We start from the raw sequence: 111,941 nt of genomic DNA on the forward strand, positions 1-111,941 counted from the left end.
CTCAGCGTGGCCGCCCCGCACCGGAAGCTCCTGGTCGGCCGCGACGCCCACAAGTCCGTCGTCGCCGGGCTGATCCTCTCCGGCATCGATCCCGTCTGGGTGGAACCGCAGTGGGACACCGAACGGCACCTCGCCCACGCACCGTCGGCGGACACCTTCGAGAAGGCTTTCGAGCGGCATCCGGATGCCTGTGGCGCCCTGGTGACCAGCCCCACCCCGTACGGGTCCGCCGCGGACCTGGGTGCCATCGCGGAGGTGTGCCACCGCCGGTCCAAACCCCTCATCGTCGACGAGGCGTGGGGCGCGCATCTCCCGTTCCACCCGGACCTGCCCTCCTGGGCCATGGACGCCGGAGCCGATGTCTGCGTCACCAGCATCCACAAGATGGGCAGCGGCCTGGAGCAGGGCTCGGTCTTCCACCTCCAGGGCGATCTCGTCGACCACGACACACTGGCCTCACGTGCGGACCTGCTCGGCACCACCAGCCCGTCCGTCCTGCTGTACGCGGGCATCGACGGCTGGCGGCGGCAGATGGTCCTGGAGGGACACGAACTGCTGTCCCGCGCGCTCGGTCTGGCCGGAGACGTCCGGGAGCGGATCGAGAAGATCGACGGGATGCACGTGAACGACCGCGACGACTTCTGCGGGCCGGGAAAGGCCGCGGAGTTCGATCCGCTCCCCGTGATCATCGACATCAGTGAACTGGCGACCAACGGATACCGGGCGGCCGACTGGCTCCGTACGCACCACCGGATCGACACACACATCGTCGACCATCGCCGGATCAGCGCCCAGTTCACCCACGCCGACGACGAGTCCACTGCCGGCCGCCTGCTGGAAGCCCTGCGCGACCTGTCCCGCCAGGCCCGTACGCTCGAGCCGGCACCCGCCGTGGAGATCCCGGGACCGGACGAACTGCGCCCGGACCAGGTGTGTCTGCCCCGCGACGCCTACTTCGCCGCCACCGAGGACGTACCGGTGGAGGAGGCCGTGGGACGCGTCGCCGCGGAGATGATGACCCCGTACCCGCCCGGCATCCCCACCGTCCTCCCGGGCGAGCGGCTCACCGAGCCGCTGCTCCGGTACCTGCGGTCGGGCATCGAGGCGGGCATGAACGTGCCCGACCCGGCCGACCCGACCTTGCGGACGGTGCGTGTCTGCGCGGACGGCGCGGCCCCCGGGACGTGACGGCGTGGGCCATGGAGGCGCACGCGCGACCCGACGGAAAGGACCGGAGACATGCCCATCGCCACGTACACCCTGATCGCGCTCGACTGCCGCGACCCCTGGTCGCTGGCCGGCTTCTACCAGGGCGTTTTGGGCGGTGAGATCACGAAGTACGACGACGACTGGTACGACCTGCACGTCCCGGGCGGCGTCCGCATCGCGTTCCAGAGGGCGGCCGACCACCGGCCGCCGGAGTGGCCCAGAGGAGACCGCAACTCGCAGCAGGCCCATCTGGACTTCGACGTGGTGGATGTCGAGCGGGCGCAGGAGGAGGTCCTGGCCCTCGGTGCGACGCCGCTGGACCTCGACGACCGGGGCGGTGAGCGCAGGTTCCGCGTGTACGCCGATCCGGCGGGGCATCCGTTCTGTCTCTGCTGGCAGTGAGTGCCTCCGGCGCGTCGGGGCGGACGCTGCCGGCAACCGCAGCCCCGCCCCGGTCGCGGACAGCCCGTCGACCCGAAGGCCCGTGTCCGTACCGCGTCTCGCGGCACGGCACGCCCAGAATGAGGAACCATGAGCCGAAGCGCCCTCATCGTCATCGACATGCTCAACACGTACAGCCACCCGGACGCGGAGATCCTCATTCCCTCCGTACGGGAGGCACTCCCCCGCATCGTGGACCTCATCGAACGCGCCCGCGGCGGGGGTGTGCCGGTGATCTACGTGAACGACAACTTCGGGGAGTGGCGGTCCCACCACGGCGAAATCATCGACACGACACTGTCGGGGCCGCACAGCGACCTGGTGGAGCCCGTGCTGCCGGACGACGATTCGCTCTTCGTCGTCAAGGCCAGGCACTCGATCTTCTACGAGACGCCGCTGGCCTACCTGCTGTCGCAACTGGACGTGGGCCGTGTGGTCCTCTGCGGTCAGGTCACCGAGCAGTGTGTCCTGTATTCCGCTCTCGACGCCCATATCCGCCACCTCGATGTGACGATTCCCGACGATGCCGTAGCCCACATCCATCCGGATCTGGCGGAAGCGGCGCTCCAGATGATGGAGCGCAACATGGACGCGACGATCCGGAAGACGGCGGACGTCTCATTCTGATTTCGGCGCACACGGGTACGGCTCCGTTCCGTACGGGGCATTTCTGCGGCCGCACCGAATGGAGCAGGCATTCGGAGGGCACAGTGGCGCCGGACCCGACGTGCACACCCCACCCGAAGGAGTGTTTCCAGCAATGCGTGCTCTGGCTTTCGTCTGCACCCTGAACCCCTCGCCGACCCCTTCCAGCAGCCACCTCATCGCCGACCAGGTGATGGCCGAGTTCGAGAGCCTCGGGGTGAGCGGCGAGGTGGTCCGTGTGGCCGACCACGACATCCGGCCGGGAGTGCAGCTCGACATGGGCGAGGGTGACGCCTGGCCCGCGCTGCGCGAGAAGGTCATGGCTGCCGACATCCTCCTCATCGCCACCCCCATCTGGCTCGGCCATCCGTCCAGTGTCTGCCAGCGCGTCCTTGAACGGCTGGACGCCGAACTGTCCGAGACCGACGACCAGGGCCGGCTGCTGACCTACGGCAAGGTCGCCGCAGCGGCGGTGGTGGGGAACGAGGACGGAGCGCACAAGGTGAGCTCCGATCTGTTCCAGGGCCTCAACGACCTGGGGTTCTCCCTGGCTCCCCATGCCGTCACCTACTGGGTCGGGGAGGCCATGCAGGGCACGGACTACAAGGACCTGGACGGTCCCCCCGAGGCGGTCGCGTCGACGACTCGTGCCCTTGCCGTCAACGCGGCTCATCTGGCGCGGCTGCTGACCGGCAGCCCGTACCCCGCCTCCTGACGGCTTCGCGGTCCGGCGGTCAGGGCGGCTGCACCTCGCCGAAGAGGGCGAGCGCGGCGGAGGGGTCCGGACTCACGAGGCGTTCCACGGCAGTGTCGTCAGCCCCTCGCCGCCGTGCGGTAGGGGCGGAAGAAGGCGCGGAGCTCCTCCGCGTAGACCTCGGGCTCCTCGAACGGCGCGAAGTGTCCGCCACGCGCGGGTTCGGTCATGCGCACCATGTTCGTCGTGCGCTCGAGCCACGCCCGTGGCGGGCGGACGACGTCGCCGGAGAAGATCGAGAAACCGGACGGCACCTCGACCCTCCGTGCGTACTGTCCGGGCGGGACGGCGGCGTTCGCGTGGTACATGCGCATGGACGACCCGATCGTGCCGGTCAGCCAGTAGAGCGTGATGTTCGTCAGGATCTCGTCCTTCGTGAAGCTCCGCTCGACGTCACCGTCGCAGTCGCTCCAGGCCCGGAGCTTCTCCAGGATCCAGGCCGCGAGCCCGGCCGGTGAGTCGTGGAGCCCGAAGGCGGCTGTCTGGGGCTTCGTCCGGTGGATCGCGGCGTAGGCGCCCTCGGTGCCGCCCCAGGCGGTGGCGGACTCGATCCAGGCCCGCTCCTCCGGCGCGAGGTCCGCGGGGTCGCCGGTGAACCTGGGCAGGCCGCCGTCCGTGCGGTGGACGGCCACGACCCGGGTGGGGTGGTCCAGGGCCAGAAAGCGGCTCACGTGACTGCCGAGGTCCCCGCCCGCCGCGCCGAACCGCTCGTAGCCAAGGACGGTCATGAGCTCGGCCCAGAGGCCGGCCACGGCGATCGAGTCGAGGGGAGCCCCGACGGGCCGGTCGGAGTATCCGAAGCCCGGGATGTCGGGCACGACCACGTCGAACGCGTCGGCCGGGTCGCCGCCGTGCGCGCCCGGGTCGGTGAGGAGGGGGACGACCTTGGAGTAGCGCCAGAACGAGTCCGGCCATCCATGGCTGAGGACCAGCGGCAGGGCCTGCCCGGGAGGGGCTGCGGCTCTGGCGTGCACGAAGTGGACCCCGAGGCCTCCCAGCGGAACGCGGAAGCGGGGAAGCCGGGCGAGCGCCGCCTCCTGCGCCGGCCAGTCGAAGTCCTCCGCCCAGTAGGCGACGAGTTCACGCAGGTAGGCCAGGTCGGTACCCAGCGACCACCCGGCGTCCTCGGGGGCGTCGGGCCAGCGCGTCGCGCGGAGCCGTGTGCGCAGGTCCTGGAGCGCGGCGGGGTCGGCCTTCTGGACGAACGGCTCGGGGCGGGGCTGGGTTTCCGGCATGGACGCATCCTAGAAGGCCGCACCGTGGCCCGGAAGCCGGAAGTCTTCCGCAGCGCAGGGGCCGTTCGCCGGCCCGTCGGCGGCCGGAACTCAGCGGGCCGTACCGGAGTCCGCCGACGCCAGGAGTACAGTCGCCGTGCCCAGTCGCCCCGGATCCCCCAGGTGAGAGATGTCCAGCCACATAGACGAGCGGTCCACGCACGACAGATCCGATGCGGAGCTCTACGCCGCGCGGGCGCAACGGCTCCGGCGGCGGCTGGAACGTCTGATCGGCATCGCCGCCACCGAGGGCAACAAGCTCGTGCCGCTCCGCAACGGGGACCAGATCTTCGCGTCGATGCTGGAGTCCATCCGTGGTGCCGAGCACACCGTTGACATGATGACGTTCGTGTACTGGCGCGGGGACATCGCCCGCGAGTTCGCGGAGGCGCTGTCTGAGCGGGCGCGCGCCGGGGTGCGGGTGCGGCTCCTGCTGGACGGATTCGGCTGCCGGCTCATCGAGAAGGCCCAGTTGGCGATGATGGACGAGGCCGGGGTGGAGGTGGCGTGGTTCCGCAAACCGTTGTACCTCTCGCCGCTCAAGCAGAACCACCGCTGCCATCGCAAGGTCCTCATCACGGACGAGGAGACGGCGTTCACCGGCGGGGTCGGGATAGCCGAGGAATGGTGCGGCGACGCCCGCGACGAGAACGAGTGGCGCGACACCCATGTGCGGGTGCAGGGTCCGGCGGTGGACGGACTGGCCGCCGCGTTCGCGCAGAACTGGGCGGAGTGTCACGACGAGCTGTTCACCGACCGGGACAGGTTCGTCGACGCCACGGATCACGGCGACTCCGTGGTCCAGGTGGTACGCGGCTCCGCCGGCTTCGGCTGGCAGGACATGCAGACCCTGCTGCGCGTCGTTCTGGAATCGGCCGAGGAGCGGGTCCGCCTCTCCACGGCGTACTTCGCGCCCGACCCGTACTTCGTCGGGGTGCTGTGCGACGCGGCCCGCCGGGGCGTCGAGGTGGAGATCCTGCTCCCCGGGCCGCACACGGACAAGCGGGTGTGCAGGCTGGCCGGGCAGCACCACTACGAGGAGCTCAACGCCTGCGGTGTGAAGATCTACCAGTACCAGCCGACCATGCTCCACACCAAGACGCTGACGGTGGACGGCATCGCCTCGCTGATCGGGTCGACGAACTTCAACCGCCGCTCCCTCGACCACGACGAGGAGGTGATGCTCGCCGTCCTGGACAGGGAGTTCACCGCGACGCTCGACGGCCACTTCGACGAGGACGTGGAGCGGAGCACTCTGATCGACGGCGCCCGGTGGAAGCGCCGCTCACCCGCGCAGAGGGTCCGGGAGGCCGCGGTGCTGCCGATCCGCCGGTGGCTGTGACGCGTACATACGGACGCGCCACCACGAGCCGTGGCGGCGCGTCCGTGCTTCCCGTGCGGCCGGTCAGCCGCCGACGTACCAGCTGAAGCCGCCGGACGAGGCGGCCAGGGCCATCAGGACGACGAAGAGGATCACGTCGATGATGCCGAGGACGAGTCCGGCCTTCGCCATCCCGGCACCGCCCTTCGCGGGCACCTGACGCAGGCCGAAGACGCCGAGAACGATGGCGACCGGGCCGAGAATCACGCTGAAGAAGACGAGCCCCACGATTCCGCAGACCAGGCTCGCGACAGCGAGACCGTTGGTCCCGGACCTGGGAGTGGCCATGGACGAACTGTCGTAGTGCGACATCACTCTCTCCCGTCGGTTCCTCGTGCTGTGTGCTTACGGTGAAGTGCGGGTGCCCCTCCTGCCCTGCCCCAATCACCCGCTTCCGCGGGGTGTGACGGCTGCCGCCGGGGGCATACGGGCTGTCACCTGCCGCTCGGCGGATGAAGGGAGTGGTCCATGAGCGAGTCTGTCGAGACACGGCCGGAGACGACCGCGGTGATGACGGAGCCCGTGCCCGATCTACAGCTCCAGCTGCTGATCCAGCTGCTGGACAGAGAAATGCGGTCCGGCCTGCCGATCACCCTCACCCTGGCCGGTGGCGTACTCCACGGGGACGTGATCGGCCACGAGGCGTGGAAGGCGGACTGGGCGCGGAGTCTCCGTCAGGTCGAGGGCGAGGGCGCGAACCTCATAGCGGAGTTCCCGGAGACGGTGGACCAGGGGATCAGGGAGCTGAGCACCGGTGACGGCACCACGCAGCTGCCGCGCTGGATCCATCTCAGAGACGCCACCTTGGTCCTGGGTGGCACAGGGTCCCTGCGGCTTCCCCTCTGGCGGGGGCGTCTCGCCGATGTGTCGGGCTGGGCGCTGGGACGGCCGCAGTGACAGGAAGTGTCCGGGACGGGCACCGGGGCGGACTGGGTGTCCGCCCCGGCGGCTGACTGCCGTCGGCCGTCCTGGGTAAATCCGGGCGCGTGGGCAGGCCCCGCTGAGATGATCAGGGCATGAAGATACTCGTGATCGGTGCGACCGGGACGATCGGCAGTGCTGTGACCGGCGCGTTGGAGGCTTCTGACGCCTCTCATCAGGTCGTCAAGGCCTCCCGTGGCGGCCCGGTGGAGGTCGACCTGGAGGCCCCCTCCTCACTGGACAAGCTCTTCGGTGACCTGCCGGACCTCGACGCGGTGGTGTGCTGCGCCGCCAACGGCCCGCTGGTGGATCTGGCCTCGGTGACGGACGCGGAGTTCGCCGACGGGGTGCGGGGCAAGCTGCTGGGCCAGGTCGCGCTCGTCCGGCGTGCCGTACGCCATCTGCGGGACGGCGGGTCGGTCACGCTGACCGGAGGCACCTTCTCCGCCCCGCTGGCCGGCGGCTCGCTGGGCGCGCTCGTCAACACCGGCCTGGAGGGTTTCGTCCGCAACGCGGCTCCTGAGCTGCCGAGGAACCTGCGTCTGAATTTGGTCAGCCCCGGCTGGATCAAGGAGACGCTGGAGAGCATGGGGGCGGACGGGGCGGACGGCACTCCGGTCTCCGAGGTCGCCCGCGCCTATGTGACGGTCGTGGAAGGCACGGCGCGAGGACTGACCGTACGTCCGTGAACAGGGCGTGACGGTCCTGGACGGTCACGGGGTTTCCGACTGGGCCTCCAGGGCGGCGAGAAGCCAGTCGTGCGCGGACCCCGGCGTCGGCTCGGGCCGGCCTGCCGGCGGGCTGATCAGCTCGGCCGTCAGTTCCCAGTACCGGTCGAGGCGCGGGTCGGCGGCGAGCCGGCGGGCGAGAGCGCGGCGGAAGCCGGGGGTGTCCGACGTGTTCAGGGCGCTCGCGTACGCGTCCACGAAGCCGTCCAGCGCCTCCCCCGCGCAGGGCGCCCTGTCCTGGCGCATCTCGGTGGCCGCGAGGTCGTACGCCTCGGCCAGGCCGGCGTACAGTACGGCCGACTCACGGGCGCCCGCGGCTCTGTGCGCGTGGGGCTGGGTCGGCTCGTCGCCGTCGCACGGGCGGGACACCATCGCGTACAGCCGGGCGAAGGCGAGCACCTGCGCCGGATCGGGGTCCTCGGGTGGCTGCGGGACCGCCACATCCAGAAACGAGGTGACGGCCCTGGCCGGCATGCGCGGCGGCAGCCAGCCGCGCCAGAAGCGGGCCAGGGGCGCGGTGTCCGGCGGGGCGGTCACCGCGCCGATCAGCCGCAGCCGGCCCGGGCGTTCGGCCGCCGGGCACTCCTGCACCGAGCGGAGCGCCGCCTCCCGCCAGCGCAGCGCCCTCAGCTGGGAGCCCAGTTCGCGCAGTTGTCCCGCCACGGCGTCCTCCAGGGCTCCGCCCGCACGTCCCGCGGTCTCCTCCTCGTCCAGAATGCGGCGCACCGCGGAGACCGGCAGGTCCATGGTGCGCAGGGAGCGGATCATCCGTAGCCGCTCGAGGGCGCCGGGCCCGTACCTGCGGTGACCACCGGCGCTGCGGGCCGCCTCGGGCAGCAGGCCGTTGTCGGAGTAGAAGCGGACCGTCTTGACGCTGACTCCCGCCCGCTCGGCGAGTTCACCGATGCCGCACAGTCCGTCGTACGACGCGAACACTTGAACCTCCCTCAGGGGGAGGTCCTACGGTACCGGCGAGAGGGACCGGCCGATCGGCCCGGTCCGCGGACGAGGACGTGTCGAGGAGAGAGTATGACCGCGTTCATCCTGGTGTCCGGTGTGTTCACCGGCCCGCACGTGTGGGACGAGGCAGCAACGCACTTGGTGTCGGCGGGCGCCGAGGTCCATGCGGTGGCCCTGACCGGACTCGGCGGGGCCCGCCCGTCCACCGGTACGGAGATCGGTCTGGAGACGCACATCGCGGACGTCCTCGCGGTGATCGACTCGGTCGGACAGGAAGCAGGCGGGGACGTCGTGCTGGTCGGTCACGACTACGGCATCCATCCGGTCGTGGGAGCCGCCGACCGGCGGGCGGGGTCGGTCGCCCGGATCGTGTATCTGGACTCGGGGCTGCCCCAGGACGGTGTCCCGGCCCTGGCCGCCGTGCCCGACCAGGGTGTGCGCGAGGAGGTGCTGCGGGCTGCCGGAGGCGGGGCGCCCGGCGCGGCGCTGGCGCCCCCGGCACGCGACGCCTGGCAGCTCTGGGGCAGCACCGCGGACGTCCCCGGCAGTGCGCTCGACCGGCTCACCGCGCTCGCCTCGCCGCACCCCCTGGGCACGCTGCTCCAGCCGCTGCGGCTGACGGGAGCGGCGGCCGAGGTGCCCATGTCCGGAGTGCTGTGCACCGGCAACGGAGCGAGCATCGCGATGGTCCAGGCGCGTGTGAACGTCGGCGACCCCGGCCTGCGGGCGCTGGCCGTCCCTCGGGTCACCTTCCTCGAACTGTCCACGGGCCACTGGCCGATGCTGTCGGATCCCACGGCACTGGCGGTGACGTTGCTGAAGGCGGCGGCGGGCGAGGGACAGCCGCTGACCCCGGTGGACGCCACGAAGCCGCCGCCGCACCTGCTGCCGTTCCTGCTCGACGTGCCCGAGCTGCCCCGCGAGCGGACGGACAACATCGATCTGTATCTGCCGTCCGGACCCGGTGGTCCCCGTCCGGCGGTGGTGTTCGTCCACGGCGGCCCGGTGCCCGCGGAGGCGCGCCCCACCCCCCGGGACTGGCCGGTCCTCACGGGATACGCCCGCTACGCCGCCGGCCACGGAGTGGTGGGGGTGACCCTGGACCACCGTCTGCACGCCGTGACCGACTACGAGCGGGCCGCCACAGATGTGGCGGACGCGGTGGAACGGGTCCGGGCCGATCCCCGGGTGGACCCGGACCGGGTCGCTCTGTGGTTCTTCTCCGGCAGCGGGCCGCTCACCGCGGACTGGATGGCGAAGCCCCCCGCGTGGCTGCGCTGCCTGGCGGCCGACTACCCGATCATGGCGCCGCTGCCGAACTGGGGACGGCTCGACAGCCGCTTCCACCCGTCGGACGCGGTGGCGCGCGCGGGGTCCCTGCCTCTCGTACTCGTCCGGGCCGGGCTGGAGACCGCTGACATCGCGGTCACCGTGGAGGAGTTCCTCACCGCCGCTCGCCGGTGCGGGGCCGACATCGAGGTGATCGACGTCCCGAACGGCCACCACGCCTTCGAGACGATCGACCGGACCGACGAGTCACGCGACGCCGTGCACCGCGCGATGGGCAGCGTCCTGCGGCACCTGACGGCCTGAGCCCGCCGCGCCCCCGTGGTGGACGGGGGCGCGGGGCGGCAGTCGGGTCACACGAACAGGCGGTCCCCGTGGCGGCTGCTGGCTTCGGAGCCCGGAACGTGATCGGCTTGACATCCCGTCGGACGTACGGGGAGCGAGCCGAGGGGCACGGATGACGAACCGACAGCACTCGCCGGCGCCGGACGCCGTCGTCGTGGGCGCGGGCCTGGCGGGACTGGCCTGCGCGCTCGACCTGTGCGGCGCCGGCCTCCGCGTCGAGCTGCTGGAGGCCTCCGACGGAGTGGGCGGCCGGATGCGCACGGACCGCAAGGACGGATTCCTCCTGGACCGCGGCTTCCAGGTCTTCAACACCTCGTACCCCCAGGTGAAGCGGCGCCTCGACCTGCGCGCGCTGCGCCTGCGGCCGTTCACCCCCGGTGTCATCGCCCGTACGCCCGCCGGGCGGGTGCGGGTCACCGACCCCACCCGGCGGCCGGGGGACGCGGCGCAGCTGCTGCCCGGACGTGTTCTCCCGGCCCGTGACCTCGCCGCTCTGGCCGTACTCACGGCACGTGACGTCCTTCTTCCCGCGAAGCGTCTGGGACGCGTGCCCGACCGCTCCGCCTCGCAAGCGCTCGTGCGGGCCGGGCTGTCACCCCGTGCGATCGAGGACCTGCTGCGGCCGTTTCTCTCCGGGGTGTTCCTGGAGGAGGGACTGGAGACCTCGGCGCGCTTCCTCCACCTGGTCTGGCGCAGCATGGCGCGCGGCACGCTCTGCCTGCCGGCCCGGGGCATCGGCTCCGTGCCGGTCCAGCTCGCCGCCGGACTGCCGGAGGGCGCCCTGCGGCTCGGTGCGGCCGTCGCCGGGGTCACGGACTCGGGGGTGCTCCTGGCCGACGGCAGTGAGCGGCCGGCCGCCTCCGTCGTGGTGGCCACCGACTCCGCCACGGCCGCCCGTCTGCTGCCCGGCCTGCCGGTGCCGGACAGCCGCACGGTGACGACGTACTACCACGCGGCGGACCGGTCACCGCTGACCGAACCGATTTTGCTGGTGGACAGCGGCCTCGCCGTCCTGAACAGCTGTGTCCTCACCGAGGTCGCCCCCACCTACGCTCCCCCGGGCACGGCGCTGATGTCGACCTCGGTGCTCGGCTCCGGCCCGCCCGGCGGGGACGCGACGGTCCGCGCCCGCCTCGCCGAGCTGTACGACGTGGACACGAGCACCTGGGACACGATCGCCGCCTGCACCGTGGAGCGCGCCCTGCCCGCCATGCGGCCTCCCTGGCCGCTGAGCCGTACGACCCGTTTCGCGCCGGGCCGGTACGTCTGCGGGGACCACCGGGCCACCGGTTCGGTGCAGGGCGCGCTGGCCTCCGGGAGCAGGGCGGCGCGCGAGGTGCTGGCCGACCGTGCGGCGGCGCGGACCGCCGGGACGTGACCGGACGATTCCGGGGGCACGTGGACGACGTCGTCGTCGTGGGCGGTGGCGCCGCGGGACTCTGCCTGGCCGACCGGCTCGTCAGGGCCGGTACGGCGGTGACGCTGGTCGAGGCCCCCGACGGGCCGCTGCGCCCTCCGGAGCGCACCTGGTGCTACTGGGAGGCGGGCTCCGGCGACTTCGAGGACGCCGTCGTCGCCTCCTGGGAGCGGCTGCGGGTGCGGGAGCCGGACGGTGGCGTCGTCGAGTCGGACCCAGCACCGCTGCGTTACCGCATGGTGCGCTCGGGCCCCTTCGAACGGCTGGTCCACTCCCGGCTGGCGGCGTGCCCGGTGGCCCGCGTCGTGCGTGCCACCGCACACGAGGTGCGCGACGCGCCGTACGGCGCCGAGGTGCGCTGCACGACGGCCGGCGGCGCCCCGCTCACCCTGCGGGGCAGGTACGTCTTCGACTCGCGGCCCGTGCGGCACACACCCCCGCACCGCACGCTGCTCCTCCAGCACTTCCGGGGCTGGTTCGTACGCACCGCCCTTCCCCGCTTCGACCCCGGTGTGGCGGACCTCATGGACTTCCGGGTCCCGCAGCCCCGCCACGGTCTCGCGTTCGGCTATGTGCTGCCGCTCGCACCGGACCTGGCGCTGGTGGAGTACACCGAGTTCTCCCGTGCCCCGCTGACGACAGCCGCGTACGAGGCGGCCCTGCGGCAGTACACGGGGGAGGTCCTGCGCCTCGGCCGGTTCGCCGTGGAGTCGGCCGAGCAGGGTGTCATCCCCATGACCGACGCCCGCTTCCCCCGCCGGACCGGGCGCGCCGTCTTCCGTATCGGGGCGGCAGGGGGCGCCACCCGCCCGGCGACCGGCTACACCTTCGCGGCCGTCCAGCGTCAGAGCCGCGCCATCGCCGCCGCCCTGCGCAGCGGGTCCCCGGGGGTGCCGCCGCCGCACGGCCGCAGGGCGCTCGCCATGGACGCCGTGCTGCTCCGGGCCCTCGACACCGGGCGGGTGGACGGGCCCCGTTTCTTCACGGGTCTCTTCCGCCGCGTCCCCATGGAGCGGCTGCTGCGCTTCCTCGACGGCGGGAGCACACCGTGGGAGGAGTTCGGGGTCGGCCTGCGTACGCCCGTGGGCCCGATGCTCCGCACCGCTGCCGAACTCCCCTTCCTCACCCGCCGGACCGCCGGCCGAGCCGAAGAGAGCCCCTGATGACCCTCCTGCGGGACGACGAACTGGCGCACGCCTTCGACCACGCGTCACACACCTACGACCGGCTCACCGCGCTTAATCCGGGCTACCGCTCCGACCTGCTCCGCTCGGCGCACCGGCTCCGGCTGCCGCGCGGTGGAAGGGGCCGGCGGGTGCTCGATCTCGGCTGCGGGACGGGCGCCAGTACGCGGGCGCTGCTGCGGGCGGCCCCGTACGCCGAGATCACGGCGGTCGACGCCTCCGCGGGCATGCTGGAACGGGCACGTGAGAAGCGCTGGCCTTCGAACGTCCGGTTCGTGCACCGGTCCGCGGAAGATCTCACCACCACCGATGACGACGGCTCGTACGACGCCGTCTTCGCCGCCTATCTCTTCCGCAACGTGGCCGAACCCGGTGCGGTCCTCGACGCGGTACGCGTTCTCCTGCGTCCCGGTGGCCGTCTGCTGGTCCACGAGTACAGCCTCAGTGGTTCGCCCGTGCACCGGGCCGTGTGGAACGCGGTCTGCCGGGGTGTCATCGTCCCGGCGGGCACGCTGACCGGTGACCGCGCGCTGTACCACCATCTGTGGCGCAGCGTCCTGGCGTTCGACACGGCACCCGTCTTCGAGCGGCGGATCGCCCGGGCCGGGTTCCCCTTCGTGCGGACCGTGCCCGTGGGCGGCTGGCAGACCGGCATCGTCCATGTGTTCCTGGCCCGGAGCGGCGCGGACGGCGTACGGCCCGAGGCGTCATGAGCGCCCGCGGGCGTCACCCCGGTCCCACCCGGCACGGAAGGGACCGCCGGGCCGAGGTGCTCCTGCCGGAGCCCGGGCGCGAACGCTTCACCGGCGACGCGCCTTCGGCCGCGGTCATCGGCGGCGGTATCGCCGGGCTCGCGGCGGCGACCGCCCTCGCCGAGCGCGGTGTCCGCGTGACCCTCTACGAACAGGGCGAGGCGCTCGGCGGCCGTCTCGCCGGGTGGCCCGTCCGCCTCGCCGACGGGTCCGGGGTGACGATGAGCCGCGGCTTCCACGCGTTCTTCCGGCAGTACTACAACCTGCGCGGGCTGCTGCGCCGTTCGGACCCCGGGCTGACGGCGCTCACCCCGCTGCCGGACTACCCGTTGAGACACCGGAACGGGATGTCGGACAGCTTCGCGCGCGTGCCGAGGACGCCGCCGTGGAGCGCGCTCGGATTCGTGGCGCTCAGCCCGGCGTTCGGCTGGCGCGACCTCGCCGCGATGCACCCGCGCGAGGCCCTGCCGCTCCTCGACGTGCGGGTCCCCGAGGTGTACGAACACTTCGACGGGGTCGGCGCAGAGGAGTTCCTGCACCGGATCGGCTTCCCGGAAGCGGCCCGTCACCTGGCCTTCGAGGTGTTCTCCCGCAGCTTCTTCAGCGACCCGCGCGAACTGTCCGCCGCCGAACTGCTGCTGATGTTCCACATCTACTTCCTGGGGTCGTCCGAGGGGCTGCTCTTCGACGTGCCGCGCGAGCCGTTCCCCCAGGCGCTGTGGGAACCGCTGGGCGACCGTCTGAGGCGGCTCGGCGCCGAGGTGCGCACCGGTGCCCCGGTCCGCCGTGTCCAGACGGCCGCGGGCGGGGACCTGACCGTGGAGACCGAAGGGGCGGCCGCCCGCCACCAGGCCGTTGTCCTCGCCCTGGACACGCGTGGCCTGCGTCATGTCGTGGGCGCGTCGGAGCAGTTGGGGGACGCGTCCTGGCGTGCGGACATCGCGGCCCTGCGCACGGCGCCGCCGTTCCTGGTGTCCCGGCTGTGGCTGGACCGGCCCGTGCGCGAGGACCGTGCGGGGTTCCTCGGCACCAGCGGCTTCGACGGGCTCGACAACGTCAGTGTGCTGAACCGCTTCGAGGGCGAGTCGGCCCGCTGGGCGGCACGGACGGGGGGCTCCGTGGTCGAACTCCACGCGTACGCCGTCGACGAGGGCGCCGAGCCGAAGGAGGTCCAGCGCCGGATGCTCGGCCGGCTGCACGAGGTCTATCCCGAGACGGCGGACGCCGAAGTCGTCGACGTCCGCCATGAATGGCGTGCCGACTGCCCCGTCTTCCCCGTGGGCGGCTACGCGCGGCGGCCCGCCGTACGAACGTCTCACCCGCGCGTCGTGCTGGCGGGCGACCTGGTCCGCACCGGCCTCCCCGTCGCACTGATGGAGCGCGCCGCGACCTCGGGCTTTCTGGCCGCCAACGCGCTCCTCGCCGGCTGGGGCGTCCGGGGACAGGTGCTCTGGACCGTCCCGCGCGCCGGCCGCTCCCGGGCGCTGCGCGCCCTCGCCGGCCTGGCAGCGCGCTGAAGGTCAGCCGGGGAAACGCCCGGTGCTCCGCAGCGCCCAGCGGCGCTCGGCATACGCCAGGTCGTCCCGCCAGAGCCGGCCCGCCGTCCGGCGCATCAGAGGGCGCAGGGCGGGCGCGGCGACCCGTGCCAGGGCGAACCCCCGCCGGTCGGACGCGGCGACGACCGCCTCGACGACCGCCGTGCGCGGTACCGTGGCGCCGGGCGCGGTGAGCGGCGTGGCATGGGTCTCCACCACCGACCCTGCGCCCTCCCCGTCGGTGATGTGCATGACCACCGTGCGTGGTCCGGGCGCGGTGAACACCGCCCGCACCGGCACCACCAGCCGGCCGGCGACCTTGAACGACACGTCCACGGCGAAGCCGTCGCCCCGGCCGTCCTCCGGGGTGCCGGCCACCTTCAGGCCGACGAACGCGTACGGGTGGAACCACGAACCGTGCCAGGGGTCGAGCCGGTTGGCTACCACGTCCTCGGGCTCGCACCGGCCCACGGCCGTGAACACCGCGTCCAGGGCGTCCACCGGGCGCGGCCTCGGCGGCACGACGGGGCGCTCCAGCGGTGGCTCTCCCCCGGCCCGGTCCAGCCGCACCCAGACCAGGACCCCGTCGTCGTACACCGGGTACGGTTCCCACCCGGCGAACGGGCCGCCGTCCAGGGCCAGGCCGTGCCACCGGCACAGGAGCGTCCCGCACACCACGCGGCTCTCGCGCAGCGGGGCCCCCAGGTGGGGGCACTCCCCCGGGCCGGCGCGCAGCGCGCCGTCCTCGGAGCGCCACAGGACGACTTCCAGTCCGGCGATCGTCCGGCCGTACGGGGCGTCGCGCGCTCCGATCGCCCTGGAGGATCCGACGGCGTACCAGTTGCCCGACGGGCGGGCGGTGGCCCGTTCCAGTGCCTCGGCGATCACGGTGGGCTTCGCCTCGCGCCAGGTCGGGGCCTGCCTCTCCCATCGGGGCGCGCGCCGTACCCGCAGGGGTGACGTCCACGACCTGGTGTTCCGCAGGGGGCTCATCGCGGGGGGCGCTCCGCCCCGGCGACCGTGTCCGGCGCCCCGGCCTGTGGACGGGTCCGCATCCGCGCGCCGAGGATCCGTACGAGTCCGCCCGCCGCGGTGACGGCCCGCCGCCTGCGCGGCACCACGGCGCGGCGGTGCGTCACCCGGTAGTCGTCGGCGGCGATCGCGTCCAGAATGCCCCTGTACAGGACGAAGGCCGTCCGGATGCAGGGACGCGCCCGCGGCTCCAGCATGGCGATGCCCGGCTCGGCTTCCCGGTACACGGAGCGGATCAGCCTGTCGGCTTCGGCGAAGGCGGCCCGGAGTCGCGGGTCGTGCCGTCCGGTGCGGCGGCTCCACTCCAGCAGGCGGCGGTCCACGCCGTGGGCGGCGAGCAGGTCCGCGGGCAGGTAGACGCGTCCGCGGTCCAGGTCCTCGCCCACGTCCCGCAGGAAGTTGGTCAGCTGGAAGGCCACGCCGAGTGCCGCGGCGTGCGGAGCCGCTTCCTCACGGGCCACGACCGTCCCGAGCACGGGCAGCATCTGGAGGCCGATCACCCCTGCCGAACCGTGCGTGTAGGCACACAGATCGGCGTACGTCGGATAGTCGGTGACCGTCAGGTCGCTGCGCATGGATACGAGGAAGTCGGCGAAGAGACCGTGGTCGATGGCGTAGCGGCGTGCGGTGTCCGCCACGGCCCTGACCACGGGTTCCTCCCCGCCCCCCGTGCGCAGTCCGTGGGCCAGGTCGCTCTCCAGCAGACGCAGCAGGCGGTCGCGTTCGGCGGCGGGCTGCCGGTGGTCCAGGTCGTCCACGATGTCGTCGGCCCACCGCGCGAAGCCGTACAACGCGTGCACGGCGCTGCGGTGTTCGAGCGGCAGGAGCCGGGTGGCGAGGAAGTACGTCCGGCCGTGCTGGGCGTTCAGCCGCCGGCACCGGTCGTACGCGGCGCGCAGGGCGGGCCCGGTGATCCCGGCGGCGTCCAGTTCACGGTGGTTCATCGGCTCTGCCCTTCGAGGACGGGGGGTCGACGGCGCGCGCTCTTCGCCGGGGGGAGGCCGGTGATGCGGGCCGCGGCGAGCTTGCCGCTGACGAGTACGGTCGGCACGCCCACCCCGGGTGTGGTCCCGCACCCGGCGAGGACGACGTTGTCGTGGCCGCGTACGAGGTTGCGGGGCCGGAAGGGCCCGGTCTGCGCGAAGGTGTGGGACACGGAGAACGGGGTGCCCGCCGCGTGGCCCTGGGCGGTCCAGTCCACGGGCGTGACCAGCAGCTCCTGGTCCATGGACGCCTCGAAGCCGTCGAGCCCCCGGCGCTCCAGCTCGGCCAGGAGGCCGTCCCGGTAGCGCGGTCCCAGGCCGCGCCAGGTCCCCGCCGACGGGCCGGTCGTGGTGTTGGGGCACGGGGCCAGGACGTAGTGCAGGTGTCTGCCCTCCGGGGCCAGCGACGGGTCGTGCGTCGTCGGACGGGTGATCAGCAGCGACGGATCGCTCATCACCCGCCCCGACCGGGTGAGTTCGTGGAAGGTGCGCTCCCAGGCGGCACCGAAGGAGAGCGTGTGGTGCGCCAGCTCCGGCCAGGTGCGGTCCGTTCCGGCGTGCAGGATGACGGCCGACGGCGCGTGACGCAGCGGCACGGGGCGCCGGGGCGCGCGGCCCAGGAGCCTGTGGGCCACGGGGAGATCCGGTGTCAGGACGACCGCGTCGCAGGCGATCCGCTCGCCCGAGGCCAGCCGGACGGCTTGTACCCGCCCCGCTGCGCGCTCCAGCCCGGTCACCTCGGCCGACCAGCGGAACTCTCCTCCGGCGTCGGCGGCCGCGTCCGCCATCGCCCGGGGCAGCGCGTACATGCCGCCCTTCGGGAACCAGACGCCCGCGACCGTGTCCATGTAGGCGATGACGGCGTAGGCGGCGAGCGCACGGGACGGGGCGACTCCGGCGTACAGCGACTGGAAGGAGAACACCCGGCGCAGCCGTGGGTCGGAGAGGAATCTGCCGATCTGCGGGTCGAGCCGGCCGAAGCCGCCCAGGGCCGCCAGCCGGGCGAGGTCGGGATGCAGGAGCTGGAAGGGCGAGTCGAAGTTGGTGTCGATGAAGCGGTGCATCTGTGCCCGGTACATCCGCTCCAGCCAGCGCCGCAGTCTGCGGTACCCGGCGGCCTCCGCTCCCCCGGCGAAGCGGTGGACCTCGGCCTCCATGGCGTCGCCGTCCGTGTGGACGTCCAGCCGGCTGCCGTCCGCGAAGCGGGCCCGGTAGGCCGGGTGCAGGGGGATCAGCTCAACGCGCCGGTGGAGGCTGTCCCCGACAGCGGCGAAGGCCTCGTCGGCCAGGTGCGGCATGGTGAGGACCGTCGGCCCGGTGTCGACCCGGTATCCGCCGAGTTCCACCCGTCCCGCGCGGCCGCCGGGCCCGGTGCCCTGTTCGACGACGGTCACCCGGCGTCCGGCGCCGAGCAGGTGAAGGGCGGCGGCGAGGCCGGACAGGCCGGCGCCGACCACCACCACATGGTCCGTGGGGCCGGGGACGGTCCTCATACGCCCTCCCCGTCGGGAGCGGTGCCCACGGCCCTGGCCACCAGTGCGGCGAACTCCCGCCGGGCACGGGCGTCCGTCCCGGCGGCGGCGAAGTGACGCAGGCTCGACGCCGAGAGTTCGGCGATCTCCTCCTCCACCACGGCCCGCGCGCCGGTACGTTCCAGAGCGGCGCGCATCCGGTCTGCCGTCCTTCCGTCGTCGCCTTCCGGACCGAGCACGGCCAGGGCCTCGGTGTCGCCCGACTCGGCGGCGAGCCGGAGGGCGACCGCGAGGAGACAGGTGAGTTTGCGCGTCCGCAGGTCCTCGTCCGAGGGCTTTCCCGTGACGGCGGGGTCCCCGAAGGCCCCCAGCAGGTCGTCACGGAGCTGGAAGGCGAGTCCCGCGCACCGTCCGGCGGACCGCAGCCCGTCCATGACGCGGGCATCGGCGCCCGCCAGGGCCGCGCCCAGCGCGAGCGGCCGCTCCACGGTGTAGAGCGCGCTCTTGAGCGTCGCGATGTTCCTGGCCCCGTCGAGGTCCGAGGAGCCGGCCGCCTGGGCCCGCATGTCCAGATACTGTCCGGCGACCATCTCGCCGCGCATCGCCTGCCACTCCCGGTGGAGCTGCTCGCCGTACGGGGAGGCCAGGGCGGTCCCGGTGAACAGGTCGTCGGCCCACGCCAGCGCCAGGTCGCCCGCGAGCACCGCGGCGGTCGCCGAGTAGGACGCGGCGGATCCACGCATGCGGCTCGTCCGGTGCATGTGTGCGAAGTCCGCGTGCACGGCGGGGGCGCCCCGGCGTACCGGCGATTCGTCCATGACGTCGTCGTGGACCAGTGCGCAGGCCTGAAGCAGTTCCAGGGCGGCGCCGATACGCAGCGGGGTCCCGGGGTCGCCGGCGCCCCCTGCCGCCAGCCATCCGCACCGGACGAAGGCTGTCCGCAGCCTCTTGCCACCGTTGAGGACGAACGCGGCGACCCGGGAGGCAACCTCCTCGGCGAACACGGCGTCCACGCGACGGGCCTCCCGGAGCCTGGTGCGCAGATGATCCGCGAGGACGGCGTCCACGTCGGCGGCCGCCTCGTCCGCGGGGTGCGGGAAGCTGTCCGGGCCCGGGCCTCCGCCGGAGTGGGGGCGAGGACAGGGACCTTCGCCGGCGCCTGCCCGCGTCGCTCGCGGACCGAGCATGGACAGCCCCTTTCGCCCGGTCGCCGCTTCCGCGTCCACCGCTGGTTCCTCCCGCGAGAACCGCGGACGCCCCTATGCCTGCCCGTCTCCCGGGCCGTTCGGAGCGAACGTCACCCGGACGGCGGGCGGAACCACGGCCGGCAGGGGGACGACGACAGGGCACGGCGGTGGGGTTCGGCCACGCGGACGCGTCACTGCCGGGGGACTGCCCGCACGGGGTGCTTGCTCATGACGGAGACCCGGTTGAAGGCGTTGATGGTGACGGCCACCCAGATCACCGCGGCTGTCTCGTCGTCGGACAGGGTGAGGCGTGCCGTGGCGTAGGCGGCCTCCTGCAGGGCCGCGTCCGCGGGGTGTGTGGTCGCCTCGGCCAGGGCGAGGGCCGCGCGCTCCTGGGCCGTGAACACCTCGGTGTCACGCCATGCGGCCAGCACTCCCAGCCGCTGGGCCGTCTCGCCCGCCCGCAGCGCGGCCCTGGTGTGGACGTCCAGGCAGTACGCGCAGCCGTTGATCTGCGACACCCGGAGGTTGACCAGTTCCACCAGGGTCCGGGGCAGCCCCGCCTCCTGGGCGACCGCTCGCACCGCTTCGGCCGTGGCGGTGAGAGCCTTGTAGGCCCCGGGGCTCTGCTTGTCCACGTAGACCCGCTTCTCCGTACGGTCCGCCTCGGTACCGTTCATGCCTGGACTCCTCACCGGGACGTACCGTCCCCTCGCCGTGCCGTGCACCCGGGGTGCGCGACGGCTTATGATCGAGCATGATTGTTGAACGTGCAAACACCTGTGGAGTTCGGGGAGGTGCTCGATGAGCGGCGCCGGCATGGACCAGGTCGCGCCCGGCCCGGGCGTGGAGGTGCTGACGGCGCGGGACGTGCCGCTGGGCGGCCCGAGGGCGATGACGGTGCGGCGCACGCTGCCGCAGCGTGCCCGCACGCTCATCGGGGCCTGGTGCTTCATCGACCACTACGGCCCCGACGACGTCGCCGTGACGGGCGGGATGGACGTGGCCCCGCATCCGCACACCGGCCTGCAGACCGTCAGCTGGCTGTTCAGCGGCGAGATCGAGCACCGTGACAGCCTGGGCAGCCACGCCTTCGTACGCCCCGGAGAGCTCAACCTGATGACCGGTGGCCGGGGCATCAGCCACACGGAGGTCTCCACCCCCGGCACCACGGTCCTGCACGGTGTCCAGCTGTGGGTGGCACTGCCCGGCGGGCACCGGGACGCGGCACGCGACTTCCGCCACCATGTGCCGGACCCGGTCCGCCGGGACGGCGCCGTGATCAGGGTGTTCCTCGGCTCCCTCGCCGGAGACACCTCCCCGGTCCCGGTCTTCACCCCGCTGCTCGGCGCCGAGATCGTCCTGGAACCGCACGCGACCGCGACCCTGGTCACGGACACGGCCTTCGAGCACGGCCTTCTCGTCGACAAGGGGAGCATCCGCCTGGACGGAACGCTGCTGCGAGCGGCCGAGCTGGGCTACCTGGGCCCGGGCCGCGGGGAGGTCACCCTGGTCAACGAGACGGACGCCCCCGCCCGGGCCGTCCTCGTGGGCGGAACGCCGTTCGAGGAGGAGATCGTCATGTGGTGGAACTTCGTGGGCCGAAGCCATCACGACATCGTCGGGGCACGCGAGGAGTGGGAGGCCGGCTCCGACCGGTTCGGCCACGTCGACGGCTACCCCGGCGCCCGCATCCCCGCCCCGGCTCTCCCCAATGCCACCATCGCACCGCGTGGCAACCCGACACGCCCGAAAGGGAGCACACGATGACCCAGGCCGCCGCCCCCGTCGTCCGTGAGGTCGACGCCAGGCACCGCTACGAGATCCTGGTCGACGAGGCGAGCGCGGGATTCACCGCCTACCGCGACCGCGACGGGCAGCGCGTCTTCTTCCACACCGAGATCGACGACGCCTTCGCGGGGCAGGGACTGGCCTCCGTCCTCGTGCGGGAGGCGCTCGGCCACGTACGCGACACGGGCAAGCGGATCGTGCCTGTCTGCCCGTACGTGGCCAAGTTCCTCAAGAAGCACGAGGAGTTCTCCGACATCACCGACCCGGTCACGCCCGAGATCCTCCAGTGGCTGGAGACCGCCCTGGCTCGCTGAGCGCCCGCGCCGACGCCCGGACGGCGGCGGGTGGCGGCACCCCGTCAGGCCGGCCGCAGCTCGAACCAGTCGAAGGCGACGGTGCCCCGGGTCGCGTACATGCCGATGACCCGGCCGGTGAATCCGCCCGCGACCTCGGTGGTGAGGTAGCGGCCGTCGAGTTCGGCGAGGATCTCGAAGGAGCCGTCGTCGGTCTCGTACCCCAGACGGAGGGTGTCGGGGCCGCCGACGCGGAGGCCCGTGTCGGCGGCCCCGGGGCCCTCGGGGCGGACGGTGACGGTGGGCGGCAGGACTCCCGTGGTGGTCACGTCGACGCGCAGCGTCAGAGGCCCGGCGGGCACGGACCGTTCGGCGACCGTCCGGCGCAGCGGGCCGATGCGGGCGACCGCACGGACCACACCGTCCTCCGTCTCCACCTGGTAGTGGTGGGCCTCGTCGAGCCGTACGGCAAGTCCGCCCCGGCCTCCTCCACCGGTGTCGACCCGTGTCCGCGCCTCGCAGTCGGGGTCACGCTGGCGACGCCCCACGAACAGCGCGCCGGGCTGGTCCATGCCGTCCGCCCGGGCGTGCAGCACCAGGTGGCCCGGCCGTTCGTCGAGGCGTGCGTCAGCCGGATCGCGGCGTCTCGGCGTCACCCAGCAGGGGGCCGGCACCGGGGAGTCGAAGTCGTCGCGGTGCGGCTCGGCGGGCCAGGGGTGCTCAGCCAGGCCCGGCGCCTCCGCGCGGAGCTCCAGGGGCCCCGGCAGCGGCCACTCGTCCTCCCACCGCACCGGCGCCAGGAACGTCTCGCGTCCCATGCCGTGGAAGCCCGGGGTGTCCCCGCGGGGCCGGGTGCCCAGCAGCACCATCCACCAGGTGGAGTCGTGCGCCTGCACCAGATCACCATGGCCGGTGTTCTGCACCGGGTGACTGGTGCTGCGGTGGGAGAGCACGGGGTTGTCCGGGTGCGGTTCGAAGGGCCCCGGCAGCGTGCGGGCCCTGGCGACGGACATCGCGTGCCCGCGTTCCGTCCCGCCCTCCGACAGCAGCAGATACCACCAGTCGCCGATCCTGTAGAGGTGCGGGCCCTCGGGGTACTGGAGCCCGCTCCCCGACCACATCTCCACGGGCTCGCCGAGCAGTTCGCCCGTCTCCGGGTCGATGCGCACCCCCCGGATCCCGCCGTCGGAGTACACGCACCAGCAGTCCCCCTCCTCGTCCCAGGCCAGATCGGGATCGATGCCGGGTATGCCGACCCGCACGGGATCCGACCAGGGGCCCGCCGGGTCATCGGCGGTCACCAGGATGTTGCCGGCGCCGGCCACCACGGTCGTGATCATCCAGAAGCGTCCGTCGTGGTGCCGCAGGGTGGGGGCGTAGACCCCGCAGGACGACGGGGCCGCGTCGGGGAGTTCCAGCTGTGACGGACGGTCCAGGGCGTGTCCGATCAACCGCCAGTGGACCAGGTCCCGGCTGTGCCACAGCGGCACCCCGGGGACGTACTCGAAGCTGGACGTCGCCACGTAATAGTCCTCACCCACGCGGCAGATGCTCGGATCCGGGCTGAAGCCGGGTATCACGGGATTGTCGAAGAGCACCACGGGCTGTCCTCAGGCTCGGGCCCGGACGGCGTCCCAAGGCCATGATCGTCGAAACGCTTCGAAGATGGCAGTCCGGCATGGGTGTGTCAATAGACCCGTCAGAAGTGGTCTCCGGTGCGGGAAACCCGGGTAAGCGGCTTTCGGCCGAAGAGCCGGGGGCCTTTAGCGCCTCTGCACCGGGGCTCACAGTCGAAGCGCTTCGACGACTCCGGGCGCATAAGCGTCACGACATCCGCCTGACGACCGGAACCGGCCGGGGCGCTGGGTGCGCCCCGGCCGGCTCGCCTGCGGACAGGTGTTGTTCAGCGGGTCACTTGAGGGCGGGCGGGCCGGCGTCCGCCGAGGTCCCCCACCGGGAGGGCTCCGTACCGACCTCGAAGGACAGCTCGCGTGTGCCGCGGATGTCCTCGGTGGTCAGGTAGGTCTTCCCGTACGCGGCGCCGTCCGTGCGCGCCGACTGGACGTAACGCGCCGAGTCGGAGGTGCCGGGAGCCTTCACCGTCAGCCGGCCCTCGGGGTAGTAGCGCCGGTCGAGGGTCAGGTCCACCCGCTCGAAGACGGGGGTCGACAGGCCCCAGGTGTCGGTGCCCGGCTGGACCGGGAAGATCCCGATCGAGGACAGGACGTTCCAGGCGGACATCGTCCCCAGGTCGTCGTTCCCGGTCATGCCGGTCGGGGTGTCCGTGAAGAGCGTGAGCGCGGCGTGCACCACGTCGGTCGTCTTCCAGGGCTGGCCCGTGGAGAGGTAGGTGTAGGGGGCGATGAGGTCGGGCTCGTTCTGCGGGTTGTACTTGTCCGCGTTGTAGTAGTCGTACGGCCCGTTCACCCAGACCTCGCGGGCGGTCTTCGCCGGGTCCCGCAGCAACTGCTCGTAGGCGAAGAACGAGTCGAGCCGCTCGTTGGCGGACTCCGTGCCACCGATCAGGGAGACCATGCCGGGCAGGTCCTGCGGGACGAGCCACTGGTACTGCCAGGACGTGCCTTCGTGGAAGCCCTCGCTCTGCGCCGGGTCGGCGGGGCCGGTGAAGGCGCCGTCCGCGTCCCGTGCGCGGAAGAAGCCGGTCGAACTGTCGAAGATCTTCCGGTAGTTCTGCGCCCGCTCCGTATAGCGCGCGGCGTCGTCCTCGTGACCGAGCTCCTTCGCCATCTGTCCGAGCATGGCGTCGGACAGCGCGTACTCCAGGGTCGCGGAGGCACCGTGGTCGTAGTCGGAGTCGCCCGGCTTCACATGGGCGCGCCCCTTGATGTACGGCGCGAAACCTTCGGCGAGGTACTCCTTGTTCGCCTCACGGCCCACGGGAGCGGACTCGGCGGGCGGCACACCGTCGGCGTTCTTCTTCAGCGCGCGGTACGCCTGCTCCTCGTACCCCTTGAGCAGACCCTGCTGGTAGGCGTTGGTGAGGAACGGCGTGACGGGGTCGCCGGTCATGATGTTCGTCTCGACCGTGCCGTAGCCCCACTTGGGCAGCCAGCCGCTGTCCTCGTCGATCTTGATGACCGAGATGGCCATGTCGCGGGACTCGTGCGGCGCGAGCAGCGACAGCAGCTGCGCCTGGGTGCGGTAGGTGTCCCAGAGCGACCAGTTCTGGTAGTAGGTGAATCCCCTGGCGCGGTGGATCTTCTGGTCCCAGCCCGTGTAGCGGCCGTCGACGTCGCTGCCGATGTTCGGCGCGAGGAACGAGCGGTAGAGGGACGAGTAGAAGGTCCTGCGCAGGGTCTCGCTGCCGCCCTTCGCCCGGACGTCGTCGAGGCGGTCCTCCCAGGCCGCCTGGGCCGAGCGGGCGACGCGGTCGTACGAACGCCCGCCCTCCTTACGGAGGTTGAGGGCCGCTCCCCTGGCGTCCACGTACGAGATCGCGGTGGTCGCCTCGACGGTGCGGTCCTTGGAGGTGTCGAAGCGCACGAAGGCGCCGTTGCGCTCGGAGGCCGCGGACGAGGACGTCGAGCCTTCGGTGACCTCGTCGCCCTTCCAGGTGCCGGAGGTGGTGAACGGCCGGTCGAAGCGGGTGATCGTGTACACGGTGTACGGCTTGGTGTCCTGGCAGAAGCCGCTGCCGGTGATGGCCGTGCGTACGGTGCGGTCGTCGAGGATCTCGACGTCGGTGTCCACCGTCTTGTGCAGCGACTGGCCCGCGTTGATGAGGACGTTGGCCTTGTCCGTGGCGGGGAAGGTGTAGCGCTGCACTCCGGTGCGTTCGGTGGCGCTGAGCTCGGCCTTGATGCCCGACTTCAGACCGACCTCGTAGGTGCCGGGGCTCGCCTTCTCGTCGTCGTGGCTGAACTCGGCCGCGTATGCGGCGTTGTCCGTCGACGTGATGTCACCGGTCGTCGGGAGCACCGGGAGGTCACCGCCGAGGCCGCAGCCCACACCGGAGATGTGGACGGTGGAGAAGCCCCTGATGTGGGTCTCCGAGTAGTCGTAGCCGGTGTTGTGCCCGGTGTCGGGCGAGAACTGCACCATGCCGAAGGGGACCGCGGCGCCGGGGTAGGTGTTGCCCTCGTTCTCGGTTCCGATGAACGGGTTGACGAGATCGGTGAGCCGGGCGCGCTCGGCGTGCCCCCCTCCGTCCGCCGCGGCGGGCGCGGCGACGGCGCCGCCGAGGAGGGCGGCCGTGGCGGCCGCCGCCCCCGCCCCGCGAATCCAGTGGGTCCATCTCATGGAATGAGCGCCTCTCCGACGTAGACAACGTTGTCATGCGCACTGCGCGATCATTCTTGGCCCGCATGCGTGTACTCGTCAAGAGTTACGGCAGGCGGGCGGCCCGGGACCCGCTTCCGCGTGCGGGGGAGGGCTTCCGGCGCCATGGTCGAAAGAGGACACAGAGCCCCTGACGGAGGCCGGCCTGTTTCACCCCCGGAGGCAATGCCGTGAGCCCGCACCGAACCGCGACAGGGCTGACGTCGCACGCACCGCGGAACGAGAACGATCTGCTCCCGCGGTGGGCACGGTTCGCACCGTTGGCGCTGGTGGCACTGGCACTGGCGATCGACCTGCCCACGCCGGGGGCCTTCAGCGGGGATGTCTTCCTGATCCTGAGCTCCATGATCGCGGCCTGCGTGTACACCCTGCGGGCCGTGGTCGGGGTCGCCGTCCTGAACAGCCTGGCCGGATTGGTGCTGCTCTTCGCGGAGCACTTGCCGTCCGACGGCGAGCACGCGGTGGTCGACTACGTCGCCATGGTGGTCCTCGCGTGGGCGTCCGTGCCACTGTGCCGACTGCGGCTCTCCCTTCTGCGCAGACTTCTGGGAGCCGAGCGTGTGGCGGAGAGCGCCCAGCGCGCCGTGCTGCCACCTGTCCGGGCGTGGTGGGGGAACACATGGATCGCGGTGCGCTACGAGGCCGCGTCCGCCGCGGCCTCCGTCGGAGGCGACCTGTACGCGGCGGAGCACACCCCGTACGGCGTGCGCCTGCTCATCGGCGACGTGCGCGGCAAGGGGCTGGACGCCGTTCCCGATGTCGCCGCCCTGGTGGGCAGTTTCCACGAGGCGGCGCACCACACGCCGACGCTCGCCGAGCTGGCCCGCCACCTGGACGAAGCGGTGTCCCGGCACACCCGGGAGACCGCCGCGGTCGGCGGAGAGAGCGACCTCGACGGTGAGCACTTCATCACTGCTGCCATCGCGCAGATCCCGGACGACGGCACGGAAGTGCGTCTCATCAGCCGGGGGCACTGCCCGGCCTTCCTGGTGAGCGGGAACGACCTGCAGGTCTGGGAGCCCGAGCATCCCGGCCTGCCTCTGGGGCTCGGCGAATTCGACACGGGCCCGTGGGCCGACGAGTCGCGCCCCTTCGGCCCGGGGAGTCTGCTCCTGCTCTGCACGGACGGGCTCCTGGAGGCACGCGACACCGAGGGGCGCTTCTACACACCGGACAAGGTCCTGCGGGAGGCGTGGAGCCTGGGCCCGCCGGCCGTGGTGGACCGGCTCGCCCAGGCAGTCCTCACCCACACGGACGGTGTCTTGAGGGACGACCTGGCGTTGGTCGCCGTCACCCGTGCGGATCACGGTCCGGAACTGCGGCGCCGGCGCTGAGACCGCCCCGTCCGGCGGGCCCGCAGAGTGTGACCACGGGACACCGTTGAGGCAGACCTCGCCCTCTGACGGTGTGTGGGGCCGCTGCTAGCCTGCGCCCATGAGCAAGGGAAGACCGCCCGGCCGTATGGCTCACATAGCAGGGAGCAGCAGGTCGGAGCGCGTACTGATCCTGGCCAGCTTCGTGAACCGGGTCGGCAACGGGCTCTTCAACACGGCGTCGGCGCTCTACTTCACCTTGGTCGTGGGCCTCCCCGCGGTGCAGGTGGGGGCCGCGCTCACCGTCGCCGGCCTGGCCGGCCTGCTCGCGGGCGTACCGGGCGGCCATCTGGCCGACCGACGTGGCCCGCGCACCGTCATGATGCTCGCCCTGGCTGTCCAGGCCGTGGCGATGTCCGCTCTCGTGCTCGTCGAGAGCTGGGCCGCCCTCACCGTCATCGCTGCCGTCGACCAGCTTGCCGCAGCCGTCGCCGGCGCGGCCTGGGGGGCCCTGGTGGTCAGGGTCGGTACCGACCGCCCGGCGCTGTTCAGGGCGAAGCTCCGTACGTACGTGAATCTGGGCGTCGTCCTCGGCACGGTGGGTGCCGGATTCGCGGTCGCCGTCGGCACGCGCGCTGCTTACGTCGTGCTGATCCTCGGCGACGCGGCCAGCTTCGCGTTGTGTGCCCTCCTCCTGTTCCTGCTCCCCCGCTACAGGGCGCCGGCGCCGCCCTCGTGGGAGGGCCGGCGCTGGATCGCTCTCACCGACCGTCCGTTCGTGGCCTTCACCGCCCTCCACGGGGCGATGGGGCTGCAGTACCCGGTGGTCTCCCTGCTTCTGCCGATCTGGATCTCGGAGCACACGGACGCGCCGCGGTGGACCGTGGCCGCGGTGTCCGCGATCAATTCCGGGGTCTGCGTCCTGTTGCAGACCAGGATCGGGTCCCGCATCGAGACCCTCCGCGACGGCGGCAGGGCGTTCCGCACGGCAGGACTGCTCTTCCTCCTCAGCTGTCCGATGATGGCCCTGGCGGCGCACGCTCCCGTGTGGGCGGCCGCCGGCCTCGTGGTCGCGGCGATCTTCGTGCACAGTCTCGGGGAGATCTGGGAGTCATCGGCCGGCTTCGCCCTCGGCTTCGGCCTGGCACCGGACCACGCCCAGGGCCAGTACCAGGGGCTTCTCGGACTCGGCTTCAGCGCGGGCCAGGCGCTCGCTCCCGCCATCCTCACGACCGTCGTGCTCGGGATGGGCACGACGGGCTGGCTGGCCCTCGGCGTGTTCTTCGCCGCCGTGGGGGCGGTCGGCCCCACGATCGAACGCTGGGGCACACGAACGCGGTCCCCCCAGGAGGCCGCCGCTGCGAAAACCGGCGGAGAACCGGACCAGGCGCGCGTGTGACCGAACTTCTCCGCGCACCTGGTGCCCCGTCTGCGCCCCGTCACAGCCAGGTGGAGGCCGGCCAGACGAGCACGGCCGCTGCCGCGAGGAGCCCGAGGTTGAGTGTGATCCGGCGGTCCTCACCGGTCCTGTGGACGACGATCGCGCCGAGTTGCAGGATCACGAACCCGATGGCCGCCGCGAGCGCAAGCCAGGGTGCGACACCGGTCAGTGGAGGAAGGATCAGCCCGGTCGCGCCGAGTATCTCGACCACCCCGAGTGCCCTGACGGCCGGCAGAGGCATGCGGTCGACCCAGGCCATCATCGGGCGGAGCTGATCGCGGCTGCGGATCACCTTCAGCACGCCTGCGTACAGGTAGAAGAGGGCGAGCACCCCCGCGATGATCCAATGTGCGATGTTCATGGCTCCAGTGCACCGGCGCCGCCGCGCTCCTGTCCAAGACCTGTTCCGTCAAGCCGATACCCGGCGCGTATCGTTGCAGCGTGGAGCTCCGTACCCTGAAGTATTTCGTGGCAGTCGCCGAGGAACTCCACTTCGGTCGGGCCGCCACGCGACTGCACATGAGTCAGCCGCCGCTGAGCCGGGCGGTCAAGCAGCTCGAGACCGAGGTCGGTGCCCTGCTGCTCGTCCGCTCGCCTGCCGGCGTCGCCCTCACCCCCGTGGGCGCCCTGCTGCTCGACGAGGCGCGCGCCCTGCTCGACCACGCCGACCGCGTACGCCTGCGGGTGACCTCGGCGGCCGGCGGCTCGACCGTCACTGTCGGCATCCTGGGCGACAGCACCGACCCGGCGGCCGGCAGGCTGGCCGCCGCCTACCGTCGTAGCCACCCGGGCGTCGACATCCGCATCCGCGACGCCGACCTGACCGACCCGACCTGCGGACTGCGCGCCGGACTTGTCGATGTCGCCCTGACCCGGGCGCCGTTCGACGAGACCGCCCTGACGGTGTGTGAGCTGCGTTCCGATCCGGTGGGCGCGGTCCTGCGCGCCGACGATCCGCTGGCCCGCCGCGAGAGCCTGCGGCTGGCCGACCTGAGCGACCGCCGCTGGTTCCAGTTCCCGCAGGGAACCGACCCGCTGTGGCGGTCGTACTGGAACGGCGGCGAGCCGCGCGAGGGGCCGGTGGTGCGCGTGGTCCAGGAGTGCCTGCAGGCCGTGCTGTGGAACGGCACGGTCGGCCTGGCCCCGCTCGGCCACGACATGCCCGCGGGGCTGGCCGCCGTGCCGCTCACCGACATGGCGCCGAGCCGGGTGGTGGCGGTGTGGAACGAGGGTGACCCCAATCCGTTGGTCCGTTCGTTCATCGACATCGCGACGGCCGCGTACCGCCGCTGACGACTCCCCCGCCTGGCGCGGTCACTCGGCGGGCAGGCGCACGCCGATCGCCGGCGTCACCGCTGCGAGGGCGTGGACGCCGCGCACGAGAAAATTCGTGGCCGGGCCGTAGCCCTTGAGCTGATAATCGCTGCTCATGAGGCGTCATGAGCACGATGGAGACATTCCGGCCAACCCGGCCTTACGACGCGTGCTGGGACGGCCCGGCGGCCCCGAACTGCTGGACCTGCTGAGCAACGGTATGTCGGGTGCCGATCTGACCACGCTGCTGCTCGAGGTGTTCCGGCGCCGGGCGGATCAGCGCACGCCGGCGGAGGTGATGCGGCGCTACCGCGACGACCGGTTCGTGGCGCCCGCGCCGACCGGCTTCACCGCACTTCGCCGTACCGAGGACGCTCTGGTGTCCGCGTTGCCCGAAGGGTTCGAGACTCTCGTGCTTGCCCCTGTCCTTCCTCTGGCGGCCCATTCGGCCGTCGCGACCGTGGATCCGCGCAAGGTGATCGCGACGGTACGTGGCAGCGAGGTGGCAGCCGATCCGACGAATGCGCTGGCCCTGGAGGCGTCCCTGCGACGTTCTGTGGCCCTGGCCGCCGATCCTCGTTCACAGGTGCCGGTCAGGCTGGCAGCCAGTCAGCGGGTGACCCGGGCCCAGCACTTCGACGCTCCTGGGATGCTCGCCCACTTCCAGGTATTCGGCCTGGTGACCGCCGGCCGGGACACCGGTAACCGGTCCTTCGAACACCGGCAGCTGGCCGAGCATCTGCGGTTCGCGGCTGGAGCGTCGGCCGCCGCCGGGGCGCGGCACACGGAGATCCGGCTCACCTGCCTGGAGGACGTGTGCCGCCCGGTCGTCGATCGGATCCGCGGTGATCTCGCCGCGCTGCCGGGCGTCACCGTGATCGAGGACCCCGACCGCACGACCGGACGCGGCTACTACACGAGCATGTGTTTCAAGGTACGCGCCGCCGTTGACAGCCAGTACACGGAAGGCGGCGACGGCGGCTTCGTCGACTGGAGCCGGCTCCTCACCGGTAACCGTAAGGAACGCCTTCTGATCAGCGGCTACGGCGTCGACAGACTCGCCGGCCTCTGACTGCGCCGCCCTCCACGCACGTGGTCCGCAATCCGGCACGCCGCCGCCTCCGGGTCCCAGCCAGCTCGAAGGCCGGCATCGGCGCGTGGAGGGCCGGCTCAGCCGTCGTTGCCGAGCCAGGCGACCGGGTCCATGTACTGGCCGTCGAAGATGACCTCGAAGTGGAGATGCGGGCCGGTGGACAGGCCTGTCGAGCCGACCAGCCCGACGGGGTCCCCGGTGGTCACGCTCTGGCCGGCCGTCACGTGGAGGGCGGACAGATGGCTGTAGGTGGTCTCCAGCCGCTTTCCGTCGATGGTGCCGTGGTCGATCACCACGCGGTTGCCGTAGGCCGGGGTCATGCCCGCGGACTCGACGCGTCCGTCCCGCACCGCGGACACCTGAGCTCCCTGCGGCGCGCCGAAGTCGACGCCCGTGTGGAGCTTTGTGACCCCGGTCAGCGGGTGGGTGCGCGATCCGTACGACGAGGTGACGGTGAGTGTGGTGACGGGCGGCGCCATGAGCGCGCCGGAGGCCGGGCCGTTCTCCTGCTCGGGGTTGCGGCGGACCAGTGAGTCGTACTGCGGAAGCCGCTTCTTGACGTCCTCGACGAAGGCGCGGGCCGGGTCGGGGACCTTGCCGGCCTCCTTGACCTGTTCCGTCCCGGCCGCGTACGCGGCGAGCGTGAGGTCGGCGACGTCACCGTTGACGGTGCCCTTGGTACGGAGTGCGGTCACCTTCTTCGCCAGGGAGCAGTCCTGCCGCCCCAGCGCCATGATCGCGTCCCCGGCGTCGCGCGGCGAGGAACTGCCGTTGCCGTCGTCGTCCCGGCCCCAGGTCTTCCAGTCGGCGTCCGTGAAGCGGGCGATGCCCTGTTCGGAGAGGCTCGCGGTGTTGTCCTGCCATCCTGAGAGCTGGTCGATGTGCGCGGCGAGGAGTGCGGGGCTGACTCCCGTGCAGTCCGCCGTCGCCCTGCGCAGCCAGGGGACGTAGGAGCCGTCCACATTGCTGACAGCTGACTCGCTCGGAGCCGGGTCCTGCGGCGGGGCCAGGTCGAGGCCGCCGGTCAGGGCGAGGAAGAGGGCGGCACCGGGGACAATCACCAGGCTGGGCAGCACGATCAGGACGAAGGGGCGGGGGCCGCGCCTACGGCGTGGCGGCGTTGGCTTGTCGGCCGGACCGACGGCAGGAGAGGTACCGGCCGGCTTCGGCCCGGGCTCCGCGGGTTCGTCCCCCACGGGTTCGTACCCGGTTGCGCCGGCCGGTCCCGGGTGGCTCTGTGCCGGATCGTGGTGCGGTGCTGCGGGGTGCGGCCGGAGGCCGTCGTCGTGCGCGGTGGTTCCCACCATGTGGGGGAACGCCGCGCCTTCCCTGTCCTCGGTCACGTGCCGGGCCGGCTCCACGAGGGCGCCAGGTCGGGGCGTGATATCGGTGGGGTGTATCGGCTCACGCCCAGACGCTAGCAAGTGGGTGACGCGGCGTCACCGGCCGCGAGGACAGGCCGAACTGCCCGATGGGGCACTGTCTATGCCCGCCGGCTCCTCCTCCGTCCCCGTGCCCGGCTCCCCCTGCTCCTCGGTAGTCGGCACCTGCCGGCGGATGCCGTGCACGACCGCAACGGACGCCGGATCGTGGACGCGAACCGGGAACCGACCGGCCGCACGCGCCCCCGTGTGTGCGCGTGGGTGCGGGAAGTGCGGCCGGCCGGCTCCCCGTCAGCGCAGTTCCGCGTACACGATGAGGTTGTCCACGGGGTGCCCGTCGGCGTCGAAGGCTCCGTCGCACGTGATCAGCCGGAGAACGGGCTCATCGGTCGCTCCGTAGACCTTGTCCGTGGGAAAGGAGTTCTTGCTGACCGTCTCCGTGCCGGTGACCGTGAAGTGGGTCTTCTCCCCTCCCCCGCCGGACACCGCGATATCGGCCCCCTTGTCGATGGTGTGGAGGTCGTGGAAGACGGCCTTGCCGAACCGTGTGTCGTTGTGGCCGATGAGCACGGCCGCACCGGGCTCACCGGGAACGGCTCCGCCCGCGTACCAGCCGGCCGTCATGCCCTTGTCCGCGGGCGGGACCTCGACGGTGCCGTCCTCGTTGAGTCCCAGCCGCAGCAGCGTGCTGTCTATCCCGAGCGACGCGACGGTCAGCCGCGTGGGTGCCGGTGCCTTGGGTGCCTCCTTGGACGGGGGCGCGTCGGAGGCCGCCCCGGCGGACGGCTCGGGCGTGTCGGACGCCCCGCAGCCGGTGAGGGGGGCCAGCAGCAGAGCGGCTGCCGTGACGGACGCGGCCGTCCGCCAGGAGGAGTTGAGGGTGAGGGGCATGAACACTCCGTGTGCGGGGCGAGCTGAGGAGGGAGGGGAACGACGGGTGGCGCCGCCCCTGCGGCGGGGAGCGGCGCCACCGGGTGGGATCAGCCGTTGTGCTGTGCGGCGGACCGGCGGCGCAGCACGAGGACACCGGCGCCCGCGAGCAGCACCGCTCCGGCCGCGGAACCGTAGAGCGCCGTGTCACCTGCGCCCTGGGCCGGGCGCTCCCCGGCGTCGACGCCGCCACGCGGAACGGTGCCGGCCGGCACGGACTCGGCGGGGACCGGCGTCGACACTTCGGTGGGCTCGGCGCCTGCAGGGGCGGGGGTGGGGGTCGCGCTGCGCTCAGCGGCCTCCGGGGTGGAGGTCGCGCCGCGCTCGGCGGGTACCGGCGTCGGTGTGGCGTCGGCGACGGCCGCGGTGGACGGCAGCAGGACCGCGCCCAGGGCGGCAGTGGCCAGGACGGCGGTGCGCAGGGTCGGACGAAGGGACATGAAGAACTCCGATTCCAGCTCGGCGTTGATGGTGCCCGCGCACGGATGCGCGTCGGGCGCCGGGCATGCCCACAGACTGGAGCGAAGTTGTGAGGAAGCTGTCAGACCGTCATGTTCATCGGATCAGGGCCGGCCGGCGGCATCCGCAGGGTGAACACCGACCCCTGGCCGACTGTGCTGACCACGCCGGCCGTCCCGCCGTGCGCCTCGACGAGCTTGCGGACGATCGCCAGCCCCAGGCCACTGCCACCCGTACGCCGGCTGCGTGACTTCTCCGCGCGCCAGAACCGGTCGAAGACGTACGGCAGGTCCTCGGGCGCTATGCCTCGTCCGGTGTCGGCGACCTCCAGCACCACCTCCTCGTGCGCTTCCCCGGACCCGGGCCCGGTCACGTAGGCGCGCAGGGTGACCCGCCCTCCCGCAGGGGTGTGGCGTACGGCGTTGGACACCAGGTTGCCGATCGCCTGCCGCAGCCGGACCGGGTCGGCGGTGAGTTCGGGGACCGGCTCGTGTCCCTCCGGCGCGGTCACGGTGAGGCGGACCCCGGCGGCATCGGCCTGGGCCTGGTGGGCCGCCACCGCGTGGGCGAGCAGCTCCTCGATCCGTACGGGTTCGGGGTGCAGGCGCAGGACACCGGCATCGGCCGCCGACAGGTCCTGGAGGTCGTCGATGATGTGCTGCAGCTGCACCGCCTCCTCCAGCAGCGAGGAGACGAACATCTCGTCCACATCGGCGATGCCGTCCTCGGCACCCTCGAGCCACCCGCGGATGTTGCTCAACGGGGTACGCAGCTCGTGCGCGACATCGCTGACCATCACCTTGCGCTGTTCCTCCAACCGGGCGCGGTGCGCCGACATGTCGTTGAAGGCGGCGGCCAGCCGGCCGATCTCGTTGTCCGCTGCGACCACCACATGCGACGGTTCCTCGCCGTCCCGCATGCGCTGGGCCGCTCCGGTGAGGGCGTGGAGCGGCCGCACGAGCCGTACTCCGGCGAGGATCGAGGCTCCGACGGTGAGTGCGAGGACGAGCGCCGCGACCCCGGTGATCTTCGCCGTGTTCGCGGGGGAGAGCTCGAAGCCGGGCACGGCGCCGCCGCCGGGGTCGCCGATGAACAGCAGGGCGGGTGAGGCGACGTACGAACTGAGCTGCTCCTGGCGGGCGATGCCGACGCACGAGGCGATGTCGCGGTCGTTCTCGCTGTCCAGGGGTGCGGGGGTGGCGACCTCTGTCGGCAGGGTCTCCCGCGGGACGCTGACGCTGGGCACCGGCGTCGGCACGGGGGTGGCCGTCGCAGCGGCCGGCTCCTCGTCGGTTCTCCAGGAGAGGTCGAGATCGAGCTGTACGGCCTCGCGCCCCTGCCGGTCCAGGCACGCGTTGACGAGCTCGTTGAGGGCGGTGAGCGCCTTCGTCTCGGTTGCTGTGGGGCTGTCCAGGGCGTCCGTCGAGCACCGGCTGCCGCGCATGCGGTCCGGATCGTTGCCCACGACCTGGATACGGGGCCGCCCGCTCGGCCCTTCGACGACGTCGGAGGCGATCCCGGACCGGCTGAGGCACCGCACCGCCTCGTCGGCGGTGCGCCTCAACGACGTACGCTCCGCCTCGGGCAGCCTGAACGGTCCGACGGCCCGCGGGTCGACCCTGTCGTTGCCGGAGCGCTGCGCCCCGTCCGTGCCGGGTGCAGCGACCGTCACGGAGCCGGAGTCCGAGTCGGCCTCGGAGGTGGCGGTCACGGACAGCGGGTCCACGACCGCCGACGCCTGGGGAGGCAGGGCCGGAGGCGGCGAGGTGGACGACGCGGCGGAGTCCGCGAGGATCTGCCGGCTCTGCGTCGTCAGCGTGATCCGCCGGTCGGAGGCGTCGGCCAGCTCCTTCACCGTGGCCCCCACCCCGTCCCACGAGGGGTGTCCGGCCGCGTAGGCGAGCAGGGCGTCCAGGACCCGGGTGTCCGCCGCGAGGTTACGGCCCTGCTCCTGCTCGATCGCACCGGATGTGGTCTGTACGGCCAGCCACGCTGTCGCGGCGACCGAACAGGCCGCGACGAGGGCCGACACCGCCAGCAGCCGCCCGAGGAGGCTCTTGCGCAGCGGGAGCCGCAGGCGCGGTCCGCCGCGCTCAGCGCGCCTCGGCACGTGGGGCGCCCTTCTGCGGGTCCATGAGTTTGTAGCCGACTCCGAAGACGGTGAGGAGCCGGGCCGGCCGCCGGGGCGCGCGCTCGATCTTCTTGCGGAGGTTCATGATGTGCACGTCGACGGTCCGGCTGCTGATGTAGCGGTCGAACCCGTGGAGTTCGGCGAGCAGCTGCTCGCGGGTGAAGACCCGTTCCGGCTCCGCGGCCATCGCCGAGAGGAGTCTGAACTCCCCCGGTGTGCACTCGACTCCCGCACCGTCGACCGCCACTTCGTGACGTACGGGGTCGACGGCGAGCGATCCCACCCGCAGCACGTGGCCGTCCTCACGTCCGCCGTCCCGCCGGGTGCGCCGCAGGAGGGTGCGCACACGTGCCATGAGCTCCCGCGGGCTGTAGGGCTTGGTCATGTAGTCGTCCGCGCCCAGGTCGAGCCCGAGCAGCAGATCGTCCTCCGTGGCCCGGGCGGTCAGCATGAGGACCGCCAGCTCCCGCCCCTCGGAGCGCAGTATGCGGACCACGTCGAGCCCGTCCGCCCGGGGCATCATCACGTCGAGCACCAACAGGTCCGGACTTCCCTGTCGCGCCTGTTCGAGGGCGGCGAGGCCGTCGGACACCACCGTGACCGCGTGGCCTTCGCGTTCGAGGTAGCGGCGGACCAGCTCGGCCTGTTTCGCGTCGTCTTCCGCGACTATGACGTTTGCGCACACGGGGGTGATCGTAGAGGAGGGCCCCGGCCGCCGGCTCCCGCGTGTGCGTGGGCTGGTCCGGCGGCCTTCGGGAGGCGGCCGCGATCAGCAGACGCCGTCCCCCGGCCTGGGGTTGCCCAGGCCGAACAGCGGACGCAGCTTGAGCCCGATCCAGGTGCCGGCCAGCGCGACCGCGCCCCACAGCCAGCCGCTGAGGCTGCCCGAGGCGACACCTGCGAGGTAGGCGCCGATGTTGCAGCCTCCGGCGAGCCGTGCGCCTATGCCCATCAGCACACCGCCGAGCACCGACGCGACGGCCGTGCGCCAGGGGATGCCACGGTGCAGGGCCCAGGTGCCGCCGAGCGCGGCGGCCACCGCCGCGCCGATCATGATGCCGATGTCGGTGAGGCTGGTCTTGTCGGCCAGTACGGGACCCGACAGCATCTGCGCGTTGCCGGGCTGCCGCCACCAGGACCAGTTCTCCGGGTGGCCGCCCAGGGCGCCCACCAGTTCCGAGCCCCACAGGCTGAACGCACTCGTGACACCCCAGGCGCCGCCGGACACCAGCAGCACTCCCGCGCCGAGGACGGCCAGCACCAGGGCGCCGGCGACCAGCGGCCAGGAGCCGCGGAAGACCCGTACGAGCGAGGTGCGCGCCGACGGGACGGCGCCGAGCGGCGGCGGGTTGCGCCGGGCCTGGACGCGTCGGGTGACCGCGACCACCAGCAGCAGCGCGGCGATCGTCACCGCCCACGAGCCGGGCCAGCCGATGTGGTCGGACAGCACGACCGGCTCCCAGGCGGGGAGGTCCTTCCACAGGTCGAACTGCCAGGCGGCGAGCGTGGCCCCCGCGATGAAGCCGCCGAGGGTCAGCAGCACCGAGGTCTGCCCCGAGCCGACGGCGAAGAGGGTGCCGGAGGCGCAGGCGCCGCCGAGCTGCATCCCGACGGCGAAGAGCAGCGAGCCGACGACCAGGCCGACGCCGATCGCTCCGCCGGACGGTGCCGGCTGCGAGCCGAACAGCCCGGTGCTCGTGCCGACGACGAGCGCGAACAGGGTGGCCGTGGTGCCGAGCAGCAGCGCGTGCGCGCGCAGCCCGGTGCCGTTGCCCACGGCGATGAGCTGCCGCCAGGCGGAGGTGAAGCCGAACCGGGAGTGGAAGAGCGCGACGCCCAGTCCGAGACCCAGCAGGAGCAGCACGCCCGGCTTGGCGCCGTGCGCCGACCACACGTACGCGGTCAGGGCGACGGCGAGCAGTCCGGACACGACGAGTGGCGTCCTGCGTACCGGGGGCAGCGGCGGCACCTCCGGTCGGGGTACGGAGGTGGGAGAGGGGACGAACAGGGCGGGCAGTGCGCGCGGCGGCGCGGCCGGCCCGGCTGGTGGCGCGGTGGTCACGAAGGTCTCCGGAATGGTGCTCGGCGGACAGCGGCATGGGCTGTCGACGGCGCGGCACGCGCCGCCGACGCGGGTTCAGCCGCTACAGAGGCCGTCGTCGACGCACCACGCCGAGTGCGCGAACAGCGCGAGGCACAGTGACAGGGCCGAAGCAGACATGCGTACGAATATACGGAGGAGGGCCCTCCGCACGCGGGGCCGTCTCGCTATGCGGAAGGCCACGGCATCCGCGGGGCCCGGCGCGGGCACGTCGCAGGCGTCCCTGTCCGGCGGGCCCAAGCCCGGCCCGCGGAGGGCTGCCGGGAAGCCGCTGACCTCTCCGGCCGCAGACCCCCCAGGAACCAGTGGGCCCGCCTCGTCCCTCACACCGTGCTGAACCAAGCCTCTGCGAGTGAAGGAAGAGATTCTTCGGCGGGGGCGGGCAGTTCTCTCATGTACCAGGGAAGGTTGCTGTACACGTGTAGCAACGTGTAGGCCATGAGTTCACGCGGCTCGAAGCCGTGACCGTACACCCCGGTGAGCCGAGCCAACAGGGCTGGATTTCCGCGCGTGACGAACAGGCCGACACCGACGAAGTCGTAGGCGCGGTCACCGATCATCGCTGGTTCGAAGTCGAACAAACCGGTCAGGCGCCATCCGTCGGGATCGACCAGGAAGTGCTGCTGCATGACCTCGGTATGCAGCAGGGAAGGCTGTGGGGTCCGTGGCAACGGAACCGACGCGAGGAAGTCCGGAATCTGGACCAGCCAGGCCGCTGACAGCCCATGGGCGCGCTGCTGTTCCACCGCGCCGGCTGTCTGGCGATCCAGAAAGGTGCCCCAGTCCTCGGGGCCGAGGGCGTCCCGCAGCGGCTCGGGGCTGAGGGCGTGCAACGCCGAGAGGGTCTCACCGATCTCGACGACGAGCCGTTCACGATGATTCCGGGGCACGTGCTCCCAGGAGTGGGCGAGGTTCCTGCCGCGGAGCCTGGACATCAGGACGTACTGCCAGCCGTTCTCGTACGGGCCGGATGCCCGCACCACGGGTGTCGGCACCGGCAGTCGCCCTTGCACATGGGCAAGGACCCGGCCTTCAGCGATGCCGTCCTGAGCGGCAGCTCCGGGGAAGAGCTTGAGCACGTGGTCGTCACCCACCGCGTAGACCGGCTGTGACCCGTCAGGGAAGCGGACCAGTGAGGCGCCGGGGAACCCGAGACGTGCACAGAGGTCTTCCGCCCCAGGACGCATCACGCTCTCATCGGGGACGACAGTGTCCCAGTCGTCATCCGTTTCCACCACAGGCAGCATGACCGGGACCGTAGGCCACTCCCAGCCAGGCGGCAACGGAGTTTCGTCGGCACCATGGCCCAGGCCGCAGGCAGGACGCCCCGTCCGCAGCCTGCCTCACACCCCTCGGGCCAGGAACCGGGCCGACAGCGAATTGGCGCCGCCGCCGAGCCCGACGTACTGATCTGCGACGGGATCACCACCGCGATGGATGCCGTCAGCACCAGCCTGGTGACCTCGGAGATCACCAGGCTCCGCGAGGTGAGCGGAACAGCGGTGCTGTGGATCGGTCACGACCTTCGACTGCTCGGACAGCCGGCCGACGACCTCGTGGTCATCGACGCCGGCACGGTCGTCGAGGACGGTGACCGGAACACGGTCCTCGCCGCCCCGAGCGCACCGGCCACCCGCCTGCTGCTGCGCGCCCGGAACCTGGGCACCGGCCCCGCAGGCCGGTCGAATCCTCAGGGAGAGCAAGAGATGCACAGAAAGGAAGAACCGCGCTCTTCGCTGAGGACCGGTGCGCGGTGGGAGCCGCGTGCACCCCCGGTCCCGGGACCGGGGGTGACGGACCTCAGATGGTCGCGGTGTCGATCACGAAGCGGTAGCGGACGTCGCTGTTCAGCACGCGCTCGTACGCCTCGTTGATCTCGGCCGCGCCGATCAGTTCGATCTCGGCTCCGAATCCGTGCTCGGCGCAGAAGTCCAGCATTTCCTGGGTCTCCTGGATGCCGCCGATCCCGGAGCCCGAGAGGGACTTGCGGCCGCCGATCAGGGAGAAGAGGTTGACGGAGACGGGCTCCTCCGGGGCGCCGACGTTCACCAGCGCGCCGTCCGTCTTGAGGAGGGCGAGGTAGGCGCCGAAGTCCAGCGGGGCCGACACCGTGGACAGGATGATGTCGAAGGTGCCGCGCAGGTCCTCGAAGGTCTTCGGGTCGCTCGTGGCGTAGTAGTGGTCGGCGCCCAGCTTCAGCCCGTCCTCCTGCTTGCGCAGGGACTGCGAGAGGACGGTCACCTCGGCGCCGAGCGCGTGCGCGATCTTGACGCCCACGTGCCCGAGGCCGCCCATGCCGAGAACGGCGACCTTCTTGCCGGGGCCGGCGTTCCAGTGCTTCAGGGGGGAGTACGTGGTGATGCCGGCGCAGAGCAGCGGCGCCGCCTCGTCGAGTGCCAGGCCCTCGGGGATACGGACCGTGTAGTTCTCGTCCACGACGATGTGCGTGGAGTAGCCCCCGTACGTGGGGTCGCCGTTCTTGTCCAGGGCGTTGTACGTGCCGATGTTGCCCTTGACGCAGTACTGCTCCAGGCCTGCCTCGCAGTTCTCGCACTCACGGCAGGAGTCCACCATGCAGCCGACGCCGACGCGGTCGCCGACGGAGAACCTGGTGACGCCGGGGCCCGTCTCGGTGACGATGCCGGCGATCTCGTGGCCGGGCACCATCGGGAAGATGCCCTCGCCCCAGCCGTCGCGGGCCTGGTGGATGTCCGAGTGGCAGATGCCGGCGAACTTGATGTCGATCAGCACGTCGAACTCGCCGACCGCGCGTCGCTCGATGGTGGTGCGCTCCAGCGGAGCCTTCGCGGAGGGGGCGGCGTACGCAGCGACAGTGGTCATGCGGAAATTCTCCTAAGGAGTGGTCCTGCGCCCGGCGGCTTTCGGTCCGGGCACGTCGTCCAGCCTGCCCGGTGTCTCCGCGTTCACCCAGGCCACAGCTCTGCCTACGTCCAGTGGTCGTACTACTGGCGGGGTCAGGATGGTGTGCGTACGACCATGGATACTGGACCCATGGAGGAGCAGCCTGTGCCCGAGCGGCAGTCCGCAGATGTCCCCGGTGACGGCGCGGGGCACGCCCTCGACCGGCGTGCCGAGCTCAGCGAGTTCCTGCGCAGCCGGCGGGCGCGGCTCAAGCCCGAGGATGTGGGGCTGCCCGACTTCGGCCGGCACCGCCGGGTCCCTGGGCTGCGGCGCGAGGAGCTCGCGCAGCTGGCCGGGGTGTCCGTGGCGTATTACACACGTCTGGAACAGGGCAACGGACAGAACGTGTCCGGGGAGGTACTGGGTGCGATCGCGTCCGCTCTGCGGCTGACCGGCGCCGAGCAGGCGCACCTCACCCACCTGGCGAAGCCCAAGCAGCACCGGAAGAGGCCGTCGGCGCGGCAGCAGCGGGTGCGGGGCACGCTCTGTCAGCTGCTCGACACGATGGAGGGCGTTCCCGCGTACGTCATCGGCCGGCGCTCCGAGATCCTGGGCTGGAACCGGATGGCGGCGGCGGTCTTCGGCGACTGGTCGCAGCTTCCGCCGCAGGAGAGGAACTGGGCGCGGCTGACGTTCCTGAGGCCGGAGTACCGGGACCTCTTCGTGGAGTGGGACCAGAAGGCGGCGGACATCGTCAGCTACCTGCGGATGGACGCGGGCTGCCGCCCCGACGACCCGCGTCTCTCCGCACTGGTCGGTGAACTGTCCGTGAAGAGCGAGGAGTTCCGCCGGCTGTGGGCGAGGCACGACGTCAAGGAGAAGACCCACGGCGTCAAGCGGCTGCGGCATCCGCTGGTGGGTGAGCTGACGCTCCGCTTCGAGACGTTCGCCCTGCCCGACGACGCGGAGCAGTCGGTGGTGGCCTATCACCCGGAGCCGGGCTCGGCGTCCGCCGACGCGCTGCGTCTGCTCGCGAGCTGGGGCGCGGACGCCACTCGTGCGGGCAGGTCCGTTCCCGAGGGGCCGTGACCGAGCCGCTCCTCCGGGCCGCGGGAATACCCGCCCCACCCGCCCATGACCAGGCTGTACGCTGCGGGGATGCAGCCGTCCGCCTCTTCCTCCCCTGCGCGTTCCGGCCAGGCCGCGGCCCCCGAGCGGCGTGGGCTCCTGACGGAGCGGATCGCACGGGAACTCGAGCACGACATCCGGTCCGGTGACATCGCGGTCGGGACCAAGCTCCCCTCGGAGCGCGAGCTCTCGACCCAGTTCGGGGCCAGCAGGAACGTCGTACGCGAGGTGCTGCGGCGCTTGGAGGCCCAGCACCTGATCGAGGTGGCGCCGGGACGTGGGTCCTTCGTGCGTGAGCAGACCTCGGGGCAGGCCAGGGGGTACGACGCCCTGTACCGCGCGGGCCGGCCCACCGTGCGGCAGCTGATCGAAGCCCGGCTTCCGCTCGAGGTCGAGACGGTACGCCTGGCGGCCGAGCACGCGACGGACGAGGACATCGAGGCGCTCAGGTCCGCCCGGGACGCCCTTGAATCGGCGAGCGACGTCGTCGTCAAGGCCCGGGCCGACATGGCCTTTCACGACGCCGTCGCCGAGGCGAGCAAGAACCCGGTGCTCAGGATCATGCTCTCGTCGATCAGCGGAATGATGTTCGAGATGATGCTCCGCTCCAACTCCGACCCCTCGATCGGCGAGCCCGGTGTTCCGCACCACCCCGAGATCTTCGAGGCGATCGAGGCGCGCGACGTGGAACTGGCCGGTGAGCGCATGCGGGAGCACTTGATGCTCGGCCTGCGCACCTACGGCAAGGATCTCGACATCCAGGTCGACATCATGGCGCGCAACCACATCGAAACGCTGCTGGACGGGACCGGTAACCGGTACGGCGCCGGAAGGACGGACGGGTAGCGCCCTCCGGGCCACCCGCCGCCTCCGAACCCACGCTTCTGTGATCCGGCCCGTCAAAGGGCTGTTCGGGGCGCCGCTCCCCTGCTAACGTCCCTCTGGTCCAACTGGTCCTACCAGTTGGACCGGGCAGAACAGGAGCTCCCCAGGCGACGACACGCCTGAGGTGAGCAGGACGCACGACAGCGCAGAAAGACGAGGACGACGATGTCCACGAGCAGCCAGCTCCTCAGCCGGCGCTCCTTCGGCAGGCTGGCGGCAGGAGTCGCCGGAGCCGCCGGGACCGGGGCGCTCGGCGCGTGTACGAGCAGGGGCGGGCGGCCCTCCGCCGACACCCCCTTGCGGATCATGGCCATCAACCACGTGTGGTCCCAGGCGATCCGCCGCCGCACGAAGGAGTTCGAGGAGCGCATCGGGCGGCGGGTCTCCATGACCCTGCTCACCGCGGACCAGCTGGCGAGCAGCTACAACGTGAAGCTCAACGCCTCGGGCACCGACGTGGACGTCATGATGGTCCGCGCGCTCCAGGAGCAGTTGCTCTTCGCGCACAACGGCTGGCTGGCCGACCTGAGCGACCGCGTCACCCAGGACGAGGAGTTCGCCTGGCCCGACTTCCAGAAGGCCCCGCGAGAGGCTTCGGTGACGGCGGGCAAGGTGCTGAGCGTCCCCGTGGTGACCGAGCGCCCCGCGCTCTACTACCGCAAGGATCTCGTGGAGGACCTCGGGGGACCGCCGCGCACCCTTGAGGCGCTGATGTCGGCGGCCCGGGAACTCACCGAGAAGAAGAAGGGCTTCTACGGCTACGTGGGCCGGGGCCAGCGCAGCGGCGCCGTGTCCCAGTGGTCGAGCTTCCTGTATTCGCACGGCGGGGACTTCGTCGTGCGGGGCAGGTCCGGCATCGGCACGCCCGAGGCCCTCGCCGCGTACGAGTACTACGGCAGCCTCCTGGCCAGGACGGGCCCGCCCGGCGCCACCAACATGAGCCTCGAACAGGCCATGCCGATCTTCGCGCAGGGCAAGGCCGCCTTCTACATCGACGCAGACGCGATCTACAGCAGCTTCCTCGACCCGAAGGTGTCGACCGTGCGCGAGACCGTGGGCTTCGCGCCCTTCCCGGCCGGACCGGCCGGCGCCCGGCCGCACAACATCCCGTCCTGGAGCCTGGGCATCAACAAGTTCAGCCTGCTGCGCGACGACGCCTGGGAGTTCATCAGGTGGGCCGCCGGAACCGAGGTGACCGCGGCCCTCCAGAAGGACGGCATCCCGGGCGCCCGTACGTCGGTGTGGTCCGACCCCGCGTCCCTGGCGTCGTTCCCCCCGGATCTCGCCGAGGCCATGCGGCTCAACGCGGAGCGGGGCCTCGGCTACGACAGGCCCCGGGTCCTTCAGGTCGGCCGGGCCAGGGACATCGTCGGGAGGCCGCTGGTCGCGGGCATCCTCGGAAACGACGTACGGCCCGTGGCCCGGGACGCCGATGCGGAGTTCGCCGATTTCCTCGTCCGCGACAACCGCCACAAGGAGTCCTGATGTCCGCCACAGAGGTCTCCCCGGCCCGCCCCGCCGCCGCGCCGGGCACACGGCCGGCTCCCGCGCGCCGCCCTCGCACCTTCGAACAGGCCAACCGGCGGCTGAAGTGGGCGATGCTCGCGCCGGCACTGCTCTTCGTCGGCCTGATGATCGTCTTTCCGCTGGTCTACACGGTCAACCTCAGCCTGACCGACGCCTTCGGCGCGGTGAACGCGGGCAAGGCACACGTCGGCCTGCAGAACTTCACCGACGCCCTCGGTGACACCCGCCGCTTCTGGCCCGCCGCCCGGCGCACACTGGTCTTCACCGTCGGAGCGGTGATCCTGGAGACGGTGCTCGGCCTCGCCCTGGCGATGCTCATGCGCAAGCCGTTCCGGGGCATGCGGTGGGTGCGTACGGTTCTGATCATCCCGTTGCTCACCACCCCGGTGGCGATCGGCATCCTCTGGCTGCTGATCCTCGACCCCACCAACGGCATAGCCAACCATCTGCTCGCCGGAGTCGGACTGCCCCGGCAGGAGTTCCTCGGCTCCGTCAGCCAGTCGCTGCCGACCCTGATGCTCATCGACGTGTGGCAGTGGACACCCATGATGACCCTGCTGCTCCTCGCCGGGCTGACCACACTGCCCGAGGAGCCGGAGGAGGCCGCCCGCGTCGACGGGGCGAACGGCTGGCAGCGGTTCCGGCACGTCGTGCTGCCCATGCTCGGCCCGACGCTCGCCACCGCCCTGGTGCTGCGCGCGGTGGACGCGCTCAAGACCTTCGACATCCTCTACGCCACCAAGGGGGCGGGCGGTGGCTCGGACTTCGAGGTGGAGACCCTCAACGTCTACGCCTACGGGCTGACCTTCGACTACCAGGAGTACGGCCTGGCCGCCGCCGTCCTGGTCCTGTTCACGCTCTTCATCATCGGCGTCGTGGTGCTGCTGCGCCGCCGGAGCGGAAGGAAGACCGCATGAGTGCCGTCGTCACCCCCACGCCCGTCCCGGCACACCTGCGCAGGCGCGCGGTCCGCGCGTGGCTGCGCTCCATCGCCATCGCCCTCGTGACGCTGGTCTTCGCGCTGCCCCTGGTGTGGATGTTCGCCGCGGCCTTCAAGACCAACGTGCAGGTGACCGACCCGTCCGTGGGCCTGTGGTTCAGCCCCACCCTCGAGAACTTCCGCAGCATCGTCGAGGCCGGGCAGATCCTGCGGTCGATGGGCAACTCCCTGCTGGTCGGCGTGGTCTCCACCGTGCTCTCCGCCGTCATCGCGGTGCCCGCCGCCTGGGCGGTCGGACGGTTCTCCATGCACCGCACGGGTTCGCTGATCCTGGTCGCGCGTATCGTCCCGGCGATCTCGCTGCTCGTCCCCTGGTACTACCTGTTCGCGCAGATGGGCCTCGTCGGCTCCTACACCGTGCTGATCCTCAGCCAGATGTTCGTCTCCGTCCCGCTCATCATGTGGATCATGATCAGCTTCTTCGCCGGCCTGCCGGTCGAACTGGAGGAGGCGGCGCGCACCGACGGGCTGAGCGCCTTCGGCGCCTTCCGCCGCATCGCCCTGCCCCTCGCGGCCCCCGGAACGGCGACCGCGTCCCTGCTCGCCTTCGTCTTCAGCTGGAACAACTTCATGTTCGCGCTGATCTTCGCGGACGACCGTACGCAGACCGTGCCGGTGACCCTCTTCAACTTCATCTCGTACGCGAGCACCGACTGGGGCGGTCTCATGGCCGCCGCGACGCTCATCACCGTCCCCGTCGTCCTGGCCGCCGTCCTCGGACAGAAGTACCTGGTGGCCGGTCTGACCTCCGGCGCCACCAAGGGCTGAACGGCCCGTCACCACCGCATCCGGAAGAAAGTACCCCCATGAAAATTGTCGACGCGAAGGTCCTCGTCACCAGCCCCGGCCGTAACTTCGTCACGCTCCGGCTGACGACCGACGAGGGACTCACCGGCCTCGGCGACGCCACCCTCAACGGCCGGGAACTGGCCGTGGTCAGCTATCTCGAGGACCACGTGGTGCCCCTCCTCATGGGACTGGACCCGCACCGCATCGAGGACACCTGGCAGTCCCTGTACCGGGGGGCGTACTGGCGGCGCGGACCGGTGACGATGGCCGCGATCGCCGCCGTCGACGTCGCGCTCTGGGACATCAAGGCGAAGGCCGCCGGCCTCCCGCTCTACCAGCTCCTGGGCGGGGCGAGCCGGGAGCGGGTGGCGACCTACGGCCACGCCAACGGCCGTGACATCCCCGAACTCCTCGACTCGGTCAGGGCCCGCCTCGCCGAGGGCTACCCCGCCGTACGCGTGCAGTCCGGCATCCCCGGGCTGAAGGCGGTCTACGGCGTGTCGAGTACGGACGACAGCGGCTCCCCCGTGCTCCACCAGCAGGCCCGGCCGCTGGTGGAGGACTGGGACACCGACGCCTACCTGCGTCACATGCCGGACGTGCTGGAGGCCGTGCGCGGCGAGTTCGGCCCGGATCTCCCGCTCCTGCACGACGCACACCACCGGCTCACCCCGGTCCAGGCCGCCCGCCTCGGCAAGGACCTGGAACCGTACCGCCTCTTCTGGCTCGAGGACTGCACACCGGCCGAGAACCAGGAGGCGCTGCGCGTGGTCCGCCGCCACACCACGACACCGCTGGCCATCGGCGAGGTCTTCAACACGGTGTACGACTACCAGTCCCTGATCACCGAGCAGTTGATCGACTACGTGCGTTCCGCCGTCACCCACTTCGGCGGAGTCACCCCGCTGCGCAAGCTCTTCGACTTCGCCGCGCAGTACCAGATCAAGAGCGCGATCCACGGCCCGGAGGACATCTCCCCGGTCGGCATGGCCGCCGCCCTCCACCTCGACCTCGCCGTACACAACTTCGGGATCCAGGAGTACTCGGGCCACACGGCGCTCACCGAGGCGGTGTTCCCCCACGCGTACACCTTCGTGGACGGCCATCTGCACCCGGGCGAGGCGCCGGGCATCGGCGTGGAGCTGAACGAGGAACTGGCGGCCGCGCACCCGTACGAGGCGGCGTATCTCCCGGTCAACCGGCTGCACGACGGGACGGTCCACGACTGGTGATCTCGTGCACCCGCCGGCACTGCCTCCCTCTCCCCTGGGGGCGTGCCGGCGGCGCGCGTGGCGCTCCGGCCCCGTCGGCGGCGACCGGCGAGCGGTGCGCCGACGGTCGGTTCCTGCGTGCACCATGGACAACGGCCCGTCCCTGCGGCTACCTTCGCCGAGTATTTGACAACGATGTCACGCCGCCTCTTCCAGGGAGCAGTGATCGCCGATGGTGTCCCGAAGAACCCTTCTGCAGGCAGGCGGAGCAGCTTTCACGGCCGGTGGGCTCGGGATCTGCCGGCCCGGCTTGGCCGGCGCGGCCGAGGCCCGCCTCACGGCCCCTCTGCTGCCGTCCTTCGGCCGCCCCACCCGGCTCGACGTCGCCGACATCAGTTCCCTCGGCGGAGACGATCAACTGCTGCTGACGACCCTTCAGGGGGTGGTCAACCGGCGCCGTCCACGCCTCTACTTCAACTTCGACGCGAGCGATGTCGACTTCCGCTGGCTGTCCGGCACCGGAGCCTCGGTCACCCGCCACGACCGGGCGTCGGACCTCGTCGCCCGCTATCGAGGCGAAACACGCGGCGCCGTCCTGTACGACCCCGAGGTCCCTGACTCGGTGAACGTGGCGACCACGCTGGCCGGCCTGGAGAACGCCGTCGTCGCCACCGCCGAACAGGCCCGTGCGCACCGCCTGAAGACCGTCGTGGATCTGCGGGGCCGCTTCGGCACGGACGACGTGCTCGCCACCTACCGCTGGCAACTGGACCATCTGTTCCCGCGCTGCACGCACACGCTGCTGGCCGGGCTGCCCCCCACTCGGACGGTACGGTCGGACGGTGTGCGATGGCGTGAGATCGCCCGGGAGACCGAGCGCGTCCGCGACTCGTCGAACCGGCAGGTCCGCACCTTCGATCTGAGCGCGGAGACCGCAGGCGGGGACGGCGTCTACCTGCGTTTCCAGGATTCGTTCGGCGACGACGGGTGGGGCGCTTCGGTCGGTTCGGTCCGAGTGACGGCCGACGGCGACGAGCTGGTCGCCCCGTTCACCCCGGGCACGGCCGCCGAGGTGCCGCATCTCTTCGACGGCTCCAACTCCTCCGTCGGCGGGGACGCCAACCGGTTCTGCGACGGCGACGGGTACTTCATCTACCACTTCACGCCGCCTGCCGGTACCCAGCAGCTCCTGGTCGAGGCCGAGCTGTGGAACCAGTACCTCGTCTCCGCCACCACGACCGCGCCCACCAGGGTCGAGCCGTTCCCCTACTTCCGGGACTACGCCGTCGCGAGCCGGGCGATGGTCCTCTGGCTGCCCCCCTCCGGCGACACGGGCGCGCTCCTCGACGAGATCTTCAGCCGGGTCGCGCCCACCACCCCCTACGCCGGCTGGTTCTCCGACGACGTCGCGGGAGAGTGGGGCGGCGTCGACCGGGCGTCCCGGCACGGCATCGAGGTGGTGCCCGCCGACTACTACATGAACGCCACCGTGCACGCCGGCGTCCCCGCGAAGATCTCCGGCAGAGTCGCGCCGAGGCCGACGGCCGTGCTCCGCAACCGCGTCTACCTCACCCTCACCGTCGGCGAGGGCGACAACATCCAGTACTGCCAGCGCCGGATGCGTACCCTCTGGGAGGACCCGATGAGGGGGCGCGTGCCCGTCAACTGGACCGTCAGCCCGCTGCTCGCGGACATCGGGCCCGCGCTGCTGGCGTACTACCAGGAGACCGCCACCGACAACGATCTGCTGATCGCGGGCCCCTCCGGCGCCGGATACACCTATCCCGGCTCATGGCCCGAGAGCGCCCTGGACGCGTACACCGAGCTCACCGGCCGTTTCCTGCGCCGGACGGGCATGGACCTGATCTACGCCTACAACCCCCGCAATGCGTCAGGCGACGGCTGGATCCCGTTCGATGAACGCGTCGTCCGTTCCTACCGGGAGAACACCCCGGTGCGCGGCATCATCCAGTCCTGGGAGACCGGAGACCTGCAGAGCCGCCCCGCCGGTATCCCCGTGCTCGGCAACTTCTTTCCGCAGGGGAAGGCCGGGGAGTACCGGGACGCGCTGCTACGGCACATCGAGGGCTGGGACCGCACCGCACCCCTGTTCATCGCCGGCGCCGTCAACGCCTGGAGCTGGACACCGAGTGACATCGCCGAACTCCGCGACCTGCTCGGCGAGCCCTTCGAAGTCGTCCGCGGGGACACTTTCTTCGACCTGGTGCACCGGGCGGGAGCACACCGCCCGCGATAGAGGAAGGCCCGGCCTCTCCGGCCTCCGCGGGCGGGTCCCGCAGACTCGGCCCGTCCGCACTCTTCCAACCCGCATTTACATCGATGTACATTTCCCACCGGCACTCCGGCACCGCGGGGCGGGAGTGTCAGGGGCATGCTCAGCAGTTCCGCATCGCCCGACTCGTCCGGCACGTCCCGGCGGCCGTCTTCCCCGTCCGCCGCGGCCCGTCACCCGAGAAGAGGAATCCCTGATGCGCAAGCGCCGACCACCACCTCACCCCGGCATCAGGCCGGGGAACAGCCGGCCCTCCGGTGCAACCCCTTCCCGGCGGTCCACCGGGGTACGGCGGCTCCTGCTCTGTGTGACCGCGGTGCTGAGCCTGCTGGCCCTCGCGGTGCCGGCCGCGGCCGGCAGTACTCCATCCGGCGCCTCGCCCGCGGCCACCGCCTCCCCCACCGCCACGGGCACACCCCTGCGCGACGGTACGGGCCTGTATCCCCGCGCGATCCGGCTGGCCCACAGCGGAGCGGCTGACGGGCGTGTGCTCGCGAGCGTCGTCACCTTCGACGGCGACAACGGCATCGGCGCCATCCACGAGAGCACCGACGGCGGCACCACCTTCCGCGAGGTCGGCCGCGTCGCCGACCCCGAGTCCGCGGCAGGCCAGGGACTGTGCTGCGCGACCCTGTTCGAACTGCCACGCCAGGTGGGCGCCCTGGCGCCCGGCACGCTGCTCTGGGCCTCGTCCGCAGGCCAGGACGAGCAGGACCGGCGGATGGCGCTGCGCATCTGGCGCAGCGACGACGTGGGCCGCACCTGGTCCTACCTCTCCGCCTGTGCCACCGCGAGCGGCACGGGCGGCCTGTGGGAACCGGAGTTCTCCATCGCCGCCGACGGCGCGCTCGTCTGCCATTACGCCGACGAGACGGACCCCGCCCACAGTCAGAAGCTGGTGGCATCACGCAGTTACGACGGCGTCACCTGGCAGGGACACCACGCCACCGTGGCCAGCAGCTGGACCCCCGACCGGCCGGGCATGCCCGTGGTGCGCAAGCTGCCGAACGGCACCTATTTCATGAGCTACGAGATCTGCAACCCCGGCGGCCAGTACCAGTGCGTGGTGCACTTCCGGACGTCGGCGGACGGTTGGAACTGGGGCGACCCGACAGCCCTGGGCGATCGTCCGGAGACGGTCGACGGCAAGTACTTCAGGGCGGCGCCGACCATCGCATGGGCTCCGTCACCCGACGGCGGGCCGGACGGCCGGATCCTGCTGGTGGGCCAGCGGCTGCTCAACCGGGACGGCACCCCTTCGGCGGACAGCGGCCGTACGGTTCTCGTCAACACGGAGAACGGCAGCGGTTTTTGGTACGAGATCGATTCGCCTGTGCGGGTGGCCGATCCCGAGGTGAACTACTGCCAGAACTACAGCTCCCCGCTGCTTCCGTCGGCCGACGGGAGCCGGCTGCTGCAGCTCGCCACCGACTGGGACGGTTCGGTGTGCCGGCCGTACTTCGCGACCGGCTCCCTCACCGGCGGCGGCGACCAGGCCGGTGTGGCGGACGGCGCGCTCTACCGTCTGAGGAACGTCAACAGCGGCCACTGCCTCGACGTGGCGGCGGACTCCCGGGCGCCGGGCGGCAACGTCCAGCAGTGGACCTGCAACGGACTGGGGCCACAGGAGTGGACGCTCCGCGCACACGACGGTGGCCACTTCACCCTGACCGGCCGCAACAGCGGGCACTGCCTGGATGTGGAGAACGGCTCCCCGACGCCCGGTACGAATGTCCGGCAGTGGTACTGCAACGCCCAGGCGGCCCAGGACTGGCGTCCGGAGAGCGTCGGCCGCGGGTACTACCGGCTCGTCTCCCGGTCCAGTGGCCAGTGTCTCGACGTGGCCGAGGGCTCCCGCGCGCCGGGCGGCAACGTCCAGCAGTGGACCTGCAACGGACTGGCGCCGCAGATCTGGCAGCTGCGGCGGGTCTGAGGCCCGGTCCGGGACAGCACATGACCGACGGCCCGCCAGGCAGACCTGGCGGGCCGTCGTGCAGGGTGCGGTTCAGCCGCCCCGTTCCCGGTGACGACGCGTCCGTCGCCGCGCTACGCGTCCGACTCCGTCGCCGTCGGCCGGCGCGAAGCCGCCATGGCGTCGTCCGGGTCACTCAACGGGCGCAGCCGGTAGGTGTACGAGTAGTCCCGGTCGGCGAACAGCTTGAACTCGTCGTGCGTGTGCGCGCCCCAGCTGTCGTCACCGCCGACCCCCATCTGCCGGTGGTTCAGCCGCAGGACGACTTCGTCACGGGGTGTCAGCTGGTAGTCGTGACGGATGCCGGCCGACAGGTCCTCCGGGGTGAAGTGCGAGGCGTTGAACTCGATCAGCGGCTCGCCGGACGCGAGCAGCCCCTTACCGCCGCCGTCCGTCAGCGCCACCCACCGCACGTCTGTCCTGTTGCCGTTCTCCTGCGGGCGGAGGTAGGGGGTCCGCTTCCCGGGGACGGTGAAGGTGTGGAGGCCCACGTCGGTGCCGTTGTCGCGGTCCCAGTAGTTCTCGTCCGGGCCACGGCCGTAGTAGCGCACATGCGTGAGCCTGCCGGGCAGGAGGAGCAGGGTGCCCACCTCCGGGATGTACGGGAGGCCGGCCGCGCCCGGGTGCAGGGTGTTGTCGACCTTGATCTCGCCGTTGCCGAAGACCGTGTACGTCGTGGTGTACGTGGACTCCGTCAAGGTGGGCAGGGTGCCGCTGACAGTGATCTCGACGGCCCGGTCGCCCACCTCCCGCACCTGGACGTCCGTCACCTTCCGGCCACTGCCCGCGTAGCGCCAGGTGCCGTTCCGGGCGGGCTGGCCGTTGCCGACGTCGTTGTCGGTCGGGGCCCGCCAGAAGTTCGGGGCGGGCCCCGAGGCGATCAGCCGGTCGCCGCCCGCCTCGTAGCTGGTGATGACGCCGCTGCCCTTGTCGACGGTGACGGAGAAGTCCTCACCTGTCACCGTCACGGAGCCGTCGCCGTCCTGGTGGCGCAGCGGGCGTACGGAGTCCAGTGGCCGGGGCGCCACGGCCGGGCTGCCGGCGTCCACGGCGAGCTGCTGCCCGGCCACCTCGAATCCGGCCTTCGCCCACTTCGTTGGCTCCTTGGTGGTGAAGGAGAGCCGGAGGAAGAACTCCGTGCCCGGCGCCGGGTCGCGGGGCAGGGTGAAGGGGACCGTGACGGTCTTGCCGGCCGAAGGTGCGATGTCCAGCTGGGAGCGGGTGAGCTTCCCGCGCTGCACGGTTTCGCCGTCGGCCACCAGGGCCCAGGCAGCGTCGAACTCCCGCAGGTTGGTGAAGAGGTACTCGTTGTTCACGGTGAGACGCCCGGCGGGGGCGTCGTCCGCCGTCACGTGGATCGCCTGGTGGATCCGCTTGATCTCCGTGGCCTTGCCGGTGTGCCGGCGGTCGGCGGTGACGATGCCGTCGCCGGAAAAGTTCCCGTCGTTGGGGTTGTCGCCCCAGTCGCCGCCGTAGGCGAGGAACGTACGCTCGGTGGGCCTGCGTCGCTCGAGGGCGACGGTGGCCGCGTCGAACCAGAAGCGCACGCCGTCGTCGCCGGGGCGCCGGGAGCCCGAGGCGATCTCGGCGGCGCTCAGGGCACGGGCGTAGACGCGCGCCCGTCTGATCGTGCCGCTGAACTCACGGGTCGGGTTCTCCGCGTCGGTGGCGAGTGCCAGTGGTGCGTTGTTGCCGGCGGGCGGCTGGGGTGCGGCCTCGGTGGCCTTCGTCTCTCCGTCGACGTAGAGGGTCAGGGTGGCCTTGTCTGCGTCGAAGACACCCGCGATGTGGTGCTCGGTGCCTGTCCAGTCCTCCGGCAGCGTCCAGCTCGCGGTCGTCCACCGGCCGCCGGAGTGGATGAAGAACTCCAGATCGCCGTCCGTCTGCTTCAGTGCGTACTGGGTGTCGCCCTTGGCGAGGACGGGCTGGTGGGAGCCGGTCACCTTCGGTGTGACCCATGCCTCCAAGGTCAGGGAGTCGGTGATGTCGAGGCCCGCGTCCCGGGCGAAGACCGTGCCCCCGTACACGCCCTTGTCCCGGTCGAAGGTGCCGCCGGCGGCGAGGATCTCCCCGCGCACGGAGCCGGGCCCTGATTCGGTGAACAGTGTGCGGGCCGGCGTGGGCCAGGTGAGTGCCTGGTCGGCGAAGTCCCAGATCCAGCCGCCCTGCAGGACGTCGTGACCGCGGATGATGTCCCAGTACTTCTTGAAGTTGCCGTTCGAGTTGCCCATCCCGTGGGAGTACTCGATCAGGACGAAGGGGCGGGTGTCGGTGGTGTCCCGGGCGCGCTGTTCGACCTGGGCCGGCTTGGTGTACATCTCCGAGCGGATGTCGCTGATCCCGGGCCGGTCGTCACCCTCGTACTGGATGACACGGGTGGGGTCGTACGAGCGGATCCAGTCGTGCATGGCGACGAAAGCCGAGCCGGTGCCGGCCTCGTTGCCGAGCGACCAGATGACGGCGCAGGCGTGGTTCTTGTCGCGGTGGACCATGTTCCTGGCGCGGGCCACACACGCCTCGGTCCAGTCCGCGTGGTCTCCCGGATAGCTGTCGCGGATGCCGTGTGTCTCCAGGTTGGTCTCGCCCACCAGGTACAGCCCGTACTCGTCGGCCAGCTCCAGCCACAGCGGGTTGTTCGGGTAGTGGGAGGTGCGGACGCTGTTCATGTTCAGCCGTTTGATGATCTCGATGTCGGTGACCATGTCCGCGCGGGTCAGCGCCATGCCCCGCTCGGGGTGCATCTCGTGCCGGTTCGTGCCGCGCAGGGAGACGGGCTTGCCGTTGATGCGCATCAGCCCGTCCACGAGCGCGAACTCCCGGAAGCCGACCCGGTGCGACAGCGTCTCGGTCACCCTGCCCGCCGGGTCGCGCAACCGCAGCACGGCGGTGTAGAGGTTCGGGTGCTCGGCGGACCAGAGGTCCGGCTTCGGCACGGCCTTGGCCGACCGCACGGTCACGTCCTGTCCGGCCGGGGCGGAGCCGAGGTCGGCGGGCTGCCTCAGCGGGCGGGGCCAGACAGGGTGTCCGTCGGCGTCGTAGAGCTGGGTCTCCACGGTGTACTCGCCCATCCCGGGGGCGTCACCGTAGGCGCGTACGGAGGCGGTGACGGACAGTTCGGCGGCCCTGTAGCCGTCGCTGAGCGGGGTGTCGAGCTTGAAGTCCCGCAGGTGGACGGCGGGGGTGGAGAAGAGGTGCACCGAGCGGAAGATCCCGCTCAGCCGGATCATGTCCTGGTCCTCCATCCAGTCGCCGTCGGAGTAGCGGTACACCTCCACCGCGATCTGGTTGCGGCCTCGCTCCAGGTGGGGGGTGATGTCGTACTCGGCGGAGGTGTACGAGTCCTCGCGGTAGCCCACCGGCTTGCCGTTGATCCATACGTAGTGTGCGGACTTCACCCCCTCGAACTGAAGGAAGACCTGCCGCCCCTCCCATTCCCGGGGGACGGTGAAGGTGCGGCGGTACTGCCCGACGGGGTTGTAGCGGGTGGGTGCGAAGGGCGGCTGGGCGTTTTCCCCCAGGCCGTTGGCGCCCGACCAGGGGTAGGTGATGTTGGAGTAGATCGGGAAGTCGTAGCCGTGCAGCTGCCAGCAGGACGGCACGGGGACGGTGTCCCAGGTCCGGTCGTCGAGGTCGGTCCGGTGGAAGTCGGGGTCGCGGTCGTCGGGACGGTCGGCGTAGGCGAACTTCCACGTGCCGTCGAGGTCGAGCCGCCACGGGGAGCGTGTCCGGTCGCAGGCCAGGGCCTGTGAGACGTCCGCGTACGGCATGAGGGTGGTGTGGGGCGGCTCCGAACCGACGTCGAACACCGCGATGTTGTTGTTCCACTCCGGGTAGCCGTTGGCCGGCGGGTTCACGGCGGGCGGGGCGGAGTCGGCGCGTGCGGCCGCGCCTGCGGGGAGGACCGAGGGGAGAGCGGAGAGAGCGAGCGCGCCGAAGCCGGCGGCACCGCCCTCCAGGAGCCGGCGACGGCTCACGCTCCGGGGCAGGCCGGCCGGCTGGTGGGGGGAGGACGATTGCTGCATGCAGTGGACCCCTAGGAATGGCCGTACCGCTGTGCGGCGCACAGCGCGTAGGCGTGTCGAGTTCCGTTCGACGTCGTCGGCGTACCGAACGGGACCTCAGGGTCCGGACCTGCTCCGGTGGCCGCCTTCGTCGGCGCGGTCGGGTTCACCGTCGTGGGTGGCGCTGCTGGTCGTCATGTCGATGCGGCTCCTCGCGGGGGAAGTTGCCTCTTCGTCACGTTCGAAATCTCGTTGGGCGTCCGAAATCCTGCCGTGACGGTAGTGACGGGTGGTGACGGGTGTCAACGGTCGCGCACAGGCGGGTTGTTCAGCGGGACGGCGGCGTCTGCGCGCGCAGGACGGGCATCATCGTCGCCACCTCGTCCTGGGCGAGATGGTCGAGGATCATCCGGCCGACCAGGGCCGGCTTCTCCAGCGGGACGAGGTGGGAGGCTCCCGGCACGACAGCCAGCTGCGCCCCCGGGATCGCCCGGTACAGGGCCGCCGTGTGCTCCAGTGTCATCAGGTCGTCGTCTCCCACCATGGTGAGGACGGGCGCCTCGATTCGGGCCAGGTCCCCGGTGGTGAGCGTCGGCTGGGTGCGCCACATGTCGGTCGTCTTCGCCGCCACCACCGGCCAGTGGCCCGCGCCGTCGGGTGACACGGCCTCGTACATCTCCCGGAAGAACGCCAGGTCGTCCCCGTCCGGGGTCATCGCGTCGAGCATCGCCGGCTCGACGAAGCACTCGGGGCCGGGCCGGAAGTTGGCCCCGATCACCACGGCCTTGCGCACCAGGTCCGGGCGGGCGGCCGCGACGAGCAGCGCGACGACTCCTCCGTCGCTCCAGCCCACCAGATGCGCCGGCTCCCCCACGACCGTCTCCAGGAAGGCCACGGTGTCGTCGGCCATGTCCTGGTAGGTGAGCGGCCCCTCGACATCCGGGGTGTGCCCGTGCGCGCGCCGCTCGGGGAGGAGGACGCGGTAGGCACCGGCGAGGACGGTGCGGAGCTCGCCCCAGGTCTCGTTGGTGCAGAAGCCGCCGTGCAGCAGGACCAGCGGGCTGCCGGTCCCCTCGGTCTCGTACCACGTCCTGACACCAGGAAGGTCCGCGTAGTCACCCATGGTTCAAGGCCCCTTCGGACTGCTGTCCTCCCTCGCCAGTCTGCGCCGTGCCCCTGGCGTCCGCCACACGGGGCGGGGGGCCCACGTGCGGGCTGTCGGCGGGCGCGTGCTGGGCGGCGATGGTCGGGGGGTGTGCGGGGTCCGGGATCCGGTCGCTCCAGCCGCCGGGGACCGCCCGGCCCTGCCGGTCGCGGAAGTGGACGGGGGCCATGCCGACGCGGCGGGTGAAGAGGCGGGAGAAGTAGGCGGGGTCGTCGTAGCCGACACGGCGGGCGACCGCGGCCACGGGGAGTTCGGTGGTGGCGAGGAGTTCCTTGGCCCGGCCGAGGCGGATGCCGAGGAGGTAGTCCTTGGGGCTGCACCCGGCGCCCCTGCGTACGGCGGTGCGCAGCTCGGCGGGGGTCATCCCGTGGCGGGAGGCGTGTTCGGCGACGGACAGGGGCTGGAAGGCGTCGCGGGCGAGGGCGTTGAGCACGGGGTCCCCGTCGGCTCCGACATCGGCGCGGGCGCGTCGCAGGGCGACGAGCAGTTCATGGACGGCGGCGCCGGTCTCGACCTCCAGGAGGGGGTTGCCGAGGCGTGCGGCGCGGGCGATCCGGCTCACCGCGGCGCGGGCGGGAGCGGTGTCCGCGAGGGGGACGACCGGGCGGTCGGTCTCGATGTAGCCGAGTTCGGTGTACGGGACGGTGGCCGGCCCGGTGAAGTCGACGAAGCTCTCGTCCCATCCGGTGGCGGGGTCGGGGCCGTAGTGGTGCGGGACGCCCGGTACGAGCCAGATCAGCGCGGGCGCCGTCACTGCGGTCCGTCCACCGTCCGGACGCCGGTACCAGCCGCTGCCGGCGCTGATGACGACGGCGACGTGGTGGTCGAGGGTGCGGGGCCCGACGGCGGGCAGTGTGCCGTGCTGGAGGCCTACTCCGAGGCAGACCAGCCCCAGCTTGTGGTGGGTGGGGCTCGGCGTGAAATAGCGCATCCAGGTGTGGTACATCCGGTTCCGTTTCCTCCCCGTCCGATCGGTCCGGCCTTCCGTTGTGTCCAAACAGAGCTGATCTTTGTCCATGGACCGCTCGGCCGCCAGAGGGTGAGGTGGGGAGCGGTGGAACGAAAGGCGGGGACCATGGCTGAGTTCACGGTGGGCGAGCGGGATTTCGAGCTGGACGGGCGGCCCGTACGGCTGTTGTCGGGTGCTCTGCACTATTTCCGGGTGCACGAGGGCCAGTGGGAGCACCGGCTGACGATGCTGCGTGCCATGGGCCTCAACTGTGTGGAGACGTACGTCCCGTGGAATCTGCACGAGCCGGAGCAGGGGCGCCACCGCGACGTGGAGGCGCTGGGCCGGTTCCTGGACGCGGCGGAGGCGGCGGGGCTGTGGGCGATCGTGCGGCCGGGGCCGTACATCTGCGCGGAGTGGGAGAACGGCGGTCTGCCGCACTGGCTGACGGGGGCGCTGGGCAGCAGGGTGCGGACCCGCGACGCGGAGTACCTCGGGCACGTCGAGCGGTGGTTCCGACGGCTGCTGCCGCAGGTGGTGCGGCGGGAGATCGGCCGGGGCGGTCCGGTGATCATGGTGCAGGTCGAGAACGAGTACGGCAGTTACGGCTCCGACCAGGTGTATCTGGGCCGGCTGACGGAGTCGCTCCGCGAGCTCGGTGTGACGGTTCCGCTGTTCACCTCCGACGGCCCGGAGGACCACATGCTGACGGGCGGTTCGGTGCCCGGGGTGCTGGCGACGGCGAACTTCGGCTCGGGGGCCCGGGAGGGCTTCGAGACGCTGCGGCGGCACCGCCCGGACGGGCCGCTGATGTGCATGGAGTTCTGGTGCGGCTGGTTCGGGCACTGGGGTGCGGAGCCGGTGGTACGGGAGCCGGCCGACGCGGCTTCGGCGCTGGAGGAGATCCTCGGGTGCGGCGCGTCCGTCAATATCTACATGGCGCACGGCGGTACGAACTTCGGCGGCTGGTCGGGGGCGAACCGTGCCGGGGAGCTGCACGGCGGGGAGCTCCAGCCGATCGTCACCTCGTACGACTACGGCGCCCCCGTCGACGAGTACGGCCGCCCCACGGAGAAGTTCTGGCTGTTCCGGGAGATCCTCGCGCGGTACGGGGAGGAGGGGGCCCAGCTGCCCGACGTGCCCGCTCCGCCCGCCGCCGTGGCCGGCCCTGTGAGCGCCGAACTCGTGGAGTGGGCACCTCTCGGCGACGTCATGGACACCCTCGGTGGCCCGGAGGCCGAGTGGGCGGTGCCACCGACGTTCGAGGAGCTGGGAGTGGGCCGGGGGGTGGTCCGCTACCGGGTGGAGGTACCCGGGCCGCGTCCGCCGTATCCGCTGGGCGTGACCGGGCTCCGGGACCGGGCGGTGGTGTACGTCGACGGGGCGCGGGCGGGTGTGCTGGGTGGCGGACCGGCCGAGGCCGGCTCGTACACGGCGCTGGACGGACCGGTGGCGGGTCCGGCGGAGGTGGAGCTGTGGGTGGAGTCGCTGGGGCGGGTCAACTACGGGCCGCGTCTGGCCGAGCCGAAGGGGATCACGGGGGGTGTGCTGCACGAGCGGCAGTACCTGCACGGCGTGCGGGCGCGGGGGCTCGCCCTGGACGCGTTCGAGGGCGTGGACGCACTGGGGGAGGTCCCCTTCCGTGCTCCGGAGGAGGGGGCCGCGGGCCTGTTCCGGGGATCGTTCGACGTGCGCGGTCCGGGTGACGCCGGGCTCGCCCTGCCGGGGTGGGAGCGCGGCTTCGTCTGGGTGAACGGCTTCTGCCTCGGGCGCTACTGGAGCACGGGGCCCCAGGAGTCGCTGTTCGTTCCCGGACCCTTGCTGCGGGAGGGTCCGAACGAGGTGTGGGTCCTGGAGCTGGAGCGCTCGGGTGACCGCCGGCTGATTCTCGGCTGAGGACGCGCCCCCGGAACGGTGCGACGAGGGGCCCGCACCGCGTCCGGACCGGCCGCCGGGCGGGCTGTCGGGCGGGCTGTCGGTGATTCGTAGGCGATGTGTCGGCGGCCCCTGGAACGGTGGGAGCCGCCCGAGGGAGCAGCCGCAGTCTCCTTCGAGAACAAGGGAGCCCGTCGCCGTGTCGTTCACATCCTCCATCCCGCCCTGGGACGTCCACCGGCTGCCCGGCGCCGAGGGCCGCGTCTTCCTGGTCACCGGCGGCAACGCCGGCATCGGGTACTTCGTCGGTGAGCAGTTGTCGGCGGCCGGCGCCACCGTCGTCCTCGGCAGCCGGAGTCCGGCCAGGGCGGAGGCCGCCATGGCCACGATCCGTATGCGTGTCCCCGGCGCGCGGCTACGGGCCGTGCGACTGGACCTGGCCGACCTGTCGTCGCTCGGCACGGCGGTGGAGTCACTGGAGGTGGAGCGCCTCGACGCGGTGGTCCTCAACGCCGGCGTCGCGCTCGACGACCCGCCACGCGAGGAGACCGCGGACGGTCACGAGCTCATGTTCGGCACGAATCACCTCGGGCACTTCTCCCTGACGCATGCGCTGATGCCGCTGCTGGCCGCCGCCCCGGCGGCCCGGGTCGTGACCATGGGCAGTTTCGCGGCGAAGTCCGAACGGCTCGACCTCGACGACCTGCAGTCCCGGAACGACTACCGGCCCAAGCGGACCTACGGCCGCTCCAAGCTGGCACAGATGTACTTCGGCATCGAACTCGACCGCCGTCTGCGTGCGGCCGGCAGCACGGTGTCGAGCGTGCTGGCCCATCCCGGCGGGGCGCTCGACTCCCTCACCCCCTCACGGCCCCCTGTCCATGTGCGGACCACCGGCGCACGGCTGGGCGCGGCGCCCGCGGCCCTTCTCCTCCAGGGCAAGGACGCCGGTGCGTGGCCCGCGGTCCGGGCGGTGCTCGATCCGGCGGCGCGCGGGGGCGAGCTGTGGGGACCGCGCGTCTTCGGGCTGCGCGGTGCACCCCGGCGGGAAGCGGTGTGGGGTCACCTCGCCGACCGCTCGGTCGCGGCCCGGCTGTGGGACGTGAGCAGTGATCTGACCGGCACGGGCCTGGGCACAGGCTGCGGACGCGGATGATTTCCGGGCACGAGGTCCGGACCGCCGCCCCGCGGCCGCGGTCGCCGAGGTCCGGCCGCCCCGCGCCCTCGTGGGCGCCGGGCGGCCGGTACGTCACACCTCGCGCACCTCGAAGGAGTCGAGGACGAACTCCGCCGTCCCGTCGTCACCGGTCCTGCGCAGACCGACCCAGGTCTCCCCCTCGGGCGGCGCCGTGAACTCGTAACTCAGTACGGCCGGTGAGGTGGCCACGGGAAGGTCCTCGCGGTCGAGCTCGCGGGAGGCCGGTGCGTCGGTCCCGGTGATCCACGCGTACTGGCCGGCCTTCTCGTTCTCGTACCGGAAGGTCACCCGGTAGCGCCTTCCCGCCTCGAAGCGGACGGTGTGCTGGACGGTCCGGTAGACGAGGCCGTCGTTCTCGCCGCGCGACTTCAGCGACTGGGTTCCGTCGACGACGTCGTCGATCACCTTGCCGTTCCAGCCGCGCTGGGTGAACGGTGCGTGCCGCTGGGCGATGTGGGTGCGCGGGTCCGTCGAGCCGCCCGCGTCGCCCTTGACGAACGGCCCCCAGCCCTGGGGAACGTGCTGGAAGTCCTCGAAGGCCACGGCTCCGGCCTTGGCGGTGCGCCGGGCGGCGACGATCCGCACGTTGTCGAAGCGGACCCTGGCGTCCCCGGCGTCGGTGCGCAGGGTGAGGTCCACGGGCCCGCCGCCGTCCGGCACGGTGAAGTACGTGAACATGCGCTGGAAGCGGGTGTCGTGTTTGCGGTCCGCCGCGACGAGGTTGACGGCGGTGGAGGAGTCCGTCCAGTTCTCGGCCGTGGTGCCGTCGGCGGTGCGCACGGTGAGCGCGGCCCGTCGCCGCTCCCCCGCCTTCTCCCCCACCTCCACCTGGACGGAGGCGGCGTAGGTGCCCGGTGCGAGGCGGGCGATCCGCTGGCCGACGGCCGCGGCGGGGCCGGCGCCGACGACCAGTTCGTAGTCGCCGAGGGCGCTCAGCTCGACCGACGCCGGGCCGTCGACGTGCCAGCCGTCCAGGGAGCCCGAGTTGAAGCCCGGGTCGTGGAGGGGTGTGGCCTGGCCCCATTCCGGGTCCTGGTTCGCGGGCTTCCGGGTGCGGTGGACGACGTACGGCTGCTCCGCCTCGGCCTCGATGGTGACGCGGCCCGAGCGGACGGGTATCTCACGGACGGATGCCCGCCCCTGGTCGGTGAGCCGGTGGACGTAGACCTTCGACCGTCCGGCCCAGCCGCGCGGCAGCCGCCAGGTGCTGCTGCCGCCCGTCGGGTTGTAGTGGTAGAGGCGGTCCGGGTCGGTGGCTTCGCGTGGCTCCCAGGGGAGCAGATAGCGTCCCCCCTCGTACACGACCCGGCCGTCCGTGGTGATGCGGCGGGTGCCGTCGCTGTCGTCCACGGACGTCCTCGTCGGGCCGAAGAACGTGATCTCGTGGGCGCCCCAGCTCCTGACCGGGTACGCCTGGAGGTACTTGGCGGGCAGGCTGTCGGTCCAGATCAGCCGGTAGAAGGTGTTCCAGTCGGTCTTGTTGACCCAGCCCTCGAAGTTGCCGGTGCGCGGTATCCCGAGGAGCGTCGGCCACTTGTCGGCGAAGACGTCCTTCTGGTGGTTGCGGATGAAGCGGATCAGCTGGGAGTTGATGCCCCGGGACGTGTCGGCGCCGTAGTCGGTCTCGGTGGCCCAGTGGGACCAGAGGGAGGAGCGTTCGAGGCCGTGGCCCCACTCGGTGGTGACCTGCCAGCCCTGCTCCCGCAAGGCCCTCTGGAGCCGGTCGGAGGTCCAGCCGGACTCGCGGAACACGTCGATGTAGAGCATGTTCAGGGCGGGGTCGGTCTCGTTCCTGAGGTCCTGGAAGCGCTTGATGATGTCGCCGGACACGAGATCGCGTCGCTGGTCGATGCGGTAGCTCTGGTCGAGCCAGTCCCACTGTTCGTTGCCCTTGTCCACGAGTGTCTCGGAGAACGCGTTCGCGACGGGGTAGGACTCGGTGGCGTTCACATGGACGCCGAAGTCGCTCCCCCATCTGCGGCCCTCGCTCACGAGCGTGTTGAGGTCCTTCAGGCCGCCCGCGCGCTCGTTGTGATTGCCTGCGTAGTCGGGGTGGGCCGAGTCGTGGCCCTCCGACTGGTACCCCTTGAGGAGCGTGTACTGGCGCAGGCCGTCCGTGGCGAGGGAGATCCGCTTGATGTTGTCGAGCGTCACGAGGAACGGGTTGGTGGCCTGGCTGGCGAAGTTGAACGGAATGTGCGGGACGACGCGCAGGTGCTGCTCGCCCGCGCCCAGCGGGTCGACCATGATGTCGCGGAAGGCGATCGCGGCGTCCTGCCAGTCCACGACGCCGTCGCCGTTGCGGTCACCGGTGATGATCACGGTGGCGTACGGGAGCGGCTCGGTGGCGTCCGTCGGCGCGGTCGCGGCCCTGTGCGTCCACTGCCCGCAGGCGAGTTCGGACTTGACGTAACCGTCCTTCCTGACGGTCCGGCGCCACAGCCGGCCGTTCTCCCAGGTGGCACCGGGCGCGCTGTCCGGCTTGTCGTACGTCGTGTTGGTCTCCAGGGCACCGCCGAGCCGGTCGTGGGCGACGACGGCGTACGCGCAGCCGGTCGGCGCGGCGTCGGGTGCGGTGTCCGGTGTGAGTGTGACCAGGGTGTCGCCGCTGGTGGCCTTGTCGAGCTGGATCCGGGCGGCGAGGAGCGCCGCGCCCGGCTGGTCGCTGCGCACGGAGAGGAACGCCAGCGACGGGATCTGGAGCGTGCCCACGCGCAGGTCCGGGGTGTCGGTGATTTTGGTGACCCGCCACTCGACCCGGCGGCCGGTGACGCGGATCTCGGCCCGTATCTCGGTGCCGCCGTCGAAGGCGAGGGTGTACGACGCCCTGTCCCCGCCGGAGCGTGAGGTGACCCGCGGGGTACGGGCGGTGCCGTCGATCAGCACGGAGGTGACGGGGTCCTCCTGACCGTGCAGTACGGCGCCTGCGGCGCGGTCGGTGTACGAGACGATGCGCGGGAAGTCGGGGTCGACGCGCACCTCCAGTTCGCGGGAGCGCAGCACGGTCTCCCGCTGCGCCGCGAACGCGGTGCCCGGCCCGGCGAGGGCCAGTCCGGCCCCCGCCAGTGCGGTGGCGGCCACCACGGTCCTGCGGCTCGGTCCGGGATCTTGTGCGTGCATGCTCGTTCTCCTGGCGCTGGACGGCATCTGTGCACGCCAAGATGCGCTGCCCGGGGTGAACGCGCCCATGGACAAAGGAGGGGCGGGTGTTGGACTAACGCGTGCGGCGCGGTCCGGGTGCCCTTGCCGGCGGGGTGGGTGCTGGAGCGGTTGCGGGGTAGTCGAGCCGAGACGTCCGCACACACGGTTCGACGAGGAGGTTGTGACATGGCGGCACTACGAGGTCCACCGGTCCTGCCTCACCGGACGGACGGCGCCCTGGGGCGGCCGATGTTTCCGACAGATCGAGGAAGGCAAGGTGACCTGGCCATGAGCACGGCAGAGCGGCAGACCGACACCAGCGACGACTCGTTGGGAGTCCTGGTCTCGCGCGCCTCGCAGCAGATCTCGGAGCTGGCCCGCGAGGAAATGCGGCTGGCCCGGGCGGAGATGACCCAGAAGGGCAAACGTTTCGGGAAGGGCGGTGGCCTCTTCGGCGCCGCGAGCCTCATCGGCATCCTGGCTGCCCAGGCGCTGGTCGCGACCTGCATCGTGGCTCTCGCACTGGTGCTGCCGCTGTGGGCGTCGGCTCTCGTCGTCACGGTGGTGCTGGCCGTGGCCGCAGGGGCGGCCGCCCTGGCCGGGAAGAAGCAGATCGCCGAGGCCGGCTCCCCCGCCCCGGAGCAGACCGTCGGCAGCGTCAAGGCCGATCTGGCCGAGATCAAGGGAAAGGCACACCGATGAGCAAGGAATCCCGGACCAACATAGGAACTCCTGTCCCCGACGCCTCCAACCCCGAGGAGCTGCGCGAGCAGGTCGAGCGCACCCGCGACGAACTCGGCCGGACCGTCGAGGCGCTGGCGGCGAAGGCCGACGTCAAGGCACAGGCGAGGGAGAAGGCCGCCGCCGCGAAGGAACAGGCCGCGGAGAAGGCCGCGCTGGTGGCCGATCAGGTCCGCGGGAAGGCGGAGCAGGCCACACGGCTCGTCAAGGACAGGACGCCCGAACCCGTCCTGGAGAAGGCGGCCGAGGCCGCGTCCCACGTACGGGAGACCGCGACCCGGGCGGGGCAGTACGCGGCGGACAGGGCACCCGACCCGCTGGTCGACAAGGCGGGCGGGGCGGCGTCGTTCGCGCGCGCCAACCGCAACCCGCTTCTCGCGGGCGGTGTGCTGCTCGCCGCCGTCCTGCTGGTGCGCCGTCGTCGGGGGCGCCGATGAACGTGTCCAAGATCGCCTACAAGCCGGTCGGGATGGCACTCGGTGCGGCGAGCGGCATGATCGCGGGTGCCGCGTTCAAGCAGACGTGGAAGATCATCGAGGGCGAGGGCGACGCACCCGATGCCACGGACGAAGACCGGTCCTGGCGGCAGATCCTGCTCGCCGCCGCGCTGCAGGGCGCCATCTTCGCCGTGGTCAAGGCGGCCGTCGACCGCTCGGGCGCCGTGGCCACGCGTCGCCTGACCGGCGTCTGGCCGGGCTGACCTGCCGCGGCGCCGGCCCCGTCTCCCGGCGGGCCGGCGCCGCGTGGCGGGCGGTGATCTTGGGGTCGGCCCGCTTCGCGGGGCCCGCCAGGAGCGCGGGAAGCCGTTCGCGCCCCGTCCGGTGAGATCGATCCGGGTGCCGGTGTCGCCACCTCCACGTGCGGGGCCCACGGGCCGTCGCCGCCGCAGGCTGGTACGAGTGATGCGCCTCATCGCGGCCTGCGGAACGGGCGCCGGTGTCCGCCGTACGCTCCTGGCCATGAAGATCGATGCATCCACCTGCCTGCCTGTGGCCGCGGTAACACTCATCCTCGGGCTCACCTATGTCTTCGTAGTCATGCCTTCCGGCCGGCAGGACCGAGCCGAGCAGGACGCGGTCGCTCGAACCGCCACCGACCTGATGCACGCACTGGGACGGGGCGACGGCCCGACAGCGTGCGCTGTGCTCAGCGGACCCGCCGCTACGTCCCTGGCCACCCGCCAGGGCACGGCCGACTGCCCGACGGCCGTCACCTCCCTGGCACGCCCTCTCACCGCCGAGCAGCGCGAATTCATAGAGGCGGAAGAACTGACCGACGAACACGTCACTCCCCGGAAGAAGGACCCGCTGATCCCCGTCGAACTGCCCGCGAATCCTTTCGACTTCACACAGTTCCTGGTCGCCGAGCGGGACGGGGAGTGGCACGTCGTCCGAGTGGACTAGTACCGACAGGCAACGTCTGCGCTGTTTCCCGGGGCCCCGGGGCACGATCCGCAGCAGCCGCTGCGCCTCGTCGTCGTCGATCTCACGGGCCCGCACGCGTGCAGCCGCCGGGGCACAGCATGGCGCGGACGCGCCGGCCGAGGCAGTACTCGGACGGCGCGTCACAACAACAGGGTGAACGTTGTCCGATGCGGCGCATGCCGTGCCAGGCAATGTTCGCCCCGCCCGACACCCGGCACGCCGTCCTGCCGCACCGGATGCCGCTCGTCGACGGAAGACGTTGCCTGCCGCAGTACGAGGTCCGTGTCAGGCGGACGGAGCCTCGGTCCTGGCGGAGGTCGCCGGAACCTCGCCCTCGTCCAGGGCGACGTCCTTGGTCTCCTTGCCGATGAGGAGGGCGGTCAGCGTGAGGACCGCCATCACGGAGAGGTAGACGCCGACCAGCCACGGGGAGCCGTCGCCGGCCTCCCAGAGGGCGACCGCGACGAAGGGGGCGACGGCCGCGCCGAGGATGGAACTGACGTTGTAGGCGATGCCGGAGCCGGTGTAGCGGACGCTGGTCGGGAAGAGCTCGGGAAGCATCGCGCCCATCGGGCCGAACGTCGTGCCCATCAGGGTGAAGCCGAGGACCAGCCACAGGATCACGCCGAGCGTGCCCAGGTTGATCAGCGGCACCCAGACCAGGCCGAAGACGATGATGCCGGCGGTGACCCAGGCGAGAGTCTTGCGCCGGCCGTACTTGTCCGCGAGCGGCCCCGAGATCAGGGTGAACGCGGCGAAGAACAGCACTCCGAAGATCATCATCAGGACGAACGTGGTGTAGCTGTATCCGAGGCCGGGAACGTCCGCGTCCTTGGCGGCTCGGCCGTAGCTCAGCGAGAACGTCGTCATCAGATAGAAGAGGACGTACGTCGCCAGCATCGCGAAGCTGCCGAGGAGCAACTGCTTCCAGTGGTGGCGGAAGACGGTGGCCAGGGGCAGCTTGCGGACCTTGCCGGTCTCCTGCGTCTTCGCGAAGACCTGCGACTCGACCAGGCGCATGCGTACCCAGAGACCGATCGCGACCATGACGGCCGAGAACAGGAACGGGATCCGCCAGCCCCAGCTCTGGAAGGCGTCGGAGGGCTGCGAGGGGTCGGCGCCCGCGGCGGAGGGCAACAGCGCGCCGATGATCAGGAAGAGGCCGTTGCCGATGATGAACCCGAGCGGGGCGCCCAGCTGCGGAAACGTGCCCCACAGAGCGCGCTTCCCGGCCGGGGCGTTCTCGGTGGCGACCAGGGCCGCGCCGCTCCACTCGCCGCCGAGTGCGAAGCCCTGGGCGAGCCGCATCAGTACCAGCAGCGCCGTGGCGACCCAGCCGACCTGCGCGTACGTCGGCAGAACCCCGATCAGGAAGGTGGCGATGCCCATCGTGAGCAGCGAGGCCACCAGGGTGCCCTTGCGGCCGAGGCGGTCGCCGAGGTGGCCGAAGACGATCGCCCCGATCGGCCGGGCGACCATCGCCGCGCCGAAGACCGCGAAGGAGGAAAGCAGGGCTGTGGTCGGGTCGCTGTTCGGGAAGAAGAGTTTCGGGAAGACCAGAACCGCGGCGGTCGCGTAGACGTAGAAGTCGTAGAACTCGATCGTCGTGCCGATGAGACTGGCGATCAGGACGCGTGACCGCGAGTTTGCGGGCCGAGCCGGGGACTGCGACGGGGCCTGGGCGGGCCCGGTGGTGGGAGCGTACATCTCTGGAACTTTCCCACGAGGGCGTAGTGCGGCCGTCGACGTAGGGGGCCGACGGTCCCGCACGGCGGCGCAGGTCCCCCTCGTGGCAAGGCCGCGTGACCGGTGCGGGCGCGACAACGCTCTCATGCATCTCACGGACCGGTTGAACGCCGTCCAGAATATGGGACGCCGGAAACCCGTGACGGAGCGGCCCGTGAGGCCGGCAGGACAGGTGAGCAGGACTTCCACGCGGGCACGCCACCGCGCAGGACCCGAGCGGCGACGGCAGGATCGTCCGGGGTCCCTTCGACGCGCCCTCCAGCCGCACCGGCCAGGACAGAGACCACTCCCGCCGCCCTGCCGCACACGCAGGCCTACGCCGTCCGGCCTCAACCGCGATACGTCTCCAGCAGCCGCAGCCACACCTCGCTGATCGTCGGGTAGGCGGGGACCGCGTGCCACAGCCGCTCGATCGGCACCTCGCCGGCGACGGCGACGGTCGCCGAGTGCAGGAGTTCTCCGATGCCCGGTCCGACGAAGGTGACGCCGAGCAGGATCTCGCGGTCCAGGTCGACGACCATCCTGGCCCGCCCCTTGTACCCCTGCGCGTACAGGCCGGAACCGGCGACCGAGGCCAGGTCGTAGTCGACGGCACGGACCCGGTGGCCCGCCTCCTCCGCCTCCGCGAGGGTGAGGCCGACCGACGCCGCCTCCGGGTCCGTGAACACGACCTGGGGCACAGCCGCGTGGTCGGCGGTGGCAGCGTGTGCGCCCCAGCGGTCCGTCTCCAGAGCAGGCGCCTGCTGCGCGCGGGCCGCGATCGCGGCTCCCGCGATACGGGCCTGGTACTTGCCCTGGTGGGTGAGGAGCGCGCGGTGGTTGACGTCTCCGACGGCGTACAGCCAGTCGCTGCCCTCCACGAGACAGCTGTCGTCGACGGAGAGCCAGGAGCCCGGCCGGAGGCCCACGGTGTCGAGTCCGAGGTCGTCGGTGCGCGGGGCACGGCCGGTGGCGAAGAGGATCTCGTCGGTCTCCAGACTTTCGCCGTTGTCGAGCTCGACGGTGACCGGGCCGTCGTGGCCCGCCCTGCGTACCTCCTTGGCGGAGACTCCTGTAAGGATCCGGGCGCCGGCGTCGGTCAGGGCCTCGGCGACCAGCTCGCCCGCGAAGGGTTCCATCTTGGGGAGCAGGCGCTTGCCGCGGATCAGCATGGTCACCTCGGCACCGAGCCCCTGCCAGACGGTGGCCATCTCCACTCCGACCACTCCCCCGCCCACGACGACGAGCCGGCCCGGCACCTCCTTGGCGCTGGTCGCCTCGCGGCTGGTCCACGGCCGTACGTCCTCGATGCCGGGCAGGGCGGGGACGACGGCCCGGCTTCCGGTGCACACGGCGACGGCGTGCCGGGCGGTCAGGTGCTGCTCGGACCCGTCGGCGGCCGTGACGGATACCTGCCGTACCCCCGTCAGCCGGCCCACGCCGCGGTAGATGTCGGCACCGACGCTGTCCAGCCAGGCGACCTGCCCGTCGTCCTTCCAGTGCGAAGCCTCCTCGTCACGGTGCGCGAGGACGGCGTCCACGTCGAGCGGCTCCCGCGCCGCGCCGCTCAGTCCGGGAACACGGCGCGCGTCGGCCCGTGCGACGACCGGGCGCAGCAGTGCCTTGCTGGGCATGCACGCCCAGTACGAGCACTCGCCGCCGATCAGCTCGGACTCGATCACCGCGGTGCTCAGTCCGGCAGCTCTGGCCCGGTCCGCGACGTTCTCCCCCACCGGGCCGGCCCCGATGACCACGACGTCGTATTCGTTGTTCTTCGCACCCTCGTCAACAGTCATGCGAACAGTCTCCTCGTGGGTGTGCGCGGCGGCCACATGGGCAGGCGGAATAGCGCAAGTGACGTCACCGTTGTGCCGGACAGGTCGGAACGGTCCCAGGAAGAGGTAACAGAGTATGAGCACCGTAGAGCTCACCAAGGAAAACTTCGATCAGGTCGTGAGCGACAACGAATTCCTGCTGATCGACTTCTGGGCTTCCTGGTGCGGTCCGTGCCGGCAGTTCGCCCCGGTCTACGACTCGGCGTCCGAGCGCCACCCCGACCTGGTCTTCGCCAAGGTCGACACGGAGGCGCAGCAGGAGCTGGCTGCTGCCTTCGAGATCCAGTCCATTCCCACGCTCATGATCGTCCGTGACAACGTGGCGGTCTTCTCCCAGCCCGGGGCGCTCCCGGAGTCGGCGCTGGAGGACGTCATCGGCCAGGCGCGCAACCTGGACATGGACGAGGTGCGCAAGTCCGTCGAGGAGCAGAAGCAGGCGCAGCAGGAGCAGCAGTAAGTCCCTGGCGATGTGCGGCAGACGTGACGAAGGCCCGGCCTGGCGGCCGGGCCTTCGTCATGGGTATCGGTGACGGTCAGCTGTCCGTCCGGGTCTGCTCCGTACCGGCCTGCTCCGCCTCCCCTGCCCCCGTACCGAGGATGCGCTCCGCGATCCCGGCCGTGAGCCCGTAGTCCAGTTCCGCGCCGTCCACCAGCAGGGCTTCCACCGTGTGCGAGGCCGGGTCGATATCCGCCTCCATGCCGCCTCCGGCATAACGCGGATAGCCGGATGCCCCGGTTTCGCCGGTGGCCGCCACGACCGCGGAACGGATGGCGGTGCCGGGCGCGGGCGCCCCGGTGACGGGCTCCTCCGGTTCCGGGAACAGCAGGATCTCGTAGCTCTGCGGATGGCTCATGCCGTCGACGCTAGACATCGCCGGCCACCCGCGCATGTCGCAACGCCGCCCGGCCGGCGGAACGGTCAGCTGGATTCCCGTGTCACCGCTGCGGCCCGCAGCAGACAGTGGCGCTCCGGTGTGCCGCCCGGGTTCCGCACCAGGCGGTCGATCATCTCGGCCGGTGACTGGGCGGTCGCGAGTTCCATGGTGACGCTGCCGAGCCGGGGCCGCAGGAGCCTGCCGAGCATCAGGTCGTCGGCACCGATCACGGCCGTCTCCGCGGGTACGTCGACACCGGCGTCCTGGAGCGCTCTCATCAGCAGCATGGCGTATTCGTCGTTGTACGCGAACACCGCGTCCAGGCCGAGGGTGCGCCAACGGGCGGCGAGGTCCTCGGCCGACCGCTCGTCGTACCGCAGGGGCAGTGGCTGGACCCGGGCGTCCACTCCACGGTGCGCACCACCCCGGCCAGGCGGGAGCCGGCGTGCAGGGCGGGGCCGGGTTCCCGGGGCGTGATCACCCCGATCCCGCGCCGTCCGCGCGAGAGCAGGTGCCGGACCGCGCAGCCGCCGGCCTCGCGCTGGTCCATGACAAGGGCGTGCGCGCCCTCGACCGGTTGCGGACCCAGGGTGATCACGGCCTTGGCACCGGAGCGGTTGAGCACTCCTATGCCGTACGGGGTGAGGGCGATGTTCCCGGGCGACACGACGGCGACGGGGCGGAGCTCCGCCCACGCCCTCGCCGCCTCGTCGGCGTCCAGGCCCACACTGCCGTACTGCACGACTGCGGTACGTAGCCGAGGTCGGCGGCGGCTTCCCTGACCCGGCGCAGGGTGGGTTCGCTGATCCGCACGGTCGTGTTGTTGTTCAGTACGTAGGACACGGTGGCCCGGGAGACTCCCGCGAGGCGCGCCACGTCGGCGCTGGTCGGTACGGAGATGCCCGCGGGCTGCTCGGACACCTGGCTCATGGCGTCCGGCAGTCTTCCAGACCGCTGAGGCTCACCGGCGGGCCGGGGCTCCGTAACGGGTCGTCAGGCACCGGCGTGGCGCCGTGCGTCCTGCCCCGCGCCCTCCGACGGGGACGGCGTGGGGCAGCCGGACGACGGACGGAGTGATCATGGGGAGCCCGAGGGTCCGTTTCGCCGCCCCCCTCCACGGACCGGGCCGCACAGGTTCTACGGTATTGCGATGACGTTCCAGCAGACCAACCACAGCAGCGACAGTACGACCGACTTCCCGGGGCGCAGCGGGCCGGCCGCGACCACGGAGGCCGAGCCACGCGATGCGGGACCCGTTCGCACCTCGTACGCCCCCGATCGCGACGGTGACCCCGATCCCGGCGAGATCGTCTGGACCTGGGTGCCGTTCGAGGAGAACGACGGGCGCGGCAAGGACCGGCCGGTTCTCGTCGTGGCCCGGGAGGAGCGCGGGACGCTTCTCGCCGTGCAGCTGTCCAGTAAGCAGCACGACGGTGACCACGAGTGGGTCTCCCTGGGGGCGGGGCCGTGGGACAGCTCGGGGCGGCCGTCCTGGGTGGATCTGGACCGGGTCCTGCGGGTGCACGAGGACGGGATGCGGCGCGAGGCGTGTGAGCTGGACCGGGGAAGGTACGACCTGGTCGTGGGGCGGCTGCGGGAGCGCTACGGCTGGAGCTGACCGCCGAACGCCCGGGTGAAGGCCGCCCGGACGGCGGAGTCGGGATCGCGGTCCGGGACGCCGAACACGATCTGTTCGAAGTGACCGGCGAACCGCCCGCCGTCGGTGAGCAGGGCACGGAACGCGCCGGCCACCTCGGCCGGGTCGTTCATGAAGACGCCGCAGCCCCACGCGCCCAGGACCAGCCGTCGGTACCCCCGGACCGCGGCGACCTCGAGCACGCGTTCGGCGCGGCTCGCCAGCGCGGCGGGTATGCGGGGAACCAGGCCGGGGTCCCTGCTGCGGATCACTCCGGCGTTGGGCGCGGGCGAGGTGAGGAATCCGGCGGAGTACGGGGTTTCCAGGAGCCTTCCCCCGTCGTCGCGGAAGACCGGCACACCGGGTGAGTGGATGACCCTGTCGGTGTAGAGGGCACTGCGTTCGGCGCGGTGGTGCGCGTAGAAATCGGGGGCCCGCAGCAGCGTCGCGTGGAGCGCGGAGCCCCGGCACAGGGACTCCTCCTGTGCCTGCGCGCCGTTCAGGTAGCCGCCGCCGGGATTGCGGGCGGAGGCGTAGTTCAGCACCACCACCTTGGCCGCCGACTGCTCCGCCAACCGGCGTGCCGCCCGCAGGCTCGTCTCGCCCGTCACCTCGACGACCGGGCTGCGGTCGGTGTCCAGGACTGCCACGTGGACAGGCTCGGGACCGTACAGCCTGGTGCCTGAGAGCGCGGCGGCCAGGGCGCGCTCGATCGACACCTCGCGCCCCCCGGGCGTGCGGTAGCGGCCGGCCAGGACGATGGACTCGGTCTCTCGCGCGATGCCGCGCAGTCGTGCGCTCATGGGCGCGCCCCCGTGTGGTGCATACGGGGCATGCTGGGCGTCGTGGCGGCATGGACGCAACCGGTTTTCCGTCGCCCAGGGGCACCCTTGTGCGAACTCCCGGTAAGGGTTTGGGTGGGAAGCAAGCACCCGAAGAGGAGGCCCAGCATGCCCCCGGACACTCTCGGCCAGCACGGCCCGCCTGTCGGCGCGGAGCCGCTCGGCGAGGAAGAAGCGGAGGATCTGCTCCGCGGCATATGTTTCAAGACGGGACCGCCCCGGACGGTCGGTGTGGAGCTGGAATGGCTCATCCACGACCGTGAACATCCCGAGGTCGCCGTGGACCACGACCGCCTCCGCGCCGCGGCCGACGCCGTGCGCGCCACCCCGCCGGCCGCTGCCCTGACCTTCGAACCCGGCGGTCAGCTGGAGCTCAGCTCCCAGCCGGCGGGCTCCCTGATGGCCTGTGTCGACGCCACGGCCGCCGATCTCGTCTCCGTACGGGACACTCTCGGCCGGGCCGGGCTGGCCCTGGCCGGCATGGGCGTGGACCCGTGGCATCCACCGCGCCGTCTGCTCCGGGAGCCGCGTTACGACGCCATGGAAGCCGCGCTCGACCGGTCGGGTTCCGACGGCCGCGCGATGATGTGCACCTCGGCGTCCGTCCAGGTCTGTCTGGACGCCGGTGAGGAGGAGCCGGGCCCACTGGGTTACGGGCGGCGCTGGCAGCTCGGGAACCTGTTGGGCGCGGTCCTGGTCGCCGCCTTCGCCAATTCGCCGTTCCGGCAGGGCCGGCGCACCGGCTGGCAGTCGACCCGGCAGGCGCTGTGGGCCGGCCTCGATCCGGCCAGGGCGCTCGCGCCGCAGAGCCGTCTCGCGCCCCGGGAGGCGTGGGCCGAGCATGTGCTCGCCACACCGGTGATGTGTGTGCGGACCGACGACGGGCCCTGGGCCGTACCGCAGGGGCTGACGTTCCGTGACTGGATCCGCAGCGGTGGGCCGAGGCCGCCGGTGCGGGCCGATCTCGACTATCACCTCACCACGCTGTTCCCGCCGGTGCGCCCGCGCGGACACCTGGAACTGCGCATGATCGACGCCCAGTCCGGCGCCGACGGCTGGCTCGTGCCGCTTGCCGTCACCACCGCTCTCTTCGACGACCCGGAGGCAGCCGAGACCGTGTACCGCACCGTGAAACCTCTGGCCGAGACCGCGGGCCTGTCGGCCGCGCCCCGCAACCCTCTCTGGACCGCCGCCGCCCGCGACGGGCTGAGGGATCCGGAGCTGGCGGTGGCGGCCGTGTCCTGTTTCACGGCGGCACTGGAGGCGCTGCCCAGGATCGGGGCGAGTGACCACGTCCTCGGAACGGTCGCCGCCTTCCATGACCGCTATGTGGCCCGGGGCCGATGCCCGGCCGACGATTTTCCCGACCCGGCCCAGGCGCCGCACGGAAAGGACTTGGTCCGATGACTGACACCTCTGCTCAGCACACCGGCCAGGAATTCGACGCGGAGGTGCTGCGCGAGCGTGCCCTGACGGCGCTCCTCACCGCCCGCGAGCGCACCGCTCTCCTCACCGACAGCGTCGACGACCACGAGCTCACCGCGCAGCACTCCCCCCTGATGTCGCCGCTGGTCTGGGACCTGGCGCACATCGGGAACCAGGAGGAGCTGTGGCTGCTGCGGGCCGTCGGCGGCCGTGAGGCGATGCGCCCCGAGATCGACGGACTGTACGACGCCTTCGAGCACTCCAGGGCCAGCCGGCCCTCCCTGCCCCTGCTGGCACCGGCGGAGGCACGGACGTACGCCGCGGACGTGCGGGGCAGGGCCCTGGACATCCTCGGCGGTGCTCCGCTGCACGGCGGGGGACGCCCGCTGGAGCAGGCGGGTTTCGCCTTCGGCATGGTCGCCCAGCACGAACAGCAGCACGACGAGACGATGCTGATCACCCATCAGCTGCGCTCGGGACCCGCGGTGCTCGACGCACCTCAGCCTCCGGAGCCCACCGGTGCCGTCGCGCTGCCGTCCGAGGTCCTGGTCCCCGGGGGCCCCTTCACCATGGGGACCTCCACCGAGCCCTGGGCGCTGGACAACGAACGCCCGGCGCACCGGCGTGAGGTGGCCGCGTTCCACATCGACACCGCACCGGTCACCTGCGGTGCGTACGAGCGCTTCATCGAGGACGGCGGCTACACCGAAGAGCGCTGGTGGGCCCCCGAGGGCTGGGCGATGGTCCGCGAACACGACCTGGACGCACCGCTGTTCTGGCACCGGGACGCCGGCCGGTGGCTGCGCCGGCGCTTCGGCGTGACCGAGCTCGTGCGGGCGGACGAGCCGGTGCTCCACGTCAGCTGGTACGAGGCGGACGCGTACGCCCGCTGGGCGGGCCGTCGTCTGCCGACCGAGCCGGAATGGGAGAAGGCCGCCCGGCACGACCCCGTCTCGGGGCGTTCGCTGCGCTATCCCTGGGGCGACGAGGACCCGACCCCCGAGCGGGCCAATCTGGGCCAGCGCCACCTGCGGCCCGCCGCGGCCGGCGCCTACGCGGCCGGCCGGTCCCCGGCGGGCGCCGGCCAGCTGATCGGGGACGTGTGGGAGTGGACGTCGAGCGACTTCCTGCCCTATCCCGGCTTCGTCGCGTTCCCGTACCGCGAGTACTCGGAGGTGTTCTTCGGCCCCGGGCACAAGGTGCTGCGCGGCGGTTCGTTCGCCGTGGACCCGGTGGCGTGCCGCGGCACGTTCCGAAACTGGGACCTCCCCGTCCGGCGCCAGATCTTCTCCGGCTTCCGCACGGCGAGGGACGCCTGATGTGCCGTCATATCGCGTACGTGGGTCCCTCGGTACCGCTGGGTGAGGTGCTCGCCTCCCCCGCTCACGGGCTCGTCCGCCAGTCCTGGGAGCCGCGCCGTCAGCGGTACGGCACGGTCAACGCCGACGGGTTCGGGGTCGGCTGGTACGCGGAGGGGGACCCCGTGCCCGGCCGCTACCGCCGCACCGGGCCGGTCTGGGGCGACGAGACCTTCGCCGATCTGGCCCGCGTGGTGCGCAGCACGGCACTGCTCGCCGCGGTCCGTGACGCGACGTTCGCCGGGGCGGACGGGGAGGCCGCCGCGGCTCCCTTCGCCGAGGGACGCCTGCTGTTCAGCCACAACGGTGCGGTACGGGGCTGGCCCGGCTCCCTGGCACCGCTGGCCGCGGGTCTGCCCCCCGAGCGGCTGCTCTCCCTCGCGGCGCGGAGCGACTCGGCGCTGATCTGGGCCCTGGTGCTCCACCGGGTGGCGCAGGGTGACGAGATAACCCGGGCGGTCGCCGACACGGTCCGCGATGCCGGCACGGCCGCCCCCGGTTCCCGCCTCAATCTGCTGCTCACCGACGGTTCCGTCATCGTGGCGACCACCTGGGGCGACTCCCTCTGGTATCTCCACGAACCGGGCCGCCGCACGGTGGTGGCCTCCGAACCGTACGACGACGATCCGTACTGGCGCGAGGTCCCGGACCGCACCCTGCTGGCCGCGACGCGCACCGATGTCCTTCTCACCCCGCTCAAGGAGCCCACCGCGTGAGTCCCTTCCTGCTGACCCGCACCCTGCCTGCGGACGCGACGGACGCGGCGCTGCGCGCCGATGTGCTGAGCGGTCTGACGCGGCAGCCGAAGACGCTGCCGCCCAAGTGGTTCTACGACGCCCGCGGCAGCGACCTGTTCGAGGAGATCACCCGGCTGGACGAGTACTACCCGACGCGTGCGGAGCGGGAGATCCTGATCGCCCGTGCCGGGGAGATCGCCGCGACGTCCGGGGCGCGGACCCTGATCGAGCTGGGGTCCGGCTCGTCGGAGAAGACGCGGCACCTGCTGGACGCGCTGCCGGCGCTGCACACGTACGTGCCGGTCGATGTCAGCGAGAGCGCCCTCACAGGGGCGGCCGAGGCGCTGCTGGCCGAACGTCCCGGGCTGTCCGTGCACGCGCTCGTCGCCGACTTCACGCACGACCTGGAGCTGCCGGAGAGCCCCGGCCCCCGGCTGGTCGTGTTCCTCGGCGGGACGCTCGGCAATCTGCTCCCGGAGGAGCGCGCGGAGTTCCTCGGCTCCGTACGGGCGCGGCTCGCTCCCGGGGACGGGCTGCTGCTCGGCACGGACCTGGTGAAGGACGAGGCGACCCTCGTCGCGGCGTACGACGACGCGGCCGGGGTGACGGCCGCCTTCAACAAGAACGTGCTGACCGTGGTGAACCGTGAGCTGGAGGCGGACTTCCCGCCCGACGACTTCGCCCATGTGGCCCTCTGGGACCGGGAGCACGAGTGGATCGAGATGCGTCTGCGCGCCCGCCGTGCGCTGACGGTCAAGATCCGGGAGCTGGATCTCGTGGTGCAGTTCGAGGAGGGCGAGGAACTGCGCACGGAGATCTCGGCGAAGTTTCGTGAGGAGAAGGTGCGGGACGAGCTGGCCGCGGCGGGGCTGCGGCTGGATCAGTGGTGGACGGACACCGCAGGGAGGTTCGCACTGTCGCTGGCCACGGCGGACTGAGCCGCCCGCGCCAGTGCCCGCCGGCCGGTTTCGCCGTCCGCGCGGAGCGGCGGCAGGATCCGGATCTCGGCGGTGAGCCCCGCGGCCGTCACCACACGCCACAGCGATGCGGCGAGCGGGTCGTCCCCGACGAACGCGGCGGCTCCCGCCGCATTCGCCGTCGCCGTCCGGTAGCTGATGCGGACCGGGCGGACGGCGGAGCCGGCGTCGATCGCGGCCTGGAAGGCGGCGGGCCGGAAACGGCCGCCGCCGCTCCGGCCGCACCAGGTGCTGCCCTGCGGGAACACCGCGACCCGTGAGCCGGAGGCCAGCGCCCCGGCGACGGCCCGTACGGCGTGCGGGAGGGCCCGCAGCCGGTCCCGCTCGATGAACAGGGTGCCGCCGAGCGCGGCGAGCGGTCCGAGCAGCGGCCAGTTCCGTATCTCGCTCTTGGCGACCATCCGGGCGGGAAGCACGGCGGCCACGAGCGGGATGTCCAGCCACGAGACGTGATTGGCGACCACGAGCTCGCCCGCCGGTGGCCGGTCCCCGCCCACCGGGTGGCCGGTGATCCGGACGCGGACGCCGAAGGACCGCACCACCGCGTGGGCCCACCGGCGGGTCAGCCGGTCGCGGTACGACGGTCCCAGGAGCAGCACCGCGGGCACACAGAGCACTCCCAGCAGCGTGAGGGCGCACCCGGCGAGCAGCAGGGCGACGGCGCGCGGTGGCGGACGCCTGGCGCCCTCGTGGTGCGCGCAGTCGCGTGGGGTGCAGGGGGCGACGGGCAGCCAGGCGCTCATCGCAGTGGGGCCAGCGAGAGGAAGTGCCGCAGGTAGCGCGGGTCGGTACGGCGCATCGAGAGCAGGACGTAGAGGTCCGCGACACCGAAGTCCGGGTCGTGGGCCGGGGCTCCGCAGACCCAGGCGCCGAGGCGCAGGTAGCCGCGCAGCAGCGGAGGCAGTCCGGAACGGCCGCCCGCGCCTCCGCCGGGGTGACCCGTGGTGTCCCAGAGACGGTGAGGGGTGACCCAGTACTCCTCGGGAGCCAGGTGGTGGGTCCGTACGGTGTCCCAGCTCCTGGCGGCCAGTGCCCCTCCGTCGGCGAGGGGCACGGAGCAGCAGCCGGCCAGCCAGGTGTAGCCGGTTCGCTCCATGTAGCGGGCGAGGCCGGCCCAGATGAGTGCGATGACTGCGCCGTCCCGGTGGGCCGGGTGGACGCAGGACCTCCCCACCTCGACGAGGTCGTCGCGGATCGGGCCGAGGCGCGCGAGGTCGAACTCGCTCTCCGCGTAGAGGCCGCCCGCGAGCCTGGCCCCCTCGGGCGGCAGCAGCCGGTAGGTGGCGACCACCTCTCCGGTGGCCACCTCGCGCACGAGCAGGTGGTCGCAGTGGGCGTCGAAGGCGTCGCTGTCCAGGCCCGGTTCGGCGCTGTCGAGCCTGGCGCCCAGCTCTCCTGCGAACACGAGGTGGCGCAGGCGCTGGGCGGCCCGTACGTCGTCCTCGCCGGTGGCCAGGGAGACGCGGTACGCCGAGGGAGCACCGGCGGCGGCCGGGCGCGGTGCGGGTACGCCGGCCGGGGTGGCGGACGTGAGGGGCGGGGAGGCGGGGGAGGTGAGCGGCAGCACGGTCATGGCGGTCTCCGGGGACGGATCAGCGGGGCGGACTGCGGCTGCCGCGGGAGTGCGACGGCCCGGCCCCCCTACTTCTTCCGTGACCGGCTTGATTCGACGTGACCGCTGCGAAGCGCGGGGATGTGCGACGGCTGAATCCCCGGCTCGCGGCCGGGGGCCCCGGGCGGCCGGGCCCCTCCTGGTCCTCGTCAGCCGGTGATCAGCTTGGAGGTGATGCTCTCGGACGCCTTCTTCGCCTCTTCCGCCGGGTCGCCGCCCTCCAGCACAGCCGTCATGTACGGCTTGATCGGGTTGTCCGCCTCGACGGCCGGCCAGTAGGGCGAATTGGGGGTGGCACGGCCCTCGGTGGCGCCCTCCGCCATCGCGGAGGTCCCTTCCTGGCCTTCGACGGCCCTCGCCAGAGCGGGCTTGTTCGGCACGTAGCTCATGGCCCGGGCGAGTTCCGTCTGCCACTGCTCCCCCGCGAGGGCCTTGACGACCTCGATGCCCTCGCTCCGCTGATCGGCGTCTTCGGGCACGATCAGGTCGGAGCCCCCGGTGAAGACCGCGCCCGGCTTCTTCGCGCTCTTCCCGGGGATGGGGAAGTAGCCGAGCTTCCCCTTGAGTCCGGGGTTCCGCTGCTCGATGAGTGCGGCACTGCCGGGCACGGAGATGATCTGGGCGACGTCGCCCTCGGCGAACACATCGGTCTCCGGGGGCGTCTGCTCGTCGGCGTCCTTGGGGCCGTCGCCGAGCGCCTGAAGCGTCTTGTAGAAGTCCATGCCCCGTAGAGCGGCGGGTGAGTCGAGGGTGCCTTCCCAGTCGCCGCCGCGGTCGTCCGCCAGTTCGCCGCCCTCGTCCCAGATGAAGCCGGCGAGCACGTACCAGTTCTGTCCGGCGAGGTAGATGCCCTGCCTGCCACCCGTGTTCAGCCGCTCGCTGGTCTCCACCCACTCCTCGCGGGTCCTGGGGAGTTCGGTGATTCCCGCCTGCTCGAACAGGTCCTTGTTGTAGATCACGACGCGGTTGGCCGCGTACCAGGGGATTCCGTACTGTCCGCCGTTGACCTTGCCCGGTTCGGCGAGTCCCGGCAGCCAGTCCTCGCCGCCCAGGTCGCGCATCGATTCCAGGGTGAGATCGCGCAGTTCACCGCTCTCCGCGTACTGGGCGACCTGGGTGTTGCCGACCTCGATGACGTCCGGTGCGTCGTCGCCCTCGAGCGCCTTCAGGACCTTGGGGCCGATTCCGCCCCACTCCTGGAGAACGAACTCCAGTTCGACCGACGGGTGCTCGGCCTCGTACGACTCCTTGAATCTGTCCAGGAAGCCCTGGGAGGCGCTGCCCTTCATCAGCCACACCGTCACGGTGCTGCTGTCGGTGCCCGCACCGGGAAGGTAGCCGCAACCGCTCAGGGCGACAGTGGAAGCGAGCGCGACGGCTCCGGCCAGTATGCGGATCTTCACGGGGGTCACCTTCTGCGAAACGGCACGACTAATGACAGGACCCGGGTGGGGGGACTGCGGGCGGCGCTCGCACGGGCGTATGGACCGGAGTTTGGTATGGACCAATGAGCAGGTCAAGCCCCGCCCCGTCGCGGTTCGCGGGGCGGGCGCCTCTCGCGATGCCTCGCGCCCCGACCCGGAGTGAGGCACCGTGGAACCACGAAAGGAGACATTAGATGTCTAATCACACCTACCGGGTCACCGAGATCGTAGGAACCTCCGAGGAGGGTCTCGACGCGGCGATCAGGAACGGCGTCGCAAGAGCCTCCGAAACGTTGCACAATCTCGACTGGTTCGAGATGACGCAGGTCCGCGGCCATATCGAGGACGGCCGCATCGCCCACTACCAGGTGGGACTCAAGGTCGGTTTCCGTCTCGACGAGAACGCCTGACCCGGTACGGCCGGAGCGTGCCGCTCGAGATGCAGGCGGGGCCGGGCGCTGCTTCCCTGGTGGTGTCCGCTCCCCCACAGATCCAGGAGTGATCATGAGCGTTGCAGGTGAGTCCGGCGGCCGTGCCAAGCAGCTGCGTGCCAAGGCCCAGGAACTGAACGAGGCCGCGGAACGCGCCACCGACCCGGAGCAGCGGCAGCGGCTCCAGGACAAGGCCCGCCGGCTGCGGGAGCAGAGCGAGCAGGAGAGCTCCATGACGGACCGCGGCATGGACCCCATGGTGTAGGGCGGACACCCCGCGCTGCCGGTGGTCCGTCCGCGTGCGGGAGGATCACCGGCAGAAGCATGTCCGCCCCGCCGATCCCCCCACGGAGCCGCACCGCCGATGTCCACCCCCCATGATCCGTACGTCCGGGTACGCGGCGCGCGTGAGCACAACCTCCGCGACGTGGACGTCGACATCCCGCGCGACACCCTCGTGGTCTTCACCGGCGTCTCGGGCTCGGGGAAGTCGTCCCTGGCGTTCGGGACGATCTACGCGGAGGCCCAGCGCCGGTACTTCGAGTCCGTCGCCCCGTACGCCCGCCGGCTGATCCACCAGGTCGGAGCGCCCGACGTCGGTGAGATCACCGGTCTGCCGCCCGCCGTGTCCCTGGAACAGCGCCGGTCCGCGCCCGGGTCACGTTCATCGGTGGGCACGGTCACCACGCTCTCCAACTCCCTGCGCATGCTCTTCTCGCGCGCCGGTGACTATCCGCCCGGCGCCGAACGGCTCGACTCTGACTCCTTCTCCCCGAACACGGCGGCCGGGGCGTGCCCCGAGTGCCACGGCCTGGGGCGCGTCCACCGCACCACGGAGGAACTGCTCGTCCCGGATCGGGCGTTGTCGATCCGCGACGGAGCGATCGCGGCCTGGCCGGGGGCCTGGCAGGGCAAGAATCTGCGTGACGTCCTGGACGCCCTGGGCTACGACATCGAGCGCCCGTGGCGGGAGCTGGACCCGGCGGACCGCGCGTGGATCCTGTTCACCGACGAGCAGCCTGTGGTGACGGTCCATCCGGTGCGCGAAGCGGGCCGCATCCAGCGTCCGTACCAGGGCACGTACATGAGCGCCCGCCGCTATGTGATGCACACGTTCGCGGACTCCAGGAGCCGGACGCTGCGGGCCAAGGCGGAGCGCTTCCTGACGAGCGCGCCGTGCCCGGTGTGCGGGGGCGGCCGGCTGCGGCCCGAGGCCATGGCGGTCACGTTCGCCGGCCGCTCGATCGCCGACCTCGTCGCGCTCCCTCTGACCGCCCTCACCGAGGTGCTGCTGGAGGCGGGCGGCGGGAGTGACACGGCACGGGTGCTGACGGCCGATCTGCTGGCCAGGATCGGACCGGTCACCGAGCTGGGGCTCGGCTATCTCAGCCTCGACCGTACGGCCCCGACCCTGTCGGCGGGCGAGCTGCAGCGGCTCAGGCTGGCCACCCAGCTGCGCTCGGGGCTCTTCGGCGTCGTCTATGTGCTGGACGAGCCGTCGGCGGGCCTCCACCCGGCCGACACGGAGTCCCTGCTCGGGGTGCTCGGCAAGCTCAAGGAGGCGGGTAACTCGGTGTTCGTGGTGGAGCACCAGATGGATGTGGTGCGGCAGGCCGACTGGCTGGTGGACGTGGGTCCACTGGCGGGTGAACACGGTGGCCGGGTCCTGCACAGCGGACCTCCGGCGGACCTCGCGGGGGTGACCGGGTCCGCGACCCGGCGGTTCCTCTTCGACGAGGACCCGGCGCCGGAGCGCGAGCCACGGGCGCCCTCGGGGTGGATCACGCTGCGCGGAGTCGGCCTGCACAACGTGCGCGGCGTCGACGCCGCGTTCCCGCTGGGTGTGCTGACGGCGGTCACCGGGGTGTCGGGGTCGGGCAAGTCGACCCTCGTCGGTCAGGTCCTGGCCGGGGCGCTGGCCGACCGGCGGCCGGCGGATGCCTCGCAGGACCCTGCGGCGCCGGAGGCACGAGGCTGCGCTTCGGCGGAGGGCCTGGAGGCGGTGGACCGGCTCGTGCAGGTGGACCAGCGGCCCATCGGCCGTACGCCCCGGTCCAACCTGGCGACGTACACCGGGCTGTTCGACGTCGTGCGGAAACTGTTCGCGGAGACGGAGACCGCGCGCGAGCGGAAGTACCGGGCGGGCCGGTTCTCGTTCAACGTGGCGGGCGGGCGGTGCGAGACCTGCCAGGGCGAGGGCTTCGTCTCGGTCGAGCTGCTCTTCCTGCCCAGTACGTACGCCCCGTGCCCGGACTGTCACGGCGCGCGCTACAACCCTCGGACGCTGGAGGTGACGCTGCGCGGACTCACGATCGCCGAGGTGCTGGACCTGACCGTGGAGGCGGCGGCGGAGTTCCTCGCCGGGACTCCGGCGGCCGGGCGCAGCCTGCGGGCGCTGCTCGACGTGGGGCTCGGCTATCTGCGGCTGGGGCAGCCGGCGACGGAGCTGTCGGGCGGTGAGGCGCAGCGGATCAAGCTCGCCACGGAGCTCCAGCGCGCCCGGCGGGGTCACACGCTCTATCTGCTGGACGAGCCGACGACAGGGCTGCATCCGGCCGATGTGGAGGTGCTGATGCGGCAGTTGCACGGGCTGGTGGACGCGGGGAACACCGTGGTGGTCGTGGAGCACGACATGGCGGTGGTGGCCGGTGCGGACCGGGTGATCGACCTGGGGCCCGGCGGCGGGGACCGGGGCGGACGGATCGTCGCCACCGGGACGCCGCGGGAGGTCGCCCGGGCGGCGGGGAGCCGTACGGCCGCCTACCTGGCGAAGGCACTGCGGACGGACTGACCTCCCCGCGGCCGGGGGGACAGGATCAGCGGCGCACCTTGCGGTTGGCGCGCAGCCACTCCTTGTTCATCGCGGTGATCGACGGCAGCGGGATGCCCTTGGGGCAGGCCGTCGCGCACTCGCCGGTGAGGGTGCATCCGCCGAAGCCCTCGTCGTCCATGGCGGCGACCATGTCGAGCACCCGGGTCTCCCGCTCGGGCGCGCCCTGCGGGAGCACGTTGAGGTGGTTGACCTTGGCGGAGTTGAAGAGCATCGCCGAGCCGTTCGGGCAGGCCGCGACGCAGGCGCCGCAGCCGATGCACTCGGCGTGCTCGAAGGCCGAGTCGGCGTCCGGCTTGGGCACGGGGGTGGCGTGCGCGTCGGGCGCCGTGCCGGTGGGCGCGGAGATGTATCCGCCGGCCTGGATGATCCGGTCGAAGGACGAGCGGTCGACGACGAGGTCCTTGACGACGGGGAAGGCCGAGGCCCGCCACGGTTCGATGTCGATCGTGTCGCCGTCGTCGAAGGACCGCATGTGGAGCTGACAGGTGGTGGTCCGCTCCGGGCCGTGGGCGTCGCCGTTGATGACGAGGCTGCACGCGCCGCAGATGCCTTCGCGGCAGTCGTGGTCGAAGGCGACGGGCTCGTCCCCGCCGAGGATGAGCTCCTCGTTGAGGGTGTCGAGCATCTCCAGGAACGACATGTCCTGCGAGATGCCGTCGACTTCGTAGGTGGCCATGGCACCGGGCGCCTCGGCGTTCTGCTGGCGCCAGACGCGCAGGGTGAGCTTCATGCGTAGCTCCGCTGGGTGGGGTGGACGTACTCGAAGACGAGGTCTTCCTTGTGCAGGACTGGTGCGTCGCCGTTGGCGCCGAACTCCCAGGCCGCGGCGTAGGAGAACTCCTCGTCCCGGCGGGCGGCTTCGCCGTCCGGGGTCTGTGACTCCTCGCGGAAGTGACCGCCGCAGGATTCGGCGCGGTGCAGGGCGTCGAGGCACATGAGCTCGGCGAGCTCCAGGTAGTCGACGACGCGGTTGGCCTTCTCCAGCGACTGGTTGAACTGTTCGCCGGTGCCGGGCACCTTGATGCGGCGCCAGAACTCCTCGCGGATCTGCGGGATCCGGTCGAGGGCCTTGCGCAGCCCTTCCTCGGTGCGGGCCATCCCGCAGAACTCCCACATGAGTTCGCCGATCTCGCGGTGGAAGGAGTCCGGGGTGCGGTCCCCGTCGACGGCGAGGAGGAGGTTGAGCCGGTCCTCGGTCTCGGCGACGGCCTCGGTGACGGCCGGGTGGCCGGCGTCGATCTCCTCGGTGTGCGGGTTTCGGGCCAGGTAGTCGTTGATGGTCGACGGCAGCACGAAGTAGCCGTCGGCGAGGCCCTGCATCAGCGCGGATGCGCCGAGGCGGTTGGCACCGTGGTCGGAAAAGTTGGCCTCACCGATGGCGAAGAGACCGGGGACCGTGGTCTGGAGGTCGTAGTCGACCCAGAGGCCGCCCATCGTGTAGTGGACGGCGGGGTAGATGCGCATCGGCGTCTCGTACGGATTCTCCGCGGTGATCCGTGCGTACATGTCGAAGAGGTTGCCGTACTTCTCCTCCACCTTCTTCCGGCCCATGCGGGCGATGGCCTCGGCGAAGTCGAGGTAGACGCCCTGGCCGCCGGGGCCGACTCCGCGGCCCTCGTCGCAGACGTTCTTCGCGGCACGGGAGGCGATGTCACGGGGCACGAGGTTGCCGAAGGCGGGGTAGATCCGCTCCAGGTAGTAGTCCCGCTCGTCCTCGGGGATCCGGTTCGCGGGACGGTCGTCGCCCTTCGCCTTCGGGACCCAGATGCGTCCGTCGTTGCGCAGCGACTCGCTCATCAGCGTCAGCTTCGACTGGTGGTCGCCGGTGCGCGGGATGCAGGTGGGGTGGATCTGGGTGAAGCAGGGGTTCGCGAAATAGGCGCCGCGCCGGTGGGCGCGCCAGATCGCGGTGGCGTTGCTGTTCATGGCGTTGGTGGACAGGTAGAAGACGTTGCCGTAGCCACCGCTCGCCAGGACCACCGCGTCGGCGAAGTACGTGTCGATCCGCCCTGTGACGAGGTCGCGCGCCACGATGCCGCGGGCCTTGCCGTCGACGACGATCAGGTCGAGCATCTCGGTGCGGGAGTGCAGTTCGACGTTGCCTGCGGCGATCTGCCGGGAGAGCGCCTGGTACGCGCCGAGGAGAAGCTGCTGCCCCGTCTGCCCGCGGGCGTAGAAGGTACGGGAGACCTGGACCCCGCCGAAGGAGCGGTTGTCGAGGAGGCCGCCGTACTCGCGGGCGAAGGGGACGCCCTGGGCGACGCACTGGTCGATGATCTCGACCGAGATCTCGGCCAGGCGGTGGACGTTGGACTCGCGGGCGCGGAAGTCGCCGCCCTTGACGGTGTCGTAGAACAGCCGGTGCACCGAGTCGCCGTCGTTGCGGTAGTTCTTGGCCGCGTTGATCCCGCCCTGGGCGGCGACGGAGTGGGCACGCCGGGGCGAGTCCTGGAAGCAGAACTGGACGACGTGGTAGCCCTGTTCGGCGAGCGTGGCACCGGCCGATCCGCCCGCCAGACCGGTGCCGACGACGATGACGGTGTGCTTGCGGCGGTTGGCCGGGTTGACGAGCTTCGCCTCGAAGCGGCGGGTGTTCCAGCGCTCGGCGACGGGTCCCCGGGGCGCCTTGGCATCGACGACGGGGTCGCCTGTGCGGTAGTTCGTGTAGTCGCTCATGTCAGCTCACCACTCCGGTCATCACGGCGACGGGCACGGAGACGAAGCCGGCCGTCAGCACCACTGCGAGGAGATTGGCGAGGGTCTTGCAGACGCGGTCCCGGGTCGCGCTGCCCACGCCGAGGGTCTGCGCCGCACTCCAGAACCCGTGCTGGACGTGCAGGCCCAGCGCGAGCACGGCGACGATGTAGACGACGTTGCCGTACCAGGTCGAGAAGGTGTCGAGCACGTTCTGGTAGGGGTGCCCGGCCTGGAATCCGCCGGTGTGCACGGTGCCGGTCGTGAGGTCCAGGATGTGCCAGACGATGAACAGCCCGAGGATGACGCCGCCGTAGCGCATGGTGCGCGTCGCGTAGCTCGAACGCGCCTTCTTGTGGACGTACGCCGTCGGGCGCGCCCTGAGGTCACGGCGGCTCAGCTGGTAGGCGGAGACGGCGTGCAGGACGACGGCCACGACGAGCACCACCCGGATGATCCACAACGCCCACTCGTAGTGCAGGAAGGGCTCGCCGAGGGTCCGGAGCCAGTGCGCGTAGTGATTGAACTCGCCGGATCCGAAGAATATCTTCAGGTTGCCCAGCATGTGGACCACCAGATAACCGAGCATGATCAGGCCGCTCACAGCCATGATCACCTTCTTGCCGACGGACGAGTCCCAGAGCGTACGCGTCATGGACGGCCGTCGGTCCGTCCGCGTTGCCAATGCCATGGACACGACGCTAGAGCCGAGAGCCATCATCAGTCCAAGACATGAAATGACTCATGTCCATAGGCACAGGCTATGAAGTCCGTATCGTCGGCCGCATGCACTTCCAGCAGCTCGCCTACTTCGTGGCCGTGGCCGAGGCCCGGCACTTCACCCGGGCCGCCGAGGAGGTGCACGTGTCACAGCCCTCCCTCTCGCAGCAGATCAAGGCCCTGGAGAACGAGCTGGGCGCCGAGCTCTTCAGCCGCGCGCGCGGCAACATCGCGCTGACCGACGCGGGCGAGGCGCTGCTGCCGCTCGCCCGCAGGATCCTGGCGGACGCGGACACCGCGCGGCACGAGGTGCAGGAGCTCGTACAGCTGCGCCGGGGGCGGATCAGGCTCGGCGCCACCCCGAGTGTCTGCACGGGCCTGCTGCCCGACGTGCTGCGCGCCTTCCACGGCGCACACCCGGGGATCCAGCTCCTGATCGAGGAGGGCGGCTCCCACGACCTCGTGCGGCAGCTCGCCCGGGGCGTCCTGGACCTCGCGCTGCTCGTGCTGCCCCTGCCGGCGGGCTCGCCCGCGCTCACGACGGTGGAGCTGCTGCACGAGGACCTGGTGGTGGTGTCACCGGCGTCCCGGCCCGCACCCGGGCGGAAGGGGGCCGTGCACATCGCCGATCTCGAGAACGAGCCGCTGGTGATGTTCCGGCACGGCTACGACCTCCGGGAGCTGACCGTCGCCGCGTGCCGGGCGGAGGGCTTCGAGCCCTCGTTCACGGTGGAGGGCGGCGAGATGGACGCCGTACTCGGCTTCGTACGGGCGGGGCTCGGGATCGCCGTCGTGCCCCGCATGGTCGCCGTGCGGGCCGGCCAGGACCTCCGCACGACTCCGCTGGCCTCGCCCGGACTGCGGCGCACGATCGCACTGGCACACCGCAGCGACGTCGAACCTCCGCGTGCGGCACGGGAGCTCCAGCGGATGCTCCTGGGGGCGGGGCCGCCCGCCGCGTCCCCGGCCGCCGGCCGGCCTGGCCCGGGCGGCGGCTGAGGACGGAACCGTCAGACCGCGTCCGCCAGCAGCAGCGCGTGGATCCGGTCCGGGGCGCCGGGGCGCGCGTAGTACCAGCCCTGGGCGGTGTCGCAGCCGAGCTGTCGCAGCTGCTCGGCCTGGGCGCCGGTCTCGACACCCTCGACGGTGACCGCGAGGTCCAGGCTGTGGGCGAGCGAGACGATCCCCTCGACGATCTTCAGATCGACCGGGTCGGCCGGATGGTGCTGCATGCCCTGCGTGAAGGAACGATCCAGCTTCAGGATGCTCACCGGCAGCCGGCGCAGGTTCGCCAGGTTCGAGTAGCCGGTGCCGAAGTCGTCCAGCGCGATGTCGACGCCCATCTCGGCCAACTGGCGCAGCGGCTTGAGCAGATCGTCGTCCGCGCCGATCAGCGCGGACTCGGTGACCTCCAGACAGAGGGCGCCGGGCTCCAGACCGGAGCGCTCCAGCACGTCGACGGTCTCGGCGACCAGCCTCGGGTGGTGCAGCTGGGCCGGCGAGAGGTTGACGTTGATCCGCAGGGGCCCGCCGTCGGTGTGACGCTCCTGCCAGAAGTTCGCCTGCCGGACGGACTCCTCCAGGACCCAGCGGCCGAGCGGCACGATCAGTCCGGTGTGCTCCGCGAGCGGGATGAACCGGTCCGGACCGAGCACCCCGTGCTGCGGATGGCACCAGCGCACCAGCGCCTCGGCTCCGTGCACGCTGCCGTCCCCGAGGTGCACCAGCGGCTGGTACTCGATGAAGAACTCGCCCCGGTCCAGCGCCGCGGGCAGCGCCGTGGTCAGCCCGTGGCGGGTGATGGCGCGGGCGTCGGCGTCGGCGTCGGCGAGTGCGAAGCGGTTCCCGCCCGCAGCCTTGGCCCGGTACATGGTGATGTCGGCGCTGCGGAGCACCTCGGCGGCGGTGCGTTCACCCGACGGCCCTTCGACGATGCCGATGGATCCCCGTACGGTCAGCTCCCGGCCGTCGAGACGGATGGGCGTGGCGAGCGCGGAGAGGATGCGTCCGGCCAGCTCGTGGACCTCGTCCTGGGTGCGCGGACCGGTCGTGAGGGCCACGAACTCGTCGCCGCCGAGCCGCGCGACCATCTCGCCGGGGGCGGTCGCACAGCTCTGGAGCCGGTCGGCGACCTCGACCAGGAGCCGGTCCCCCGCCGCGTGGCCCAGGCTGTCGTTGATCGCCTTGAAGCCGTCCAGGTCCAGATAGCAGAGCCCGAAGCGCATGCCTTCCCTGGGCGCGAGGGCCTTCTCCAGGCGCTCGAAGAACAGCGTCCGGTTCGGCAGGCCGGTGAGTGCGTCGTGGGTGGCCTCGTAGCGCAGCCGCAGATTGAGCAGCCGGCGCTCGGTGGTGTCCTCCAGAAGGGCCAGCTGGTACTCCGGCCGCCCTTCCGCGTCCCGGAGCAGCGACACGGTGAGGTTGGTCCACAGGACGGTTCCGTCGTTGCGGTAGTACGGCTTCTCGACGCTGTAGTGCTCGCGCTCCCCACGCACCAGCTCGTCGTAGTACTTCCAGACGTACGGCGAGTCCTCGGGGTGCACCCACTCGTTCACCTTGTGGCTGCGGACGTGGTGCTCCAGGCCGCCGAACATCTTGGTGAGGGTGTCGTTGATCTCCAGGATGTTCCCGTCGAGGTCGGCGATGCCGATCCCGACAGCGGCGTCCTTGAACACGGCGCGGAAGCGCGCCTCGGTGGCGTGCAGCGCCTGTTCGGCGTCCGAGCGCGCGGTGAGCGCCGAGCGGGCGATCGCCTCCTGCTCGGCGAGTGTCCGCTCGCGGAGCGCCTGGGTGAAACCGCCGGCCAGCGCGTGCTGGATCCGCGCGCACCGGGCCCGGCTCTCCTCGGTCGACAGCTCCACCGGCCCGTTGCCCCCGCAGTACAGGACCAGGTAGGAGTCGACGACGCCGAGGGTTGAGCTCAGGGCGTCCGGGTCCGTGCAGTGGGCGGCGACCAGGGAGGCTCCGACGCCGTGCGCGGGTGCCGCGTCGAAGACCCGGGTGTGCAGGATCTCGCTCAGCTCCCGGGCGAGCGGCAGAAGGTGTTCCTCGAACTCGGGGCGGGACATGGATGTGGCTGTGGACGGGAAGATCGCCCGGCTCCAGATGGTGGCGAATCTCCGGAGCCGGCCCTCGGGACCGTCGGGTTCCGCGTCGGGTGTGCCCGACGACTGGGCGGGAATGCTCACGCCTTGCGCCCGACTCCGCCGAAGCCCGAGTAGGCGAACGGGTCTTCGTGCGCGAGTGTCTCCGGGGACTCGGGACGCCACTCGGGCATGGGGACGAGCCCGGGCTCGACCATCTCGTACCCCTCGAAGAACCGGCTGATCTCCGCGCGCGAACGCATGATCAGCGGATTGCGGATGGTGCGGTAGACACCGACCGCCCCGCCCGCCTCCTCCTCGGTGAGCGGGATCCCCTCGTACGCCGCGTGGGTCAGGACCAGCAGGCTGCCGGGGGCCAGCGCGTCACGCAGCTCCGCGACCGCCGCACGGGGATCGTCGGAGTCCTCGAGGAAGTGGAGCACCGCCACCAGGAGCAGCGCCACCGGCTTGTCGAAGTCGAGGAGGCCGTTGATCTGCGGGTCCGCCAGGATCTCCTGGGGCTTGCGCAGATCCGCGGCGGCGATGACGGCCCGGTCGGTGCCCTTGAGCACCGCCTGGCTGTGTGCGACCGCGACCGGGTCGTGGTCGACATAGGCGATACGGGCCTCGGGGTCGGCGGCCTGGGCGACTTCATGCACATTGCCGAAGGTCGGTATACCGGACCCTATGTCCAGAAACTGGTTGACGCCTGAATCAGTGGCGTAGTGCACGGCGCGCCGCATAAAGGCACGATTGGCCTGCATGACCTTGGGCAGCCCCGGCATGAACTCCATGGCCTTCCTGGCCGCTTCCCTGTCCACCTCGAAATTGTGCGAACCGCCCAGATAGAAGTCGTACATGCGAGACACGCTCGGCACCGAGATGTCTATGCCTTGCGGTGCCCAGGCGGGACGCTCCATCGATGTCTCCAACAAGTCGCCACGGCGATCCGGCCATGTTCATGGTCAGTGTTGACCAGAGGCTACTGATCGACCGCCAGGAGAGCGAGTGGAAACGGGAATTAGAGATCCGTTATTGGTCACACACCGGAGGCATGTGCGGCAACCCGTCGCTGCGTGTGCGCATTCGGCGACGGACCGGCACCACGGAGGATCTTCCGGGCATTGTCCGGGGGCTCCGACCAGCCTCGCGTCGGACGAGACCGCGTACCATGTGCCCCCGGCACCTTGGCCGTTGGCGTATCCCGGCCGCGTGTCGCCGGAGAAGGCGCAGAGGGGCCAGCAGTCGAGCGACTGCTTTTCGACGCCGTCCGGCCGGTCGAAGGTGACGAATCCCTTCGTGGTGACTCCATCGACGCCATTCCTCTCCATGGGAGGGACGGCCGGCCACTTCTTCGGACAGCCGCCCGCGCAATTCGCCCTGGGCGGTTCGGCGGTGTCCCTGTCGAAGCGGTAGAGCGTGAAGCCCTCGCTGTCGGTCAGCAGCTTGCTGTCCGGCACGGCGAGTCGCCCGGCGCCCCTCACCGTCCCGCCCGCTGCCGTGCCCGACGTGGCCGGCGCCCGATCCGTTGCCGCCGTCCGCCGTGAGCGCACGCCCTCGTCAGCGCCAGGAGGGCCGCCGCCGTCACCGCGAGCGAGGGGTTCCGCCACGTATTCATGTCGACTCCCGTTGCCCTCCGCCTTCCGGGTGCGCGAGTCCGCGTCTTCCGTGGCCCCTGGTACGGGCGGCTGGTGCTCCCGTGTTCGACGGAACTCCGGACGAGTTACCGGCGGGCGCAAACGCGAATCGCCGAATATCCCTCCATCAGGCGAATAGCCACCGTCCTCCGCGTGCACGGCGGCTCAGAGGAACATGCTCCCCGGCGTGTACGGATCACGCATATGGCGGCTGACGGCCGCGACCCTGCTCCTGCTGCTCGCCGTCCCGCTGCCGGCGGCCGGTGACGACTGCGCCGTCGCCTCCATCGGGCAGGGGGAGGGCAGCTCGTCCGTCGCCGTGGCGGGCGAGGGACGGTGCGGAGCGGTCATCGCCGAGCCGGAGCCGGAGCCCGAACCAGCGCCGCCACCACCACCTCCGCCACCACCACCTCCGCCGCCTCCGCCACCACCACCTCCACCCCCTCCACCGCCGCCCCCGCCCCCGCCTCCCACGCCGCCGCCTCCCCCCGCGCCCGCACCCGCGCCGCCTCAACCGGAACCCGAACCGGAACCCGCCCCGCCGCGCGCCACGGTGCGCCCCACACCGCCACCTCCCGCGCCCGTCGCGCTGCCCACCTACAAGAAGCCGCCCCGCAAGACACCCCGGACCGGGCCGTCCATGGTCTCGCTCACCCTTCTCATCACTGCGCCCGCCGTCTTCGCCGTGGCCGTACTCCGGCCCCGCTCGTCCCGCTGAACCGAAGAAGGAACCCATGTCGGAATGGCTTGTTCTGACCATCGCGATGGCATCGGCATGCGCCGTCGTACTGACCATCGCCGTCCTGAGCAACCGGCGCCTCGCCGAGGACGACGACCCGTCCGAGACTCCCGACGTCATCGAGTACATGACGATGATGATCGGCGTGGTGTACGCGATCGTGCTCGGCCTGGCCATCGCGGGCGTCTGGGAGGGCCGCAGCGCGGCGCAGGAGTCGGTACGCCTGGAGGCGCAGGCACTGCACGAGGTGAGCGCCCGGTCCGCGGTCTACCCGGTCGAGGTCCGCGACCGCATCCGGGCCGACGTGGACGCGTACGTGGCTCACGTCGTCGACGTCGAGTGGAAGTCGATGACGGACCACGCGAGTCTCACCGAGGAGGGCACCAGGCTTCTCGACCGGGTACGGGCCGACGTGACGGAGTACAAGCCGCGGACGGACCACGAAGGGCAGGCGTACCAGCCGCTGGTGGACCAGGTGGCCGCCGTCGACGACGCGCGGGGGGCACGGGGGCAGAACGCGGGCGCGACCATGCCGGGCGTCGTCTGGTTCGGCCTGATCACCGGGGCCGTGGTGACGGTCGGACTGATCTTCACGCTCCAGATCCGCAGAACCTTCCGTGAACTGCTCCTGGCGGGCCTCTTCAGCGTCCTGATCGCCTTCCTGCTCTTCCTCATCTGGGACTTCGACGCCCCCTTCGGCCGGGGCATCTCGGCGACCACAGCCCCGTTCGTCGATCTGTTCCCGCACGCCACGGGGGGATAGGAGCGCGCACCCGGCGGCCTTGCCCTCGGCCTGAGGGCCGGTCGGGGGACAAGGCTGCCCCATTCGCCTGACACCGATCGCGGGTGGTATGCGGCACTTCTACCGTTTCGGTCATCGAGGTGCATTTCTCATGCCTCGCGGATATCCGTTCCGCGGCTGCTCCTCGGGACCCGGAGGATTCACCATGCGCGCGATACGTGTCGCACCCGTCGCCCTGCTGGGCGCCGCCGCCTGCTTTCTGACGGCACCGGCCGCATCGGCCGATGTGCCCAACGGCGGCACGTCCACGTCGTTCACGCCGACCATCACTCCGTCGACGGTCGCGCCGGGAGGCCGGGTGACGCTCGGCGCCATGGGGTGCACCAGCGATGCGACCGCGTTCTCGGGCGTGTTCGACACGGTCACCATCCCGAGGGGGCGGTCGGCCACGGCCACGGTCGACTGGGACGCCAGGCGGGGCGCGGCCTACGAGGTGACCTTCCGCTGCGGCACCACCACGAGGTCCGCCAATCTGACGATCACGAGCGGTGCCACCAGTTCCCCCACGACCAGCCCCACCACGGCCCCCACGACCAGCTCCACCGCCTCCGCCTCTCCGAGCGGCGTGCTGGGCGGGCTCGGCGGCAGCGTCGACACGATGGACCCCGCGGAGATCGCCGCGGGGTCCGCACTGGTGGCGGCCGCTTCCGCCGGCGCCTTCCTCGTCCTGCGCAAGCGGCGCCCCGCCCGCCGGCACTGAGAACTCGCATACAGGCACACGACAGTCGCCCCGGGTCCTGGTCCAGGACTCGGGGCGACGGGCGTATCGGGCCGGGCGGGAGGTTCGACGCGTCAGATCGCCGCATTGCTCATCCGCCGACGGACGACGAAGACGGCTCCGCCGACGGCTGCCGCCGCGACCAGGCCGCCACCCACCTGCATCTCGACGGAGCTGGGGCCCATCGAGCCGCCGAGGCCACCCTGCGCGCCCCGCGAGTGCAGCACGGTGAAGCGGGCCGTCGCGACCTGGTCGCCGTTACCGCCCTGGCCACCATTGCCGCCCTGGCCGCCGTTACCGCCCTGGCCGCGCTCGTCCCCGTTCCCGCCCTGGCCGCCGTTGCCTCCGTTGTCGCCGTTGCCTCCGTTGCCACCGAAGTTGTTGTTGCTGTCGTTGCACCTCACGGACAGGCTGTACTGACCAGGCGTCGCGTTGTGCCGGATGTGCGCCGTGGCGTAGCCGACGCGGCCCGGCGAGAGGTTCACCGTCGGGAAGGCGTTCGACCACACCTTGCCGCCGGAGCGGCCGCAGCCCTCCGCGCTGACCTGCATCGTGGCGCCCTGGTGGACCCTGGACGGGTCGACGGTGACATTGGTCGGGAAGTTGCTCGGGTTGCTGCCCGGGCCGCCACCGGCGGCGGCCAGCGGGGCAGCGAGCCCGACCGCCGCGAATGCGGTCGCGGTCACCGCGAGAGTGCGTGGAGCACGCATCTTTGAACCTCCAGCGGGAAGCGCCCCGGAGTCTTGGTCTCCGGGAGTTGGCGAGAACGCGTCCCATGACGAACCCTCACCAGAGACCTCGGGTGTCGCACTTCGGCACTGCTCCACCCCGGTGAGCCGACACGCCGGGGGCCGGACCCAGGACCTGACGGAGCCGCAGGTCACGGACCGTCAGAATTTTTATCCGCTCATTACTCCGAAGAGCAGACACCGATGACGGCGCCCGGTCGGCCGCCACCCGTTCGCCCTTCCCTGATCGCCGCCCCGCACACCCGCGCCTAGCGTGACGGTGTCGCGACGAAGGGAGAACCATGGGCCGGGACCAGTGGGGCGCCGGGCGGAGCAGACGCACACCGTGGGGCGCCATCGCCCTGGTGATGCTCACCGGGCTCGCTCTCATGCGCAACGGCGTGGAGACGTCCCCCGGGCCGCCGCAGCCCGCCGCCGCGGCCTCGGTGGCCGGCCCCCGGGACACCACGGTGTCCGCCCCTGCCGACGGCGGGTCCGTGCAGCCGCTCGCGTACGCCCCCGCCGAGCGCATCCAGATCCCGTCGATCGAGGTCGACGCACCGGTGGTCGATGTGAACCTGGACCCGGCCGGCTGGATCGAGGCGCCGCCCGCACAGGACCCGAACCTCGCCGGCTGGTACCAGAACGGCATCGCGCCGGGTCAGCGCGGGACCTCCGTGATGGTCGGCCACGTCGACAACCTCGCAGGCCCGGCGGTGTTCTACGGGCTCGGATCCCTCGGCAAGGGCCAGCAGATCGAGGTGTCCCGCTACGACAACCGGGTCGCGGTGTTCGAGATCTACGGTGTCGAGGTCTTCTCCAAGAACGACTTCCCCGGCCCCCGGGTGTACGGCGACACCGGCTACGCCGAGCTCCGGGTCATCACCTGCGGCGGGGGCTACTCGAAGGCCGACGGCTACGACGGGAACGTGGTGGTCTTCGCCCGGCTGGTCGAGACGCGGTAGCCGGGCGGGGCGCCCGGCGCCCACCACCGTCAGTCGCGGTGCGGGACGGTGGGGCGGTACCCCCTCTCGATGAGCGCTGGCAGGTATCTGCGGAGGGCGGCCACGCTCTGCGACCGGTTTCCGCCCGCGTCGTGCGACAGCACCACGACACCGGGTGCCGCGCCCTTCTTGACCCGGCGGACGATGGCGTCGGTGCCCGGCGTGGTCCAGTCCAGCGTGTCGACGGTCCAGGCCATCGGCTCCATGCCCATCGCGGCGCCGATCTCGAAGGAATTGCGGTTCCAGGCGCCGTACGGGGCCCGGTACCAGAGCGGCGGGGCACCCAGGGTCTTCTCGATCACTTCGCTGGTGCTGCCCAGTTCGTCGCGGATCGCGCCCCGGGAGAGCTTCGGGATGAGGGGGTGCGACCAGGAGTGGTTGCCGACGACATGCCCGTCGTCGCCCATCTCCCGGAGCAGGTCGCGGTTGTCGGCGGCCATCTCGCCGCAGACGAAGAACATGGCCCGGACTTCGTATCTTCGCAGCGTCGCCAGGATGTCCGGGGTGTACCGGGGGTCGGGGCCGTCGTCGAAGCTGAGCACCATGGCGTCGCCACCCAGCTCGGGCAGTTCCTCGAAGGGGCGGGTGCGGACGGGCGGCGAGGCCGGCCGGAAGCGGGGCGGCGTGGTCGAGGTCATGGGCCGCAGCCGGTAGGCGCCCGGGGCTGTCCGGGCCCCCGCCGGAGGCCCTGCGGCAGGGGCCGGCGGTTCTCCGCCGGGGCGCGCGGGTGTACCGGCCGGATCCGCCGCGACGGTGTGCACGGCGATGGCTGCCCCGAGCGTGAGAGCCAGGCGGAGGAAGGTACGCCGTTCCGCTGGAATCTGATCATGCTTCATGACCAACTGCTCGCACGGAGTGACGCCCACGCCTCGCGCCGACACCTGGGATGTGGGCTTTTGCACCCGATGGATGGAGCACCTCGGCACAATCCGGAGGGAAGATTCGGGGTTCGGCCGCCCGGCCGGGGGGCGTCGGGCACGAGCGGCTACCCTCGGGCCCGTGACTGACCAGCAACACCATCGCTTCGAACGCGGCACGGACGGCCCCAAGGTGATCGTCGCGGGCATCGACGGCTCCGAGTCCTCGATGCGGGCCGCGGCGTACGCGGCGGGCCTCGCCCGTCGGCAGAACGCGATGCTCGCCCTCGTCTACGTCCAGCCGGTGCTGTCGGCCGGCGCCGCCCTGGGAGCCCCGGTCGCCGACGCGACCGGAGAGGTCGCCGAGGGTCTGGTGAGCGAGATCAGGGCGTCGGCCGAGCGGCTCAAGGCCATATGGAATGTCCGTTGGGAGTTCCATACGTTCCACGGGGATCCGTTCAACGGGCTCGTGACGGCCGCCGACGAGCTGAAGGCGGACGCCGTGATCGTGGGCGCGTCGGAGTCCGCCGGGCATCGTTTCGTCGGCTCGGTGGCGGTCCGCCTCGTGAAGGCCGGCCGCTGGCCGGTCACTGTCGTCCCGTGACGCCTGGCGGGTGGCCGCCGGTCACGGTCGTCCCGTGACGCCCCGCCGGTGGCCGCCGGTCACTTCCAGGCCATGAACGCCCGGGTGGGGCGGACCTCACTTGCCGGCCACGAGACCGTCCTCGGCTGCCCCACGGCTCAGGACGACGGCCTGGATCCGGTCGCGGATCTCTCCCAGCCGCTCCTCCGTCCTCCCTGCCGAGCCTGCGGCTCCGGGGGCCAGGGCCGTCACGCGCCCCGCCTCGGGGTCGAACCACTGCGGGATGAACTCGGCCTTCTTCACGGCCCATCGCTGCCCCGGTTTCGAGGGCGGCTCGAACGTGAAGCGGCCCATCGAGTTCTCGTTGCCGCGCGGGTCCTGGACTCCCTCGTGGTTGACCATGGCACCGGCGACCTGGTCGCCCATGCCGTAGACGATCCAGGTTCCGTTGACCTTCTCGTACGCCTGCGGGACATGGGCGTGGGTGCCGAGGATCAGGTCGATGTCGGGCCGTCCGCCGGTGACCGACGCCGTGAGTTCGCGGCCGAGTCCGAGCTGGACGTCGTCGGGGGCGTCCTGCCATTCGGTGCCCCAGTGCAGGGAGACGACGACCACGTCGGCCCCCGCCTTGCGGGCCGCCCGGGCGTCCGCGACGATCCGGTCCTTGTCGATCAGGTTGACCGCCCAGGGCTGCCCGGCGGGCAGCGGGATGTCGTTGGTGCCGTAGGTGTACGCGAGGTGGGCGACCTTCGCCGCGTTCTTGCCCTTGCCCGCCCTGAGCAAGGTGGGGCGGGACGCCTCCCGGGCCGAGCGTGCGGATCCGGCGTGGGCGACGCCCGCACGGTCCAGCGCGTCGAGCGTCCGTCCGATCCCCTGCGCGCCGTCGTCCAGGGTGTGGTTGGAGGCGGTGGAGCAGGAGTCGAAGCCGGTGGCGCGAAGTGCGGCCGCCACCTCGGGCGGTGACTTGAAGGACGGATAGCCGGTGTAGGGGCCGCCGTTCTGGCCGTACACCGTCTCCATGTGACAGATGGCCAGATCCGCACCCGAGACCGCCGGAGCGGCGCCTTTGAGCATCGGGCGGAAGTCGTAGCCCCTGCCGTCCGCGTCGGCCGCGGCCCGGTCGATGATCGAGGAGTGCGGCAGGATGTCGCCCGAGGCCAGCAGTGTGAAGGCGCGCGACCCCTCCGCTCCCCCGGCGCCCGCGCCGTTCGCCCCCCGCTCGGCGGAGAGGTGCCGCCCGGCGAACCCGGGGGGTGAGGAGGGCTGGCCGGTACAGGCTGTTGCGGTGGCGAGGAGACCGGCGACGGCGATCGCCGCGCCCTGTCGGATGCGCTTCGTCATCTGCACGACTCCCGGTTCGGATGATTTCGGCCATCCGAATACACATATATTCATACCGGTGAGTCAAGAACAAAGCGTCCAAAGTACCTGAATCGGCCGTATCGGCTTCGGATGACCGTTCACCGCACCACTCGCCGCTCCGTGCGACCGCTCGGCGCAGAGCTCGGTGCACCTCCTGTTCCTCCGCGCGCCCATGCGTTCGTATACGCCAGGCGGGAGCGAGGCGTCAGGGGCCTCTTCGGGAAAGGACGTTCACGATGACCACTGCGACAACCGATGAGCGGGACCTCGCCCAGCTGCAGCGGGAACACGGGCCCGCGCTGTTCCACTTCCTGCTGGGACTGACGTTCGGCGACCGGCAGCGGGCGGAGGATCTGCTGCAGGAGACGCTGGTACGCGCCTGGCAGCACCCGGAGGCGTTCGACGCTCCCTACGACTCGATGCGCCCGTGGCTCTTCACCGTCGCACGGCGGCTGGCCATCGACGCCCGCAGGTCCCGCCAGGCCCGTCCGACGGAGGTCAGCGACGCGGTGCTGGAGAGCGCCCCCGCGCAGGACGACACCGCGGACTCCGCGGTCCACGCCCTCGATGTGCGCGAAGCCGTGAGCACGCTCAGCCCCGAGCACCGGGCCGTGCTCGTGCAGATCTACTTCCGGGGGCTCAGCGTGGGCGAGACCGCGCAGGCCCTCGGCATACCGGCGGGCACCGTCAAGTCCCGCTCGTACTACGCGCTGCGGATGCTCAGCCGCAATCTGCCCGGCTACTCCAGCAGGTCCTCCACGTTGAGCTGCGCGAGCAGGGACACCGCCTCCGCGACCTCCACATAGGCCGCCGCGCATGCCTCGCACCGCTGCAGGTGACGGGCGACCTCACCGCTCTCGTCCGTTTCCAGGGCATCGAGCACGTAGACGCCCAGCAGCTGGCGCACATGCGGCCCGTCGCCGCGGTCGGCGGTCATGGCACCTCGAATCTCCCGACGGATCCTGCCCTTCTGCCCACGCGGGGCGCGCGCCCCCGGTTCAATGCTGCGTGTAGCCCGGTACGGAGTCGACGAAAGAGGCGAGACGGGATGCGTCCCGAACACCACGAGGGAACCGGCGGGGGCGGGCTGCTGGTCCCGATGGCCTGGATGTACTCCGAGTACATCGCTGACGAGGTCCTGGAGACCGGCGACCTGATGGAGCCGACGACCCTGGAGTACCGTGCGGGACGCGACGCGCTCGCCCTGACGATCTTCCTCTCCGACGGAGCGGGCGCCGACGAGCTCCCCGCGGCGCGGGTGGACGAGCTGCGGCTGCTCACGGCGTACGGCGCCTCCTGGAGACGGTGGGTCTGCGCGCGCCTGGAGGCGCTGGAGCGGCCGACCGCCCCGGCGGGGGTCGCGGATCCCGATCTCGCGCTGGCACGGGCCGCCTGGCGGTGGCTGGAGGAGACCGAGCTGCTGGCGGCCGACCTCGACGCGATCGGCCCGCCCCCGTGGGATCCGGTGGACGGCGAGGAGGACGAGGACGTCGAGACCCAGGTCTGGACTCCGGCGTGGCAGCTGGGACTGCCGCTGGGTCACCTGGCGGTGCACCTGTACTGACCGGCGGACCGTCGGCCGGTCAGGAACCGTGGACGCCCGCACGGTACTTGGGCAGCCTCAGGGTGATCTTCATGCCCGCGCCGGCTCCCGTCTCGATCACGAGGCCGTAGTCGTCCCCGTACACCTGGCGCAGCCGTTCGTCCACGTTGAGCAGACCGATGCCGGCGGAGGTGCCGCCCTCGCCGCGCAGGATCCGGCGGAGACGCTCCGGCTCCATTCCGGCGCCGTCGTCCTCGATGACGACCTCCGCTTCGGCGCCGGCGTCCAGTGCGCTGATCGTGATGCGGATCGGGGCGTCACCCGGGCGGGCGGCGCCCGGGGGCCGGGAAGGAGTGACGGCGCCCTCCAGGCCGTGTTTCACGGCGTTCTCGACGAGGGGCTGGAGACAGAGGAACGGCAGCGAGACGGGAAGGACCTCCGGGGCCACCTGGAGCGTCACGGAGAGCCGCTCACCGAAGCGCGCGCGCACCAGTGCCAGATACTGGTCGATGGAGTGGAGCTCGTCGGCCAGGGTGGTGAACTCACCATGTCTGCGGAACGAGTAGCGGGTGAAGTCGGCGAATTCCAGCAGGAGTTCACGCGCGCGCTCGGGGTCGGTCCGGACGAACGACGCGATCGCGGCGAGTGAGTTGAAGATGAAGTGCGGGGAGATCTGGGCCCGCAGCGCCTTGATCTCGGCCTCGATGAGCTGCGTACGGGAGCGGTCGAGCTCGGCGAGTTCCAGCTGTACGCAGACCCAGCGGGCCACCTCCCCCGCGGCCCTGGCCAGGACCGCCGATTCGCGGGGTGCGTAGGCGACGAGGGTGCCGAGTACCCGGTGGTCGACCGTCAGCGGGACGGCGACGGCCCAGCGCAGCGGGCAGTCGAGGTCGGCGCAGTCGCTGTGGAAGGCGGTGTCCCTGCCGCTGGCCAGGAGACCTTCGACCTGGTGCATCACGTCCTTCCCGTGGTGGTCCCCCTCGCCGTCCCACACCAGCACCCGGTCGCGGTCGGTGAGGCACAGGGCATCGGTGCCGAGCAGCGAACGCAGTCCGCGCGCCGACCTGCGGGCGCTCTCCTCGGTGAGCCCCGCGCGCAACGGGGGCGCGGCGAGGGAGGCCGTGTGCAGGGTCTCGAAGGTGGCGTGTTCGACGGGTGTGCCCACATCGCTGGTGCGCACGGGGCGGGCGGTGCGGCCCAGCAGGAAGCCGGTGGAGAACAGCAGCAGGACGAGCACGGTGATCCCGGCCCCGGTCATCGCGCCCGTCCCGAGGTCAGCGCCTCCGGCAGATGGAAGCGGGTCATGGCGGCGTTGGTGCCCGGCGGTATCCGTCCCGGAGTGGCCAGGGAGACCAGGATCATCGCGAGGAAGCCGACCGGCACGGACCAGACCGCCGGCCAGGCCAGCAGGGCGTGCGGCCAGCCCGGCGGGCGTACCGCGCCGCTGACGGTGATGGCCACGGACAGCAGTGCGGAGCCGCCGCCGAGCAGCAGCCCGGCGATCGCGCCCGGCGGGGTGAGCCGCCGCCACCAGATGCCGAGGACGAGCAGCGGACAGAAGGACGACGCGGAGACCGCGAAGGCCATGCCGACGGCGTCGGCCACCGGCACCCTGCTGACCACCAGCGAGCCGGCCAGGGGCACGGCGATGGCCAGGACCGTGGCCAGCCGGAAGTGCCGTACGCCCCGCGAGGGGAGGACGTCCTGGGTGATCACTCCGGCGACGGCCATGGTGAGCCCGGACGCCGTGGACAGGAACGCGGCGAACGCCCCGCCCGCGAGGAGCGCGCCGAGCAGGTCGCCGCCGAGGCCGCCGATTACGCGGGCGGGCAGCAGCAGTACGGCGGCGTCGGCGTCTGTGCCGTGCATGAGTTCGGGCGCGTACAGACGGCCCAGGGCGCCGTAGACCGGGGGCAGCAGGTAGAACAGGCCGACCAGGGCGAGCACGGCGACCGTGGTGCGGCGGGCGTCGCGGCCGTTGGGACTGGTGTAGAAGCGGACCACCACATGGGGCAGACCCATGGTGCCGAGGAACGTCGCCACGATCAGTCCGTACGTCGCGTAGAGCGGATGGTCGGCGCGGAAGACGGAGATCTGCTCGTCGAAGCTGACCCGGGGGCGGCCGTCGCCCTGCCAGGCCAGCACCAGGAAGATCGCGGGCACCAGCAGCGCCGTGAGCTTCAGCCAGTACTGGAACACCTGCACGAAGGTGATGGAGCGCATGCCGCCCGCCGCGACGGCGACCACCACGACCGAGGCGACGAGCACGTCGCCGAGCCAGCCGGGCGCACCGGTGAGGATCTTCAGGGTGAGTCCGGCGCCCTGGAGCTGCGGCACGAGGTAGACCCAGCCTGCGCCGACGACGAACACGCTGACCAGCCGGCGCACCTGCCGGGATTCGAGCCGTCCCTCGGCGAAGTCGGGGAGGGTGTACGCCCCCGAGCGGCGCAGCGGCGCGGCGACGAACACCAGCAGCACGAGGTATCCGGCGGTGTAGCCGACCGGGTACCAGAGCATGTCGGGGCCGTGCACCAGCACCAGGCCCGCGATGCCGAGGAAGGACGCGGCGGACAGGTACTCGCCGCTGATCGCCGCGGCGTTGAGCCTCGGCCGTACGGTGCGCGACGCTACGTAGAAGTCGGAGGTGGTGCGGGAGATCCGCAGCCCGAAGCCGCCGACGAGGACGGTGGCCAGGACGACGAGGGCGACCGCCACCACCGCTGCCGGGTGGCCGGGAGCGCTCACGGTGCGGGGAGGCCTTCCACGAGTCTGGCGAAGTCGCGTTCGTTGCGCTCGGCCCTGCGCACGTACCACCAGGCGGCCAGGGTGAGCGGCGGATAGGTGGCGAAGCCGAGCACCGCCCAGACGAGGGCGTTGCTGTGCAGTGCCTCGAAGACCAGCGGCAGGGTCCCGGCGACGAGGGCGAGGACCGCGAAGGCGGTGAGTCCGGCCCGCAGCTGGCTGCGCATCAGCGAGCGGACGTAGGCGCCCCCGAGTGCGGTCTGCTCGTCGATCTCCGACTGGGCACGGTAACGGGGCAGTGGGCGCACCCGCCGGGGCTCGCCCATGACCACTTCGCGACGGGGCGTGCTCTCTGCGGACATGGGGCCGGAGTGTAGGCGGCACGGGGCCCGGCTGGGAAGGGCAGCCCTCCCGGTCGAGCCAGGTCAGCGGCCGGTCTGCCGCATCAGGAGGTCGCGGAGGGCACGGGTGTGACGCCGGCTGACCGCCAGCTCGGCACCCCCGATGCGGACACTCATACTGCCCGCGTCGAGCCTGAGTTCGTCGATCCGGTTCAGCGCCACGAGGTGGCGGCGGTGAATGCGTACGAACCCCCGGGAGCGCCAGCGCTCCTCCAGGGTGGTGAGCGGTATCCGGACGAGATGGCTGCCGGTCGCGGTGTGCAGCCGGGCGTAGTCGCCCTGCGCCTCGGCGTACGCGATGTCGTCGACGGGCACGAACCGGATGACCCCGCCCAGTTCCACCGCGACCTGGTCGGCGGCCGCGTCGTGGACGGACGCGGAGCGCTCGCCGACCTGCTCGGCCACGCGGCGCACAGCCTCGGCCAGCCGCTCGCGGCGGACGGGTTTGAGTACGTAGTCGACGGCCTTGAGGTCGAAGGCGTGTACGGCGAAGCCCTCGTGGGCGGTGACGAAGACGATGAGCGGCGGTGCGGCGAACCCGGCCAGGAGCTGGGCGACGTCGAGCCCGGTGAGCCCGGCCATGTGGATGTCCAGGAACACGACGTCGATCGCCGAGGGGTCCTCGGGCCCGGCGTCGACGGCGCCACCGATGCGGCGCAGCGCCTCGGTGGCGCCCGTGGCGCCCTCGGCGCTCCGGATGCGGGGATCGGCGCGCAGGAGGTAGAGGAGTTCCTCCAGGGCGGGTTCTTCGTCGTCGACGGCGAGTACGCGCAGCATGAGCCCGGAGTGTAGGGCCTCCCGGACGGGAGGCCCGAGATGCGGGACCGGCGCGACGGCCGCCGTTACTTGAGCAGGCGGGACAGCCGCCGGTCGGCGAGCGGCTTGCCCCCGGTCTGGCAGGTGGGGCAGTACTGGAGCGACGAGTCGCTGAACGACACCTCCAGCACGGTGTCGCCGCAGACGGGGCAGGGCTGCCCGGCGCGGCCGTGGACGCGCATGCTGCTCTTCTTCTCGGCCTTGAGCCGGCCCGCCGCGACGCCCCGGGAGCGCTCGACCGCGTCCTGGAGCGTGGTGCGCATCGCGTTGTACAGATGGGTGATGTCGTTGTCGCCGAGCGCGGTGGTGAGCTTGAACGGTGACATCTTCGCGACGTGCAGGATCTCGTCGCTGTAGGCATTGCCGATACCCGCGATCAGCGACTGGTCGCGCAGGGCTCCCTTGATCTGCCGGCGTGCTCCGCCGAGCACCGTCGCGAACGCGTCCCGGTCGAAGGAGTCGGCCAGCGGGTCGGGCCCGAGCCGCGCGACCCCGGGCACGTCCGACGGGTCACGCACCAGGTGGACGGCGAGGCGCTTGGTGGTGCCCATCTCGGTCAGGTCGAAGCCGTCGCCGCCGGCGAGGACCGTCCGCAGGGCGAGCGGACCCTTGCCGGGCCGGGGCGGGGTCGCGGGGAAGCTGTCCTTCCACTGCAGCCAGCCGGCCCGTGCGAGGTGGATGAGCAGATGGAGCCCGCCGGCGGTGATGTCGAGGAATTTCCCGTGCCGGGCCACGGACGTCACGGTGGCGCCTTCGAGGGCGGTGGGCGGCGGGTCGTACGTCTTCAGGACGCTGATCGCAAGCGGCAGGACGCGGGCGATCTCCTTGCCGACCAGATGGTCGTCGAGGAAGTCCCGCAGGGCTTCGACTTCCGGGAGTTCGGGCATGCCTCCAGCCTGCCGCAACGGCCGCGCGCATGCCCGCCGGGTGCGCGCCGTGTTCAGGCGGCGGGCATGCGCAGCCCGTAGACCCGCCGCGCGGTCTCCGAAAGGACGGACCGCTGTCCGTCCTCCCCGAGCCGGCCGGTCAGCTCGCGGGCCACGTCCAGGACCTCGGTGTACGAGGCCGCGAGCCGGCAGACGGGCCAGTCGGAGCCGAACATCGTCCGGCCGGGTCCGAAGGCGTCGATGACGGTGTCCGCGTAGGGGCGCAGGTCCTCCACCGTCCAGGTCCGCGGGTCCGCCTCGGTGACCAGGCCGGAGAGCTTGCAGACGGTGTTGGGCAACGCGGCCAGCGCCCGCAGGTCACCGGCCCAGGGGTCCACCGCGCCCCGGGCCACGGGCGGTTTGCCCGCGTGGTCGAGTACGAAGGTGAGCTCCGGCAGGAGGGCGGCGGCGCGGGTGGCGGCGGGCAGCTGGTGGGGCCGGACGAGCAGGTCGTAGGTGAGCCCGGCGGCGGCGACGGCTCGCAGCCCGCGCAGGACGTCGGGGCGCAGCAGCCACTCGGGGTCGGGTTCGGCCTGGACCTGGTGGCGGATTCCGACGAGCCGGTCGCCGCCGGGCAGGGCGCGGAGTCCGGCGAGGGTGCCGGCGACGTCGGGGGCGGTGAGGTCGGTCCATCCGACGACGCCCGCGACGAGCGTGCTGTCATGGGCGAGCGCGAGGAATTCGGGGGTCTCCTCCGCGACGGTGACCGTCTGGACGAGCACGGTGGCGGCCACCCCGGCGGCGCGTGCCTCGGGCTCCAGGTCGGTGAGGGTGAAGGTGCGGCGGATGGGGGCGAGTTCCTCGCCGGTGATCCAGTCCTGGTCGCGCACCGCGAGGTCCCACACATGATGGTGGGCGTCGATGACCGGCGGGGGCGTCATGTCACAGCAGCCCTTCCGCGCGCAGGTCGTCCCAGAGCGCGTCCGGAACCGGCGTGCGGAGCCGCGCCGCGGCGTCCCTCACCTCGACCGGTGAGCGGACGCCGACGAGGGCTCCCGCGACAGCCGGGTGGCCCAGCGAGTAGTGGAGGGCGGCGGCGCGCAGCGGGACACCGTGCGCCTCGGTGACGGCCCGGATGCGTACGGCGCGTTCGAGGAGCGGCGCGGGGGCCGACGCGTAGTCGTAGGTCGCGCCGGGGCGCGGGTCGACGAGCAGCCCGGAGTTGAACACACCTCCGACGACGACGCTGCGGCCCCGGGCGGCGGCTTCCGGCAGCAGGACGTCGAGGGCGCTGTGGTCGAGGAGGGTGAAGCGGCCGGCGCACAGGACGGCGTCGACGTCGGTCTCGCGCAGGAAGCGGGTGAGCATCGCGGTCTGGTTCATGCCGGCTCCGATCGCGCCGACCATGCCCTCCGCGCGCAGCTTCTCCAGCGCCGGGTAGCCCTCGCGGAAGGCCGCCTCGCCGTGGTCGTCGGGGTCGTGCAGATACACGATGTCGACCCGGTCGAGGCCGAGGCGACCGAGGCTGTCCTCGATGCTGCGGCGGATGCCGTCCGCGCTGAAGTCCCAGCGGCGCCGGTGGGTGTGCGGCACGGCGAAGCCGTCGGACAGCCCGTGGTGGGCCGCCGTCTCCGCGGGGGGCAGCGGGTCGAGCAGACGGCCCGCCTTCGTGGAGACCGTGTACGCGTCCCGGGGCCGGTCCCGCAGAGCCTCTCCGAGACGGCGTTCGGAGAGTCCGAGGCCGTAGTGCGGCGCCGTGTCGAAGTAGCGGATGCCCTCGTCCCACGCCGCGTCCACGGCGGCGGCGGCCTGCCCCGGATCGACCTCCGTGAAGAGATTGCCGATGGCCGCCGCCCCGAAGGCGAGTTCGGTGATCTCGACCTCGCCGCGTCCGAGTCTGTTGCGCCGCATGGCCCTGCTGCCCCCGCCGGTAATCCCTGATGGTCCGTAGAGGAATATTCATCGGATCTATCGGCCGCGTCAACAGGGCCGGCGGATTGGCTGTCAGGCGGGGGCGGGCACCGTGGGCACGAGTGAGTGCAGGTCGTGCAGCTCCTCGCGGACCGCGCAGGCGAGCCGGTCGAGATCGGGAAGGGCCTTCCCGTCGGCGACCAGTCCGACCTGCACCCCTCCGCCGTAGGTGGTCAGGGCGACGGCCAGCGACTGTCCGCGGGCGAGCGGCGCCATGGGATAGAGGGCGCGCAGCGGGCAGCCGCCGAGGGAGAGCGCCGAGCGGGGCAGCGGCACGCTGGTGATCAGGATGTCGAAGAGCATCCGGGCCGCGTTCCCCGCCAGCGGGGCTCCGAACCGGTGGGCAAGCGCGGGCAGCTGGTCGGCAAGCACGGCGACGGCGCCCGCGCCGCGCAGCGGTCCGGCCGCCTTGTTGCGGTCCATTCCCGTGCGTACGAGGCGCAGCCGTTCCCTGGCGTCGGCCTCACCGACGGGCAGCCCGAGGAGGTAGGCGGAGAGTCTGTTGCCGGTGGCCGCTCCGCCGGGCCGGCGCCGGGAGACGGGGACCAGGGCGCGCGGGTCGGCACCGGGGAGCGGCTCGCCGCGTTCGAGCATCCAGCGGCGCAGCGCACCGGCGACGACGGCGAGCAGCACGTCGTTGGCCGTGCCGCCCTCGGTGCGGCGGATCCGCTGCACCGGATCGGCGTCGAGGTCGGCGGTGGCCAGCCGGCGTGTGCCGCTGGAGCGCGCGGTCAGTGCCGTGCCGGCGCGCAGGTCGAGGCGGCTGGCGCGTACGACGGAGGCACCGACCCCCAGCGCCCGGCGCACGTCACCGATCCGCTCCATCGCCATGCCCGCGGCCTCGTACGGGCCGGGCAGCCAGGAGCGGGGCGGTACGGGCGTCCGGCGGATCGTCGCGCCACGGCCCGCGCCGGCGGAGGCGATCTGGTCGAAGATGCCGGCGCCGATCGCTACGGCCCGCATGCCGTCGGCGAGTGCGTGGTGCAGCTTCACCAGCACGGCGAACGGGCCGTCACCCGGGGTGTCCAGGAGGTACATCTGCCAGGGCGGCAGGCCCCGTCCGAGCGGCCGCTCCATGAGTTCGCCCGCGAGCCGGGTCGCCTCCGCCATGAAGTCGCCCTCGGGGAGCACCACCCGCCTGACGTGCCGTTGCACGTCGAAGTCCTTGTCGGTGAACCAGGCCGCGCCGCCGACGGGCAGCAGGACGTCGCGTACGCGCATCCGCAGCCGGGGAATGGCCGCGGCGCGTGCTCCGAGCAGCTCGAGCAGGTCCTGCGGGGCGACGCCCGGTACCGGGTCGAAGACGGCGAGCGCGCCGAGATGCATCGGGTGGGTTTCGGATTCGAGGTGCCAGAAGGCCAGATCAAGAGGTGCCAGGAGCTCGGTACTCAACGGGGCCTCGCGTCTTCGACAGCGGAACGACGGGATCAAAGTCAATCCCGCAGGGTCGGTTACGGTCAAGTATCGACAGGTTACGTACTGTTACAGTCTTCCGCTGCCGCGACAGTCGCGCTACCGGTGGTCCGGGACGAGGAATTCGCACCACACGCACTTGCCGTTGCCCCGGGACTCCACTCCCCAGATATCGGCCATCCGGTCGACGAGCATGAGTCCGCGGCCCGAGACCCCGGACTCACCCGCGTCCCTGCGGCGCGGCAGCGCGCTGGAGCGGTCCTCGACGTCGACCCGGAGGCGGCGTTCGGTTCCGGTGAGCATCCGGATGGTGACGATGGCACCGCCGTCGGTGTGCATCAGGGCGTTGGTGATCAGCTCGTCGGCGGCGAGCTCCACCTCGTCCGCCCGGCCCTTGGCCCCCCAGGCACGCACGGCGGCCCGGATCATGTGGCGGGCGGACGTCAGCGCCTCCGGGTCGTTCTGCGCGACGTGCTGCTGGAGCCGGCCGCCCGGGTGGGGCGCGTGGGCCGCGTCCCGGCGCAGCAGCAGCAGCGCCATGTCGTCCTCGCCGCCGCGCTCGTCGACGACCTCGCAGAGCCGGTCGGCCAGCTTCTCAAGGTCCTGCGGACCGTCGCGAACGGTCGCCGCCAGCAGTCGCATGCCTTCGTCGAGGTCGGTGCCGGGCAGCTCCACCATTCCGTCGGTGTAGAGGATCATCGTCTGGCCCGGGTCCAGGTCGACGGTGCTGACCGGGTATTCGAGCTGTCCGAACTCCGCGGAGAGGCCCAGCGGCAGGCCGCCGTCGACCGGCAGCCTGCGACAGCTCCCGTCGATGTCGCGCAGGGCCGGGTCGACGTGCCCGGCCCTGACCAGCTGCACCACTCCGGTGGTCAGATCGGCCTCGCCGTAGGTGCAGGTCGCGAAGCGGTCGGTGTCGAGTTCATGGAGGAAGACGGAGGCGCGCGCCATGACCGTGGCCGGGCTGTGGCCCTCGGCCGCGTAGGCGCGCAGCACGATCCGGAGCTGCCCCATGACGGCCGCCGCGTGCGTGTCGTGCCCCTGTACGTCACCGATGACGGCGCCGACCCGGCCGCCGGGCAGCGAGATGATGTCGTACCAGTCACCACCGATGTCCCTCCCGAGCCGCGCCGAGCGGTAGCGCACGGCGACCTGGGCGCCCCGCACCTCGGGGATCCGGCGCGGCAGCATCGCCTGCTGGAGCCCCTCGGCGAGGTCGTGCTCCTGTTCGTAGAGCATCGCCCGCTGAAGGCTCTGGGCGATGGAACTGCCGAGAGCCACGAGCAGGTTCCGCTCGTCGCTGGTGAAGCCGGCCTTGTCGCCGTACAGGAGGCCGAGCGCGCCGATCGGCCGGGCCTGGGCGATGAGCGGCAGGTAGGCGGCGGCGGTGATGCCGAGATGGCTGATGTGCGGCCACAGGATGGGGTACGAGGTCGCGAAGTCCTCGGGTGTCTCGATGAACCGCGGGGTGAGCGTGCGGATCACTTCGCTCATCGGGTAGGGCTCGTCGGTGCGCGTGTAGCGGGTGCCCTGCACGAACGCCCCCTCGGGGCCGTCCGCCACCAGATGGATGCGCCCGGACTCGAGCAGCCCCACGACGAGACTGGTGGCGCCGAGGTTGGCCAGGCCTCGAGAGCTCTTGAGCACGTCGGTGACGTCCTTGACCGTCCGGGCGTGCGCCAGGGCCGCCGCGGTGCCCTCGACCAGGCTCGTACGGCGCCGTCGGTCCTCGTCGACGGTCCGGCGGGCGGTGGATTCCGCCAGCTCCTGGGTGGCGTCGCGGATGATCCCGATGATGCGGCGTGGCCGCCCGGTACCGTCGCGGCGGATGAACCCCTGCGTGTGCGTCCAGCACAGGGTCCCGTCCCGCTGTCTCCTGCGGAAGTACGCGCCGTAGTTGTCGTGGCCGCTCTTGAGTGCCTGCGAGACCATCGCGTCGAGCCGGATCCCCTCGTCGGCCGGTACGCGCCGCGCGAGCCCGGAGGGGCGGCCGTCGTACTCGTCGGGGCGAAGGTCGAACACTTCGAGGGCGGGCTCGTCCATGTGCATGAGGCCGCTGTCCAGATCCCAGTCGAAGCTGCCCATTCGGTTCAGGGCGAGGCTGAGGTCCGGGTGGGCGGGCCAGTCGTCCGGGAGTGACAGGGCACCCGCTACCCGATCATCCATGTGCGCCACTCTGCCATTATTTGTCCGATTCCTCGACCGAACCGTCGTCTTGAACACGTTCAAGACGACGCCTATGCTCGACGCCAAGCGAATTGAACACGTTCAATTCTTCTGGTCGTGCGCGTGGACGGGGGTGGACGCGATGTCCGTACTGGTCGGGCTGATCGTGATGCTGGGCATGCTGGTGGTCGTTCCGTTGGGCCTGGGGCTCGTCGGCGACCCCGCCCTCCACCGGATACGGCGTCTGTGGCCGTTCTTCGCGGTGCCCGGCGCGGTGTCCCTGTGGCTGCCACGCGGCGGCGCCGCCACCGCGCTCGCCCTCTGCTACGCGCTGGGGACGCTGCTCCTCGCCGCCCATGCACCCCGGCGGCTCGCGCGCACGCGCAGCGCGCGTCCGGCGGAGGCCGCCCTGCTCACCGCGCTGGTCGCCCCGTCGGTCGCGGCGCTCGCCCTCGTCGCCGAGCGCTCCGGCCATGAACTGTTCGGCTTCGGGCTCGGCATCCTCGCACTGACCGTGCCCCACTTCCACTTCGCCGGTTTCGCCGCCGCCCTCGTCGCCGGTCTCGTCTGCCGGGCGGAGGACGGCGCGGCAGGCCGGTTCGCCGCTCTGAGCGTGCCGCTCGGCACCCTCCTCGTCCTCGTCGGCTACTTCACCGGGGCCCGGACCGAGCTGGCCGGGGCCGTCGTACTCACCGCCGGGATGTGGGCGGTCGCGCTCCTGACCTGGCGCACGGCCCCCGCCGCGGGAACAGATCGTGTCACCCGCGCCCTGCTGGCCGTATCGGCAGGCGTACTGGCGGTCACCATGGTGCTGGCGCTGAGCTGGGCGCTCGGCGAGGCCACCGGGCTGCCGCACCCCACACTGACCTGGATGGCGGCCACGCACGGCCTCGGCAACGCACTCGGCTTCGCACTGTGCGCGCTGCTCGCCCGGCGCCGGCTCCAGGACTTCACCCACCCGGAAGGCAGGACCGCATGAGCAGGCTCACGTATCCCGAAGCAGGAGCGACGCGGCTCGGACCGCTCCCGGACGGGTACAACCATCTGCACCACCGCGCGGCGGTCGGCAGGGGCCGTACGGACTTCGAGGCCGCGGGCGCCGCCGTCACGGAGTGGCGGGCGCACCGTGCCACCGGAGCCAGGGTCGACGCCTCCGCCGAACGCGCCGCCGCCG

Annotated in this window: 100 protein-coding genes and 1 pseudogene (2 of these 101 cut by a window edge); 51 read left to right on the forward strand and 50 right to left on the reverse strand. The window is 71.7% G+C overall.

The window, feature by feature from the left end; translation table 11 throughout:
* The 4 genes from AB0P41_RS24145 to AB0P41_RS24160 form a co-directional block, all read left to right on the forward strand.
* Positions 1–1,188: the 3' portion of an ornithine decarboxylase gene (locus AB0P41_RS24145; protein ID WP_365934098.1), read on the forward strand. It extends 300 nt beyond the left edge of the window; the window shows 1,188 of its 1,488 coding nt (coding positions 301–1,488); its start codon lies beyond the left edge, outside the window; its stop codon occupies positions 1,186–1,188.
* A 51-nt stretch (positions 1,189–1,239) separates the two neighbouring features.
* Complete coding sequence (locus AB0P41_RS24150; protein ID WP_365934100.1) at positions 1,240–1,611, forward strand: VOC family protein; 372 nt, start codon at positions 1,240–1,242, stop codon at positions 1,609–1,611.
* A 129-nt stretch (positions 1,612–1,740) separates the two neighbouring features.
* Complete coding sequence (locus AB0P41_RS24155) at positions 1,741–2,277, forward strand: isochorismatase family cysteine hydrolase (RefSeq protein WP_356711068.1); 537 nt, start codon at positions 1,741–1,743, stop codon at positions 2,275–2,277.
* Between the two features lie 133 nt (positions 2,278–2,410).
* Entirely contained in the window at positions 2,411–3,010 is a 600-nt protein-coding gene (locus tag AB0P41_RS24160; RefSeq protein ID WP_365934102.1) for an NAD(P)H-dependent oxidoreductase, read from the forward strand.
* A 98-nt stretch (positions 3,011–3,108) separates the two neighbouring features.
* Here AB0P41_RS24160 and AB0P41_RS24165 read toward each other — a convergent pair whose 3' ends face one another.
* Complete coding sequence (locus tag AB0P41_RS24165; RefSeq protein ID WP_356711072.1) at positions 3,109–4,284, reverse strand: epoxide hydrolase family protein; 1,176 nt, start codon at positions 4,282–4,284, stop codon at positions 3,109–3,111.
* Between the two features lie 169 nt (positions 4,285–4,453).
* On the opposite strand from AB0P41_RS24165, the gene AB0P41_RS24170 reads away from it, so the two are divergent.
* On the forward strand, positions 4,454–5,665 hold the full coding sequence (locus AB0P41_RS24170; RefSeq protein WP_365934105.1) for a phospholipase D-like domain-containing protein: 1,212 nt from the start codon (positions 4,454–4,456) through the stop codon (positions 5,663–5,665).
* Positions 5,666–5,728: 63 nt separating this feature from the next.
* On the opposite strand, the gene AB0P41_RS24175 is transcribed toward AB0P41_RS24170, so the two are convergent.
* Positions 5,729–6,016, reverse strand: a complete 288-nt coding sequence (locus AB0P41_RS24175) for a DUF4190 domain-containing protein (RefSeq protein WP_365934107.1) — start codon at positions 6,014–6,016, stop codon at positions 5,729–5,731.
* 156 nt (positions 6,017–6,172) lie between these two features.
* Between AB0P41_RS24175 and AB0P41_RS24180 the strand changes: the two genes are divergently transcribed.
* On the forward strand, positions 6,173–6,601 hold the full coding sequence (locus AB0P41_RS24180; protein WP_356711079.1) for a hypothetical protein: 429 nt from the start codon (positions 6,173–6,175) through the stop codon (positions 6,599–6,601).
* 119 nt (positions 6,602–6,720) lie between these two features.
* Positions 6,721–7,314 carry a short chain dehydrogenase gene (locus AB0P41_RS24185; RefSeq protein ID WP_356711081.1) on the forward strand — a complete coding sequence of 198 codons (594 nt, stop codon included), beginning with the start codon at positions 6,721–6,723 and terminating at the stop codon, positions 7,312–7,314.
* Positions 7,315–7,338: 24 nt separating this feature from the next.
* Here the strand turns inward: AB0P41_RS24185 and AB0P41_RS24190 are convergent, their stop codons facing one another.
* Positions 7,339–8,289 (reverse strand): MerR family transcriptional regulator, encoded by a 951-nt coding sequence (locus AB0P41_RS24190; protein WP_356711083.1) that lies wholly within the window; start codon positions 8,287–8,289, stop codon positions 7,339–7,341.
* 93 nt (positions 8,290–8,382) lie between these two features.
* On the opposite strand from AB0P41_RS24190, the gene AB0P41_RS24195 reads away from it, so the two are divergent.
* The 5 genes from AB0P41_RS24195 to AB0P41_RS24215 all read left to right on the forward strand — a co-directional run bounded on the left by AB0P41_RS24195 (position 8,383) and on the right by AB0P41_RS24215 (position 14,815).
* Positions 8,383–9,906: an alpha/beta hydrolase gene (locus tag AB0P41_RS24195; RefSeq protein WP_365934110.1), complete on the forward strand. Its 1,524-nt coding sequence runs from the start codon at positions 8,383–8,385 to the stop codon at positions 9,904–9,906.
* Between the two features lie 151 nt (positions 9,907–10,057).
* Positions 10,058–11,323 (forward strand): NAD(P)/FAD-dependent oxidoreductase, encoded by a 1,266-nt coding sequence (locus tag AB0P41_RS24200; protein WP_365934111.1) that lies wholly within the window; start codon positions 10,058–10,060, stop codon positions 11,321–11,323.
* Positions 11,320–12,525 (forward strand): lycopene cyclase family protein, encoded by a 1,206-nt coding sequence (locus AB0P41_RS24205; RefSeq protein ID WP_365934113.1) that lies wholly within the window; start codon positions 11,320–11,322, stop codon positions 12,523–12,525. Before AB0P41_RS24200 ends, AB0P41_RS24205 begins: the two co-directional genes overlap by 4 nt.
* On the forward strand, positions 12,525–13,259 hold the full coding sequence (locus AB0P41_RS24210) for a class I SAM-dependent methyltransferase (protein ID WP_365934115.1): 735 nt from the start codon (positions 12,525–12,527) through the stop codon (positions 13,257–13,259). The genes AB0P41_RS24205 and AB0P41_RS24210 overlap by 1 nt, the downstream gene beginning before the upstream one ends.
* Positions 13,256–14,815 (forward strand): FAD-dependent oxidoreductase, encoded by a 1,560-nt coding sequence (locus AB0P41_RS24215; protein ID WP_365934117.1) that lies wholly within the window; start codon positions 13,256–13,258, stop codon positions 14,813–14,815. Before AB0P41_RS24210 ends, AB0P41_RS24215 begins: the two co-directional genes overlap by 4 nt.
* A 3-nt stretch (positions 14,816–14,818) precedes the next feature.
* Here AB0P41_RS24215 and AB0P41_RS24220 read toward each other — a convergent pair whose 3' ends face one another.
* The 5 genes from AB0P41_RS24220 to AB0P41_RS24240 all read right to left on the reverse strand — a co-directional run bounded on the left by AB0P41_RS24220 (position 14,819) and on the right by AB0P41_RS24240 (position 20,187).
* Complete coding sequence (locus AB0P41_RS24220; RefSeq protein WP_365934118.1) at positions 14,819–15,826, reverse strand: DUF5914 domain-containing protein; 1,008 nt, start codon at positions 15,824–15,826, stop codon at positions 14,819–14,821.
* Positions 15,823–16,809, reverse strand: a complete 987-nt coding sequence (locus AB0P41_RS24225) for a phytoene/squalene synthase family protein (RefSeq protein ID WP_365934120.1) — start codon at positions 16,807–16,809, stop codon at positions 15,823–15,825. Before AB0P41_RS24225 ends, AB0P41_RS24220 begins: the two co-directional genes overlap by 4 nt.
* Complete coding sequence (gene crtI, locus AB0P41_RS24230; RefSeq protein WP_365934121.1) at positions 16,806–18,341, reverse strand: phytoene desaturase family protein; 1,536 nt, start codon at positions 18,339–18,341, stop codon at positions 16,806–16,808. The genes AB0P41_RS24225 and crtI overlap by 4 nt, the downstream gene beginning before the upstream one ends.
* A complete protein-coding gene (locus AB0P41_RS24235) occupies positions 18,338–19,507 on the reverse strand; it encodes a polyprenyl synthetase family protein (protein ID WP_365934122.1) in 1,170 nt (389 codons plus the stop codon). Before AB0P41_RS24235 ends, crtI begins: the two co-directional genes overlap by 4 nt.
* Positions 19,508–19,698: 191 nt before the next feature.
* Positions 19,699–20,187, reverse strand: a complete 489-nt coding sequence (locus tag AB0P41_RS24240) for a carboxymuconolactone decarboxylase family protein (RefSeq protein ID WP_365934123.1) — start codon at positions 20,185–20,187, stop codon at positions 19,699–19,701.
* 124 nt (positions 20,188–20,311) lie between these two features.
* Between AB0P41_RS24240 and AB0P41_RS24245 the strand changes: the two genes are divergently transcribed.
* Both AB0P41_RS24245 and AB0P41_RS24250 read left to right on the forward strand, forming a co-directional pair.
* Positions 20,312–21,277, forward strand: coding sequence for a pirin family protein (locus tag AB0P41_RS24245; protein ID WP_365934125.1), 966 nt, complete (start codon positions 20,312–20,314; stop codon positions 21,275–21,277).
* On the forward strand, positions 21,274–21,612 hold the full coding sequence (locus AB0P41_RS24250) for a GNAT family N-acetyltransferase (RefSeq protein ID WP_365934127.1): 339 nt from the start codon (positions 21,274–21,276) through the stop codon (positions 21,610–21,612). The genes AB0P41_RS24245 and AB0P41_RS24250 overlap by 4 nt, the downstream gene beginning before the upstream one ends.
* Positions 21,613–21,656: 44 nt before the next feature.
* On the opposite strand, the gene AB0P41_RS24255 is transcribed toward AB0P41_RS24250, so the two are convergent.
* Positions 21,657–23,192, reverse strand: a complete 1,536-nt coding sequence (locus AB0P41_RS24255) for a glycoside hydrolase family 43 protein (RefSeq protein WP_365934129.1) — start codon at positions 23,190–23,192, stop codon at positions 21,657–21,659.
* Positions 23,193–23,502: 310 nt separating this feature from the next.
* On the reverse strand, positions 23,503–25,851 hold the full coding sequence (locus tag AB0P41_RS24260; RefSeq protein WP_365934130.1) for a GH92 family glycosyl hydrolase: 2,349 nt from the start codon (positions 25,849–25,851) through the stop codon (positions 23,503–23,505).
* Positions 25,852–26,060: 209 nt separating this feature from the next.
* Here AB0P41_RS24260 and AB0P41_RS24265 point away from each other — a divergent pair, with 209 nt between their 5' ends.
* Together AB0P41_RS24265 and AB0P41_RS24270 are read left to right on the forward strand one after the other, a co-directional pair.
* A complete protein-coding gene (locus AB0P41_RS24265; RefSeq protein WP_365934132.1) occupies positions 26,061–27,224 on the forward strand; it encodes a PP2C family protein-serine/threonine phosphatase in 1,164 nt (387 codons plus the stop codon).
* A 100-nt stretch (positions 27,225–27,324) separates the two neighbouring features.
* Positions 27,325–28,602 carry an MFS transporter gene (locus AB0P41_RS24270; RefSeq protein WP_356711116.1) on the forward strand — a complete coding sequence of 426 codons (1,278 nt, stop codon included), beginning with the start codon at positions 27,325–27,327 and terminating at the stop codon, positions 28,600–28,602.
* Between the two features lie 40 nt (positions 28,603–28,642).
* Here the strand turns inward: AB0P41_RS24270 and AB0P41_RS24275 are convergent, their stop codons facing one another.
* Complete coding sequence (locus tag AB0P41_RS24275; RefSeq protein WP_365934133.1) at positions 28,643–29,005, reverse strand: DoxX family protein; 363 nt, start codon at positions 29,003–29,005, stop codon at positions 28,643–28,645.
* A gap of 80 nt (positions 29,006–29,085) precedes the next feature.
* On the opposite strand from AB0P41_RS24275, the gene AB0P41_RS24280 reads away from it, so the two are divergent.
* Both AB0P41_RS24280 and AB0P41_RS24285 read left to right on the forward strand, forming a co-directional pair.
* Positions 29,086–29,937 carry a LysR family transcriptional regulator gene (locus tag AB0P41_RS24280; RefSeq protein WP_365934134.1) on the forward strand — a complete coding sequence of 284 codons (852 nt, stop codon included), beginning with the start codon at positions 29,086–29,088 and terminating at the stop codon, positions 29,935–29,937.
* A gap of 136 nt (positions 29,938–30,073) precedes the next feature.
* Positions 30,074–31,030: a hypothetical protein gene (locus tag AB0P41_RS24285; protein WP_365934136.1), complete on the forward strand. Its 957-nt coding sequence runs from the start codon at positions 30,074–30,076 to the stop codon at positions 31,028–31,030.
* 98 nt (positions 31,031–31,128) lie between these two features.
* Here the strand turns inward: AB0P41_RS24285 and AB0P41_RS24290 are convergent, their stop codons facing one another.
* The 8 genes from AB0P41_RS24290 to AB0P41_RS24325 all read right to left on the reverse strand — a co-directional run bounded on the left by AB0P41_RS24290 (position 31,129) and on the right by AB0P41_RS24325 (position 40,895).
* Positions 31,129–32,394 carry a M23 family metallopeptidase gene (locus tag AB0P41_RS24290; protein WP_365934137.1) on the reverse strand — a complete coding sequence of 422 codons (1,266 nt, stop codon included), beginning with the start codon at positions 32,392–32,394 and terminating at the stop codon, positions 31,129–31,131.
* Between the two features lie 330 nt (positions 32,395–32,724).
* On the reverse strand, positions 32,725–33,324 hold the full coding sequence (locus AB0P41_RS24295) for a class F sortase (RefSeq protein ID WP_356711129.1): 600 nt from the start codon (positions 33,322–33,324) through the stop codon (positions 32,725–32,727).
* 89 nt (positions 33,325–33,413) lie between these two features.
* On the reverse strand, positions 33,414–33,803 hold the full coding sequence (locus tag AB0P41_RS24300) for a hypothetical protein (protein WP_365934139.1): 390 nt from the start codon (positions 33,801–33,803) through the stop codon (positions 33,414–33,416).
* Positions 33,804–33,904: 101 nt separating this feature from the next.
* Complete coding sequence (locus AB0P41_RS24305) at positions 33,905–35,932, reverse strand: ATP-binding protein (RefSeq protein ID WP_365934140.1); 2,028 nt, start codon at positions 35,930–35,932, stop codon at positions 33,905–33,907.
* Complete coding sequence (locus AB0P41_RS24310) at positions 35,916–36,638, reverse strand: response regulator transcription factor (RefSeq protein WP_356711135.1); 723 nt, start codon at positions 36,636–36,638, stop codon at positions 35,916–35,918. Before AB0P41_RS24310 ends, AB0P41_RS24305 begins: the two co-directional genes overlap by 17 nt.
* A gap of 84 nt (positions 36,639–36,722) precedes the next feature.
* The gene (locus tag AB0P41_RS24315; RefSeq protein WP_365934142.1) at positions 36,723–38,015 is read right to left on the reverse strand and encodes a YeeE/YedE family protein; all 1,293 of its coding nucleotides are present in this window, start codon (positions 38,013–38,015) and stop codon (positions 36,723–36,725) included.
* A 362-nt stretch (positions 38,016–38,377) separates the two neighbouring features.
* Positions 38,378–39,301, reverse strand: coding sequence for an aminoglycoside 3'-phosphotransferase/choline kinase family protein (locus AB0P41_RS24320; protein WP_365934144.1), 924 nt, complete (start codon positions 39,299–39,301; stop codon positions 38,378–38,380).
* 553 nt (positions 39,302–39,854) lie between these two features.
* Positions 39,855–40,895: an NAD(P)-dependent alcohol dehydrogenase gene (locus AB0P41_RS24325; protein WP_356711143.1), complete on the reverse strand. Its 1,041-nt coding sequence runs from the start codon at positions 40,893–40,895 to the stop codon at positions 39,855–39,857.
* Positions 40,896–41,066: 171 nt separating this feature from the next.
* Here AB0P41_RS24325 and AB0P41_RS24330 point away from each other — a divergent pair, with 171 nt between their 5' ends.
* The 8 genes from AB0P41_RS24330 (at position 41,067) to AB0P41_RS24365 (ending at position 51,682) form a co-directional block, all read left to right on the forward strand.
* Entirely contained in the window at positions 41,067–42,005 is a 939-nt protein-coding gene (locus AB0P41_RS24330) for a helix-turn-helix transcriptional regulator (RefSeq protein ID WP_356711145.1), read from the forward strand.
* A gap of 69 nt (positions 42,006–42,074) precedes the next feature.
* Positions 42,075–42,890: a FadR/GntR family transcriptional regulator gene (locus AB0P41_RS24335; protein ID WP_356711147.1), complete on the forward strand. Its 816-nt coding sequence runs from the start codon at positions 42,075–42,077 to the stop codon at positions 42,888–42,890.
* Between the two features lie 204 nt (positions 42,891–43,094).
* Positions 43,095–44,414 carry a sugar ABC transporter substrate-binding protein gene (locus AB0P41_RS24340; RefSeq protein WP_356711149.1) on the forward strand — a complete coding sequence of 440 codons (1,320 nt, stop codon included), beginning with the start codon at positions 43,095–43,097 and terminating at the stop codon, positions 44,412–44,414.
* A complete protein-coding gene (locus AB0P41_RS24345; protein WP_356711151.1) occupies positions 44,414–45,373 on the forward strand; it encodes a sugar ABC transporter permease in 960 nt (319 codons plus the stop codon). Before AB0P41_RS24340 ends, AB0P41_RS24345 begins: the two co-directional genes overlap by 1 nt.
* Positions 45,370–46,224: a carbohydrate ABC transporter permease gene (locus AB0P41_RS24350; protein WP_356711153.1), complete on the forward strand. Its 855-nt coding sequence runs from the start codon at positions 45,370–45,372 to the stop codon at positions 46,222–46,224. Before AB0P41_RS24345 ends, AB0P41_RS24350 begins: the two co-directional genes overlap by 4 nt.
* Before the next feature lie 38 nt (positions 46,225–46,262).
* Positions 46,263–47,477, forward strand: coding sequence for a D-mannonate dehydratase ManD (gene manD, locus AB0P41_RS24355; RefSeq protein WP_356711155.1), 1,215 nt, complete (start codon positions 46,263–46,265; stop codon positions 47,475–47,477).
* A gap of 211 nt (positions 47,478–47,688) precedes the next feature.
* Entirely contained in the window at positions 47,689–49,713 is a 2,025-nt protein-coding gene (locus tag AB0P41_RS24360) for a GxGYxYP domain-containing protein (RefSeq protein WP_356711157.1), read from the forward strand.
* 352 nt (positions 49,714–50,065) lie between these two features.
* A complete protein-coding gene (locus AB0P41_RS24365) occupies positions 50,066–51,682 on the forward strand; it encodes an RICIN domain-containing protein (protein ID WP_365934222.1) in 1,617 nt (538 codons plus the stop codon).
* 113 nt (positions 51,683–51,795) lie between these two features.
* Here AB0P41_RS24365 and AB0P41_RS24370 read toward each other — a convergent pair whose 3' ends face one another.
* The 3 genes from AB0P41_RS24370 to AB0P41_RS24380 form a co-directional block, all read right to left on the reverse strand.
* Positions 51,796–55,743: a glycoside hydrolase family 2 TIM barrel-domain containing protein gene (locus AB0P41_RS24370; RefSeq protein ID WP_365934146.1), complete on the reverse strand. Its 3,948-nt coding sequence runs from the start codon at positions 55,741–55,743 to the stop codon at positions 51,796–51,798.
* Between the two features lie 307 nt (positions 55,744–56,050).
* Positions 56,051–56,845 carry an alpha/beta hydrolase gene (locus tag AB0P41_RS24375; protein ID WP_356711163.1) on the reverse strand — a complete coding sequence of 265 codons (795 nt, stop codon included), beginning with the start codon at positions 56,843–56,845 and terminating at the stop codon, positions 56,051–56,053.
* Positions 56,838–57,833, reverse strand: a complete 996-nt coding sequence (locus AB0P41_RS24380; RefSeq protein ID WP_356711165.1) for an AraC family transcriptional regulator — start codon at positions 57,831–57,833, stop codon at positions 56,838–56,840. Before AB0P41_RS24380 ends, AB0P41_RS24375 begins: the two co-directional genes overlap by 8 nt.
* A 129-nt stretch (positions 57,834–57,962) precedes the next feature.
* Here AB0P41_RS24380 and AB0P41_RS24385 point away from each other — a divergent pair, with 129 nt between their 5' ends.
* Both AB0P41_RS24385 and AB0P41_RS24390 read left to right on the forward strand, forming a co-directional pair.
* The gene (locus tag AB0P41_RS24385; protein WP_365934148.1) at positions 57,963–59,732 is read left to right on the forward strand and encodes a beta-galactosidase family protein; all 1,770 of its coding nucleotides are present in this window, start codon (positions 57,963–57,965) and stop codon (positions 59,730–59,732) included.
* A 178-nt stretch (positions 59,733–59,910) separates the two neighbouring features.
* The gene (locus AB0P41_RS24390; protein ID WP_365934149.1) at positions 59,911–60,867 is read left to right on the forward strand and encodes an SDR family NAD(P)-dependent oxidoreductase; all 957 of its coding nucleotides are present in this window, start codon (positions 59,911–59,913) and stop codon (positions 60,865–60,867) included.
* A gap of 93 nt (positions 60,868–60,960) precedes the next feature.
* Here the strand turns inward: AB0P41_RS24390 and AB0P41_RS24395 are convergent, their stop codons facing one another.
* The gene (locus AB0P41_RS24395; RefSeq protein ID WP_365934150.1) at positions 60,961–64,029 is read right to left on the reverse strand and encodes an endo-alpha-N-acetylgalactosaminidase family protein; all 3,069 of its coding nucleotides are present in this window, start codon (positions 64,027–64,029) and stop codon (positions 60,961–60,963) included.
* A 309-nt stretch (positions 64,030–64,338) separates the two neighbouring features.
* On the opposite strand from AB0P41_RS24395, the gene AB0P41_RS24400 reads away from it, so the two are divergent.
* From AB0P41_RS24400 to AB0P41_RS24415, 4 genes are all read left to right on the forward strand, one after another.
* Positions 64,339–64,752, forward strand: coding sequence for a phage holin family protein (locus tag AB0P41_RS24400; protein WP_365934152.1), 414 nt, complete (start codon positions 64,339–64,341; stop codon positions 64,750–64,752).
* Positions 64,749–65,228 (forward strand): DUF3618 domain-containing protein, encoded by a 480-nt coding sequence (locus tag AB0P41_RS24405; protein ID WP_356711175.1) that lies wholly within the window; start codon positions 64,749–64,751, stop codon positions 65,226–65,228. Before AB0P41_RS24400 ends, AB0P41_RS24405 begins: the two co-directional genes overlap by 4 nt.
* Positions 65,225–65,491, forward strand: coding sequence for a DUF4235 domain-containing protein (locus tag AB0P41_RS24410; RefSeq protein WP_356711177.1), 267 nt, complete (start codon positions 65,225–65,227; stop codon positions 65,489–65,491). Before AB0P41_RS24405 ends, AB0P41_RS24410 begins: the two co-directional genes overlap by 4 nt.
* Before the next feature lie 259 nt (positions 65,492–65,750).
* Entirely contained in the window at positions 65,751–66,194 is a 444-nt protein-coding gene (locus AB0P41_RS24415) for a hypothetical protein (protein WP_365934154.1), read from the forward strand.
* 306 nt (positions 66,195–66,500) lie between these two features.
* Here the strand turns inward: AB0P41_RS24415 and AB0P41_RS24420 are convergent, their stop codons facing one another.
* Positions 66,501–67,922, reverse strand: a complete 1,422-nt coding sequence (locus AB0P41_RS24420) for an MFS transporter (protein ID WP_365934156.1) — start codon at positions 67,920–67,922, stop codon at positions 66,501–66,503.
* Between the two features lie 368 nt (positions 67,923–68,290).
* On the reverse strand, positions 68,291–69,736 hold the full coding sequence (locus tag AB0P41_RS24425; protein WP_365934158.1) for an NAD(P)/FAD-dependent oxidoreductase: 1,446 nt from the start codon (positions 69,734–69,736) through the stop codon (positions 68,291–68,293).
* A 115-nt stretch (positions 69,737–69,851) separates the two neighbouring features.
* Here AB0P41_RS24425 and trxA point away from each other — a divergent pair, with 115 nt between their 5' ends.
* Positions 69,852–70,232, forward strand: coding sequence for a thioredoxin (trxA, locus tag AB0P41_RS24430; RefSeq protein ID WP_356711182.1), 381 nt, complete (start codon positions 69,852–69,854; stop codon positions 70,230–70,232).
* Positions 70,233–70,308: 76 nt separating this feature from the next.
* On the opposite strand, the gene AB0P41_RS24435 is transcribed toward trxA, so the two are convergent.
* Positions 70,309–70,629: a hypothetical protein gene (locus tag AB0P41_RS24435; RefSeq protein WP_365934160.1), complete on the reverse strand. Its 321-nt coding sequence runs from the start codon at positions 70,627–70,629 to the stop codon at positions 70,309–70,311.
* Between the two features lie 65 nt (positions 70,630–70,694).
* Positions 70,695–71,580: pseudogene (locus AB0P41_RS24440) on the reverse strand (LacI family DNA-binding transcriptional regulator).
* Positions 71,581–71,800: 220 nt separating this feature from the next.
* Between AB0P41_RS24440 and AB0P41_RS24445 the strand changes: the two are divergent.
* Positions 71,801–72,268: a type II toxin-antitoxin system PemK/MazF family toxin gene (locus AB0P41_RS24445; protein ID WP_356711186.1), complete on the forward strand. Its 468-nt coding sequence runs from the start codon at positions 71,801–71,803 to the stop codon at positions 72,266–72,268.
* Here AB0P41_RS24445 and AB0P41_RS24450 read toward each other — a convergent pair.
* Positions 72,253–73,089, reverse strand: a complete 837-nt coding sequence (locus AB0P41_RS24450; protein WP_365934162.1) for a TIGR02452 family protein — start codon at positions 73,087–73,089, stop codon at positions 72,253–72,255. The genes AB0P41_RS24445 and AB0P41_RS24450 overlap by 16 nt on opposite strands.
* 147 nt (positions 73,090–73,236) lie before the next feature.
* On the opposite strand from AB0P41_RS24450, the gene egtA reads away from it, so the two are divergent.
* From egtA to egtD, 4 genes are read left to right on the forward strand one after another with little or no spacing between them, the layout of a single operon-like run.
* Positions 73,237–74,535, forward strand: coding sequence for an ergothioneine biosynthesis glutamate--cysteine ligase EgtA (gene egtA, locus AB0P41_RS24455; protein ID WP_365934164.1), 1,299 nt, complete (start codon positions 73,237–73,239; stop codon positions 74,533–74,535).
* Positions 74,532–75,872 (forward strand): ergothioneine biosynthesis protein EgtB, encoded by a 1,341-nt coding sequence (gene egtB / locus AB0P41_RS24460; RefSeq protein WP_365934165.1) that lies wholly within the window; start codon positions 74,532–74,534, stop codon positions 75,870–75,872. Before egtA ends, egtB begins: the two co-directional genes overlap by 4 nt.
* On the forward strand, positions 75,872–76,627 hold the full coding sequence (gene egtC / locus AB0P41_RS24465) for an ergothioneine biosynthesis protein EgtC (RefSeq protein WP_365934167.1): 756 nt from the start codon (positions 75,872–75,874) through the stop codon (positions 76,625–76,627). Before egtB ends, egtC begins: the two co-directional genes overlap by 1 nt.
* The gene (gene egtD, locus AB0P41_RS24470; protein WP_365934168.1) at positions 76,624–77,586 is read left to right on the forward strand and encodes an L-histidine N(alpha)-methyltransferase; all 963 of its coding nucleotides are present in this window, start codon (positions 76,624–76,626) and stop codon (positions 77,584–77,586) included. Before egtC ends, egtD begins: the two co-directional genes overlap by 4 nt.
* On the opposite strand, the gene AB0P41_RS24475 is transcribed toward egtD, so the two are convergent.
* From AB0P41_RS24475 to AB0P41_RS24485, 3 genes are all read right to left on the reverse strand, one after another.
* A complete protein-coding gene (locus AB0P41_RS24475; protein WP_365934169.1) occupies positions 77,529–78,368 on the reverse strand; it encodes a lysophospholipid acyltransferase family protein in 840 nt (279 codons plus the stop codon). The two genes, egtD and AB0P41_RS24475, sit on opposite strands and share 58 nt — an antisense overlap.
* Entirely contained in the window at positions 78,365–79,198 is an 834-nt protein-coding gene (locus AB0P41_RS24480; protein WP_365934171.1) for a GNAT family N-acyltransferase, read from the reverse strand. Before AB0P41_RS24480 ends, AB0P41_RS24475 begins: the two co-directional genes overlap by 4 nt.
* 188 nt (positions 79,199–79,386) lie before the next feature.
* Positions 79,387–80,640, reverse strand: a complete 1,254-nt coding sequence (locus AB0P41_RS24485) for an extracellular solute-binding protein (protein WP_356711202.1) — start codon at positions 80,638–80,640, stop codon at positions 79,387–79,389.
* Between the two features lie 215 nt (positions 80,641–80,855).
* On the opposite strand from AB0P41_RS24485, the gene AB0P41_RS24490 reads away from it, so the two are divergent.
* The 3 genes from AB0P41_RS24490 to AB0P41_RS24500 all read left to right on the forward strand — a co-directional run bounded on the left by AB0P41_RS24490 (position 80,856) and on the right by AB0P41_RS24500 (position 83,883).
* Positions 80,856–81,071, forward strand: coding sequence for a dodecin (locus AB0P41_RS24490; RefSeq protein ID WP_277330539.1), 216 nt, complete (start codon positions 80,856–80,858; stop codon positions 81,069–81,071).
* A gap of 94 nt (positions 81,072–81,165) precedes the next feature.
* The gene (locus AB0P41_RS24495; protein ID WP_104782993.1) at positions 81,166–81,357 is read left to right on the forward strand and encodes a DUF6381 family protein; all 192 of its coding nucleotides are present in this window, start codon (positions 81,166–81,168) and stop codon (positions 81,355–81,357) included.
* Positions 81,358–81,456: 99 nt separating this feature from the next.
* Positions 81,457–83,883: an excinuclease ABC subunit UvrA gene (locus AB0P41_RS24500; RefSeq protein WP_365934174.1), complete on the forward strand. Its 2,427-nt coding sequence runs from the start codon at positions 81,457–81,459 to the stop codon at positions 83,881–83,883.
* A 25-nt stretch (positions 83,884–83,908) separates the two neighbouring features.
* Here the strand turns inward: AB0P41_RS24500 and AB0P41_RS24505 are convergent, their stop codons facing one another.
* From AB0P41_RS24505 to AB0P41_RS24515, 3 genes are read right to left on the reverse strand one after another with little or no spacing between them, the layout of a single operon-like run.
* Positions 83,909–84,655: a succinate dehydrogenase/fumarate reductase iron-sulfur subunit gene (locus AB0P41_RS24505; protein WP_365934175.1), complete on the reverse strand. Its 747-nt coding sequence runs from the start codon at positions 84,653–84,655 to the stop codon at positions 83,909–83,911.
* The gene (locus AB0P41_RS24510) at positions 84,652–86,601 is read right to left on the reverse strand and encodes a fumarate reductase/succinate dehydrogenase flavoprotein subunit (RefSeq protein WP_356711209.1); all 1,950 of its coding nucleotides are present in this window, start codon (positions 86,599–86,601) and stop codon (positions 84,652–84,654) included. Before AB0P41_RS24510 ends, AB0P41_RS24505 begins: the two co-directional genes overlap by 4 nt.
* A 1-nt stretch (position 86,602) precedes the next feature.
* Positions 86,603–87,310: a succinate dehydrogenase gene (locus tag AB0P41_RS24515; protein WP_356711211.1), complete on the reverse strand. Its 708-nt coding sequence runs from the start codon at positions 87,308–87,310 to the stop codon at positions 86,603–86,605.
* A gap of 95 nt (positions 87,311–87,405) precedes the next feature.
* Here AB0P41_RS24515 and AB0P41_RS24520 point away from each other — a divergent pair, with 95 nt between their 5' ends.
* Positions 87,406–88,338, forward strand: coding sequence for a LysR substrate-binding domain-containing protein (locus AB0P41_RS24520; protein ID WP_365934177.1), 933 nt, complete (start codon positions 87,406–87,408; stop codon positions 88,336–88,338).
* 11 nt (positions 88,339–88,349) lie between these two features.
* Here AB0P41_RS24520 and AB0P41_RS24525 read toward each other — a convergent pair whose 3' ends face one another.
* From AB0P41_RS24525 to AB0P41_RS24535, 3 genes are read right to left on the reverse strand one after another with little or no spacing between them, the layout of a single operon-like run.
* Positions 88,350–90,524, reverse strand: a complete 2,175-nt coding sequence (locus tag AB0P41_RS24525) for an EAL domain-containing protein (RefSeq protein WP_365934178.1) — start codon at positions 90,522–90,524, stop codon at positions 88,350–88,352.
* Positions 90,521–91,339: an SAM-dependent methyltransferase gene (locus AB0P41_RS24530; RefSeq protein ID WP_356711219.1), complete on the reverse strand. Its 819-nt coding sequence runs from the start codon at positions 91,337–91,339 to the stop codon at positions 90,521–90,523. The genes AB0P41_RS24525 and AB0P41_RS24530 overlap by 4 nt, the downstream gene beginning before the upstream one ends.
* A 45-nt stretch (positions 91,340–91,384) precedes the next feature.
* Positions 91,385–92,215 (reverse strand): hypothetical protein, encoded by an 831-nt coding sequence (locus AB0P41_RS24535; RefSeq protein WP_365934181.1) that lies wholly within the window; start codon positions 92,213–92,215, stop codon positions 91,385–91,387.
* A 28-nt stretch (positions 92,216–92,243) separates the two neighbouring features.
* Between AB0P41_RS24535 and AB0P41_RS24540 the strand changes: the two genes are divergently transcribed.
* The 3 genes from AB0P41_RS24540 to AB0P41_RS24550 all read left to right on the forward strand — a co-directional run bounded on the left by AB0P41_RS24540 (position 92,244) and on the right by AB0P41_RS24550 (position 94,297).
* On the forward strand, positions 92,244–92,774 hold the full coding sequence (locus AB0P41_RS24540) for a hypothetical protein (protein WP_365934183.1): 531 nt from the start codon (positions 92,244–92,246) through the stop codon (positions 92,772–92,774).
* 16 nt (positions 92,775–92,790) lie between these two features.
* Positions 92,791–93,558 (forward strand): hypothetical protein, encoded by a 768-nt coding sequence (locus AB0P41_RS24545; RefSeq protein ID WP_356711226.1) that lies wholly within the window; start codon positions 92,791–92,793, stop codon positions 93,556–93,558.
* 184 nt (positions 93,559–93,742) lie between these two features.
* Positions 93,743–94,297, forward strand: coding sequence for a hypothetical protein (locus AB0P41_RS24550; RefSeq protein WP_356711227.1), 555 nt, complete (start codon positions 93,743–93,745; stop codon positions 94,295–94,297).
* A 92-nt stretch (positions 94,298–94,389) separates the two neighbouring features.
* Here AB0P41_RS24550 and AB0P41_RS24555 read toward each other — a convergent pair whose 3' ends face one another.
* On the reverse strand, positions 94,390–95,025 hold the full coding sequence (locus AB0P41_RS24555; RefSeq protein WP_356711229.1) for a hypothetical protein: 636 nt from the start codon (positions 95,023–95,025) through the stop codon (positions 94,390–94,392).
* Between the two features lie 320 nt (positions 95,026–95,345).
* Between AB0P41_RS24555 and AB0P41_RS24560 the strand changes: the two genes are divergently transcribed.
* Positions 95,346–96,008 (forward strand): class F sortase, encoded by a 663-nt coding sequence (locus AB0P41_RS24560; RefSeq protein ID WP_365934185.1) that lies wholly within the window; start codon positions 95,346–95,348, stop codon positions 96,006–96,008.
* Between the two features lie 29 nt (positions 96,009–96,037).
* On the opposite strand, the gene AB0P41_RS24565 is transcribed toward AB0P41_RS24560, so the two are convergent.
* Positions 96,038–96,883: a polysaccharide deacetylase family protein gene (locus AB0P41_RS24565; RefSeq protein ID WP_356711233.1), complete on the reverse strand. Its 846-nt coding sequence runs from the start codon at positions 96,881–96,883 to the stop codon at positions 96,038–96,040.
* Positions 96,884–97,046: 163 nt separating this feature from the next.
* On the opposite strand from AB0P41_RS24565, the gene AB0P41_RS24570 reads away from it, so the two are divergent.
* Positions 97,047–97,508 carry a universal stress protein gene (locus tag AB0P41_RS24570; protein ID WP_356711235.1) on the forward strand — a complete coding sequence of 154 codons (462 nt, stop codon included), beginning with the start codon at positions 97,047–97,049 and terminating at the stop codon, positions 97,506–97,508.
* A 96-nt stretch (positions 97,509–97,604) separates the two neighbouring features.
* On the opposite strand, the gene AB0P41_RS24575 is transcribed toward AB0P41_RS24570, so the two are convergent.
* A complete protein-coding gene (locus tag AB0P41_RS24575) occupies positions 97,605–98,828 on the reverse strand; it encodes a CapA family protein (protein ID WP_356711237.1) in 1,224 nt (407 codons plus the stop codon).
* A 257-nt stretch (positions 98,829–99,085) separates the two neighbouring features.
* On the opposite strand from AB0P41_RS24575, the gene AB0P41_RS24580 reads away from it, so the two are divergent.
* On the forward strand, positions 99,086–99,655 hold the full coding sequence (locus AB0P41_RS24580) for a sigma-70 family RNA polymerase sigma factor (protein ID WP_365934188.1): 570 nt from the start codon (positions 99,086–99,088) through the stop codon (positions 99,653–99,655).
* Here AB0P41_RS24580 and AB0P41_RS24585 read toward each other — a convergent pair.
* Positions 99,589–99,786 (reverse strand): zf-HC2 domain-containing protein, encoded by a 198-nt coding sequence (locus AB0P41_RS24585; RefSeq protein WP_365934189.1) that lies wholly within the window; start codon positions 99,784–99,786, stop codon positions 99,589–99,591. The genes AB0P41_RS24580 and AB0P41_RS24585 overlap by 67 nt on opposite strands.
* A gap of 111 nt (positions 99,787–99,897) precedes the next feature.
* Between AB0P41_RS24585 and AB0P41_RS24590 the strand changes: the two genes are divergently transcribed.
* Entirely contained in the window at positions 99,898–100,413 is a 516-nt protein-coding gene (locus AB0P41_RS24590; protein ID WP_356711243.1) for a hypothetical protein, read from the forward strand.
* Between the two features lie 19 nt (positions 100,414–100,432).
* On the opposite strand, the gene AB0P41_RS24595 is transcribed toward AB0P41_RS24590, so the two are convergent.
* The 9 genes from AB0P41_RS24595 to AB0P41_RS24635 form a co-directional block, all read right to left on the reverse strand.
* On the reverse strand, positions 100,433–101,650 hold the full coding sequence (locus AB0P41_RS24595; RefSeq protein WP_365934190.1) for a histidine kinase: 1,218 nt from the start codon (positions 101,648–101,650) through the stop codon (positions 100,433–100,435).
* On the reverse strand, positions 101,647–103,137 hold the full coding sequence (locus AB0P41_RS24600; RefSeq protein WP_356711247.1) for a cation acetate symporter: 1,491 nt from the start codon (positions 103,135–103,137) through the stop codon (positions 101,647–101,649). The genes AB0P41_RS24595 and AB0P41_RS24600 overlap by 4 nt, the downstream gene beginning before the upstream one ends.
* Entirely contained in the window at positions 103,134–103,496 is a 363-nt protein-coding gene (locus tag AB0P41_RS24605) for a hypothetical protein (RefSeq protein WP_104783032.1), read from the reverse strand. The genes AB0P41_RS24600 and AB0P41_RS24605 overlap by 4 nt, the downstream gene beginning before the upstream one ends.
* Positions 103,497–103,559: 63 nt before the next feature.
* Positions 103,560–104,312, reverse strand: a complete 753-nt coding sequence (locus AB0P41_RS24610; RefSeq protein WP_104783034.1) for a LytTR family DNA-binding domain-containing protein — start codon at positions 104,310–104,312, stop codon at positions 103,560–103,562.
* 65 nt (positions 104,313–104,377) lie between these two features.
* Complete coding sequence (locus AB0P41_RS24615) at positions 104,378–105,238, reverse strand: DNA-formamidopyrimidine glycosylase family protein (protein WP_365934192.1); 861 nt, start codon at positions 105,236–105,238, stop codon at positions 104,378–104,380.
* A 53-nt stretch (positions 105,239–105,291) separates the two neighbouring features.
* Entirely contained in the window at positions 105,292–106,158 is an 867-nt protein-coding gene (locus tag AB0P41_RS24620) for an amidohydrolase family protein (protein WP_365934194.1), read from the reverse strand.
* A gap of 1 nt (position 106,159) precedes the next feature.
* Positions 106,160–107,128: an aldo/keto reductase gene (locus tag AB0P41_RS24625; protein ID WP_365934196.1), complete on the reverse strand. Its 969-nt coding sequence runs from the start codon at positions 107,126–107,128 to the stop codon at positions 106,160–106,162.
* 93 nt (positions 107,129–107,221) lie between these two features.
* Positions 107,222–108,580: a wax ester/triacylglycerol synthase family O-acyltransferase gene (locus AB0P41_RS24630; protein ID WP_365934198.1), complete on the reverse strand. Its 1,359-nt coding sequence runs from the start codon at positions 108,578–108,580 to the stop codon at positions 107,222–107,224.
* A 120-nt stretch (positions 108,581–108,700) separates the two neighbouring features.
* On the reverse strand, positions 108,701–110,767 hold the full coding sequence (locus tag AB0P41_RS24635; RefSeq protein ID WP_365934200.1) for a SpoIIE family protein phosphatase: 2,067 nt from the start codon (positions 110,765–110,767) through the stop codon (positions 108,701–108,703).
* Between the two features lie 142 nt (positions 110,768–110,909).
* On the opposite strand from AB0P41_RS24635, the gene AB0P41_RS24640 reads away from it, so the two are divergent.
* Both AB0P41_RS24640 and AB0P41_RS24645 read left to right on the forward strand, forming a co-directional pair.
* Positions 110,910–111,746, forward strand: coding sequence for a YndJ family protein (locus AB0P41_RS24640; RefSeq protein ID WP_365934202.1), 837 nt, complete (start codon positions 110,910–110,912; stop codon positions 111,744–111,746).
* Positions 111,743–111,941, forward strand: the 5' end (the start) of a protein-coding gene (locus tag AB0P41_RS24645) for a DUF1990 domain-containing protein (RefSeq protein ID WP_365934203.1). The gene runs 314 nt beyond the window's last position; only the first 199 of its 513 coding nucleotides appear in the window; the start codon lies at positions 111,743–111,745; its stop codon lies beyond the right edge, outside the window. The genes AB0P41_RS24640 and AB0P41_RS24645 overlap by 4 nt, the downstream gene beginning before the upstream one ends.

The sequence above is a fragment of the Streptomyces sp. NPDC079167 genome, assembly GCF_040686735.1.
Classification (GTDB): Bacteria; Actinomycetota; Actinomycetes; order Streptomycetales; family Streptomycetaceae; genus Streptomyces.

Excerpts from the sequence above, each read along its gene's own strand:
- AB0P41_RS24150 (WP_365934100.1), top strand. The coding sequence starts at position 1,240 with ATGCCCATCGCCACGTACACCCTGATCGCGCTCGACTGCCGCGACCCC.
- AB0P41_RS24155 (WP_356711068.1), top strand. The coding sequence starts at position 1,741 with ATGAGCCGAAGCGCCCTCATCGTCATCGACATGCTCAACACGTACAGC.
- AB0P41_RS24160 (WP_365934102.1), top strand. The coding sequence starts at position 2,411 with ATGCGTGCTCTGGCTTTCGTCTGCACCCTGAACCCCTCGCCGACCCCT.
- AB0P41_RS24165 (WP_356711072.1), bottom strand. The coding sequence starts at position 4,284 with ATGCCGGAAACCCAGCCCCGCCCCGAGCCGTTCGTCCAGAAGGCCGAC.
- AB0P41_RS24170 (WP_365934105.1), top strand. The coding sequence starts at position 4,454 with ATGTCCAGCCACATAGACGAGCGGTCCACGCACGACAGATCCGATGCG.
- AB0P41_RS24175 (WP_365934107.1), bottom strand. The coding sequence starts at position 6,016 with ATGTCGCACTACGACAGTTCGTCCATGGCCACTCCCAGGTCCGGGACC.
- AB0P41_RS24180 (WP_356711079.1), top strand. The coding sequence starts at position 6,173 with ATGAGCGAGTCTGTCGAGACACGGCCGGAGACGACCGCGGTGATGACG.
- AB0P41_RS24185 (WP_356711081.1), top strand. The coding sequence starts at position 6,721 with ATGAAGATACTCGTGATCGGTGCGACCGGGACGATCGGCAGTGCTGTG.
- AB0P41_RS24195 (WP_365934110.1), top strand. The coding sequence starts at position 8,383 with ATGACCGCGTTCATCCTGGTGTCCGGTGTGTTCACCGGCCCGCACGTG.
- AB0P41_RS24200 (WP_365934111.1), top strand. The coding sequence starts at position 10,058 with ATGACGAACCGACAGCACTCGCCGGCGCCGGACGCCGTCGTCGTGGGC.
- AB0P41_RS24210 (WP_365934115.1), top strand. The coding sequence starts at position 12,525 with ATGACCCTCCTGCGGGACGACGAACTGGCGCACGCCTTCGACCACGCG.
- AB0P41_RS24215 (WP_365934117.1), top strand. The coding sequence starts at position 13,256 with ATGAGCGCCCGCGGGCGTCACCCCGGTCCCACCCGGCACGGAAGGGAC.
- AB0P41_RS24220 (WP_365934118.1), bottom strand. The coding sequence starts at position 15,826 with ATGAGCCCCCTGCGGAACACCAGGTCGTGGACGTCACCCCTGCGGGTA.
- AB0P41_RS24225 (WP_365934120.1), bottom strand. The coding sequence starts at position 16,809 with ATGAACCACCGTGAACTGGACGCCGCCGGGATCACCGGGCCCGCCCTG.
- crtI (WP_365934121.1), bottom strand. The coding sequence starts at position 18,341 with ATGAGGACCGTCCCCGGCCCCACGGACCATGTGGTGGTGGTCGGCGCC.
- AB0P41_RS24235 (WP_365934122.1), bottom strand. The coding sequence starts at position 19,507 with ATGCTCGGTCCGCGAGCGACGCGGGCAGGCGCCGGCGAAGGTCCCTGT.
- AB0P41_RS24240 (WP_365934123.1), bottom strand. The coding sequence starts at position 20,187 with ATGAACGGTACCGAGGCGGACCGTACGGAGAAGCGGGTCTACGTGGAC.
- AB0P41_RS24245 (WP_365934125.1), top strand. The coding sequence starts at position 20,312 with ATGAGCGGCGCCGGCATGGACCAGGTCGCGCCCGGCCCGGGCGTGGAG.
- AB0P41_RS24250 (WP_365934127.1), top strand. The coding sequence starts at position 21,274 with ATGACCCAGGCCGCCGCCCCCGTCGTCCGTGAGGTCGACGCCAGGCAC.
- AB0P41_RS24260 (WP_365934130.1), bottom strand. The coding sequence starts at position 25,851 with ATGAGATGGACCCACTGGATTCGCGGGGCGGGGGCGGCGGCCGCCACG.
- AB0P41_RS24270 (WP_356711116.1), top strand. The coding sequence starts at position 27,325 with ATGAGCAAGGGAAGACCGCCCGGCCGTATGGCTCACATAGCAGGGAGC.
- AB0P41_RS24275 (WP_365934133.1), bottom strand. The coding sequence starts at position 29,005 with ATGAACATCGCACATTGGATCATCGCGGGGGTGCTCGCCCTCTTCTAC.
- AB0P41_RS24285 (WP_365934136.1), top strand. The coding sequence starts at position 30,074 with ATGAGGCGTCATGAGCACGATGGAGACATTCCGGCCAACCCGGCCTTA.
- AB0P41_RS24295 (WP_356711129.1), bottom strand. The coding sequence starts at position 33,324 with ATGCCCCTCACCCTCAACTCCTCCTGGCGGACGGCCGCGTCCGTCACG.
- AB0P41_RS24300 (WP_365934139.1), bottom strand. The coding sequence starts at position 33,803 with ATGTCCCTTCGTCCGACCCTGCGCACCGCCGTCCTGGCCACTGCCGCC.
- AB0P41_RS24320 (WP_365934144.1), bottom strand. The coding sequence starts at position 39,301 with ATGCTGCCTGTGGTGGAAACGGATGACGACTGGGACACTGTCGTCCCC.
- AB0P41_RS24325 (WP_356711143.1), bottom strand. The coding sequence starts at position 40,895 with ATGACCACTGTCGCTGCGTACGCCGCCCCCTCCGCGAAGGCTCCGCTG.
- AB0P41_RS24330 (WP_356711145.1), top strand. The coding sequence starts at position 41,067 with ATGGAGGAGCAGCCTGTGCCCGAGCGGCAGTCCGCAGATGTCCCCGGT.
- AB0P41_RS24335 (WP_356711147.1), top strand. The coding sequence starts at position 42,075 with ATGCAGCCGTCCGCCTCTTCCTCCCCTGCGCGTTCCGGCCAGGCCGCG.
- AB0P41_RS24340 (WP_356711149.1), top strand. The coding sequence starts at position 43,095 with ATGTCCACGAGCAGCCAGCTCCTCAGCCGGCGCTCCTTCGGCAGGCTG.
- AB0P41_RS24345 (WP_356711151.1), top strand. The coding sequence starts at position 44,414 with ATGTCCGCCACAGAGGTCTCCCCGGCCCGCCCCGCCGCCGCGCCGGGC.
- AB0P41_RS24350 (WP_356711153.1), top strand. The coding sequence starts at position 45,370 with ATGAGTGCCGTCGTCACCCCCACGCCCGTCCCGGCACACCTGCGCAGG.
- manD (WP_356711155.1), top strand. The coding sequence starts at position 46,263 with ATGAAAATTGTCGACGCGAAGGTCCTCGTCACCAGCCCCGGCCGTAAC.
- AB0P41_RS24360 (WP_356711157.1), top strand. The coding sequence starts at position 47,689 with ATGGTGTCCCGAAGAACCCTTCTGCAGGCAGGCGGAGCAGCTTTCACG.
- AB0P41_RS24370 (WP_365934146.1), bottom strand. The coding sequence starts at position 55,743 with ATGCAGCAATCGTCCTCCCCCCACCAGCCGGCCGGCCTGCCCCGGAGC.
- AB0P41_RS24375 (WP_356711163.1), bottom strand. The coding sequence starts at position 56,845 with ATGGGTGACTACGCGGACCTTCCTGGTGTCAGGACGTGGTACGAGACC.
- AB0P41_RS24380 (WP_356711165.1), bottom strand. The coding sequence starts at position 57,833 with ATGTACCACACCTGGATGCGCTATTTCACGCCGAGCCCCACCCACCAC.
- AB0P41_RS24385 (WP_365934148.1), top strand. The coding sequence starts at position 57,963 with ATGGCTGAGTTCACGGTGGGCGAGCGGGATTTCGAGCTGGACGGGCGG.
- AB0P41_RS24395 (WP_365934150.1), bottom strand. The coding sequence starts at position 64,029 with ATGCACGCACAAGATCCCGGACCGAGCCGCAGGACCGTGGTGGCCGCC.
- AB0P41_RS24400 (WP_365934152.1), top strand. The coding sequence starts at position 64,339 with ATGAGCACGGCAGAGCGGCAGACCGACACCAGCGACGACTCGTTGGGA.
- AB0P41_RS24405 (WP_356711175.1), top strand. The coding sequence starts at position 64,749 with ATGAGCAAGGAATCCCGGACCAACATAGGAACTCCTGTCCCCGACGCC.
- AB0P41_RS24410 (WP_356711177.1), top strand. The coding sequence starts at position 65,225 with ATGAACGTGTCCAAGATCGCCTACAAGCCGGTCGGGATGGCACTCGGT.
- AB0P41_RS24415 (WP_365934154.1), top strand. The coding sequence starts at position 65,751 with ATGAAGATCGATGCATCCACCTGCCTGCCTGTGGCCGCGGTAACACTC.
- AB0P41_RS24420 (WP_365934156.1), bottom strand. The coding sequence starts at position 67,922 with ATGTACGCTCCCACCACCGGGCCCGCCCAGGCCCCGTCGCAGTCCCCG.
- AB0P41_RS24425 (WP_365934158.1), bottom strand. The coding sequence starts at position 69,736 with ATGACTGTTGACGAGGGTGCGAAGAACAACGAATACGACGTCGTGGTC.
- trxA (WP_356711182.1), top strand. The coding sequence starts at position 69,852 with ATGAGCACCGTAGAGCTCACCAAGGAAAACTTCGATCAGGTCGTGAGC.
- AB0P41_RS24435 (WP_365934160.1), bottom strand. The coding sequence starts at position 70,629 with ATGAGCCATCCGCAGAGCTACGAGATCCTGCTGTTCCCGGAACCGGAG.
- AB0P41_RS24445 (WP_356711186.1), top strand. The coding sequence starts at position 71,801 with ATGACGTTCCAGCAGACCAACCACAGCAGCGACAGTACGACCGACTTC.
- AB0P41_RS24450 (WP_365934162.1), bottom strand. The coding sequence starts at position 73,089 with ATGAGCGCACGACTGCGCGGCATCGCGCGAGAGACCGAGTCCATCGTC.
- egtA (WP_365934164.1), top strand. The coding sequence starts at position 73,237 with ATGCCCCCGGACACTCTCGGCCAGCACGGCCCGCCTGTCGGCGCGGAG.
- egtB (WP_365934165.1), top strand. The coding sequence starts at position 74,532 with ATGACTGACACCTCTGCTCAGCACACCGGCCAGGAATTCGACGCGGAG.
- egtC (WP_365934167.1), top strand. The coding sequence starts at position 75,872 with ATGTGCCGTCATATCGCGTACGTGGGTCCCTCGGTACCGCTGGGTGAG.
- AB0P41_RS24475 (WP_365934169.1), bottom strand. The coding sequence starts at position 78,368 with ATGAGCGCCTGGCTGCCCGTCGCCCCCTGCACCCCACGCGACTGCGCG.
- AB0P41_RS24480 (WP_365934171.1), bottom strand. The coding sequence starts at position 79,198 with ATGACCGTGCTGCCGCTCACCTCCCCCGCCTCCCCGCCCCTCACGTCC.
- AB0P41_RS24490 (WP_277330539.1), top strand. The coding sequence starts at position 80,856 with ATGTCTAATCACACCTACCGGGTCACCGAGATCGTAGGAACCTCCGAG.
- AB0P41_RS24495 (WP_104782993.1), top strand. The coding sequence starts at position 81,166 with ATGAGCGTTGCAGGTGAGTCCGGCGGCCGTGCCAAGCAGCTGCGTGCC.
- AB0P41_RS24500 (WP_365934174.1), top strand. The coding sequence starts at position 81,457 with ATGTCCACCCCCCATGATCCGTACGTCCGGGTACGCGGCGCGCGTGAG.
- AB0P41_RS24505 (WP_365934175.1), bottom strand. The coding sequence starts at position 84,655 with ATGAAGCTCACCCTGCGCGTCTGGCGCCAGCAGAACGCCGAGGCGCCC.
- AB0P41_RS24510 (WP_356711209.1), bottom strand. The coding sequence starts at position 86,601 with ATGAGCGACTACACGAACTACCGCACAGGCGACCCCGTCGTCGATGCC.
- AB0P41_RS24515 (WP_356711211.1), bottom strand. The coding sequence starts at position 87,310 with ATGGCATTGGCAACGCGGACGGACCGACGGCCGTCCATGACGCGTACG.
- AB0P41_RS24520 (WP_365934177.1), top strand. The coding sequence starts at position 87,406 with ATGCACTTCCAGCAGCTCGCCTACTTCGTGGCCGTGGCCGAGGCCCGG.
- AB0P41_RS24530 (WP_356711219.1), bottom strand. The coding sequence starts at position 91,339 with ATGGAGCGTCCCGCCTGGGCACCGCAAGGCATAGACATCTCGGTGCCG.
- AB0P41_RS24545 (WP_356711226.1), top strand. The coding sequence starts at position 92,791 with ATGTCGGAATGGCTTGTTCTGACCATCGCGATGGCATCGGCATGCGCC.
- AB0P41_RS24550 (WP_356711227.1), top strand. The coding sequence starts at position 93,743 with ATGCGCGCGATACGTGTCGCACCCGTCGCCCTGCTGGGCGCCGCCGCC.
- AB0P41_RS24555 (WP_356711229.1), bottom strand. The coding sequence starts at position 95,025 with ATGCGTGCTCCACGCACTCTCGCGGTGACCGCGACCGCATTCGCGGCG.
- AB0P41_RS24560 (WP_365934185.1), top strand. The coding sequence starts at position 95,346 with ATGGGCCGGGACCAGTGGGGCGCCGGGCGGAGCAGACGCACACCGTGG.
- AB0P41_RS24565 (WP_356711233.1), bottom strand. The coding sequence starts at position 96,883 with ATGAAGCATGATCAGATTCCAGCGGAACGGCGTACCTTCCTCCGCCTG.
- AB0P41_RS24575 (WP_356711237.1), bottom strand. The coding sequence starts at position 98,828 with ATGACGAAGCGCATCCGACAGGGCGCGGCGATCGCCGTCGCCGGTCTC.
- AB0P41_RS24580 (WP_365934188.1), top strand. The coding sequence starts at position 99,086 with ATGACCACTGCGACAACCGATGAGCGGGACCTCGCCCAGCTGCAGCGG.
- AB0P41_RS24585 (WP_365934189.1), bottom strand. The coding sequence starts at position 99,786 with ATGACCGCCGACCGCGGCGACGGGCCGCATGTGCGCCAGCTGCTGGGC.
- AB0P41_RS24590 (WP_356711243.1), top strand. The coding sequence starts at position 99,898 with ATGCGTCCCGAACACCACGAGGGAACCGGCGGGGGCGGGCTGCTGGTC.
- AB0P41_RS24595 (WP_365934190.1), bottom strand. The coding sequence starts at position 101,650 with ATGACCGGGGCCGGGATCACCGTGCTCGTCCTGCTGCTGTTCTCCACC.
- AB0P41_RS24605 (WP_104783032.1), bottom strand. The coding sequence starts at position 103,496 with ATGTCCGCAGAGAGCACGCCCCGTCGCGAAGTGGTCATGGGCGAGCCC.
- AB0P41_RS24610 (WP_104783034.1), bottom strand. The coding sequence starts at position 104,312 with ATGCTGCGCGTACTCGCCGTCGACGACGAAGAACCCGCCCTGGAGGAA.
- AB0P41_RS24615 (WP_365934192.1), bottom strand. The coding sequence starts at position 105,238 with ATGCCCGAACTCCCGGAAGTCGAAGCCCTGCGGGACTTCCTCGACGAC.
- AB0P41_RS24620 (WP_365934194.1), bottom strand. The coding sequence starts at position 106,158 with ATGACGCCCCCGCCGGTCATCGACGCCCACCATCATGTGTGGGACCTC.
- AB0P41_RS24625 (WP_365934196.1), bottom strand. The coding sequence starts at position 107,128 with ATGCGGCGCAACAGACTCGGACGCGGCGAGGTCGAGATCACCGAACTC.
- AB0P41_RS24635 (WP_365934200.1), bottom strand. The coding sequence starts at position 110,767 with ATGGATGATCGGGTAGCGGGTGCCCTGTCACTCCCGGACGACTGGCCC.
- AB0P41_RS24640 (WP_365934202.1), top strand. The coding sequence starts at position 110,910 with ATGTCCGTACTGGTCGGGCTGATCGTGATGCTGGGCATGCTGGTGGTC.